Here is a 112,426-nt window from a genome sequence, read left to right as displayed (position 1 = left end):
CATCCGCGACACCTTGAACAAGGACGCCGCACCGTCGTTTCAAAATGCGAAGGACCTCGTGCGCTGATCTCGAGCAGGCGGGTGGGTGCGGGACCCTCAAGGCGCGGACAATGGCCGGCTAAAACCCGACCCTTCCGACCATCGGCAGCTTGATCGAGAGATCCTTCACATCGACGCCATAGGTCAGTCCGAGCAGGTTGATCTCCAGGCCTTCCTCCCAGGCCACCAGAATGCCCAGAAGGCCGGAGAGTGAAAGCTGATAACCGGTGCCGCTCGGGGCTCTGGCCCAGAGGCCCGTGTCGAGAAAATCCTTGCCGACGGCAGTTGGCGGCAGGTCCAGCTTCAGTTCAGGGGCAACCCTGCCGAGATGGGCGATGAAGGTGTTCGAATTGGGACCCGGCCAGACCGTGTATTCATCGTTGTGGCGGTAGTCCTGGATCGCCGCCAGCAGTCTTGGAATGGCGACTTCTGCCTCTTCCCCGCGAAACTCGGCAAGCAATCGCGGCTCCGAGCCGAACCAGCGGCTGTCCGGTGCACGGCGAGAAGCGGACACCGCCTGCCCGCCATGGCGAACGCGCCAGCCGACAACTTCATAGGTGGTGAAATGCTCCGCCTCCGGCGGCTTGATGGATATCCAGCTGTGAACGCCGAAATAGCCGCGCCAGCTGAAGGCCCGCGCGGCATAGACCTGGATGATGGCCTGGCGTTCAATCTGCGGATCAGGTGCAATTCCGAGCGGCGTCCGACTGGCACTGCTCCAATGCCCGGAGGCTGTGTGAATGCCTCCGAACACCACAAACAGGCCAAGCCCGAAATTGAAAAGCAAAAAACCTGTGGTCCAGATCAAGATCCGCCGCATTGCCGCTCCCGTGGTCCGGTCTCTCTACTTCAGCAGTAAATAGGAGCCGATCCGGCGTTTCCAAAGCCAATCACTTTCCCGCGATGGGGTGTGGCTTAAGCACCTGCGCGTGGCACAGCCTGGTGCTGTCTAACGGGTGTGGCACAATTCACACGTGCAGCAGCCGTTGTTCCGGTCCGCCGCACTTTCGGCTTGATCCTAACGGCTCAAACGCTAGGGTGACAGGGCTGGATGACAGCCACCTTTGGCGCGTCCGGCAGCCTTCGCACCTACGTACCACCATAACTCCAGAGATCCTTATGCGCCCACTCGGTCCAAACTAGGCCGACACGCAGACCATTTTCGGTTCCCGTGTCGGTATCAGTCTTTTCATCCGTACCGCCCGCGACCCGAACTCTTTTTGAGCCTCTCCGTGCCGGTACGATTCCCTTTTTCGAATCCCACAGCCAAACGGAGCCCGGACCGATGAACACGGTCTTTTCTTACCTTGAAAACATTGTCTCGCCCTTCAAGCCCCATGACGGCACGCCGCCGCCCTCGGAGCTGAATGCATTTTACTGGCATTTCATCCGCCAGATCTGGAAACCTCTGGCCTGGCTGATGGCGTTCGGGTTTGTCGTCTCGATCATCGAAGTCGCCCTCTTTGAGTATCTCGGGCGGATCATCGACTATCTGAACACGACCGGTCCCGACCAACTTCTGGCCGATCACGGCGGCGAACTGATCTGGATGCTGGTGGTGGTCGTGCTGCTGCGTCCGCTGTTCGGCGCCGGGCACACGATGATCAAGTTCCAGATCATCGAACCGGCCATGACCAACCTCATCCGCTGGCAGACGCATAAACACGTTCTCGGTCAGTCGCTGACCTACTTCAACAATGATTTTGCCGGGCGGATTGCCAACAAGATCATTCAGACGGGCCCCTCCCTGCGCGGGTCGGTCGTCTCCCTGATCGATGCCATCTGGTTCGTGCTGATCTATGTGGCAGCGGCCATTTACCTGTTCCTTGGCGTCGATGCCTGGCTGATCCTGCCGCTTGCCGGCTGGCTGGTCGTCTATGTGGCGCTGCTGGTTCACTTCGTCCCGAAAATCAAGGACCGCTCGGCCGTCATGTCCGAAGCACGGTCGAGCCTGACCGGGCGGATCGTCGACAGCTACACCAACATCCTGACCGTGAAGCTGTTTGCGGCCGGCCGGAAAGAGGAAGCCTATACCCGCGCGTCTCTGGAGGACCATACCCGGAAGTTTCATGACATCCTGCGGCCGATCTCGCAAATGGTCATCCTGCTCTGGATCGTCAACGGCATCTTCATCGCGTCCCTGAGCGCGCTCGGGATCAGCCTGTGGCAGAGCGGGCTGGTCACGGTCGGGTCACTGACGCTGGCGATCACGCTGTCGGTGCGCATCGTCAACATGTCGGCCTGGATCATGTGGATCACGACCGACATCTTCGAAAATGTCGGAACGGTCCAGGAGGGCATGCAGACGATCTCGAAGCCCCACACGCTGGTGGATCGCAAGGACGCCAAACCGCTTGCCGTCTCCAGGGGCGAGATCATCTTTGACAAGATCCGGTTCCATTACGGCAAGGACAAGGGCGTCATCGAGGACCTGTCGCTGCAGATTGCGCCCGGCGAGAAGGTGGGCCTGGTCGGCCGCTCCGGTGCGGGCAAGTCGACCCTGGTCAACCTGCTGATGCGCTTCTACGATCTTGAGGGCGGGCGCATCCTGATCGACGGCCAGGACATCGCCGGTGTCACCCAGGACAGCCTCAGGGCGCAGATCGGCATGGTCACCCAGGACACCTCCCTGCTGCACCGCTCCGTCCTGGACAACATCGTCTACGGCCGGTCCGGGGCGAGTCGGGAGGAGGCCTTGCGCGCGGCCGAAAAGGCCCATGCCTTGTCCTTCATTCCGGACCTGGAGGATTTCAGGGGCCGCCGCGGTCTGGACGCCCATGTCGGCGAACGGGGCGTCAAGCTGTCCGGCGGCCAGCGGCAGCGGATTGCCATTGCCCGCGTGCTCCTGAAGGACGCACCGATCCTGGTTCTGGACGAGGCGACCTCGGCGCTCGATTCGGAAGTCGAGGCCGCCATTCAGGAGAGCCTGTTCGATCTGATGAAGGACAAGACGGTGATTGCCATTGCCCACCGCCTGTCGACCATCGCCGCGATGGACCGGCTGATCATCATGGATCAGGGCCGGATCATAGAAACCGGCTCCCACCAGGCCCTGCTGCAGAAGGGCGGGGTCTATGCCCAGCTCTGGAACCGCCAGTCCGGCGGGTTCCTGGACCCGGCCGCGGTGGCCTGACGGAGAAAGCGTCCCGTGAAGGTGCCTGGACCTTCACGGGGTTCGCCCTGTCTTGCCTCCCTGACGGCTTGGCGCAGCTGTGGACGCGCGCGCCCGCCCGGACCCGCCGCTCTATTGCCAACTGCCCTCGGCATGGGCGCGCCTGGCAAAGTCGGCAAAGCTTCGAGGCTCGCGGCCGAGCGCGCGCTGAAGTCCGTCCGATGTGCTGGCGTTCTTGCCGTCGAGGATCTCGGCCACGAGTGTTGCGACAAATTCGGCATCGCCTTGCGGAAATCCCTCGGCAATCAGGGTGCTCTCGAACTCCTTCGGGGTAACGGTCCGGTAGGTGATGTCTCGCCCCGTGACGTCGGTGATGTGAGAGACCGCCTCCTGCCATTTCAGCAACTCCGGCCCCGTGATTTCATAGACTTCTCCCGTGTGCCCTTCCTCCAGCAACGCCGCGACGGCGATGTCTGCCACGTCTTCAAGATCAACCCAAGGTTCCGGAAAGCCGGAGTCGGGGGCGGACACTTCCCCACTCATCACGCCGTCGAGAAAACCTCCCTCGCTGAAGTTCTGCATGAACCAGCTCGGCCGAAGGATTGTCCATTCCAGCGAAGAGTTCATCAGCAGTTTTTCGCAAGCTTGCGCACGCGCTTCGTTGCGCTCCGACAACAGCACGATCCGGCGCAGGCCGCTCTCTTCCGCGGCACGAACGAACTCCGCAATGACGGCCTGTGCCGAGGGCACAGCCAGATCGGGTGAATAGGCGACATAGGCGGTCTTGATCCCGCTCAGCGACGCCGTCCAGCTCTCGGGCCTTTCCCAATCGAAGGGAATTTCGCTTCGGCGTGTTCCGTGGCGCACCGGCAAGCCGCGCTCTTCGAGGCGAAGGGTGACGCGCCGGCCCGTTTTGCCGGTCGCCCCGATGACGAGAATGTCAGAACTCATGTTCAATTCCTTGCAATACTTTGGTCACTTGACCAAGATTTAGGTCACTTGACCAAAATCGTCAATCCCTTATTTTGTTTGTTCCATGAAACAGAAAGAGCCATAGTCGCTGAAAATCAGAAAAGTCGAAGAGGAACAGCCTATTACCGCCCAAGCCCGATCACCCAAGGAACTGCTGATCCTTGATTGCGCGCTGAAACTGTTGATCGAAACGGGGGATGCCGGTCTGACGCTTCGCAAGCTCGCGGAAACTGCCGGCATGCGGCTCAGCAATGTGCAGTATTACTTTTCATCGCGGGATGAGGTTCTAGCGGCAATGGTTTCGCGCTACTTCGACGAATGCACCGCGAGCCTGGTGACGCTGACACAGCAGAGCGAGGCTGCGACTGCCGAAGAACGGGTCCGTTTTCTTGTTCGCACCGGTCTCAGCCACGGCCAGGAAATTTCCGACATGTGCCGTGCGTTTCGCGAGATCTGGGCGATTTCCAGCAGAAACACCGTGATCGACCAATGCCTGATGGACTACTACAGGAACTTCTCCGATGTAATGACGGATTTCGCCTTTCCAGGCGGCCTTGACGCGCAGGTTCGCAAGCAGCTGCAAGCCTTGCTCATTCCGTTTTTTGAAGGCTATTCGATCACAGCGCGTTCGCTGCCGCTGACCACGGAAGAAGCGGCAGAGATGCTCACGGCGCTGACGCTGTCCATCGTCGAAGGACAAAATCGGCAATAGCGATCATGCCGCGCTAGATCGCCCCATCATACGCCCGGCGCTCGATGCGGCAGGCAAGCAGGGTGAAGCCGTCGCGGGCCAGAGCGGCTTCGGCCTCGGACTTGAGCGTTGCCGCGTCCTCCACCCAAACGCCGTGCCCCCCATAGGCAGCGGCAACGGCTGGAAAGTCGGTTTCGCCGAAATCGACGCCAACATTCGGGCGCTGGCTGTTGCGCTGTTTCAGCTCGATCAGCGCAAGGCTGGTATCGACCAGCACGCAAATGATCACGGGGATTTTCAGATCGCGCAGGGTGGAGAGTTCGCCGAGGCACATTTCAAGGCCGGCATCGCCGACAAAGGCAATTACCGGTGCCCCGCCGTCGACCAGTCGATGTCCCATGGCGAGCGGCACGGCGCAGCCCATCGTGCAGAGCGCGGAAGATTGCAGCATCTGGCGCGGCCCAGGACAGCGCCAGATCTGGCTGACGAGAATGCGGTGCGCACCGCTGTCGGCGGTCGCCACCGTTTCGTCGGGCAATGCGTTGCGCAGGGTATGGAACACGGTTGCCGGGCCCCAGCCGCCACCTTCCGGTGCAAAGGCACCTTCCAGCGCTTTTCGGGTTTTTGCAGGCTCCCCGCCAGGCCAGGAGACCTTGCCCGGATCGCGCACTTCGCTCATCAGTTTCAACACGGGCGCAACGTCGCCACGCAGCGTGGCAGAAACCGCATGCATGCCGTGCGTCCTGAGCACCGGGGTGACATCGACCACCGGTGCATCGTCGCTCCATGGATTGCGCCAGTTGATGCGCATTTCGATCGGATCGTAGCCAAGCAGCAGGATGCAGTCGCTCTGGTTGATCAGCGGCAGCAGGTGGCTGTCCGCCTTGGGAGACAGGCCGGCCCCGCCAAGGGCCAGAGGGTGGGTCTCGTCCAGAAGACCCTTGCCCTTGTAGCTTGTGACCAGCGGGACCCGGTAGGTTTCGCAGAACTGGGTGATCGCCGCGGACGCGCCTTCATTGACCGCATCGACACCGGCAATCGCTATCGGACGCTCGGCCTTTGCGATCAGCTCCAGCGCGGTTTCCAGGTCCTTGCCCGGCAAGGGCTGTGTGGCAACGGGAGCTGCCTGAAAGACTTTGGTCCAGGCTTCGCCGGTTTCGCTTTCGGCAACCTTGATCGGAACATCGATATGGACCGGACCCGGCTGGCCGTCGAGCGCGATGGCCATCGCCTTTTCCATCATCACGTCGAGCGCGCCAAGCCGGGCGGAGAAGCTCGCCTTGACGATCGGACGCAGGAGCTGCTGATGGTCGAAGACCTGGTGGGTGTAGCTTTCGGCTTCGGCCTGGTCGACGCAGCCTGTCAGGAAGATCAGCGGCACCCGGTCCTGCCAGGCATTGGCCACCACGTTGATGGCGTTGGTAACGCCCGGCCCGAGGGTCGCGAGGAGAACGCCCGGTCCGCCATCTGCATGCCAGCCACCTTCGGCCATGAAGCCGCCGGCGTTTTCATGCTTCACCAGGACAAAATTCAGCCCGGCCTCATCGAGCGCCTGCATCAGGGCGAGCACCTCGCCGCCCGGTATGCCGAAGGCATGACGGCATCCTGCTGCATAAAGTTTGCCTGCAATGATATCGGCACCGGTCGTCATGCGTTTGTCTCTTCCTTGAGGGGCGTTTGAAAGCCGAGAATGCCGCGCTCGGCAAGCTCTGCGAGGGTTTCGGGGTGCAAACCGAGATGACGCGTCAACACGTCCTGCGTATCCGCCCCGAGGAGCGGCGGCGCGTTGCGATAGGCCACCGGCGTCTTTTCCAGATTTATGGGCGAGCCGATCAGATCAACGCTGCCACTTAATGGGTGGGGCAGCGTGATGCGCATGTCGCGGGCTTGCACCTGCGGATCGTCAAAGACCTGGCCAAGATCATTGACCGGGCCGCAGGGCACCCCGGCCGCTTCCAGTTCCGCGATCCAGTCGGCAGCGGACTTTTCGATTGTGAGCCGGCGGATCTTCGGCACCAGATCCTTTCGGTTGCGTACCCGGTCGGCGTTCTTGGCAAACAGAGGGTCCTGCGCCAGCTCCGGTGCGCCGGCAACGGCGCAGAATTTCTGGAACTGACTGTCATTGCCCACGGCCAGAATGAAGGACTGGTCGCTTGCCGGGAATGTCTCGTAAGGCACGATGGTCGGATGACCATTGCCGAGACGGCCCGGCACCTTGCCGGACACCAGATAGCCGGTACCCTGGTTGATCAGCCAGGAGACCTGCGCATCCAGCAGCGAGATGTCGATATGCTGCCCTTCGCCGGATTTGTGACGGTGATTGAGGGCTGCAAGGATCGAGACCGTCGCGTACATACCGCACATGACATCGGCAATGCCGACACCGCATTTGGTTTCCGTGCCACCATCCTCATCGGCAAATCCGGTGAGCGACATGATCCCGCCCATGCCCTGGATCAGGAAATCATAGCCGGCCCGATGCGCATAAGGTCCGGTCTGGCCGAAACCCGAAATCGAGCAGTAGATCAGCTGCGGATTGCGGACCTTCAGTGTCTCGTAGTCGAGGCCGCGCCGCTTCAGGTCGCCGACCTTGAAATTCTCCACCAGGATGTCGGCTCCGGCGGCAAGATCCGCGATCAGCTTTTGCCCTTCCACGCTCGCCAGATCAATGGCGACGGACGCCTTGTTGCGGTTGGACGACAGATAATAGGCGCTCTCGGCGGTCTCATTGCCTTGCCTGTCCTTCAGAAACGGAGGGCCCCAGCCGCGCGTGTCGTCTCCCCTGCCCGGCCGCTCGATCTTGATCACTTCGGCGCCGAGATCTCCGAGGATCTGGGTGCAGGTCGGCCCGGCGAGAATGCGGGACAAATCAAGGACTACGAGGCCGGACAAGGCGCCGGTAGCAAGGTCGGACTGGGACACGGGGGACCTGACTGACTAGACAATGGGGTTCCTAGCCGGAAATGGGCACAGGGGACGAGGGAGGTCAACACCGCTGTTCAGCGCCGCCGAACAAGCCGGCTCACATTCTTGTCATTTGGGAATGGGCCGCTTCGCCCTCTCCACCCGCAGTCACCCCTTCTGAGTCCAGCCCTTCATTTCACCAAGTTTCGTCCAGGCGCGGCGAATGAAACCGGCTTCGACACTGTGGCCGCCATCGTGAAGACAGAGTTCCAGGAGGCCCGTGGCAGGTTGCCAGCGTTCGCAGGACAGCTTGCCGTCGGTGAAGGTCTGCGGCTCGGTGTCGGCCAGATCGTTCTGGCGGCGCCAGATGTCGAAGCTTTCGAAGACGTCGCCCTGTTTCCACTGGCCACCGCCCAGCCAGCGGCCTTCCAGCGGAACGACTGTGTCTGCCGTGCCGTGGACATGGAACAGATAGGGCGGTTCACTCGGGCATTCCTGCGGCAGCGGTTCCCAGAAGGCACCGGCAATCGGCGCGTAGCCGCCGAAGCGGTCCGCCTTTTCGCAGGCCAGATACCAGGTCATGAAGCCGCCGGAGGAAAAGCCGGACAGAAGCGTGCGGGCACGGTCGACCCCGAACCTGCCTGAAAGATCCTCAAGCACGTCTTCGAAAAAGACCGTCTCGTCGCGCAGGTTGCGTGGCGCGGTCGGAAACGACCAGGTGCCGTTGACTCCCTGGACGGCCACAAAAGCCACACCGAGCTCATCGGCCATCTTCTGGAAACTCTTGTTGCGGATCGCGTTGACCGCCTTGCCGCGATGGCCGTGCAGATAGAAGATCGCGCCGAGCGGTTCGCCGGCTTTGTGGGTCTCAGGCAAGTGAATGTAATACTCGCCGTTTTCGAGCTCGCAGGGCATTTCCTCGCCGCATCCTTCGGACGCGAAGGCCGTCCCTGTACCAAGCCCGCCTGACGAAACAAGCGACAGGGCGAGGGCACCGAAAAGGAATGTTTTCATAATCAAAACCGCTCCAGCGACTGCTTCATAAGGCACTTGTGCGACGGCCGACGGGCCCTGCACCGGAGCTAGAGAATGGCGTCGGTTGCACAAGAGTCCAGCCGGCGGCGATCACAAGTCGGCGAGAGAGGAGACCGCTACGTGCCGAAAGCGGCTATTCCCAGGTGCCTTCTGTGGGGATGTTGATGGTGCGGCCACAGTGTTTGCAGTGAACCGCATCCGGATCATGGCGGTTGAGCCCGCAATCGGGGCAGGCATAATTCACCTTGGCCGGGCGGAAAATCGTCTGCACCAGACGCAGAAACAGGGCGACCCCGAAGATCATGATGAGCACGGTCATCAGCCGGCCGACACTGTCGGTCATGGTGATGTCGCCAAAGCCGGTCGTTGTCAGGGTGGTGACTGTGAAATAGAGCGCATCGAGATAATTGTTGATGTTCTCGTTGCGATCATCCTCGACCACGAAGACGATGGCGGTGACCACGAAGATGAACACCATCAGATTGACGGCCGATTGCAGGATGTCCTCGTTGCGCCGGAACCAGGCAGACGCATCGCGCAGTTCCTTCAGCAAATGATAGGAGCGCATCAGCCGCAGCATGCGCACCACCCGCAGGAAGGCGAAGTTTTCCAGGAAGGCCGGCGCGATCAGTGAGGCGATGACCACCACATCGGCAAAGGAGGTAAAGCTGATCAGGTAACGGGACGGGCGCGCCGCCGCGATCAGCCGGGCGACGTAGTCCAACAGCAGCACCGCGGCGATGACATAGTCCAGCTCATGATGGTGGCGCGCCGGGTCGAGCACGGACGAAACGATGAAATAGCCGATCGTGATCAGGTCAAAGGCGATGAGGAAATAGCGAAAGATCCGCGCTTGAACGCTATGGCCGAAATACATCTGGCGCAGGAAGGTTTTCACCGCCGATTTTTCCGCCGCCATCCGGTCAGCCCCTCAATTCGCATTTTCAGTCTTTGCGTTCAAACCACTAGAGGCAGCGGCAAAAGTCAATTAGCTAAGACCCTTACGCATTCGTGCAGAAGCTGCAGGACGCTCCTGCATGCAGGCTGTTTATTCCTTGATGTCACCGCATTAAGGTCCGCAGAAGAAGAAGACGGCCACGAGGGCCGGACACAGCAGGGGACGTTACATGTTTGATCTGTCAGGACAAGTTGCTCTGGTCACCGGGGCAAGCCGCGGTATCGGTGAAGCCGCCGCCAGGAGCCTTGTCAAATACGGCGCCAAGGTGGTGCTGGCCGCCCGCTCGGGCAAGGACATCGAGCGTATCGCCGCGGAGATCAACGCGGCCGGTGGCAGTGCTAAGGCGGTGACCTGCGATGTCTCCGACTATGATGACGTGGTGAAGGCCGTTGAGACCTGCATCGAGACCTATGGCGGCATCGACATTCTGGTCAACAACGCCGGTGTCATCGAACCGATTGCCCGCATCGAGGAGTCCGACCCGGAGGCCTGGGGCAAGGTCATCGATATCAACGTGAAGGGCGTCTATTACGGCCTGCGCGCGGTTGCACCGCATATGCTCTCCAAGGGATCCGGCACGGTTGTCAATATCAGTTCCGGCGCTGCTACGGGCGCGCTCGAAGGCTGGAGCCAGTATTGCGCCTCCAAGGCCGCGGCCCTGTCATTGACCCGCTGCGGCGACAAGGAATTCGGCGACAAGGGACTGCGCATCGTCGGCCTCAGCCCGGGCACCGTGGCCACCCAGATGCAGGTCGACATCAAGGCGTCTGGCATCAACCCGGTCAGCCAGCTCGACCCGGCCGTTCACATCCCGGCCGAATGGGTCGGCGAAGCGATCTGCTGGTTGTGCACCGATGCGGGCGATGCCTATCGCGGCGTCGACTGCTCGCTGCGGGATGAAGATGTTCGCAAGTCGGTCGGGCTGGTGTAACAGCCTCCTGGCTTGGCGCAGAGAACGCAGAGCGAGACAAGAACGGCGGCCAGGGGCCGCCGTTTTCGTGTCTGAAGCTCCGGTCCTTACGCGAGCAAGGCGTCGTTCTGGCTGCCCAGATCGAGACCGATGATCACCGGGTCGTGGTCGGACGAGGCAAAGGGGTCAACGCTAAAGAAACCCGGATCGTTGAAGTCCTGGTCGTAGTTCAGCAGATCCGGCTCATCGGCATTGATGTGCCATTCGGTGAGACCGGTCACCTGGGTCGCCAGGCTGCTCGTGGCAAGCGCCTGATCGAGCGTGCCCTGCTGGCCGTCAAAGACGAAGCTGTAGGCATCCTCCTGGCCGATGAACTGGTCAATCAGGTCGATGTAGCCCGCGTCATCGCGCACCGTCTGAACCGGGTCTTCCTCTGCATAGGCATTGAAGTCGCCCATCAGCAGATAATCGGCATCGATGATGCCCTGTCCCGCCAGGTCTGCCGCGTAGGTGCTGTCCAGATAGGCGGCCAGTTCTCCGGCCGCATCGGCCCGAACCTGGTTCCAGAACCCCTGGCCGTTGCCCTGGTCAAAGTTCGGATCGGCGATCAGCGCCGCCAGGGCCGCGGTGACGGCAGCCACTTCACCGGCAGGCACCGAACCGCTGTCCAGAGCGGACTGGACGCCCTCGGCCAGATCCTGCAGGTTGCTGTCGCCCTTCGACTTGAAGTGACTGGAGGCGACCGTGAAGACTTCACCATTGGCATCTTCGAACGTTGCAATGGTGGTCGGGCGGTTGCGCTGGAAATCCCCCACCTGATCCCCCGAGGAGACGTAGCTGTTGAGGAAGTCCGCAATTGCAAACGTGTCGGCCGCCGAAGCTTCGTTGAAGACAAGGCCGTCCGCATGGACCAGAGTCAGTTTGGTGGTGTCATAGACCATGCCGGTCATGATGGCGTCGGTGCCCAGGAACCCGTCGCCGCCCAGAGGATTGACATAGGCGTAGACCGCACCGGTTCCCTCTGCAAGGGCCTTGGCATTGAGGGCATCGACCAGGGCGGCAATGGCAGAGGCATCACCGAAACCGTTATTCTCGATTTCCTGAAGCGCAAAGACTTCAGCACCCGTCTTGATCATTGCCTCGACGATCTTGGTGGTCTGGCGGTCGAATTCTTCCTGGCTGTCGGCCCCGCGCGGATTGAGATCGCCATTCGGACCCGTGCCGCCGGAGAAGGTGGTGAAGTAGTTCAGCACGTTGAAGCTGGCGACCTGGATCTCGCCGCCGACATCGTCCGGCGTGTCCTGCCGTGCCCCGGAGTTTGTCGCCTCGTCGATGTCGAGCGTGCCGTCGACCAGCACCTTGAACTCGCCGAATTCATAGGTGAGCACCCCTTCGATCGCCGAGTTCATTTCCGCGCCGAGACGCAGCGTCGGGCCTTCCGCCGTGAAATCGTCTCCGGCGCTGAGGATGCCGTCGCCATCGTCACCGGCCGAGGTGTTCGCCACATAGCCATAGCTGTCTGGATTCTGGCTGGAGGTGCCGTCGGTGATCACCAGGCGGTTGTTCATGTTGCCTTCGATATGGTCGGCGATCTCATCCGCCTGGGTCTGGGCATCATAAAGCTGGGTTGCCTGGGTCTGTGTCCCGGCGCTGACGGTGATGTCGCCAAAGCGGTCGAAGTTGAAGTTTTCGATAATGGTCACCCGCTCGTTTTCGATGCCGGAGGTGACCGAAATGCGCATGCCTTCATATTGTTCGTAATTGGTCGCGGTCCGGGACAACTGGATCTCCGCTGCTGTCGGCAAGGTCGTGGTGCCGGTCTTGGTCACCTCGACGCTCCCTCCGAGCTGGGTCATGCCGAAGAATTCCTCGACCGTGCCGGCCACATCGACCGTGTCGCCGGACACCACCGACGGTTCTCCGCCTGTGAAAACGAAGATGCCTTCGGACGTCAGCGCATCGCCATCCGCATCCGCGTCTTCTTCCTGCAGGAAGAAGCCGTTGCTGGTGGTGTAGGTGACAACGGCTGAGACCAGTACATAATTGCCGATGAGCAGGCTGGCCGACCCGGAGCCCTGGATTTCGGAAATGAAGCGGGCGGTCGGTTCGCCGCCACCGCCACCGTCATTGGCTTCGCCGCGCGTCTCGTCGGCCGGCGCATTCCAGCTGCCATCGTCATTGCGCTGCAGGGACTGGCCGACCGGGGTCGAATTGCTTTCGGAAACACCGATATCGGTGGAGGTGACTTCCGTACCCGCGATCGTTGCCGTGATCGTGCCTTCGTAGCTCAGGAATTCAACGACTTCGGTTCCGTTGACAAGCGCAACACCGTCCGGAGCCCCGTTCTGGATACCATTGGAAGGCAGTTCCCAGACGTAATAGTCATAGGTGCCGTCCGTGGTTCGCACCAGCGACGACAGGTCCGCGCTGTTGTAGCTGGCCCCGCCATTGCCATTGATCAGCTGCACCTGCACGCCGGTTACGTCGGCATCTGCGTTGACGCGGATTTCCACGAATTCGCCAGTGTCCGTGCCGTCGTTGTCATAGTGAATTTCGTTGATCCGGGCTTCGACCAGCGGACCGGTCCCACCGCTGTTTTCCGCGCCCTTGGTCTCGGCCGCAGCCTCGTTCCAGGAGCCGTCCGCGTTGCGCTGGAGGGACTCGCCGGCGGCCGTTGCACTGCTCTCGGCAACACCGACATCCGTGGAGGTCACTTCAACACCGGCAATCGTGGTGGTGATGCTGCCCTCATAGGAGAGGAACTCGACCACTTCGCCATCATTCACAAGCGCGATGCCGTCCGGTGCACCATTCTGCAGGCCATTCGCCGGCAGATCCCAGACGTAATAGTCGTAGGTGCCGTCCGTGGTCATGGTCAGGCCGGCGACCGCTGCAAGATTGTATTCGGCACCGCCGTTGCCGTTGATCAACCGCACATCCAGCGCAGAGACATCGGCACCGGCATTGACACGGATTTCGATGAACTCACCCGTATCCGTGCCGGCATTGTCGTAGTGGAATTCATTGATCCGGGCATTGAGTTCCACACCAGGTGCTTCGTTGGCTGCGCCCCTGGTCTCGTCGGCCGCCTCGTTCCAGCTGCCGTCGTCGTTGCGTTGCAGCGACTGACCGGCCTCCGTGCTGCCGCTTTCGGCAACGCCAACATCAGTCGAGGTCACGGTCTGACCGTCGATCGTCGTCTCGATCTCGCCTTCATAGCTGACAAATTCCAGCACCGCGCCACCGTTGACCAGCGCGATGCCATCGGGAGATCCGTTCTGGAGACCGTTTGTCGGCAGATCCCAGACGTAATAGTCGTAGGTGCCGTCGGTGGTCATGGTCAGGCCGGAAACATCGACGCGGTTGTATTCGGAGCCGTTGGAGCCGTTGATCAGGACGATCTGCAGGAAGGAGACGTCGTCTCCCGCTGCCGTGCGGATCTCGACAAACTCGCCCGTGTCGGTTCCGGCATTGTCGTAATGGAACTCATTGATCCGGGCATCGACCTCCGGAATTTCCAGAACATCCGTCACGTTGACGGTCAGGGCCTGGCTGTCGGTTGCACCTTCGGTGTCTGTCGCAGTGACGATCAGATCGTAGGCGTTGTCACCGTTGGCGTCCGCAGGCGCTTCGTAGTCGGGAGCGGACCGGAACCGGATTTCGCCGGTGTCTTCGTTGATCGTGAACAGCGCCGCATCCGTACCGGAGAGTGAGAAGGTCACGCCATCGCTGTCAACGTCGCTGGCCTCGGCATCGGCGACAGCGTCCGTGCCGTTTTCGGCATATTCAAGGCTGGACGCGAGCTGGAGCTCCGGAGCATCGTTGGTGCCGGTGATCGTCACACTGACCGTCGCCGTGGTGCTGCCACCGCGGCCGTCGTCCACGGTGTAAGTGAAGGTGTCGGTGACGGTTTCACCTTCTTTCAGGGCATCGAAGGAACCCGCCGGGTTATAGATGACCTGCCCGTCAACAACCGAAATGACCGCCCCCAAACTGCTCAGGGCGTCGACCTGGGTGATCGACAGCGTGTCGCCGTCGAAATCCGTGTCATTGGCCAGAAGCGCGTCGAAGGACAGCGTCAGTGCCGTGTCTTCATCGGTCGCTGCAAGGTCGTCGAGCGCCAGAACCTGATTGTTCCGCCCGTCGATATAGAGCGTGTAGTCTTCTTCGGCGAAATGCAGTGCCTCGACATTCTTCAGATAGTCGACTTCCACGGGCCGACCGTCATCGCCGAAGCGGGTGACAATGGCTGTGGTGGAAAACCAGCTCCGGCAGAGAGACACGTCATAATCGAAGATCGAGCCGTCAAAAGCGGCGGTGTCGAAGCCCCGGCCGCCATTGATATAGTCGTTCCCGGACCCGCCATGGATCCAGTCATTGCCACGTCCGGCAAAGATGGTGTCATTGCCGCCCCTGCCGTAGATCTCGTCATTGCCGCCGAAGCCGAAAATGAAATCGGACCAGTTGCTGCCCTCAAGGAGATTGGACCGATGATCGCCAAAAACGAACCCGAAGCGGAAATGCCAAGTCATGATGTGTCTTCCCCAAACAACAGTACAAATCTGGGGCGCTAGGTAGTCCACGCCCCATGTCAGAACCGTGTCAGTTTTCTGACTTTTGACCATTTGGCAAAGGGAAATTTAGTCGCCTAAATAATGACTTGGTTGTATTTTTGACTTGAAAATTCAAGTGACTGGCTGATGCGATTTTGCAAAAGACCGGCTTAAATTATTCAGGAAACAGCGCTTTTCGCGGCTCCGCATTTATGCGTAGATTAGAACGACTTTAGGTTTAATAAACAAAATCAATACAACCCACTTGAAAAACTTTTTGTGGGACGTGGTTTTCAAGGGCGCGGAATCAAAAGAGGGCCGCAATGCGGCCCTCCCATGAGATCGACGTGACACAGGGTCCGGATCAAATCCCAGCGAAACCGGTCAATACCAGAGGCTGCTCCAGCACCGTTCGATTCCGCCCAGAAACCTGGGCCACGTTCAGATACTCATTAGACATGGGCACACCTCCTTTCAGTTGTTGACGACACTTTTAATGTGAGGCCGCGCATGGCGTTTCACAAGCCTAAAATCCGGTCTTGGCTGCCCGCAAATTGCGCAAACCACCAACCTGTTACCGAGCGGCAACAGCCCCCTCGGCGATGGACAGGAATACAAGGTCAAGTTCTGCGGCCAGTGTTTCCAGGGCCTCGCCGCCATCGTCGAAATAAGGCGCGAAAACAAAACTCGGCGTCTTCCAGGAAAGTGTTGCCGTTCCGTCGCTGTTTTCCGTGACGTAGAACCGGATCGGCGCCTCGATGCCGGCGGCGACCGAGGCCTCCAGCATGCGCACCGCATAGTCATTGCGATAAACGCCGATAACCCGGTTGCCCGGGATCGTCAGGCCACGTCCCTTTGCACCGGCAGAGGCACTTGCCTGGGTGACCAGCAACATCTCATGCGCCTTGATCGAGGTTTTCAGGTCATCGACCAGGGCCTGATAGGTCTTGTCCGTCGGGGCGACTTGCCAGCCTTTCCGGTCCGGAACGCTGTCGGCGAGGCTCGAGCTCAAAGACAGAAACAGGGAAACAACACAGACAAGGGCCAGGCGCATGATCGGAACTCCAGGGGCAAGACGGTTGTCGGAGCCATCCTAGCCGTTTGCGTTTCACATGCCGCTCACATTCCGGTGTGGCCGATGGCCTCCTGACAAAACGTGGTCACCCCATGCCGAGCCGCAATCGCAGGCGCGTTCCGGCAAGGCTGCCCAGAAAGCCGAACGCCAGCCATAGCCAGCCGTGCAGGGAGCCGGATACGAGCCCACCGAGATAGGCGCCGATGTTGCAGCCATAGGCAAGGCGCGCGCCATAGCCCATCAACAGTCCGCCGGCGATTGCCGTCAGAACGTCGCGGCGGCTGAGCTTCCAGACCGGCGCAAACCGGCCAGCCAGGGCCGCCGCTGCCATGGCACCGAGGATCACGCCAAAATCCATCACGGAGGTGGTATCCCGCAGGACCGAATTCTCCAGAGCGCTGCGCTGCCACGTCCAGTAGGGCCAGGTGTCGACCGGAATGCCGATGGCGTGAAAGATCTTGCCGCCCCAGAGCGCAAAAGCCGAGGTGATCCCCCAGGGCCGGCCGACAACGATAAAGGTTGCGATGCCGACGACGGCCAGCATGATCGCCCCCAGCATCGGTGACCACGGCCCTTTCAGGAGCGATTGCGTCGGGCGCGCGGCTGCGATGTCTCCATGGGCCTTGCGTTCGATCCCCACTGTCAGCAGCGCCAGGCCGCCCAGCACCAGCGCTGTCAGCAGAAAGGCACCATGCGGCCCGAACTCCCTGATGAGAGACACCGCCGGAAGTTTTGGCAAACGGCCCCAAAGATGCAGATGGGCGGTGGCCAGAACCGATCCCAGCACGAAGGCGGCGAGCGTGATCATCATCCGGGTGGAACCGCCACCGGCCGTGAACAGCGTGCCGGAGCCGCAGCCGCCACCGAGCTGCATGCCCGCGCCAAACATGAAGGCTCCGAGCGCGGCGGCGATGCCGAAAGGGAACACAAATCCGCCCGTTGGCCAGCCAAGTGTGCTGCCCCAGGCAATCAGCGGAAAGGACACCGCACTGGTAAGCAGGATAAGCACAAACTGCGCCCGCAGGCCGCCACCACGCTTTTCCGTCACGATCCGCCGCCAGGCCGCGGTGAAACCGAAGCTGGCATGATAGAGCGACAGGCCTGCAAGCCCCCCGATCAGCACGGCAATGGCCTGCCGTCCACCAGCTTCGCCATAGGCTCCCAGCGCAACAAACGCCAAAAGCAAGGACGCGACACCGGCAACAATTACCTGAGATCTTTGCACTGTCGTTGACATTAATGCGCGCTCCTTTACCCGCGCCGGCAAGATTACCTGAATGAAGGCTTTAAACTCGCATCTACGGCCATAATTTCGCAACGAAGGTCGCTTTTGATCAGCTACACATTGCCAACACCTTTTTGTGTTTTGCAGTTCAAGTGAAGCCTGCTGATTTTTAGCGGTAGCGATTCATCAGCTGGATGTGCGCCAAGTCCTGCTTTTGTGCAAGACCCCGCGCCCCGGCGAGAGAGACAAAAAGGCCAGCTATGCGTCTGAGCGACCAATTCGGATATGACCTCACCTTGTCGGACAGGGATGCTCTGGCGGCCTGGAACGACACCGTGCGGGCCTTTCTTGCCCATGGCAAGACCACCCCGCAGCATCTTGAAACCTGTCTCGGCCTTGCCCCGGATTTTGCCCTTGGCCATGCGGCACGCGGCCTGTTCTGTCTGCTGCTCGGGCGACGGGAGCTTTTCGCCACGGCAGGTGAGTGCCTGTCGATCGCCCGCAACTCGGCGCGCCAGACACCTTTGACGACACGTGAGACGGCCGTTGTCGATGCGCTTGACGCCTGGTTGCAGGGTTTTCCGAGCCGCTCCGCCGACCTTCTGGATGCCGAACTGGTCAAGGTTCCCGAAGATGCCCTGATGATGAAACTGGTGCATGCCATCCGCTTTGTGCTTGGCGATGCCGCCGGCATGCGGCAGTCCATCGAGCGTATCCAGTCAGCTTATAATGAAAACCACCCGGCCTATGGCTATCTGCTGGGCTGCCGGGCCTTCTCCCTGGAAGAAACCGGGGACTACCGTCAGGCTGAGGCGTCAGGCCGCAGGGGCCTGGAATTTGCCCGCGATGACGCCTGGGGCCTTCATGCCGTTGCCCATGTCCATGACATGACCGGCCGCTCCGAGGAAGGCGCAGGCTGGCTGGAAAACCATCCGGACGGCTGGGCTCATTGCAACAATTTCGGCTATCACGTGTGGTGGCACCTGGCGCTGATGTATCTGGACCAGGGCAATGCCGACCGGGCGCTGGCGCTTTACGATACGGATATCCGCAAGGACAAGACCGACGACTACCGCGACATTTCCAACGCCGCTTCGCTGCTGGTGCGGCTGGAGCTGGAAGGGGTCGATACGGGATCCCGCTGGGACGAACTGGCCCTTCTGTCAGATAAACGCGCGGAAGACGGCTGCAATGTCTTCGCCGATCTGCACTACCTGCTGGCGCTGTTGAATGGCGGTCGCCGCATGGGTGCCGACCGGCTCCTGGCCGGCCTCAAACAGCGCGCCCAGAGTGAAACGGATATCGGCAGGATCACCGCCGAAACGGGTCTTCCGACGGGACTGGGGCTGGAACAGTACCGGAAAGGCAACTACGCCTCCGCCTTCACGCTTCTGACCTCCGCGCGGGACAATCTCTATCTGGTCGGCGGTTCGCATGCGCAGCGCGACGTCTTTGAGCGCATAACCATTGATGCCGCGCTCCGGGCCGGATTGCCGGATGATGCCGAACGGCTTATCAAGGACCGCACCCACAAGCGCGGCGCCCTGGACCGGTTTGCCGAGCAGCGTCTTGAAACCTGCGAGAAGATGCACCGCGCCCAACAGGTGATGGAAGACGAGAAACTCCGGGCCCGGTTCTCGGTCTGACCACTTTCCCGCCCGGACAGCGACTATTTTTGGAAACGACGTGAACGCGCACCCTCAGACGAAACGCCCCCGGGACCCGCGGCTCGACTTTTTCCGCGGCATCGGCATGTTCATCATCTACATTGCCCATCTGCCCTGGAACTGGTGGACGCTCTGGATTCCCGCCCGCTTCGGTTTTTCCGACGCCACGGAGATCTTTGTTTTCTGCTCCGGCATGGCTTCTGCCCTTGCCTTCGGCAAGATCTTCGACCTTCACGGCTGGGGCATGGGAGCCGCCCGTATCCTGCATCGCATGTGGCAGGTCTACTGGGCCCATATCGGCCAGTTCCTGGTGATTGCAGTCGGTCTCGTGATGATCCACGAGAGCAATTTCCTGAATGATTGCTGTGGCCTGACCCAGGATTATGTTGCCTCGCTCAATCTCTGGCATCTCTACAACAAGACGGAAGTGTCGCTTCCCGGCCTGATGACGCTGACCTGGGTGCCCAATTATTTCGACATCCTGCCGATGTATATCGTGATCCTGGCCCTGATCCCGGTGATCATGCTGGCGGCACGCTATTCGGTTCCGGCTGCATTCGCCGTCTCCATCGGCCTCTGGCTCGCCTCGCAATTCGACCTGCTCAGCCTGCCGGCCGAACCCTGGTCCGACCGGGAATGGTTCTTCAATCCCTTTGCCTGGCAAATGCTTTTCTTTACCGGCTTTGCCTTCATGCGCGGCTGGATTCCGGCGCCGCCGGTCAACCGCAAACTTATCCTCCTTTGTGCGACCGTCGTCATCGTCACAATCCCCTTCGCCTATTTCCGGGTCTATAGCGAACACCAGTGGGATGTGGCCTGGGCGCGGGACATTCGTGAAGCCATCCGGCCGCTCTGGATCAAGACCGAGTTCGGCCTGTTCCGGTATCTGCATTTCCTGGCGCTGGCTTATCTCGCCTGGATCGCCGCCGGTGAACACGGCAAGCACCTTCTGGGCCACGGCGCTCTCTGGGGCCGCTTCGTCAAGGTGGTTCAGAAGGTCGGCCAGCAGTCGCTGCCGGTCTTCATGGCCAGCCTCGTGATCGCCCAGGCCGCCGGCCTGCTGCGCGACATGGTCTGGGGCCGTGGCGACTGGATCCCGCAGATCCTGTCCAATCTTCTGGGGTTTGCTGCCCTGATCGCGGTGGCCTATGTTGCCGGCTGGTACAAGAGCCAGCCTTGGCGCAAACCTCCGGCGACGTCGACGCCCGGTCCATCCGGCCGGCCAAAATCACCTCCTGCCGAGGACACCGACCAGCATGCAAGGTCGGCTTCAGACGAACGCAAACCCGTGCTGACCTGACCAACATCCCTGCGAACAGGGAGCGGAGTAACTATCGCCGCTCCTGATACTGCAAGCCCTGGCCAGGTGGCTGGCTCAGTTGCCCACCTGCCGCAGTTCGGCTTCGGGTTCGCAGACCGTGCGATCCCTGCCTGCGTCCTTGGCCTTGAGCAGCGCCACATCCGCTCGTGTGCGCAGAGAGGACAGAGGCCCGCCATCCGGCGTGCTGGCCACGCCAATGGAGACGGTGACGGGTGCCAGCACCGCGCCGCGATGCGTGAGTGTCATCCGCGCCGCCTGCCTGCGGATCTCTTCGGCAAGGGCAAAAGCCTCGTCGCGGGGCAGGTTCGGCAGGAGAATGACAAATTCCTCGCCGCCGAAGCGATAGCAGGTGCCCCGCTTGCCCACGGACTCCATCAGGATCCCGGCAAAGGACTGCATCACCAGATCCCCGGCGTCATGGCCGAACTCGTCGTTGAAACGCTTGAAGTAATCAATGTCGAGCATCATGCAGGTCAGCCGGCCGGTCGCGTTTTCGCGGGCCCTGTCGCTCATGGTCTGGTCGAGCGACCTGCGGTTCTGCAAACCGGTCAGGGCATCGCGCACGGCAAGTTGTGTCAACCGGTCGCGCAGCTGCAGATTGGCAACGGCGAGCGCAACGTTTTCAGCAATCATCTCCAGATAGAGCTGCGCCTCCTGGATCGTGTCTTCACCGTCCGACAAGTCCTTGAAACTGAGCAGACCGATGATGTCTCCTTGCGCGGTCAGCGGCACGCATAGCGCTGAAGAGGAGGTGTCCGCCAGATGCTGGCAGTTCACATCCTCCTTGCCATTGTGGCTGACATGCGCGCGTCCCCGGCGAAGCCCCCAGCAATCGTCCGGACTGAAACTGGCCAGTGAAGGCTGTGGTGTTTTCCAGGCTCCGGCACGCCTCAGCGCGGTGCGCTGATCGTTGAGCACATAGAGCCCACCCGCCAGTTCCGGAAAGATCTGCGGTGCAAACCGGCTGACCACGTCGCTGAGCTCGTCCAGTTTCTGGCAAGCCTGCAGACGGTGCATCATCTGCAGGATCAGGTCCTTCATTTTCAGGTCACGCCGCCGTTCCGCATCGAGCCGCTCTCGCTCCAGGCCGTTTTGCCGGAAAATATGGATCGCGGCATTCAGCTCGCCAATTTCGTCCTGACGGCCGTCAAGCGGCACCTCGACTTCGTAGTCCTGGGTCGCCAGGCGCTTGACGATCCCGGTCATGCGCGTCAACGGCAGGGCCACACGCCGCCGCAGCACAAAATAGAGCACTGCAAGGAAAAGCGCCGCCGTCAGCCCGAGCATGATGCGCGCCGTCAATCCGAACCAGTCGCTGCGCAGCTTGGCAAGCTCCAGCTCCACGCTGGTGCGCGCATCGACCATTTCGCGAAACTTCTCGACATCCTTCACCAGCTGGATGTGGTGCTGGTAATGCTCTTCTCCGAAAAGCAGATCCCTGGCGGTTTGCGCGTCGCCGGCCTGATAGGCCTTGATCGCCTTCAGTTCGATAGCTTCCAGCGTGTCGGCCTGCTTGTTGATCTCCAGAAGCAACGCAAGTTCGTCGCTGGTCGCCCCGAATTCCTCGGCATGGCGCGCCTTTTCCTCCAGTCGATGTTCCTCGGCGTTGTAGACTTCGAACGCCGCGAGGTGAGCTGCAATCCCCCGCATCACATAGAGCCTGGCCTCGTCCGTCCTGAGTTCGGCGTCAATTTCAAGCTGCTCACCAAGTTCGTTCAACACCAGGTGAACTTCGACGGCCTTGCGTTCCTCATGGGCACTGTCAACGGAAAGGATAAACGCGATACCGGACAGGACGGTCAGGAAAACGGTGACGCCATAGGCCCAGTTTGTGATTGTGCTGATTTTCATGCGCTGTCCCGAATGCCCGCTTATTTGCACCGGAGGAAGCCGGTGCACTTGTTTATCTTCCGTCGATCCGCCCCGCGACTGAAGGAACCGCACCGTCGGGATACCCGCATATCCCCTGGAGCGATAATCCTGCCGGTTGAAGCTTTTGGCATTGCACCACGTTCATCCGACTCGCGCTGCGTAAGATCTACGACGAAAGAATAATCTCAACAACGTGGTTAACCAAAATCGAGCAATAATGCATGCATTATTTTCAAGTGCAGACGGAGAAGAAATGCAGGGCCTGACCAAACCACAAAAAAACACCGGTCATGGGACATGACCGGTGTTCCGTATCGAATTCCAGATCTGGCTTTGCGTCAGTGCAGCGAAGCCATTTCCAGATCGGCCTCAAAGGCATTGGCAACGGCAGCTTCCCGGCTGTCGGCCAGAAGGATCGGCGTACCGTCGGCATTGAGCAACGCATAGAGCGTCATGTTGTCATGCAATGGCGGCACGTCCGGAAACATCTCGTGGAGGTCGCGTGCCTTGATCGGTTTGATATAGGCAACATCGCCGGTGCCCAGCTCGGTCAGTTCATCAACCGACATGTATTCGGACAGGTCGACGGGCGGTGCCCCGAAGGGGCTATTGGGATTGTGCATCAGTCTTCTCCATCTGTTGGTCGACGAGGGTCTATTCGCCGCTGGAGATTTCTATTTTTCTTATGACACGTTCCGGTTCCGGGCGTGCCAGATCGATGGACAGAAGCCCATCTTTCAGGTCGGCTCCAAGGATCTCGATCCCCTCGGCCAGGACAAAGGCCCGCTGAAACTGGCGGGCGGCAATGCCGCGATGCAGGTACTGGCGGGTCTTGTCGTCGACCTGCCGGCCGCGGATCACCAACTGGCTCTCCTCAACAGAGACGTCAAGCTGGTCCCTTGTGAACCCGGCCACGGCAAGCGTGATCCGGATGATATCGCCCTGACCTTCGCTTTTCGGAAGTCTTTCGATGTTGTAGGGCGGATAACCGTCATTGGCGGCCTTGGAGACGCGATCGAGCACACGCTCGATATCGTCGAACCCGAGCATAAACGGGCTAGAAAACGCTGACATGCGCGACATCCTCAAAGTCCTTGTCGAAGCGACCTTGCACCCGGACCCTTTTCTTAGGCATCCAGGCCGGAACCAGCCGGTTCCGTTCACCATTAAATATGGAGCTTCGTTAATTTTGATTCAAGGAGCTGCGCCTTCAGCCTCTTTGCCTGTCAACCTTCTGTGAATTGTTCAATCAACTGATGTCAAAACAGGGTTTTCTTTCAAGACCTTCGCGAGCGTAGAGATCGCCCGGCGCAATTCCGGCTGATGGCGTTCATCCTGGTGCATCACCAGCCAGCGTTCCGTCTGCAGTTCCTCGATCGGGTTCGAGAAACGCCTGAGATCTGAAAACGCATCGCCGACAAAAGTAGGCAACAACATGCGGACCTGGCCCTTGCGCACCAGGGACAGCGCCAGGGAGGCCTTGTTCACGGTGATGGTCACGTCGTCCGCATGGTGTTCCTTGATCCAGAGGCCGGTTGGAAACAGCGCCTCGTTCTCGACCGGCCCGACCCAGCCGAGCTGCATATTCGCTGGAACGTCCTGCGACTGGTAGACGGCAAACTCCACACTGCCGACCTTGCGGCCGGCGAGCCATTCCTGCTTGGGGCGTTTGTTACGCACACCGATGTCGATCTGCCGCCGGGCCACATCCCGGTTGCGCGGGTCGGCCAGAAACTCCGGAAGCCAGTCGGCGTCGGGCGACCAGAACCGGTCGACATGATCGATCAACAGGCGCATGGTCCACTCGCCAGCCGAGATCCGGACCCGGCGCCGCGCCTGACCGCTGTCCCGCCAGGCGCCGATCGCCTGGGCGATCTGGTCCATTTCTTCAAGCTGCAACAACAGGTTCCGTCCTGCTGCCGTCAACTGGTAGCCGCGTGGTTCACGCTCCACCAGGCGCGCATTGAGGCTCTTTTCAAGGGCGGCAACCCGGCGCCCAAGTGTTGCCGCGCTGACACCGGTTCGGGTGGCAGCACCGGCCAGCCCTTCCGCGTTCGCCACTGCCAGAAACAGCCTCAGATCTTCCCAATCCAGATTTCGTTTCATTTTTGAAATCTCAATTTCACATAGAAAACATGGAAATACGCCAACTCCATGAGATTATCTGCTTGTTACCTCAAAATATCAAACATTCCTGAAGGGAGCTGCAGATGCTCATTCCCTATTCCCTCCCCTTGGAGAAAAAGGATTGTTCCAAGACCGGACGCGCCTGGGACGACCCGGTCAGGGCACTTTATCCTCATCACGCGGAACTCTGGCCGGCAGAGATGCCGGAACACCACCAGCTGATGGCGCTACACCTGCGCCTGGCGCGCAAGCGGCGGCGGCTGAAAGTCCTGAAATTCATCAGGTGGTGTCTGGGCGGCCCTTCCAGGCGCCGCCTTGAACCGGCTCGGCCCGCAGCGGCCGCCAATGATGGATGTACAACCGCCCGGCCTCCGGCTCATCCGCCGGAAGCCGAGACGATCGTGTCTTTCCACAATCCGCTGAAGCGGCCCCCGGCCGCGCCCGAAACATGCACGCGGCCGGACGATGTCACTCCGCCGAAGTCAGCAGTCGGTTGCCATAGGGATTGTCGATGACCATCTTCCAGCTGCCATCCGCCTGGCGGCGCAGAACGGCGACCGAAAGCCCTCCTCCTTCAACCTGATTGCCCTCGGGATCGGTACCGGTCATCTGCCAGGGAGCAATGTGAACGGCAATGTCTCCCTCAACGATGACCTCGTGCCCCGAATAGCTGAAATCCGGATTCAATGCCCGGAACTGCTCGAACATCTGTCGGGACTGCGCGCTGTCCGAGACAGGAGACCCGGGTTCGAAGGCGATGCTCTGATCGGCTTCGTAGGTTGCCATAACCGCATCAATGTCGCCCTTTTCGAACGAACTGGTCATGGTCTGAATGAGGGCGAGAACGTCTTTCTGGTCATTGGTCATGCTGTTGGTTCCTTGTGCAAAGACCGGGTTTGTAGTTGTCGTGACGAGGACTGCCGCCACGAGGAAGGATGTTGTGAAAACGCGCATGGCTGTGCTTTCGGTCGGGCAAAGCGGTGCCAGTCCCGCTTGGTGCCAAGTGGGTCAAAAGAGAAATGTCTGGCGGATCTGCCGGCCGGCTTGTCGGCTTTAGGCCGGCGACAGAATTTCGATAAGCTTTGTGCGGATTTCGGCCGGGCAGCGCTGCTCCGGCACCGCCCGTTGCAACTCGAAGGCCTTCAGGCTGTCTATGACAGAGCCGATGCGTTCACGAACTTGCGCGAAATTTTCACGCGCGCCTGCCGAATTGGGCACCTGCCCTGGAATTATCCGACCGGCCTTGATTGCTGCCGGCAAGCGGCGCGGACAGAGGCATTTGGCCGAGCTGCCAACCAGGCCGCAGTGGCTTGAGGTAAATCCCATGACATCGCTGCGGGCCCTGGAAAGCCGTTTGCGGTAGGTCGCCGGTGTCAGTTCCAGGATTTCCGAGGCTTCTCCGTGCTCCAGTTCCAGGATGTCACCGAGCACATAGGCCAGGCGCAGTTCCAGGCTCAGGCAAAGCAGCATGGCCATGGTGCAGGAGACACGCAGTTCGTTCACGAGCAAGGCGTCGTCAGGGGCGGCCGGGGGTCTGCGACAAGACCGGTTTCCAGATCCGCCGCAAAGGCGTCAAAGGTGAGCCCGAGGTCCCGGTCCCGGATTTTCCTGGCGCTGAGAAGAAAGCGGACCGCGACCCGGTAGACCCAGGTGGAAAAGGCGCTGTCCCCCGGAACGTCGACAGTTTGGTCAGCACCAGGATCAGGATCTCCTGGGTGGCCTCACTGGCGTCGTCCGGGTTCACCAGAATGCGCCGGGCCAGCTGATGGATCTGGTCCTGAACGCCGGAGAGCACGTTTTCCAGCGCCTCCCGGTCACCTTCCTGCGCTGCCGCGACTTGCTCTGATGATACCGTAATGGCCGTCATTCGTGTCATCCCCTTGCGATGGTTTCATAAGGTTAGAGGCGGCAGCCCCGCAATGTGTGACATGTTTTTTTGATCAGAGGTGTTCTTGCACGATCTGAAGCAAACGGTCATCTTGGCGCCCTTGCCCATTCGGTCCCCGTTTCAAATGAGCCTTTCCATGACCCGTGACGAGTTTGATGCCTTTTGCGGCCAGCTGCCTGCAACCACCCATGTCATCCAGTGGGGCAACGCATCCGTCTGGAAGGTCGGCGGCAAGATCTTTGCCGTCTGTTCGAACTGGGGGGAAGGCAGTCATCCCAAATTCAGCTTCAAATGCTCCGATATGTCCTATTCGCTCCTGCCCCAGCAGGACGGCCTGATCCCGGCGCCCTATCTGGCGCGGGCCAAGTGGGTGCAGATGGAAAAGGAAGGCGCGCTGTCTGACGAGGACCTGAAGGCTTACATCGTCGCCGCCCACAAGATCATCGCGGCCAAACTCACGAAGAAACAACAGAAAGACCTCGGCCTTGCCGACTGACTTTCACGGAAAGTGGCGCTCGCTCAGCCTGTTGATGCTGGCCGAAATCGCCGGGATGAGCCTCTGGTTCATGTCGGCGGCCATCTTGCCCGATTTGACCCGCGAATTCGCCATATCCGACTTCGCCCAGGCGGCCCTCTCCAGCGCTGTCCAGATCGGCTTTGTGGTCGGTGCCATTGTCTCGGCCCTGTTCGGCCTTGCCGACCGGTTCGACCCGAGACGCGTGTTTGCCATCTGCGCGATTCTCGCAGCCCTGTTCAATTCAAGCCTGCTCGTGTTTGAACCGGGCGGCCCGGTCACGATCTTCGCCCGGTTTGCCACCGGCGTCCTGCTGGCGGGGGTCTATCCGGTCGGCATGAAAATCGCCGTCGGCTGGGGACAGAAGGACCGGGGCCTGCTGGTCGGCACGCTGGTCGGCGCACTCACTTTCGGTTCGGCCGCGCCACACCTGCTCGCCCTCCTCGGCGGGGCCGACTGGCGCTGGAGCCTGATTGTTGCCTCCCTTGCCTCGGCAGCTGGCGGTGTCCTGTGCCTCCTTGTCGGCCTTGGCCCGTTCCACGCAAAGGCACCCCGGATGAAGGTCAAGGCCATTTTCACAGCCTGGACCAACCGGAAGATCCGATACGCCTATGCAGGCTATCTCGGCCACATGTGGGAACTCTATGCCATGTGGGCCTGGATCGGCGTCGCGCTCGCCGTCTCCTTCTCGGCCCACATGCCGCAGGAAAGCGCACTGTCGCTTGCCCGTCTGATCGCCTTCCTGACCATCGCAGCGGGAGGGGTTGCCAGTATCCTCGCCGGGCTTGCCGCCGACCGGGTCGGCAAGGCCAATATCGCGATCCTTGCCATGGCCGTCAGCGGCTCCGCGGCGCTTGCCTCGGCCGTCTCCTTCGGTGGTCCGGTCTGGCTGACGGTTTTCTGCGTGCTGGTCTGGGGCGCCGCCATCCTGCCCGATTCCGCGCAGTTTTCAGCGCTCGTTGCCGATTATGCCGAACAGGATCAGGCCGGCAGCCTGATGAGTTTTCAGACCGCCCTCGGGTTTGCCCTGACCTTCTTCACCGTGCAGCTGACACCGCTCGGTGCCGAATTGATCGGCTGGCCGGGCGTCTTTGCCCTGATGGCCATAGGCCCGGCGCTCGGCATTCTGGGCATGATGCGGCTGCGCCGGCTGTGAAGCCCTGACCGGTCGCGGCGTCCGGTCGCCTTGGCCCGGTTCTCGCTGTTTCAGAACGGCTGCTCACGCACCAGAAAAGCGCAGGACCTTGCATGGTCGATGAAATTGGCTTCGTCCTTCAACAGGGCCTCGGCAAGCGCCTGACCTTCCGCCGCGCTCATCGCCTCCATCAGATCTTCTTCCGATTCAAACCAGACCTCGGCAACACCATCGAATTCCTCGGCCATACCGCGCGACTGACGAAAAGCATCGTTCATCGGAGAGGAAAGCGTCTGGTCCTGAACATATTTGCGTGCCCGCATGACCGGCGCGTTCTCCATGAAAAACGGGCCGTGTTTGTTCTGCCAATAGTCCAGAAATTCCTCGCGGGTCAGATCGGAGCGGCGATGCAGGCACATGATCAGCTTGATCATCTTCGGTCCTCCTCGGGAATGCGGCGGAGATTTAACCCTAACACGTTTTTTGAGGGTCAGGCACCGATCCAGCCCCGCCACCTGAACGTATACCCAGCGCACACAAACTCGGTCAGGTTGTGCACATGCCGCAGTCGCCTGACTGGTCTTTAAGGGAACGGAGACATGGCTCAAACAGGCATAGCAGACGGTACGGGCGGTCCGACAGAGGGCTCTGCGGTCCCCATTGCGGCGCGATGGCTGGGGGGGACCGGGGCTCTGCCTTTTGTCGCGCTGCTTGCAGTGACGGTCTTCGGGGCACCAGGCTGGAGCGAGTGGGCGGGCCAGGCGCTTGCCCTTTACGGTGCTGTGATCCTGTCGTTTCTGGGCGGAATTCAGTGGGGTCTTGCGATTGCGAGCTCCTCCGAGTCGGAGGAAAAACGCGGCCCGCGCCTTGCAATCAGCGTGGTTCCGTCGCTGATCGGATGGGCGGCGCTTCTTCTTCCGCTTGAGATCGGGCTTTATGTCCTGGCAGCCGCATTTGCGCTCGTGCTCTTTCTGGATGCCCAGGCGACGATGAAAGGCGAAGCGCCCGCCTGGTACCCGAAGCTGCGCCTGCCGCTGACAGCGGTCGTCATGACCAGCCTCGTGGTCGGAGCGCTTTTCACCGCAATCTGACCGGCACAGAGAATTCAAGCAACCGCGAATTGCCGGATCATGTGGCCTCCATCGACATCGAGCACCATGCCGGGTGTGGTCGGCTTCAGTCCGCGCTTGTCTCAGGTGACCACACGTACCGGGTATCGAGTTCATCCTGTCCGACGACATCGAAGCCGCAGGATTGGTAGAACCGGTTCGCGTCACTGACATTCAGCGCCATGAGCCGTACCGGAACACCCAGCCTGCGGGCTTGCTGTTGGACAAGTCCGACGATTTTCCGGCCGGCGCCCCGGCCTTGGTGTTCCGGTGCCAGATAAAGGTGATCGAGATAAAGATGGTCCTCGCGAGCGCGCAGCACATAAAATCCCGCGAGCTGACCTTCGGCACTCAGAACGTAGGTCTCGTCCGGTTCAAACGTACCCAGAAATCGAGCCCGCGCACGCGCCGGATCGAAGCGCCCGGCCGCTTCCAGGCTCGGCCGCATCGCCTCGATCCTCAAGGCGGCAAGCCGTTCCGCGTCTGCCGCTTTTGCAGGTTCGATCTCAAATACCAGTTCGCCCATGAAAACTCCTGACGGGAGGACGGCCGCCGGTGCGCGGCCCAAGAACCGAAAAGGCATAGCAAACAGTGCGCGCGGCGCCAAACCGGTTGCCAACTCCCAGCACGCCCCCTGTGTGACAGCCGGCCTCGGCACCGATATACTGCCCGGCAGAGGAGGCTGCCTTGGAACTGATGATCCTCTGCGCCGGATCCGGTGCGAAGACCTGGGATGGCGAGGAAGCTGAACGACCGCTGCGCACAAAAGGCAAGCGGCAGGCCCAGAAGATCGGCGCCTGGCTTGGCCAGAATCGCATGCGGCCGGATTGTATCCTCACCGACCATTCCGCCCGTGCCAAAGCAACAGCGGCAAAGGCCCTCAAGGCCGCCGGCTGGACGGCGCGTGGCCTGACAGCGTCTGCGGCGCTTTCGTCAGGAGGATTGCCGGGTCTTGAAGGCGCCGAACGCCCGCTTCTGGTCGCCCGGCCGGAAACTCTAACCCTTCTGCTGCAGCAACTGGCGCTTGAAGTCGACACGGGGCCAGGGACGCTGTGCTGCCTGGAACTCCGCGGGACACATGCCGGTCTGCGAGACGTGACAAGGCCGAAGGACCTGCCGGATCTCTTTCCCTTTCCGGCGCCTGACGGACCGGAGCTTCGCCCGCGCCCGGCCTATTACTATCGCCAGTCCGCCGTGATCCCTTTCCGCCGGACCCCAGCCGGTACACAGATCCTGATTGTCGGGTCGTCGAGCGGACGTCACTGGACCGTGTCCAAGGGCATTGTTGAACCGGGCCTGAGCGCAGCTGCCTCCGCCCGGATCGAAGCACGCGAGGAAGCCGGGGTCGAAGGCACCATAGGGCGCAGCCCGCTCGGCAGCTTCACCTACGAAAAGTGGGGAGCCACCTGCGATGTCACCGTCTACCCTATGGCGGTGCGCAAGGTGCTGACCGGGTCTGGCTGGGAGGAAAACCACCGGACCCGGCAATGGGTCTCCGGGCCCGAGTCGATCAACCTCCTGAAACAGCCTGCCTTCGCCCTGCTGGCGGCGAAGATCTGAAGCTCACGCGTTGACGTCTTTCAGGTCTCCGTCGTCTGCGCGCTCATTCAGCTCCAGGTGGCCTTTCTTGTTGGAAAAGACCCGGCGCAGCATGGGCACGAAGAATTCAAGAGGCTTGCTTTCGTAGTCCGGATCAAAGGCTGCCTGGTCATAGGTGTGGCAGAAATACTTGCAGTCTTCGTAATAGGGACTGTCCTTGTATTTCTCACGCGCGTTGCGGTCGCCGCCCAGATGGTGGTTGTAATAATAGCCTTGAAAAACGCAGTGATGTTCGATGATCCAGCGGGTCTTTTCACTCACGTAGGGCCGGACCATGGCCGCTGCCAGTTCGCCGTGGTTATAGGGTGAGAGAATATCACCGATGTCATGGATCAGCGCGGCAACGACGATCTCCTCCTCAGCACCGTCCTCATAGGCACGGGTGGCGGACTGCAACGAATGCTCATAGCGATTGATCGGATAAGGCGTCCAGTCCTCGTCGAGCGACTTGAGCATGACAATGATGCGGTCCACGAGGCCGGCGTTGAACGCTTCTTCGTAGTCCATCACCGCCAGAAAATCTTCCTTGCTGGCCTCTTCCATCCGGGTCCAGGTGGGCTTGCGGGTTCTGTCGAGCATGAAAACCTCCGTCATCGATCTGCCGAAACGCTAGCAAGAACACGCTGATTAGAAAAACTGATTGTTTTTATCATTTCGATAGAAAATACTTTTCGCTATGGACTTGAAGCTTCTGACCACCTTCCTGGCCGTCGCCGACACTGGCAGTTTTCACCGGGCTGCCGAGCGGCTGTACATCACGCAGGCAGCCGTCTCGAGCCGCATTCGTGCACTTGAGGACGAACTTGACGCAGAGCTGTTCCTGCGCGGTGTTGGCGGCACGCGGCTCAGCGAGGCGGGCGCGCATTTGCGACCGCTCGCCGAACAGATGCTCGCCAACTGGCAGCAGATCTCGGGCAGCATCGGCCGCCGGTTTTCCAATCGGCTGGCGCTGCGGATCGGATGTCAGCTGTCGATCTGGGACGACCTCCTGGTCGAACTGGCCATCTGGACCGAACAGACCCTCGGCAAATTGCCGCTGACACTGAATTTCGATCACGAACACAATGCCATAGACCTGGTTCGCCGGCAGACACTCGACCTCACCATCACCCATGAAAGGGCCCACGGTACAAAGCTTGAGACCTTGCCGCTGCCACCAGACCATATGGTGCTGGTGGCCGACCGGCCCTGCGCAATCCAGGACCCGGTCCTGCCACTGTTTCTCAATTTCCAGCTCGGGCCTCACTATGACGCGGCGACGTCCGATCTCCTTAAGAACCGGTCCGGGCATTTTTTCCTCAGCAATGCAACGATGGGTCTCGCCTATCTGAAGCGCCGCGGCGGCATGGCCTATTGCCCGCGGCGCCTTGTTGCCGATGACCTGAAGGAGAAACAGCTGCACGAAGTCGCGGGCGCCGAAGCCTTCGACCTTGACCGGTTCGCCGTTTACGATCCGGCCGGACCGTCAGCAGCGCTGGTCGAGCAGGTCCTGCCCGGGCTTGCTGAACGTGCCCAGGCCAAGGCCTTCACCTGATCAGGACGACTATCCGGCGAGGCGGGAAAAGGTCATCGTCCAGTTGGTTTCCCAACTTTCCCCGCCATCCGCGGAAAACGCCTGTTCCCAACGCGGTTCCGCCCCCCGGATCCAGAGGAAGCGGACCTTGATCGGACGCCCTTCCAGGAAATCGTCGGCAAAAAAGTTGCCGGTCTCGTCCTCAAACCTGCCCGTGACAGGCGTGTCCAGCTGATGGGGCGCCCGACCGTCCAGCCACCAGATGGACCACAGGCCACTTGTTTCATCAAAGCTGCGCAGGGCGACGGCTCTGTAGGCGCCGCCCGGCAAGTGAATGTGATTGTCCTCGAGATTTCCGGCACCGCCAAGGATCGGACGGGTTTCCGACACACCTTCGAACCGCTCCCATTCCTGACAGTCGACGAGGCGGCTCTTGAGCCGCCGGTGAAGCACGGACCAGCGCCCGAACATGAAGTCGAAGTCCGCCTGCGGCGCGATGAGCCCGGCTGAAGCAGTTGAGTGCTGCATGGCAATTCCCTCAATTGAATGCGTGACGCCGGCAAGCTAATCGCGATAACATGACATCAATTGTCATGTATTCTGAGTTCCCATGAAATCGTCCCGACTTCTTTCCATCCTGATGCTTCTGCAGGTACGCGGCCGGATGACCGCCGAGGCGCTGGCGGCGGAATTCGAGGCATCGGTACGCACCATTCACCGGGATATCGACCAGCTGAGTTATGCCGGCGTCCCCGTCTACGCGGAGCGCGGCCGCCTGGGCGGGTTTCGGCTGCTTGACGGGTATCAGACCAGGCTGACAGGCCTCAACGAGGACGAAGCCGGTGCCCTGCTTCTGTCCGGCCTGGGGACTGCGCTTGATGATCTCGGACTGCTTCCTGCCGCAACCCGCTCGGAACAGAAGATCCTGGCAGCGCTCCCCGAGGAAACCCGCGAAAAGGCAGCCCTCGTCTCGGACCGGTTTCTGCTCGATCCGCAAAGCTGGTACCGGAGCAGAGAAGCGACGCCATTTCTGGGTCAGGTTGCAACAGCAGTCTGGACCGGGCGAAAACTGGCCCTCCGTTATTCTGCCTGGAAGGGAGAGGTTGAGCGGTTGGTCTCGCCGTTGGCGATCGTGTTGAAAGCCGGCACCTGGTACCTGGTTGCCGAGGCTGAAACGATACGTGTCTACCGTATCGCCAATATCCAGCATCTCGACTTGCTGGAAGACGGGTTCAACCGTCCGGAAGATTTTAATCTCAGATCCTTCTGGGACAATTGGCGAGAGGACTTCGAAACCCGTTTGAATTCGCAACAGGTCACCTTGAAGGTCACTCCGGAGGGCCTGCGGCGCCTCGGCGAAGCCGGATTGCACCCGGCAGTCTCTCCGGCCTTTGAAGGGCCGACGGCCACCGTCTCCCTGGCGATGGAGGACAGCCCCTTTGCCGTCAGGATGCTGCTGTCGCTTGGCAGCGAGGCAGAAATCGTTGCACCGGACGGTCTCAGGGAGGCGGTCCTGGCAGAGCTGCAGAAGATGCTCGGCCAGTATGCCTGATCAATCGGTGGCCTGAGACATGCCCCTGCGGCCGGCGAGAACGCCGTTTCGCAAAGCATTTGATCAATGGAGCAATCTCGAATAGAGAAAGTTGCAAATGTAACTGATTGCGGGCCGGAGGCGGCGGCACACGCGACCAAGGGCGGGGAGACAAGCCAGAATGTCCGACAAGAGCTATACCTATCAGTCCATCGCCCAGGCGGTCCAGGATCAGGGCATCGACACCATGTTCGGGCTGATGGGCGACGCCAACCTGTTCATGGTCGATCATTATGTGCGCGCGTGCGGCGCGACCTTCGTGCCAGTCTCCTATGAAGGCAGCGCGGTGTTGATGGCGCTGGCCTACTCGCATGTCTCGGGCAAGATGGGCGTCGCCACGGTGACCCATGGCCCAGCCCTGACCAACTGCGTCACGGCGCTGACCGAGGGCGCCCGAGGGCACATTCCCATGGTCCTGCTGGCCGGTGATACGCCGGTAATGAACCCGCAGAACCTCCAGAACATCGACCAGCGCGAGTTGGTCAAGGTGACCGGTGCGGGCTTTGAACAAGTGCGGTCTCCGGCAACCGCCGCCCATGACGTGGCGCATGCCTTCTATCGGGCCCGGGTCGAAAAGCGGCCGATCGTGCTCAACATGCCGGCCGATTTCATGTGGGAGGAAGTCGGCCACGAAAAGACGGTGTTCAAGGCCTTCGGTGCCCCGGCCTATGTGCCGGAGGGCGACGATCTTGACGCTGCCATCGGCATGGTCGCGTCCGCAAAGCGCCCGGTGATCCTGGCCGGTGGCGGGGCGATCGATGCCCGGGACAAGCTGATCAAGCTGGCCGACCGGCTGGAAGCCCCCCTGGCAACGACCCTGAAGGCCAAGGGCCTCTTCAACGGCCACGCCTACAACATGGACATTTTCGGCACGTTGAGCACCCCGGCCGCCTATGAGGTGATCGACAAGGCGGACTGCATCGTCTGCTTTGGCGCCAGCCTGCATCATTTCACCACCGACAAGGGAGCCCTGATGAAGGGCAAGCGCGTCGTGCAGGTGAATGACACCGTGGCCGAGGTCAGCAAGAATTATCATGCCGATGCGGCCCTGGTCGCCGATGCCGGGCTGACGGCGGACAACTTCCTCTATTGGCTGGACGAGGCGGAAATTCCGCCGAGCGGTTTCACCGGGGAACTCGACATGGCGGCCCTCACCGCGCACCCGCCGGCGAAGGCCAAGGATACCAGTGACGGTTATGTCAATTTCGTGCATGCGCTTGAACGGCTGGAAGAGGTGTTGCCGAAGGACCGGATCCTGACGACCGATGGCGGTCGCTTCATGACAGAGGTCTGGTGCCGCATTTCCGCTCCCGATCCGCGCAGCTTTATCGTCACCGCCAATTTCGGCTCGATCGGCCTGGGTCTTCAGGAAGCCATTGGCGCCGGCTTTGCTGCACCGGACCGACCGGTGGTGCTGTTCACCGGTGACGGCGGTTTCATGATGGGCGGCATCAACGAATTCAACACTGCTGTCCGCATGAAACAGGATCTGATCGTCATCGTCGCCAATGACAGCGCCTATGGCGCGGAACATATCCAGTTCCTCGACCGCTCGATGGATCCGGGCCTGTCCATGTTCGACTGGCCCTCCTTCGCCGATGTCGCGACCGCACTCGGTGGCAAGGGCGTCGCCGTCACGTCCGCCGAGGAACTGGAACAGGCGATCACGGCCATCGAGACCCGCGACGCACCGCTCTTGATCGAGCTGCGCCTCGATCCGAACGACGTGCCGCGCATGCGGATCTGACTCGCTTGCAAGAGCGGTCGGAAGCGCAACGCTATTGCAACAGCTCCCGGCCGGCGAAGACGATCAGCAGCAATCCGGCCAGGGCATTCAATCCACGTATCACGCGCGCGATGGCGGCTCCGCGCCGCATTGCGAGCGCCAGAAAGCCCTGCCGGCCGGCAACTGCGGCCAGCGCGACAAGTCCGAGCGTGAGCGCAATTCCGGCAAGCATGGCCAGGGCAAAAACGAGCCCGGCCTCCGGCACGCCGCGTGCCAAAGCCGAAACCACAACGAACAAGGTCAAGGGACACGGCACCAGTCCGGTCGCCAATGCAACCCCCAGACCCTCCCTTTTCTCTGAACCCTGTCGATGGGAGCGGGGCCAGAGTGCGCGCAGCAGCAACCAGAGGCCGAAACCAAGCAGGATTGTCCGGCTGAGAATTTCAAGGGTGGGTGCACGGCCGCCGCCGACAAAGGTGCGCTCCATCAGATGGGCCGCGAAGAAGGCGATCAGAACGGCCGTGAGGACGTGGGTCGCGGCAAGCAGCGTCGACAGGGAAAGAGCCCGACCAAAACCGCTTTTCGAGCCGGCCAGCCAGGACGCAAGTATGGTCTTGCCATGACCGGGTGTCAGGGCGTGCAGAGCACCGAACATCACGCCGGTTCCCGCCATGCCGACGAGCAGCCAGACGTTGCCGGACTGTTCAAATGTCAGGATCTCGCTTCGTACGCCGTCATAGATCCAGCGCTGAAGAGCGGCGAGCCAGTCCATCAAGGTTGCCGGTCCGGCCAGGAGGAATGCAGGCTGTCGATGACAAAGGCATGTGCGTGCCGCTTGCCATGACCTCCGGCAAGATGCGGGTGATCCGGCGGCAGATCCGGATGTTCATGGGCAAGGACGGATCTGTCTCCTTCCGGCCATAGATGTCGTGCGGCCAGCACACCGGTCACGGCAAGAACCGCCAGGACGGTCATGGTCCATCCCGGCGCGGCGACACTGCCAAGCCAGCCGGCAAGGGGATACGCGATCAGCCAGCACCCGTGCGACAGTGCAAATTGCGCCGCAAAGATTAGCGGCCGGTCTTCGGCATGCGCGGAATTCTTCAAGAGCCGCCCTGAGGGAACCAGAACGGCGGACATGCCTGCCCCCATCAGCGCCCAAACGATCAGAAGAGACGGCCAGACAAGGGCAGCCGGCAAAACGGTCAACAGGAGTGCGAAGCCGAACAGCAGGACCGGAAGCGCGGCAGCGCCTGCGAGCATCACGGTCCGGTCCGGTACTGTGCTGAGAACACGGGGCAGCAACAAGGCCATCACCATGGAGCCGCCACCATAGGCCGCCATGGAAAGAGCAAGGTCTGTATCCGTCAGACCAAGCCATGCCTTCACCAGGACAACGCCGTTGACGATCACCATCGAACCGGAGGCCGCGACCGCCAGGTTCAAGGCCAGCAGCCCTTTCAGCCGCGGTGTTTTCAGATAGATCTGCAACCCCTTCAGGGTCCGCTGTAATGGCGGCTCGCTCTGCGACATCCGGGCCACGGGAAGGGTTACGCTGACGACCAGCAGGGCAGAAAACAGGAAACCTGCGACAGTCCCGCCGAAGAGCCAGTGAAAGCCCAGAAGTCCAACAAGAACCGCGGCAATCATCGGGCTCAGAAGGTTTTCCAGATCATAGGCCATGCGTGAGAGCGACAGAGCATTCGTATATTCATCCTCGTCCGGGAGGATGTCCGGAATGGTTGCCTGGAAGGTCGGGGTGAAGGTCGCCGAGGCTGATTGAAGGACTGCGATCAACAGGTAGATCTGCCAGATCGCATCGACAAAGGGCAACGCCAGCGCGGTGGCCGCACGTACCAGGTCCAGGGCAACCAGCAAAGCCCTGCGCGGCAGATGCGCGGCAAACCCAATGGCAAGCGGGCTGACGAAAACATAGATCACCATCTTGATCGCCAGCGCCGTGCCAAGAACGACACCGGCATTGTCACCGGCAAGCTCGAAGGCGAGCAAAGCCAGCCCGACCGTCATCAGGCCAGTGCCGAAGAGCGCGATCACCTGGGCGAAGAAAAGGTGTCGATAGTCTCTGTGTTTGAGGACGGAAAGCAAGGAAGACCCGTTTTTTGCCGGAATTGGAGAAATTCCCTTACCAGCAGAAACAGATCAGAAAAGGACCTCTCCGGCAAGCGCTGTCCGGCGCGCTTGCCGCTATTGGTTTTGTTACCGGAACAGAGGGTATAAGCGGTTCGAAACAGCCTAGGGGCAGGATCCATTCATTTGAATGAAAGGGTCCAGACCCTAGAGGAATTCGACCTTCCCAGTTCCGATATCATAGACCGCAGCCACGGAACGAAGGCTGTTCTGGTCGTGCATTTCGGCCAGGATCGGGCCTGATGCTGTTGCCTTGCCCGCATTCAGGCGTGCATTTTGTGCAATCGCCGCTTCAAGAATGTCGGCCGGTTTCTCCGGCAAGACATCATAAACGGCCGGGCGTATGGCTTCCAAGAGGCTGGGCAGATGACCGGGCGGGAGTTCCCTGTTTTCAACGGACTTGATGGTTGCATCAACGGCCCCACAGCCGGAATGTCCCAGCACCACAATGACCTTGACCCCCAGAACGGCTGCGCCGAATTCCAGGCTTGCCAGACCGTCTTCATTGATGAAGTTCCCGGCGACGCGCACCACGAAGAGATCTCCCAGCCCCTGATCGAACAGGATTTCCGGCGCGACCCGGGAATCGGAGCAGGCGACAACAGCTGCAAAAGGTTGCTGGCCTTCGGCGCGTGCGGCTCTGCCAACCGAATGGTCCGTGTTGATCGGGGTATTCGCAACATAACGCGCGTTGCCTTCGATCAGACGCTGCAGCGCTTCTTCAGGCGATGCCGGTGCCGGTGCCGATTGAGACGCGGCTGTCTCTGCCAAGGCGGGTGCAGCGGCAACGCCCACGGCACTCACCAGACCACCGACCATCAATCCTCGCCGGCTGAGTGTCGGCATTTTGTCAGACTGGCACATCGTTCCTCCTTTGCGCCAAGGGCACATAACGGACCGTTCCCGGATCGGAACCCGGCCCTGAGTTTCCTGCAAAGTGAGACCTGTCGCATCACCCCTGATCTGCGCCCTGCATATGGGAATGAAGGAAAGACCGACCCAATTAAACTTTGTCCATCTCGCCTTGCAGTGTTCGAGCTGTGCGAAGCAACTCGCATCCGGGTCGCCCCGATGCGCGCGCCGGAAAACCTGCGTTCGTCTTTTGCAGCAGCGCATGATTGCCAAGACCCGGGACCCAAACGTGAACTGTCATCGGCTGGCAGATACAATTGACACGTAATAGCGGGCTTTTGATACCCGAACCTCCCTGCCGTGCAAGGCGCCGTGATGCTAGTCTTTCTGATGTAGGGGCACCTGATCTCGGGCAGCGTTTTGGCGCTGTCCGTAACCTGTTGCAAAGGAAGGACAGAGCATGGCTGAATCCTTTTTCCTGCCGTTCAACTACGTTGACCACCTGACCAATCCCGGCCTTCAGACAAGTACCGGGCGGATCAAGCTGAACCAGCATGTCGGCGGCCGAGCGATCGATCTGGCGCTCAAGGGCCAGGGCAATGACAAGACCTTCGTCAAGATCTGGAACTTCATGCTGAAGAACAAGGAACTCCTCGACAAATACAAGGTCGAGGTCTGCGGACGGGCCAAGAAGGACGGCTCCAAGGATGTCGAGGAAAAGGGCAAGATCAAGAAGATCTATTTCGACAAGATGTCCGACCGGGCCGCCCTGCAGGAGATGGTCCAGGACCGGTTCTTCGGCATGGACTGTATCGGTTTTCTCGCCAATTTCCTGATCTATTGTGGTGAATGGGACAAGTATTACGGCGTCTCGCCGAAAAACTATCCAAAGCATGTCGCCAAGATCAACATCGACGACATCAAGGACGTCAAGCCGCTCGACCTCATGGTCTGGAACGGCCATGTCGCCATGGTCGACTGGGTCTGGGACCAGATCGACGAAAACAGTGCACGGATCGACATGTGCCAGAGCTCCAGCGGCGGTCCGCAATGCAATGAATATGTCACGCTGAAACAGACCAACGGCAAGGGCCTGCACGGCGGCCGGGAATTCACCATCTGGGGCGGCACGCCGACCCCGCCGGTGAAAGGCCATCTGACCATCTGGCGGCGGGAGGGCTTCTGGTATTGAGGTGCGGCCGGCACCTGGCCCCATCAGTCGAGCGGCACATCCAGCCCTGTCTTGACGCGGCTGACGACCACGTTGGAATGAAAGCGCCGGATGTTGGCGTTTTCAGTGAAAACGCGTCGGCTGAACTCCTCATAGGCTGTCATGTCGACCGCGGTCACCACCAGAATGAAATCCGTATGGCCGGTGACGTAATAGCATTGCTGGACATCTTCCAGAGCCAGCATGGAGCGGCGGAAGTCGTCGAGGAGATCCGTTCGCTCGCGCTCAAGCTCGACCTCCACAATGAAGGTCATGGAACGCCCGACCGCCTTGGGCGACAGTACCGAGATATCGGCCTCGATGATGCCTTCCTCCCGGAAACGCTTCACACGGCGCTGCACGGAGGATCGCGACGTGCCGACCTTGTCGCCGAGTTCATCGGCCGTCAGCCGGTTGTTCTTCTGCAACAGGGTCAAGAGCCGCTTGTCGACATCATCAAGACTGATTGGCATTTCGCGCGCTCCTGCGACCGATTTTGACTGCTCCTACCCGCTTTCCAGGCAAAGAACGGGCACAACACCCAGATATCGGGCCTAACCTTTCATCAGACGCACATTCCGGTCAAGAGGAAGCCAATCATGCGCAAATTGCCCGAATTATCGACCCGTTATCAGGATCCGCACCGCTATCCGCAGGGAATTGCCTACCAGGACGGTCAATATTTGCCGGTCGCGGAGGCGAAGGTGTCGGTGCTCGACTATGGCTTTCTCCATTCCGACGCGACCTATGACGTTGCCCATGTCTGGGAGGGGGCCTTTTTCCGGCTGGACGATCATCTGGATCGGTTCTTTCGCGGCATGGCCGAGTTGCATATGTCGATCTCCCTGAGCAAGACCGAGATCGCGGACATTCTGCACACCTGCGTCGCGCTGTCGGGTCTGAAAAATGCCTATGTGGAATTCATCTGCACACGGGGGACCTCTCCCTCGTTCAGCCGGGACCCGCGCGATGCGGAAAACAGGTTTCTCGCCTTCGTGATCCCCTTCGGCTCCGTCGCCAATCCGGACCAGCTGGAACGCGGGCTGCACCTCGCCGTCACCGATATCCTGCGCATCCCTCCCGGTTCGGTGGACCCGACGGTGAAAAACTATCACTGGCTGGACATGGTCAAGGGCCTTTACCAGGCCTATGAACGCAGTGCCGAGACGGCCGTTCTCCAGGATGGTGCCGGGCACATTGCGGAGGGCCCGGGCTTCAACGTTTTCGCCATCAAGGACGGCGCCGTCACCACGCCGCCCACCGGCGTCCTGCTCGGCATTACCCGGCAGACGGTTTTCGACATTTGCGCCCGCCTGTCACTGCCCTGCGAGGCCGCCCCGGTGCCAGCCGACGCCCTGAGAGCCGCGGACGAAGTCTTCATCACCTCCACAGCCGGCGGCGTGATGCCGGTCGGCCGGATCGACGGCAAGCCGGTCGGCACCGGCGGTGTCGGACCACTGACTGCACGGATCAAGGAAACTTACTGGCAGATGCACGGGGAAGAGGGATACCGGCATGAAGTCGACTATGGAGAATAAAAGGACAAAAACCGCCTCGCCGCCGGGCGGAAAAATCTTCAACGCCGGGAGGATTCATGCAGTCACCTTCCGGCATGAGCAAAACGAACAGGTTTCCGGAAGATTTTTGCAACATGCACGCCAGTTTTACGAACGTTTCCCGCACCTAAAACTTGCAATTTGCCAATAATGGAGGACTATTTACGACTTACCTGCCATCAACCTGTTGGTTGCGCAACAATTTTGGCGATAGGCTAAGGTCTTGACGCTCCACTGGGCGCGTGACGACGAGAGACCTTTACATGATTCCGCCGCAGATTATCGACCAGATCAGCGACAAAAGCTCCGAAGGCCTGGCTCTTGCGCTCGCAAGTGACGAAGACGGCGCAATCATGGAACTGCAGTGGTGCAACAAGGCCTTCACCCGGATAACCGGGTATGACAACAGAGATATCTTGGGTCAGCGCGGCACCATCCTGATCGGTACCAGCATGGCGCAGGGCGACCACCTGCTCATCATCGAAAAGCTGATGAACTGGGAGCACTTCTCGGTAAAGGTCCGCACCAACAGGAAGTCGGGTGAGGAATACTGGCAGAAGATGAGCTGGACGCCCTTGTCGGACCCCTCAATGGGTGACCGGTGGTGGCTCTGTTCGTTGATTGAGCTGGACGAGACCCCGCACAATCCGGTCGTGCATTCGACGCTTGCCACAACAATTTCCAATCAGGAGCTGCTGGCTGATTACGCGGAAAAAATCGAGCGCCTCGAAAAGGAGAACACCCGGCTTTTCGAGATGGCCAGGACGGTCGCGAAGGAGTCCAAGGAAGACCCGCTGACCGGCCTGTCCAATCGCAGGCATTTTGAAGTCGAGCTGAAATCCTGGATCCAGAAGCTTCAGAACGGCGGGACGGAATTCGCGGTTTTTTATGTCGATCTCGACCGCTTCAAGTCGGTCAATGACACATTGGGACATGATGCCGGTGACCGGTTGCTGCTGTCCGTTGCAAAGATGCTGCGCCGCCTGACCAGCGAGACGGATCTGATTGCGCGTATCGGCGGTGACGAATTTGTCATTCTGAGGCCGCTGGGAAACAGTGCGCTGGACATCAGCAGCCTTGCGGACGCGATCGTGCAGGAGATGCATGCCCCTTTTGCCTTTGAGGGCAAGTCCACCTTCTGCAGCGCAAGTGTTGGCGTTGCCATTGCAACGGCCAGCATGGACATTCCGGAACAGGTGGTGACCGATGCAGACATGGCGCTTTACCACGCCAAGACGAACGGCCGGGGGCGCTGGTCGTTTTTCACCGAAGAAATGCATGCCGATGCGCTTGCAACAAAGCGGCTTGTGTCAGACCTGCTGATCGCCTGCGAAAAGCGTGAATTTGTTCCGTATTTTCAGCCGCTGATCGACGCCAGTACCGGCAAGATCGTCAGTGCGGAGGTTCTTGTGCGGTGGGCACATCCGAAATTGGGATTGCTGCCGCCCGGTGCTTTTCTGGAGACGGCCGCGAGCATGGGGATCCTCAAGAGGATCGACGAAATCACCTTCAGCACACTTCCCGAAACGCTGGCGGAGTTCGACAGGGCCGGCATTGACCTTCCGCGGATTTCAATCAACGTTTCCGCCGGACGCCTGGCGGACCCGACCCTTATTCACGACATCAAGCGTTCGGGCATCGCCCCGGAAAGACTGACCATTGAGATCCTGGAATCGGTCTACCTGGAACGTATCGGCGACGTGGTGCACTGGACCCTTGGCGAACTGAAGGAGCTTGGGGTCACCATTGCCCTGGACGACTTCGGAACCGGGCATGCGTCTGTCCAGGGCCTTTTGAAGATCAACCCGACCATCCTCAAGATCGACCGTCAGTTCATTCAGCCAATCGTGGAAGACGAGACGTCACGGGCTCTCGTTCATTCCATTATCGGGATCGGCAAGAGCCTCGGCATGCGCATCGTGGCCGAAGGGGTGGAGACGGAACAACACGCACTCTTCGCCGGCCGCATGGGCTGCGACTTCCTGCAAGGGTTCCATTTCGGCAAACCTGTTTCCGCCTCCGACCTGCAGCAAAGGCTGCTGGAAACCAATGGCCAGTTCTGGTTTCCGGCAGAAACCGACATTGCGACGCTTCGGCCCGAGCTGCCTTGCTAGAGCACTTCCCGGTTAGATTGGCACAGTCTGTTTGAAGTCTGGCGAGACGATCTGCGTGTCAGATCCGGCCCTGCAGCTGTTCGGCAATTCCCTTGACCGCGCCAAGATCCTCACCGCCGATCACCAGGAACCCATAACCGTCCTCAATCCAGTGTGCGGAGGCAAGGCCGGCCAGCATTTCGGCCTTCGGACCATAGGCCGACGCGTCGACCCGGGTGATGCAGATGGCAACAGGATCGTTTTCGCCGGAGAGATAGGCGATCTGAACCAGAGGATTGCCATCCAGCCCCAGCATCTGGGCCCGGCGGTAATTCAATCCGTCCACGCTGGCTGCGGCCGAAAGATTGCGCCCCAGATCAGCCGAAAGGGCTGTCAGCTGCTCAACTGCCTTTTCCTGCTCAGGCGTTTTGCCTGGCAGCGTGGCCGGAACGTAAAGGACCTGGTAGTTGGCCACCGCCATTTTCCAGTCGGTGTCGGGCAAGGGACGCTGCCACGGCGACCAGAGAGCACCAAGAAGGAGACCGGCGGCAACCAGTCCGGCAGCGGCTGTGCGCGGGGCCCAGCCCGAGATGCGCTTTTCATCCTTCGGTGCCTCGTAGGCCGGTGCCTGATCCAGCAGCGTGTCGAAAGCCTCCCTGACGGCGTCCACAGGCACGGACAGCATTTCCAGCCGCTCGACGAGTGCAGGATCGCTCTCCAGCGCAGCCTCGATCCGGCGCTGCTCGTCCTCGGCAAGCTCGCCGTCGAGATAGGCGGTCAGGGTCTCGTCGCTGACGCGAAAACTCATTTCGTTCCGGCCTTTCGCTGGTCAGGAGCAGTCTGCAATTTCTGGCGCGCGGCGGCCAGGCGGCTCATCACGGTGCCGATCGGGATCTCCAGGATCGCCGCGGCTTCCTTGTAAGTGTGACCTTCCACATAGACCAGCAGCACCGTTGCTCGCTGGGCCTCCGGCAATGCCATTACCCTGGTCAACACTTCACGCGCCATTCTATTCGTTTCCGCGTCCGGATTTTGTGCCGGAAGGTCAATCTGCTCGATGGGGACCAGGGTTCCGGTCCCCCGAATGCGCTCGGCGCGTTTTTCGTTGAGCCAGATGCGCCGGGCCATGGTGAAGAGCCACGCAGACAGGGAGGTCCCGGCCTGAAATTTCGCAGCCTGTTCAAGGGCCCGCGCAGCCGTTGCCTGGGCAAGGTCATCCGCGCCTGCGCGCTCGCCGGTCAAGGACAGGGCAAAACGCCAAAGTCTCGGGTAGAGCTCCGGCAATCCGGCCCTCACTTCCGCCTCTCCGGACGAGCTGGCAAAAAACTTTCGAATAATTTGCTCCGATCCCGTGTTTCTCCCCCGTGGGCATCAGGCTGCACGAACATCGGAGGAAGTCAAACATGAAGAAACTCGCCCTTGCCACCGCACTCACCGCAACGCTTGCAATCGCGGCACTCGCCGGACCTGCCATCGCCGACGATCACCTCGCCTGGCCGGCGACAGAAGGCGCCTATGTCTATTTCATAAACCTGGAGGACGGGGCCAGGGTCAAATCACCTGTTCTTGTCCAGATGGGGGTGAGCGGAATGGGTGTTGCACCTGCCGGCACTGAAAAAGAGGGCACCGGCCATCATCATGTCCTGATCGATCGCGCCCCACTCGGAGAGGGCGAGGACGGCGCCGACGAGTGGCTCTACAACCTGCCGGCAGATGAAAGTCACAAACACTTCGGAGGCGGCCAGACCGAAGTCAGCCTTGACCTGCCAGCCGGCACTCATACGCTGCAGATGGTTTTCGGGGACATGAACCACGTGCCCTTCGGGCCACAGATGGCCTCCGACGTGATCACCATCACCGTTGAATAACGCGCCTGAATCTGGCCGCGCGGTTCCAGTTGGCCGGCCTCCTGCCGGCCAGCGTCTTCTGGCTTTGAAATCAGGATGTCCACCGCGCCCTGCCAGGGCTTCCGCAGTGACGGGCAATTTGCGTCCCTAGCCGGACAGTTCCTGCTCGATCGCGTTTCCTGCAAGACGCGCCGTGGCGAGGAGGCGCTCGAGGCTATGGCCGTTGCGCGCCATGGACGACAGACCGGCCAGGGTGGTCCCGACGAAATCTGCAAGGTGCCTTGCTTCGTCAGGGCGCCGCTCCGCGATATAGCTGTTCAGCAAGCTGTCCGCACTGGCCTGCATCCCGCGAGCGGCGTCCCGTGCGTCCGCGTCGAGACAGTGAAGTCCCTCCAGCACCATACATCCGCTCCTCTCGGGATCGGCCGCAAAGCGCCGGGCTCCGTCTTCCAGCACGGCCGTCAGCGCCTCGGCGAGTGGGCGGTCGGATCGCAGCAGATCTGCAAGCGGAATGGCACCGGTCTGCGCATAGCGTTCCAGCACACGGATATAGAGCTCCGCCTTGCTGCCGAAGGCGGAATAAAAACTCGGCGGTTTGATGCCAAACGCGTCGGTCAGATCGGAAACGCTGACCGCGTCATAGCCGCGTGCATGGAAGAGCTGCTGAGCGGTTTCAATCGCCCGATCGGGATCGAAGCTGCGTGGCCGTCCGCGCGGACGCAATTTATTTATATCAGTCACTACAAAAATCCTTGAATGTCGCCTCACTGCTATTATGTAGCGCTTATTACATTATTCAGCAAGGAGAGCCTGATGTCTGACTTCAAAGATAAATCCGTTCTGGTGCTCGGTGGCAGCCGGGGGATCGGCGCGGCGATCGTGCGGCGCTTCAAGAACGAAGGCGCTAACGTCACCTTCACTTTTGCCGGATCTCCTGAAGCCGCCGAAGAGCTGGCCACCGAAACAGGCAGCACGGCTGTCTTCACCGACAGTGGTGACCGCGATGCACTTATCGCCACAGTCCGGAACCAGGGACCTCTGGACGTTTTGGTGGTCAATGCCGGGATTGCCGTGGTCGGAGACCCGCTGGAACAGGATCCCGACGAGATCGACCGGTTGTTCCGGGTCAACATGCATGCACCCTACCATGCCGCGGTCGAGGCGGCGCGCCAGATGCCCGAGGGCGGCCGGATCATCGTGATCGGATCTGTGAATGGCGACCGGATGCCCATCGCCGGTCTGGCGTCTTATGCCTTGAGCAAGTCCGCGCTGCAGGGTCTTGCGCGCGGCCTTGCCCGGGATCTCGGCCCGCGTGGCATTACCGTCAACATCGTTCAGCCGGGACCGATCAACACCGACCTCAACCCGGAAGACGGCCCGATGAAGGAGATGATGCACAGCTTCCTGGCCATCAAACGTCACGGACGCCCTGAGGAAGTCGCCGGAATGGTCGCCTGGCTCTCCGGTCCCGAGGCCGGTTTTGTCACCGGGGCCATGCACACCATCGACGGTGCCTTTGGCGCTTGATCAAAGCAGCGCGGGAGCAAGCTCGGTGCGCTTGCTCCCGAACCGGTTTGCCCACCAGATTGACCGACAACAGAATGTCTTTGACTGGTACCTACGACCAAGCCCCTTGGAAGGCCGTCAATAGACGACCGGGTACAACGTGATATCAGCCGGATCGCCCGGCCTGACCTTGGCAGTGCCACGGGCCAGCAGCCAGCCATCGGACCGTTCCAGGCTGGCGACCAGTAGAAGGACAGGGACTGTTTCAGCAGCCCCCGGCAGCGGCAGGGCAAACGAGAGCCGGTCGGTTTTGCCGTCACTTTCGACAATGGCGACCGCCGGGACCTGTTTCGCACCCTCCGGACCGGACAGGCCTTCAAAATGAAAACGCAGGTCTCCCTTCGGCAGAACGGCGCCTTTTGCGAAGCGCACGGTGCCGCGGAGCAGCTGGTCGTCTGCCATCGCTTTTCCTATTGTTGCGACGCCTGAAGCCGCACCCGCAGCAACAAGGCTGGCGATCAGCAGGCTACGGCGCGAGGTCATGTGTTTCATGTCAGTCCCAAAAAATCGAAAGCCCTCCGGTCCACGCCGAGGGGGCGGGCGTGGCCGGAGGAAACTGGCCGGGCACCTGAGCGCCCTGACCGATCTCATCAGATGATGAAGAAATCATCTGCTGACAGGTTCAGGTTCGACGACAGCTGCGCGAACTGAATGGCGGCGATGTCTCCGGATCCGTCGGCATCATAGGACAGCGTGCCGTCATTGCTGTCGTAGATGATCCGGTCGAATGCATCCTGTGCCGTGCCCGAGGCGCTTTTGTGGAACGCGGTAAAGTCCAGCAGCCCCTCGTCCAGCTCGGTGAAGATCGCACTGTCGAGCAGGATCGTATCGTCCTGGACATTGAAGTCCTTGATCCTGTCGACATTGCCATTGCCGAGCTCCGTGGTGAAGCGGAAGGAATCCTCGCCCTGGCCACCGGACAGGATGTCTGCCCCAAGTCCGCCGTCGAGCAGATCATTGCCCTTGCCACCATAGAGCTTGTCATTGCCTGCTTCGCCCGGCTGAACCGGCTCCGGCGGGAATTCCACCGAGACATTGAGTGTGTAGGTCGACCCTTCCGGCACGGCTTCGGTCCAGCCACCTGGAGCGTCGGGTGTCCAGCTGCCTTCCAGAATGTAGTAGGTACCGGTTTCCTGGACGACAAAGACCGTGCTGGAGTCCCGGTTCGACGTGGAACCCGGGTCGCCACCGCCATCATCGTTTTCGGTGACCACATTGCCATTGCCGTCAAGCAGGCGCACCCAGCTGTCATGGACATTCGGATCGGCAATGCCGTCTATGTCGATGGTCAGGATCGTGCCTGCTGCCAGGGTGATGCTGTAATAGCCGCCAAGGCCATTGCCGGTGGCGTTGACCGTCGTGTGCAGCACCGTGGTGCTGTCGAAGATGTTCGGATCTTCCGTCAGCGAGAAGTTGTTGGAGATGTCGAAGGCGGTCGCGATCGAGTTGTTGGTCGCGTCCGGGCCGAGCGTGGCGTAGCCCGTGCCCATGCCGGGCCGCGGAATGGCATCGGCTTGGTCTCCGAAGTCGCCGAACAGGACATCATCGCCGCGCCCGCCCTTCAGGACGTCATTGCCGCCCTGACCGGTCAACACGTTGTCCTTGCGGTCCCCCTTGATACGGTCGTTGAAACCGGACCCGGACAGGTTCTCGATGGAGATGTATCTGTCGCCTTCGGACTTGCCGCGCGCCAGGTTGAGATTGACGCCATTTTCTGAGGTTGAATAGTCCGCCGTGTCCGATCCGGAGCCGCCGTTCAGGACATCGCGGCCCAATCCGCCGGTCAGGATGTCGTTGCCGGCACCACCGGACAGTTCGTTCCGGCCATCCGTGCCAATCAGGTGGTCGTCATGATAGGAGCCGACAGCGTTTTCGACGTCGACGATGATGTCGTGGCGGATCGCCGTCCCGCGACCGACAATCTGTACCGGACCGGTGGCATCGCCGCCGCTGGCCGTGCCATTGCCAAGATCGACGGTGACACCGGCGTCGCTGCCGGAATAGACCACCGTGTCGATGCCCTCGCCCCCATCGAGATAATCCTGGCCGGCGCCGCCGATCAGCGTGTCATCGCCTTCGTCACCATAAAGGATGTCGCCGTCCCGGCCGCCATCGAGAATGTCGTTGCCGCCGCCGCCATTGAAGACGTCGCCGCCGCCGCGGCCCCAGAAATGATTGTCATCATCGGTGCCGATGAAACGATCGATGCGGTCATCCGATCCGATCAGGTTCTCGATACTGTCGAACGTGTCGCCGGAAGCCGTGCCGCCGCTGGCGATGTTGGTCTCAAGATTGACCAGCAGCTGGAATGGGCTTTCGTTGGAGTAATCAACCGTATCGACACCCGCGCCACCGCGGAACGTGTCGGCCCCGGCCTGACCCATCAGCACATCGTCGCCGTCGCCACCATCGAGAATGTCGTCGCCCGCGCCGCCCAGAATGGTGTCGTTGCCGGCGCCGCCATAAAGCGCGTCAGCGCCATCGTCGGTCTCGGTCTGATCGTCCAGGTCTGCGATGGGGATCGTGTTGTTGATGTCGCGGCTGGCAAGCGTGTCCCGGCCGCCGACAATGTAATCGTCGCCGTCGAGGCCGAAGATCGTATCGCCGCCGGCACCACCGATCAGCTCGTTGTCCCCCTCGTCGCCGACGATGATGTTGGTCAGCGATCCGGCCGCATTTCCCGCGTCGTCGTCGTTGCTGTCATCCGCCGGCGGTTCGGCTGTGCCGCCGACATAAATGATGTTTTCGACATGGGCGACGTCGCCGAGATCGATACCGCTGCCGATCACGTAGATCGTGTCGTTGCCGCCGTCTTCTTCCTCGCGGACGATGTCATCGGCGGAATCGACGAAATAGATATCATCACCGCCATTGCCGGCCATGCGGTCGGCACCGCCGCGACCGTCGAGGATGTTGTTGCCGTCATTGCCGATCAGAACATCGTCATGGGCGCTGCCGATGCCGTTCTCGATGTAGTACTCGGACTGGTCTTCGTTGTGACCGGCAAAGATCGAGACATTGTTGGAATGACCGTTGACGCTGGAAAACTGACCGGCGCGCAGATCCAGGATGGTGCCGGCGGTGGACCCGGAAAAGTCGATCGTGTCCTCGCCGCCAGTGTCGTGGATCACGAAGCCGATGTCGTGCTGCATGCCCTCCGACGTCAGTTCATAGCCGTATTCGGTGCTGTTGAAACCGTAGACATTGTCGCCGGTGTTCAGATCAATCGTCTGGTAGGTGCGCTCGCCGGTCTCTTCATCGACGGTTGAGAAAAACCTGCGGATGGTCGCCTCGACATCAGCCATCATCGGAGTGACCGACGACCAGCGCGTTGTCTCGCCGACATCGATGCCGTCGAAATAGGACATCATGCTGTATTGCTGGCGATCATAGGTCCAGGTCGCGTTGTTGAGATAGTTGATCTGGACGCCGCCGGGGCCGGAATAGTTGTAGAGCCCGGGATGGTTCAGGCCGAATTCATGACCAAGCTCATGGATGAAGGTGCTGAAAACGTAGCCGCCGACATCGGTCTTGTTGGGTTCTGTGTCATGGAAGCGCTGGCCAACGCTGATGAAGCGGTTGCTGGAGAAGGCACTGCCGTCGTTCTGCTCGCCGATCTCGGGGCTGGCGATCTGCATCCAGTGAGCGTCCGGATCATAGGGGGCATCGTCGACGACTTCGAACTGGAGCGGCGTCGTTGCCGACCACATTTGCAGCGCGCCGATCACCGCTTCCTTGTACTCGGGGTGATCGTTGAGTTCGGTGACATTGATCACCAGCGGCTGCGCCGCCATTTCAGGTGTCAGACTGCGCGGCAGGGCGCCGAGATAATCCAGATAGGCTTCATAGTCCTCGCTCTTGCCGAAAGGATTGTCCGGCGTCTGATCGTTGATCCACCATTCGTCACTTGGCTGTGGTGTCGTAGGCATTGTGAGGTCTCCCTTATGTTCTGGCCTCTGTTGGTGAGCTTTGTGATTCTGGTGTCGAGACGACCTGCCCGGTGCTGCCCGGGTCCGGCGAACTCGAGCCGACAAGGGGTCGCGACTGCAGCGGAAGCGGGAAAGGTCGGAAGGCCCAAACGGGCAGGCCGGCAGGCGCGCCGAAGCAGGTTGGAGCCCGGCCATGACCGGCAACCTCTTTTGGCCTCAATTCCCTTTCAAGTATGAAGATCGGTCTCGCCGGGGCCCTTGACGCCAGAGCGTCTTTTTTAATCTCCGTTTTCGACCGAAGACAAAAAAGCCTCATCGTTACAAGACCTTATCTTGTACAACTTTTAATAAGTGATTCTATTTCTTGCTGCTTCTAATTGCATCTCGTTGTTATGCTGGCAAGAACATTTTCTGCAACCAGTTCCGCAACCCGACCAGGCACAAGACGCTCAACCCGGCTGACATTTGCCGTCTCGAACGAGCGGATCCATCAGGCTCATGAAGTCAAAAAAACGGCTGAGATCTGCGATGTTTTCGGAGTCGCAGGACGGGCGTCCAAGAGGGCGCAAGTAGGAAGTTTCAGGCGGGCGCCCCACCGGTTTGAGACGCTTAAAAAAAATTTAGTGGCCCGGTGAGGGATGCGCTCTTCCGATTTCTGCCACAGCGTCAGGATCGTCTGTTGGTGAAGATCTTCAGGTCCAGCACCACCTTGAGGGTGACGGCCACAACCGCAGCGCTGAGCAACACCTTGGTGACACTTTCCATGGTGCCTTCAATCAGCAGGGCGTGCACCACACAGCCGACCACGACCGTCAGAGCAAGCGCGGCATGAGCACGGCGCCAGTTGCGTGGCAGAATAGGAAGGCGCCGCCGGAAGACGGCCAGAAGAGCGGCCAGAAAGACCGCCCACATGGCGACCACGCCCCAGATGGAAAAAGGGGTTGGCGAGCGAAACAGGAGGACGTCGATGACATCCGGCGGGCTGGTGATCCAGAGGCCGGCCACATGGAGCATGACTGCAAGCACCAGCAGGGCACCCGTCCAGCGATGCAGACGTCTGGCGCGTGGTCCTTGCAGACCGGGCAAAAGACCTCCGGCGAGAAGCGGTTGCAGGAGGAGCAGCGACATGGCGAAAATGCCGGCAAATCCGGCCGCAATATAGACCGGCTGACGCCATTGCAGCAGCGGACTGAACGCTGCCAACAGCAGGGGCAACAGGATCGCAGCAAGAACAACCGACCAGATCAACAGCGTGCGGAGCGGGATCTGAGACAATCGGCGCCTCTTGTCAGGCATCGTCCGGTTCAGGCCGGCTGCAACACAAAATGTGCCTCCAGGCTGGTATCTCCGGAACTCTTCATCACCGGACGCAGAAAGACGGTCTCGAAGTCTCCGCTGTCATAGGCCAGATGCCCGTGCGGTTGGCCGAAGGCCGGCACGATCTGGGGCATTTCCAGCCGGAAGACACCGTTTGCGTCCGTCAGGGTTGCGCCGTGACTGCGCTGGTCGCGTTCATGGCCTTCCGTGGTATGAGCCCAGATCTGGATGCGCTGGCCTGCCAGCGGAGCGCCGTCGCCCGCGCGGCGAACAGTGCCCGACATCCAGAAGCCGCCGCCCCCGATCCGGTCTACGATCGGTGCGCCGGGCCTGTAGTTGTTGGATCCACCGCGCATCGACCGCGTGGGTGCCAGACCTTTTGCTTGCGCCGGAACCAGCAGACGGGCGCTCCCGGTCACGAGAGCTGCGCCGCCCAGGACGCTGCCGGCAGCAAGAAGCGTGCGGCGGGAGATGAGGTCAATCGTCATCAAGATCACTCCAGTCGAACGGATGGCCCGGATTGGTTCCGGGCGTGCTTGTTGTCAAACTATAGGGCGTTTGTGGCCATTTCCGAGTTCTCCGCTTTTTCGGGGCTGGAATTCCTGCTCACGCTTGCGTGATCCCTTCGACGTCCCGGCGCGAGAACACGTCAGTCACCGGAATGTTGATTGAATGTCAGCGGGCGCCGGAACACATTTCAGGCGGGGCTTCAGCCGAACGAGGGTGACATGATCAATCGCAGAAATTTGCTCGGGCTATCGCTGGCAACCGCCGGATTTGCAGTCCTGGCCACCACTGCCGGGCCAGCCTTTGCCAAGAGCCCCCTGGCGCTCACCGGATATGATCCCGTCAGCTATTTTTCCGGAAACAGGCCTTCCAGGGGCAAATCGCAATTCACCGCCCAGTATCGCGGCCTGACCTATCAGTTTTCGTCGGCTCGGAACCGCGACGCCTTTGTTGCCAACCCGGCGCGTTATGCGCCGCAATTTGACGGCTATTGCGCCTACGGCGTCTCGCGCGGTTACAAGGTCGGCGTCGACCCACTCGCCTACAAGGTCGTGTCCGGCAAGCTTTACGTGAACTATTCCAAGTCCGTGCAGCGCACCTGGAGCCGGGATATACCGGGCTATATCGCCAAGGCGAACAGGAACTGGCCGGGGCTGAAGTGATTTCGCCGGACCAGTCCCTGCGCAGGGCGCCTAAAGGCCTTCGACCGGTGCGGACAGCGCGTAGTACTCCACGAGATTGCCGTCCGGATCCCTGAACTTGAACAGGCTCAGCGGGCCTTCGCGGATGATCCCGGGCGCCTGAAGAGCCTCCGGAGCGATTTCGGTGACATGAGCAAGGGCAGCGTCGATATCCGCCACCTTGAGATAGGGAACGGTGCTGCCCCCGAGCCTGGCCTTCGGTGCAAACGCCTCTTTCGACACGACGGCAAACAGGCCGCCTGCAATGTTGAAGCCAACAAAAACCTCGGTCTGAAAGACAGGGTCAGCCCCAAAGAGCGTACGGTAAAACGTGCCGGACCGTTCCATGTCGCTTGAAAGGACATAGACCCCCAGGCGTTCCAGGTTGTCTTGGCGGCTTGCCTGCATGGCGGTTTCCTGTGCGTTCGCGGTGATGAAAGATGTGAGGAAAAAGAGAGTGATCCCGGCTGCAAGGCGCCTGAACATCGTCGTTGTCATTCTGTCCCGTCCCTTCCAAGGTGTTCCGGCAGTTTTATAAATCCCCCCTGTTGCCACCGTGGTGGCAACATCGAACCAGCCAAGGGACGACATGCGCAAAGCGGACAGGTTGTTTGAGATCATCCAGATCCTGCGGCGGACACGCAGGCCGATCTCCGCCCGCGACATCGCGGAGGAGCTGGAGGTTTCCCGGCGGTCGGTCTATCGCGACATCACGACCTTGATCGCGCAGCGCGTTCCGATCCGGGGCGAGCCGGGCCTCGGTTATGTGCTGGAAGACGGCTTTGACATGCCGCCCCTGATGCTGACCGCAGACGAAATTGATGCAGCGGTTCTCGGCGCCCTTTGGGTCGCAACCCGAGGCGAACCGGACCTTGCCCGGGCAGCAGAGAACCTGATGGCGAAGATCGAGGCGATCACACCCGACCCGTTGTGCCGGCACATTCTGGCCTCGCCCATGAGTGTTCGCCCCGTCGACCCGGCAGCTGCAGAGTGCGTCGATGCCGGCATGCTGCGTCAGGCGATCCTGGACGGCAAAAAGGTGCAGATCGGTTATCGCGACGATAAAGGCCGCACCAGCGAACGCTGCGTCTGGCCGGTCCTTCTGGGTTACCGGGATGAAGGCAGGATCCTGGCGGCCTGGTGCGAATTGCGGGAAGATTTCCGCTATTTCCGGACGGATCGCATGACCTTTGCCGTCCTCCTGGATGACCGGTTTCCGGAGCGCCCTGCCGCCTTGAAAAAACGCTGGCAGTCGGCAATGGACGCGGAGCGCGAGCGATATGCACTACAAGACAAGGACGCTTCGGACCTGTGATACCCATCGCGTCCGGCCCGCATTGCCTGTGGCAAACCCCTTCTGCAGATTGTCCGCCCCTTTCCTGCCGCCTAAACTTGCGCAATGACGCGCATTCTGGAAACCGAGCTCTATGCACCGGTCAAGACCTTCCTGGAAGGACAGGGTTATGAGGTCAAGGCCGAAGTCGGCGCAGCGGATCTGGTCGCTTGCCGGGGCGACGAGGAGCCGGTGATCGTTGAACTGAAAACCGGGTTCACCCTGAGCCTGTTTCATCAGGCCATCGACCGGCAGGCGATCACGGATCTGGTCTATGTCGCGGTCGCCCGCGGCAAGGGCAAACGGTTTCTGGGCGCCTTGAAGAGCAACCTGAAACTTGCCCGGCGGCTTGGTCTCGGGCTGATCACCGTGCGTCTGCCGGACGGACATGTGGAAGTGCATCACGACCCGGCCCCGTTCACGCCGCGCAAGTCGAAACCCCGCAAGACCAGAATGCTTCGGGAATTCGCCCGCCGCGTCGGCGATCCGAACACGGGTGGCTCGACCCGGGTGACGCTGGTCACGGCCTACCGGCAGGACGCGATCCGCTGCGCGGAGCATCTGGCAGAAAGCGGCCCCAGCCGCGGCGCCGATGTCGCCAAGGCCACAGGCGTTGTGCGTGCGACCCGTATGATGGCAGACGATCATTACGGTTGGTTCGAACGGCTCGAGCGGGGTGTCTACGGCCTGACCCCGAAGGGGCGGGAAGCCCTTCCCGAGATCTCCGCGAAATCCGGCTAGACGAGATCTATGCTGTTGAGGTCAGCGGGAGCCGTAGCTTTCCTGACCAAAGTGGACTGTAGTCGGTCCATGCCGCCCTTTTTCCGGAATGACCCTCTTCACATTGTAGAACAGGCGTTGTCCATCTTCATCGGTCAAATTATTGATGCACAAGGTTCTCTCGCCTTCCCGCCCCCACGGGAACAGGAAGAGTTCAGAGACGGCCTCGTCGCTTGTTGCTTTATGCATCACCAGGCCAAAGACATTCGCGTCGATCCCGGCACTGTAACTTCCGAACTTAACTGAAAATTGGCAAACCCGCTCCATCAGTTGACTAGAAGCGCTTACGTATCTCATCCAGTGAATTGTAACCGTCCTGTCGATGCTGTCGGCAATGGAAGGCACATCTTCCGCTCGACCAGCCGTGGGTCCAGTGATGATGACGGTGACCGAGAGAAATGCGCAAAGGCACAGCCGTCTTAGTCCTCCTGTTTGGAATGGCATACGTTCCCCTTGCAATGAGCCATTGAAGGTCAAATCGTCGTGTGAACGATTGAATTCAAGTTAGAGTTGCCATCTCCAGCTTGCTAGCCCTCCGGCCGAGATAAACAGCCTGGGTGACCTCGCGCCCTTCCTGTAGCGGTTTTTTGAACACCACCGTCAGCCCTAGCCTCGTCAAAGGCCGACGCCAGCAGAGCGTGAAGCCTTCCTTGGTGGCAGAACCCTTTAGAGCCGCCATGCAGCAATCAGTCGGGCGTGTGATCGATGTCTATCAGGAGGGCGTCATATTGACGGCCGGGGCGTTCGGCTTCGAAGCCCGTTGCCGACGCCGCATGGGCAAGGGCGGCGGCCTGCCCCAGCCGGCCCGATGCCGCCAATCAAACCAATATGCATGTGGCCGTTCCTCCTCTCAGCAATACCGCTCCGGTCCGATCGATTGCGCGTCCGAATAGCGGTCGCCATGGGCCCAGCCGACGGGCAGCACAGCCTCGATACGCTCCAGATCTGATGCGGTGAGGGTCAGGGCCGCGCCCGAAATGCATTCGCGCAGGTGCTCCACCGACCGCGTTCCCGGGATCGGGATGACATGCGGACCGCGGGCGAGCAGCCAGGCATTTGCCAAACCTGCCGCCGTGGTGCCCATCTCCGCCGCAAGCTTGCGGAAGCCTTCCAGGATGCGCAGGTTTTCCGTCAGGTTCGGCTCCATGAACCGCGGATTCGAGCTGAGGAACGGCAGGTCGGTGATCCGCTTGCGCGGGATCGGATTGTCGGTCAGCAGCGAACGGCCGACGGGCGAAAAGGCCACCATGGCAACGCCGAGCTCTGCGCAGGCCTGCACCAGTCCGAGATCGGGCGCGCGCGTGGAGAGCGAATATTCCGATTGAACGGCGGCGACAGGGAAGACCTTCATGGCGCGGCGCAGGGTCGACGGCGCGATTTCCGACAGGCCGATGGCGCGGGTCTTGCCCTTTTCGACCAGCCGGCCGAGATTGGCCGCCGTTTCTTCCGGGGTGAAGCGCGGATCGCGGCGATGGGCATAAAAGAGGTCGACGCAGTCGAGGCCAAGCCGCTGAAGAGACTTGTCGAGCTCCGCTTCCAGGTGCCCCGCCGAATTGTCAAAGCAGCGGTTGCCGTCCTGATCGCTGGTGATCGAGGCCTTGGTTGCGATGATGAAGTCGTCCCGCGCGCCCGGATCGGCTTTCAGATAGGTGCCGATCGCGGTTTCCGATTTGCCCATGCCGTAGACATTGGCCGTATCCAGATGCGTGACGCCCAGATCCCGGCAGGCATTGAGGACGGCGTGGCTTTCCGCTTCGTTCGTCGGCCCGTACATATCGGAAAAGGACATCGCGCCATAGCCGATCGCGCCGACTTCCGGCCCATCCGCGCCCAATCTGCGTTTTTCCATCTTGTCCCCTCTGCGCGCTCAAAAAAGCTGAAGAGGTCATTCTTAAGCGATTGGTGTGAGCCCTGAAAGGGCGAATGAAGGTCTCATACCACCCTCGTCCGAAGCGTTTTTTTGAAAGGCTGGGAGTACCTGACGCTGCCCGGATGACATATATTCATTTGGAAGACCGAGTGACCGAACAGAAACCGGAGACTGATGTGTCATCAGGCAAGGGGCGCGTTGAAAGACTGATCGATGCGATCGGCGCAGAGTACCAGGCGCATCTTATCGACTTGTGGAACACCTCCACGGTCTTTGATATTCAGGACGGCGCCGTTCAAAAGATGATCTCCCGCGAAGCGCCATTCGGCGTCATCGGTATCAAGATCCTGATGCGCCATCCGGGAGAGACGGATCGTCTTTTTGAACACCAATGGAATTTCAGCATCGGGGTCACCGGATGTGAATTCAAGCTCTTGGATGTCGATTACCAGAATGACGTCTGGATCGGTGATGTGAATTCCGCCGAATTCGCAGGGCATGAACACATAGCCTATAAATCCGTTGAACAGATGATTGCCTTTCACGGCGATGATTTCGGCGTCGGAAAAATCTTCATCGAAAAGATCGGGGCGCTCTGCCCCAGCCTGCTTGAAAAACCGCCTTTGTTCTTTCGACTGCCGCGCAGGGCGCCGCCCGCCTACAGGTTCACGGCCGCCTCCCCGGCCATTCGCAAGGAGGTCGGCCTGTCCCCTGACGACCGCATGGTTCTGATCGAGGCGATGATCAAGGAACACGGCATTGCCCCCTATACGATCCTTCTGTCCTGCCAGTCCGATGACAACTTCTGGCTGGCCGATCTCCCCGAAGCGCTTGTCGATCATTACCAGCATGGCCTGATTGACCCGAGCCTTGGTGAGCATCACTCCAATCTTGAGGTCGGGGTCTCCATTACCGCAGAGGCTCTGAGGAACAGGGTCCGGCAGAAATCAACCAGCACCGAGCGCGACAACGGCGTCTTTTTCTCCATGTCCGGAAGCGGGTCTGCGTCAGGCTATTTGAACGGATTGAACTGATGGGCGTTGGCCGGGGTCCTATTCTGACCCCTTAGAAGGTCCGCTCGCGGCCCATTCGCCGCCACGCTGAAAATCCCGGCTCTGGAAGCGCTGCTTGTTCTGCGCTCTCAGATGCATCACGCGGGTGAACGAGGCCCTGGTCGCGATGACGACGTCGGCCCGTACCTGTCAGAAAAGGACATCGCGCCATCGCCGATCACGCCGACCTCCGGCCTCCCGTTAGAGACCGAGTTCAAGCGTCCTGAGCAGGCGGAACCGGGTCTTTCCCGTGTTGCCCTTCAGCGAGATCACGAAGGGCACCAGGCCGTGGTTTGAGGTGTTCACGTATCCCGCCAGGGCCTTCACACCCGGGATCGTGCCCGTCTTGTAGCGGGATCCGGCCCGGGTCTTGGGCAGCAGGTCCGCATGCGGCGCAAATTGCTGCAGTACTTTGGCGAGGCTTTGGGGGAGAAAAGGTTGTCGGGGCTGATGCCCGAACCTTCCTTGAGGACCAGGCCCTCGGTGATGCCGTGTTCGGCCAGGATGTCTTTCGTGACCTGCTGCGACTTTTCAAGACTGACCGGCCCGCCGAAACGGTGCGCGCCAATCTCCAGAAAGATCTGGTTGGCGATATAGTTGTTCGACCCGATCATCAGCAGGGTCAGGATCTCCGACAGGGGGCGGGACTGGTGGTGCACATGGACAGGCTCAAGGTCTGCGGGCACGGGCCCGGTTGAGATGTCGCCGTCAACACGCCCTCCGGCCCGCTCGATAAAGGCGGCAAGCAGCTCGCCGGCATAGCGCACGCCTATGGCAGGGTCTTCCTGGGCCAGGCTGATGCGGCCGCGCCCCTTTGGGCCACGCTCCCGGAACTGGCTCACCGCCAGGGGGGTGATCGGGGTCTGCTTTTCCGCAGAACGGACCGTGTTTCCCTTTCTGACGGCATGGATCGTGTTGAAATTGACCGCAAGGGCCGCGTTGAGGGCGTCATAGGCCGCGCCGGTGTCTTCGATACCCGGGATCCGAAGACTGGCCGGGTAATAGCTTGCGTCCAGAACAAGGCCTGCGAACGGTTCCTTGCCGGTCGCGGCAAGAAGCTCGGGCACGAGCAGCGCAAGCTCCTCGGAGACCAGGAACGGATCGCCGCCGCCGCGCACATAGAGCACCCTGTTCTTGTCCAGGTAAAAGCTTGTCGTGAACCGGTAATCCTCCCCCAGAACCTCCAGCGCCAACCAGGCGGTGACGAGCTTGGCGACCGACGCCGGGACAAAGGACCGCTCGGCGTTTTGCGCCACCAGCTCGTTGCCCGTCTCATCCAGCACAAGCACGACCCCCGACGGCGCCGCGGCCGCGACCTTGTCTTCCACACCGGCCAGAGCCGGGCTGCAAAGACACATGAGGGCAAGGAAGAGAGCAAGCAGGCGCATGATGGCTCCAGTCAGCCGCTGGTCCTGCGGCTGGTGACCTTGGGTGTTGCCGGGGACACCATGTGATCCGGTCCGAGGGTACAAATCAACTGGAACTTCGGTTGGGGGTGAAGGCGGGCTGGGGCTGTCATTCATCGGCCAAGCCGCATGGTGCGCTGCTATCCTTCATTTCGGCATTCACCGAGGTTGTGCATTCACACACCCAACTTCTGTTGGTTTACTCAGATAGTAGTTCGCCCTCGAGATTTTCCGACGGTACTGAACTTTGGTTCTCCTCGAGCCATTCTAGTGTCATTACAGGTGCCGAGCGCATGCGCTCTTTAGCTTGCGACGAAGAGACATCGATTTCATTAAAACGTCCTTCAAGCTTTCTCAGGTGAGCATAACATCCAATATCTATTGCAAAGGCCTGAAAGGTTCCAGGTTGAGACTTGTGCGTGAGTGCCGTCCCGCAATTGTGAATAATTCTATAGTCTAAAAGACGATACACAAGCCCTCGAACTTGTTCATTTCTCTTGAGTAACTCCTCACTGACATTAAAAATATTGTTTTGCTTAGCGAGACAAAACTCTCGAATTAAATATATTCCTTTAAGTAGTCCTTCTTGCTCTTGATCCTGAGAGTCTTGCTTCAGCTCTTCTATGCGACGCTCAAAATTGGATCGACTACTAATGCGAACATCGTCTTTTCCAATTCTTCCGTCGCCGGAAGACACGGACGGCAATATCTCCAAAAAAAGCGACATAACATCACGAGGTACACCGCCTCCCGCCATTACAAGTCTCTGAAATCCCTCCCCCTTGAACAGAGCCCCTATTTCACTTTTACTCATGCCAGCTTGTTTTCCAAATCCCTCAAGAATTGCCAAGTTTCGGCGACGTGTTTTCTCGAAGTTGCCGAAATCATAGTCAATACTTACAGGTTGAAAATCATGGCGCTCTTGCGCGCCGAACGGCTGACCATTTCTGTCGACATACAAAGTACTCGCATGTCTCAATGTTGCAATTTTGAAGAATAGAGGCAAATCCTTGCAAAGCCTGTGAACATAGTCCACAACAAATGCTTGATGAACCCGGTCGAGATGGTAGAGATCATCAAGCTGTATGAAAACAAATTTCACCTTGCTTGACAACTGGAAGAATTCACGAATATTGCGTTTGTATTCAGGAAGTCTTATGTCGAGTTGCTTCAGTTTCGACTGATGTTCTTGAAATGCTCTTTCTACGCGAATGGAAGCTGTCGCCGATCTGTCTGATTTTAGCCCTAGATCCAGCCCTGATGATTTGGCTCCCAATGAGATCGAGTTCTTGTTGGTGCTATTTTCTTCGCTTTCAGTGCGAACTTCGCTTGTTCTTTCGTCAGGTTGTTCTTTGATCTTATTGATATCATTGATAACTTCCTGAACAATCTGCTTAAGGCGACGTTTTCGACCGAACCAGCCGTGGCAATTGGCCTGTAATTCCGAAAAAACAGACTCAAGAATCACTAACAGGACGTCTGGGAAACTATGACGTTTGAAGTCCTCGCAGTTTAAATAAATCGTTCTAACATCTTCTGAAGCCTGCTCTGCTGATTTAAACATCAAAAGCGTTTTGCCACAACCACGCCTCGCAAATACTGCGTGGTTTTGCTTTGCTCGCAAATCAAGAATTAGAGAATCTGTATCCACATAAGTAACGGATTCACTGTGCTTCTGAATACGAAGATTTTCAGTGATAATTTCTCGAAGTTTAAGAATTTCGTCGGCCATGTTCTCTCCGGTCGCTGAATTATCAATGTTTACTGATAAATTCGGCAGGTGCAAGCTTAGGTTGTTGGAGGTGACATTCCTTTAGTGAGGCTGAAAGAAACTTTTGTGAGGCAAGTTCGTTACGGCATCGCCGAGATTAGGCTCATCAGTGGTTTATCGCCCTGAGAAGGGATGATCGCAGTTGACGTTGCTTTGGTAGTGTTTTTCGTATTGGAAGACACATAGCGGGCCTGACACATCCTTATAGGGAAACTCTCCGCGAGAATTTCACGCCCAGCGTTGAATTCGCTACGATGCGTGTGAATTTCTGGTTCTTACGATCTACTGAGATCACCTCTCCGCAGCTCCGGTTGTCCACTCCCCTTCGTCCCTCCCCTCCTCAATGAAAATCCCTACTCGGAAACAATCGCTTGGCCTGTTCCCTCGGATGCATCGCCCGTGTCTTCTGGGCGTCCGATTTCAGGTGCACCGGCACGTCGTCGGTCTTGGGGCCCATCTCACCCAGCACGTTGTCGCTCGGGTGGCCGAGGAGGGAGAGGTCGCGGGAGCGGTCTTCGATGTGGTCGGCGATGAGGTGGACCACCATGCCTTCCCGCTCCAGACGGCCGGTGACTTTCAGGAGCCGGCCGCCGAGAACGGCGGGGCGGAATTTTTCGTACATTTTCGGCCAGACGACCACGTTGGAGACGCCGGTCTCGTCTTCGAGCGTCAGGAAAATGACGCCGGAGGCCGTGCCGGGGCGCTGGCGGGTGATGACGAGGCCGCAGACGGAGACGCGGCGCGCCTCGCGCGGGGTCAGCGCGGCGAGCCGGTCATGGGGCGTCAGATGCGGGATATGCGGGCGTAACAGCTCCATCGGATGGGCCCGCAGCGTCAGCCGGGTCGAGAGGTAATCCTCCACCACCTCCTGGCCGAGATGCATGGCCGGCAGATGCACCTCCGGCTCGAAGATCGCCTCGCCGTCGATCGGGTCGTTGAAGAGCGGCAGGGGTTTCGGGCTGCGGATGGTCTTCACCTGCCAGAGCGCGGCACGGCGATTGAGGCCCATGCCGGCAAAGGCATCGGCCTCGGCCAGCCGCTCCAGGGTGGCCGGCGGCACGCCGGTGCGGAGCCAGAGGGTTTCGGTGTCCGGATAGCCGTTGCCGCGGGCGGCGACGATCCAGGCAGCGTCTTCTTCGCGGAGGCCCTTGATCTGGCGGAAGCCGAGGCGCAGCGCCAGCGCGCCGTCGCTGCGCCGCTCCAGGATGTTGTCCCATTCGCTGGTGTTGACGCAGACCGGGCGGACCTCGACCTGGTGCTCGCGGGCATCGCGCACGATCTGCGCCGGAGCGTAAAAGCCCATCGGCTGGGCGTTTAAAAGCGCGCAGGCGAATTCGGCCGGGTAATGGCATTTGAGGTAAGCCGAGACATAGGCCAGCATGGCAAAGGCGGCAGCGTGGCTTTCGGGAAAACCGTATTCGCCGAAGCCCTCGATCTGGCCGAAACAGTTCTGGGCAAACTCCAGCTCGTAGCCACGGCTGAGCATGCCGGAGATGAACTTCTCCTTCAGCTGACCGATCGTGCCCATGCGCCGGAAGGTCGCCATGGAGCGGCGGAGTTTATCGGCCTCCGACGGGGTGAAACCGGCGGCGACGACCGCGATCTGCATGGCCTGTTCCTGGAACAGCGGCACGCCGAGCGTCTTGCCGAGCACCTCCTCCAGTTCTTTTGAGGGAAATGCCACCTTCTCCTTGCCCTGTCGGCGGTTGATATAGGGGTGCACCATGCCGCCCTGGATCGGGCCGGGGCGCACAATCGCGACCTCGATGACAAGGTCGTAGAATTCGCGCGGGCGCATGCGCGGCAGGAAGTTCATCTGCGCCCGGCTTTCCACCTGGAAGACGCCGATGGCATCGGCGACGCAGAGCATGTCATAGGTCTTCTTGTCCGCCTGGGGCACGGTGCCGAGCGTCAGCTGATCGCCATGATGCGTGTCGATCAGCTGAAAACACTTGCGGATGCAGGTGAGCATGCCGAGGCTGAGCATGTCGACCTTCAAAATGCCAAGCGCGTCGATATCGTCCTTGTCCCATTCAATGACGGTGCGGTTTTCCATGGCGGCGTTCTCGATCGGGCAGAGCGCGTCGAGCCGGCCTTGCGTGATCACGAAACCACCGACATGCTGGCTCAGATGCCTTGGAAAGCCGATGATCTCCCGGATCAGCTCGATGGTCTGCCGGACACGGGGGTTGTCGAGATCAAGACCGATCTCCTTCACACGCGTTTCCTCCGGCCCCTTGTTGGAGCTGCCCCAGATCTGGCCGGCGAGCGCCGCGGTGACATCCGCATTCAGCCCCATCACCTTGCCGACCTCGCGGATCGCGGCGCGGGTGCGGAAATGGATCACCGTGGCGCAGAGCCCGGCGCGGTGACGGCCGTATTTTTCGTAGACATACTGGATCACCTCCTCGCGCCGCTCATGCTCGAAATCGACATCGATATCGGGCGGTTCGCCGCGATGTTCTGAAATGAAGCGCTCGGAGACCATGGTGATGGTTTCCGGGCCAACGTCCGTGATGCCGAGCGCATAACAGATGATCGAATTGGCCGCCGAGCCGCGCCCCTGACACAGGATGTGGCGGCTTCTGGCAAAGCCGATAATGTCATGCACGGTCAGGAAATAGGCCGCGAATTTCAGCTTGGCGATCAGCGTCAGCTCCTTCGCCGCCAGCTTGAGCGCATGGTCCGGAACGCCCGCCGGATAGCGGTGTTCCAGCCCCTCATAGGTCAGCCGTTCCAGCCGCGCCTGCGGGTCCTCGCCGCCCATGATCTCGTCCGGATATTCATAAGACAGTTCGGAGAGGTCGAAGCTGCAGCGGGTGGCGATTTCCAGCGTGCGGCGGAACGCGGCCGGGTGATGGCGGAAAAGGCGCGCCATGTCGTCCGGGGCCTTCAGCCGCCGCTCGCCATTGGGCAGCGCCCGGGTGCCGATCTCGTCGATGGTGCAGCCCTCGCGCAGGCAGGTCAGCACATCGGCCAGCCGGCGGCGGCCGGCGTGATGCATCATGACGTCGCCGACAGCCACCATCGGCGCGGCGAGCGAATGCGCGGCCTGGGCACAGGTCCGGAACCAGGCCTGGTCGGTGCCGTCATAACGGGGCGCCGCGCCCAGAAAGACATGGCCCGGCAGTTCCTGGCGCAGCCGGCGGATGTGATCGCATGTTGTGGCGCAGAGGCCCGTCTGCGCGGACGCCCCCTGGGGCAGGGCGATCAGGATCTGGCCCTTTGCGGCGCAAAGCAGATCTTCCAGGTTCAAATGGCAATCGCCTTTTTCCGCACGGCGCTTGCCCAGCGTCAGCAGCTGGCTGAGCCGTTCGTACGCGGCGCGGTCGGTGGGCAGTGCCACCCAGTCGACCGGGCTGTCCTGCAGCACCAGCCGCGCGCCGACAATCAGCCGCGGCAGTTTCAACGTCTCCGGCAGGGCGAGCGGCGGGCTGGTGTTGGTCTCCTGGCGCGAGGATGAATCGATCTGCGAATGGGAGCGGATCTGCACGCCTTCTTCGGCCGCGGCGCGCTTGATCTCCTTCAACGCCGAAAAAGCCCGCACCACTCCGGCCAGCGAATTGCGATCGGTGATCGCAATCGCCTCAAGGCCAAGCGCGGCTGCCCGCGTCACCAGCTCTTCCGGGTGGGACGCGCCGGTGAGGAACGAGAAATTGGACGTCACCGCAAGCTCCGCATAGCGGGCCGGTTCCAGGCGGAAACTGTCAGCGGAAGGCTCACGGCTCATGAACGGAGCTCCCGAGATCCTGCTCCGGCGTCATTCCAAAAACCGGCACGGCCCTTCCCCTTGCGCCCCTCTCCCCCCTTGCGGGGGAGATGTCCGGGAACCGGACAGAGGGGGGTGAAGCCGCGCCACAAAATCCGGAGAGGCCAGCGTTCGCCGAAAGGCCGATACCCCCCTCTGTCCCCTGACGGGGACATCTCGCCCTCAAGGGGGAGAGGGGGTGTATGCGGTGAAGCTCAAATCTATCAGGGACACAAGAGCCAGACGCATCTTTCGGTGTCATCCCGGCCAAGCGCCAGCGCAGAGCCGGGACCCACTCGCCTCGCCGCTTGCCGAAGCGAAGGTGATGCATCCTTGTCCCAAGGCTCTGCAAACGAGTAGGCCCCGGATCTCGCTTTGCTCCTCCGGGGTGACACGGAAAGAAACCGTGTTTGGAAAGGCAGCGGCCAAAAACCATCAGCCGAACTCCCCTTGCACGAACCAGGCCGGCTCCTGGGGGGTGTGGAACAGCCACAGGCGCTGGCCCTCGCCGGTGCCGACGCGCCAGTAGTCGCGCAGGCCCTTGGACCAACTGTCATCCTGTTCCCACCAGGCCGGGGTGATCCGCTCCGGCCCCTCGGCCTCCAGGACGGTGCGCATGCGGCCGCGCCAGCGGAAGCGTCTGGGCGGTTCAAAGCCGGAGCCCAGAATGGGTTCGGGTGCGAACAGGCGGATCGGCCGCGGACGGTGGGAGGGCCAGTCGGGTGCAGGGCGGCTATAGGCGGCGGGCACCAGCTTGAAACTGCGCTCGGGGATATGGCTGTCGACCGGCTGAAAACGCTGGATGTTTTCAAGGCCGACCCGGTTGCCGAGCTGGGTGATCAGATCATCAAGACTGTCTTTTGCCAGGCCCTCGGAGCGGTCCAGCTGACGCAGGCCGAGCGGTTCCACCTCCAGCGCTTCCAGGCGGATCATGTCGATGCCGAACCCCGCATCGACCGCGCTGACGCCGCGCTCGAACAGGGCCAGGAGGCGTTTGCCGTCGCGCATCGGCCGGGCGAGCTTCAGTTCCACCGACTGGTTTTCCTGATCGACCCGCCGGAAGGTCAGTTTCAGCCGCCGGGCGCCCTGCTGGGCCTCGTCGAGGCGCCGGCAAAGATGGGCGGTAAGACGCCGGGCGGCAGCCATGACATCGTCCAGAAGCCCGATCGGGTCGGGCAGGGTCATGCGCACGGCAAAGACCTTTTCCTCGCCCAGCGGCGAGATCTGTTCCGGCAGGTTGCCGAGCGCCTGATCGAGCCGGGCCAGCACCTCCCGGTCATAGCGCCGGGCCACGGTTGCCCGCGGCAGATTGTAGAGCTCGGACACCGTGGCAATGCCGAGCCGCTCCAGGCTGGTGCAGGTCTGGTCGGCAAGGCGCAGGGCCGGCAGCGGCAGGGAGCCGATCCGGTTGAGTGTCTCGCCCGGCGTGGCAATGCCTTCGGAAAAATGCGCCAGCGCCCAGGCCGTGCCGGGCGTGTCGGCCAGTCCCAACCGGGCGGTCAGGCCGGCCCGGGCAAGACGCGCGCGCATGTCGTCAAGCAGAGGTTCTTCGCCGCCCAGCAGATGCGCCGAGCCGGTGATGTCGAGAAAAAGCCCGTCATTGCCATCCAGCCCGACCCAGGGGCAATAGCGAGTCGCCCAGCGGGCCAGGAGGCGCAAAAAGCGCTGATCGGCAGCCGGATCGGCCGGACGGGTCAGCAATTCGGGACAGAAACTGCGGGCATGAACCAGCGTCATGCCACGATTGAGGCCGAAGCTTTCGGCGCGTGCGCACAGGTCGTAAAGGCGTTCGGAATTGCGGTCGAACAGGCTTAAGGCAAACGGCGCGTCGACGGGCCGGGCGCGTAAAACGCGCTCAGCCGCCAGCCTCGGAAACCACAATGACACGACGCGACGCTGCATCCCAACGCACAATCCATTCTGACAATGTTCCTATTTTGTTCTTTATAAGTGCCCAGCGCCAATGAGTCGAGTCATGGCTGTTTTGACGAGGGGCCGAAGCGCGTCCGGAGAGGGCCGGAACACCGGCGCAGCGCCAGCGGGTTTCGGCCGCATTGCTGCCCGCGCCCTCCGGAATCAGGAGAATGGCGGTGGTGCCGCCGGCCTCGGCTGCCAGCTGCAGCCGCCGGCCTTCCGTCAGGCCGATCGCTCCGGAAACCTCGGCCACCACCAGCCCGGCAGCGCCGGAGCGCAGCGCCGTTTCCGCGCTGGCCAGAACGTTGAGCTGGCTGTCGGCCCGGGTGAGCAACAACCGGCCCGGATCGCAATAAGGTGCCAGGCCTTCCGGGTTGACGGTCGGCCTCCAGCTTTCGGAAATCCAGACAACCGCTCCCTTTGCTGAGCCAGCCGCAATCGCGGCAAAAGCCAGCGCACCGTCACCGCAGATCTCGTGGGCGCGGGCCTGTTTCAACGGGTAGACAGAGGAAAAGGTCAGGGACATGGAAAGATCGTATGCTGCAATCGAATCCGGCAAAGACTAGCGGATCGGGGTCGCTTGCGGAACCGGGTCAGCTCTCGTTCCCCGCTCCTTCGTCATGCCATGGCGTTGCGACGCCTCCCGCAACGCCCTGCTGGCATGCAACGGCACGGCATGGATTGCCGGATCACGTCCGGCAATGACGACAAATGAGGTTGCTGCCTCTCCCGTCTCCAAACAGCCGTTGCCGCCGGACCTCCCGATTGCTATACGCCCCGGCACAACAGTCGGGAAAACACAATGACGCGCAGCCTTCTGGACGGGCGGAAACTCAAGACCATCGCCATTGTCGGCAACGGCCCGGTATCGGCAGTCGATGCACCGGAAATCGACAAGGCCGACATGGTGCTGCGCTTCAACAGTGCGCCCTCCCTCGGGGCTGCCGGACAGCGGGTCGACGTTCTGATGCTCAACCGGGCAAGGGTCTATATGTCCAAGCGGATCAATCCGCTGGCGCTGCACCGGTCACCGGAAGTCTGGGTCAACGACATCCAGGACAACGGCCAGGTCGACTGGCTGTTCACACGCGAATGCAGGCCGACCTATCTTGGCTTCGGTCCCAAGGACAAGGCCCGGCAGCATCTGAAAAAATTCGACCCCTTCGACACCAGCCAGCCGACGTCCGGCGCCTCGATCATCGCCGAGTTTCTGGAGATCGCGCCGGACGTGAAAATCCACCTCTTCGGCTTTACCCACCAGGGCAAGCAGCACACCCATGACTGGAGTGCGGAAAAGGAGTGGGTTCAGCAGCTTGTCGAAGAGGGCCGCATCGTCCGGCACCTCACTCCCGGCCCTAAACCGACCAGAAGCTTTGCCGGCAAACTGGAATACGGCTTTCGCTGGCTGGAAAAGCGGACGAAACACTACCTCTACAACAAGATATTGCACTCCAGCGCGAGCACCAAGCAGCGGATTTTCGGCCAGGACGCCTGACACCGTCTCTTGCCGACCGGACAGACGGCCTGTTTTCTACCGCAGCGTCAAGCGTTTGCAGCGATCTTCGGAATCACCTGGAAGATCGCTGTCATCGCACGTTCATATGAACGACGTCCTCATTTCACATGAGCCGACTAAACTAATTTGCAAGAAACGACAAACCGGAACTATCGTAAGGGAAAGGACGCGTAAAATCCCGGCAAGCCTTGGTTTTTTGAGCCACGGCCCCTTGCGAAAATGCGGGTACGTTCATGACGCCCGGTCGCAGAATGCTGATTTTACTCCGTAGCCTCTTGCGGACGCGGCTTTGGCGTCTTTTAATGTTCATATGAGCGTCATATAACGTTCATATGAAAACAATACGAAACGCAGGCGTTATCGTTTCTGGTGCCGTTGAAGCCATTTCGGCACCTTGAAAAACCAACTGCTGATCGGGGCAACAGCCCTTCTAGATGGGAGCACATGAATATGGCTTATCGTAAGACAGTCGCCAGCTTTGTTGCTGCGGCCGCCCTCCTGGGCACCTCGTCCGCTTCTTATGCGGCAACCGACATTTCCTGGTGGCACGCCATGGGCGGCCGCCTGGGCGAAGTCGTCGTCGACATCGCCAACGGCTACAACGAATCCCAGGACGCTTGTCAGATCACTCCGGTCTTCAAGGGCACCTACGAAGAGACCCTGACCGCCGGTATCGCCGCCTTCCGTGCCGGTGAACAGCCGAACATCCTGCAGGTCTTCGACGCCGGCGCCGCCACCATTATCGGTGCCAAGGGCGCTGTCATCCCGGCCCAGGACATCCTGGAAAACGCCGGCGTTGCCTTCGACATCGAAGACTATATCGACGGTGTCCGTTACTTCTACGCCGACAGCGAAGGCAAGATGATCGGCATGCCGTTCAACTCTTCCACGCCGATCCTCTACACCAACGAAGACGCCCTGAAAAAGGCTGGTGTCGAAGCTCCGAAGACCTGGGAAGAGTTCCAGGAAATCGCTCCGAAGCTGAAAGAAGCCGGCTATGTGCCGCTCGCTCAGTCCCACCTGCCGTGGATCTTCACCGAGAACTTCAAGTCCCGTCATAACCTGCAGTTCGCAACCAACAACAACGGTTACGACGGTGCGAAAGACACCAAGCTGGTCTTCGGCGAGCCGATCAAGAACCACTTCACCGCCGTCAAGGGCTGGCTGGATGATGGCCTGTTCGGTTACTACGGCACCGGCTGGGGCGACAACCAGACCCCGTTCAACGAAGGCAAGGTTGCCATGTGGCTCGGTTCTTCGGGTTCCTTCGGCGGCATCTCCAAGACCGTCGAGTTCCCGTTCTCCGCAACCTACCTGCCTTACTGGGACGCTGTTGAAGGCGCCGGCACCGGCACCTTCATCGGTGGCGCGGCTCTCTTCGCAATGGCCGGCAAGCCGGACGACGAAAACAAGTGCGTTGCTTCCTTCTACGAGTACCTGACTTCCCCGGAAGTCCAGTACATGTGGCACAAGGAAACCGGTTATGTGCCGATCACCAACGCTGCTTACGAGCTGGCCAAGAAAGACGGCTACTACAAGGAAGCACCGGCTGCTGAAATCGGCATCAAGCAGCTGACCCTGCCGGGCGGCGACTGGACCAAAGGTTACCGCATGGGTTTCTACGTCCAGATCCGTGACGTCATGAACCGCGAATACGGTAAGCTGATGTCCGGTGAAACCTCCGTTGAAGACGCCTTTGCTGCCATCGAAGAAGAAGGCAACAAGCTTCTGGAGCGCTTTGCAAAGACCACCGGCAACTAAGCTGGCTTTGACCTGACATGGGACGGGGGCGCCTGGCGCCCCTGTCCTCGCATAAGCAAAGCGGGTTGGCCGGATCTCTGGTGACCCGCTTTGCCCGTTCCCGGTGGTCGAGACACATCCCTATGAAAAAAGTCCAGTTCAAGTCCCCGTGGCTGCCCTATATGCTGCTTCTGCCGCAGCTCGCCATCGTGACGATCTTCTTCCTCTGGCCCGCGGCCGAGGCAGTTCAATCCTCCTTCTATCTTGAAGACCCGTTCGGTTTCGGTTCCACCTTCGTGGGGCTCGACAACTTCACCGACACGCTGACCTCGTCCGACTATGGACGTGTGGCGCGGTTCACGGCGGTCTTCACCTTCTTCGTGACCTTCCTGTCGCTCGGCATCGCCCTGCTTCTGGCGGTGAAGGCCGACAAGGTCCTGCGCGGCGCGTCGAGCTACAAGACCCTGCTGATGTGGGTCTATGCGGTCGCGCCTCCGGTCGCCGGCCTGATCGGCGTCCTGCTGTTCGACCAGCATGTCGGCCCGATGGTCGATTTCTTTGCGCTGTTCGGCTGGAAGATGCAGATCGGCGTCGACTATTTCGACACCAGCTTCGCCATGCTGACAACGGCGGTCTGGAAACAGGTGCCGGTCAACTTCATCTTCTTCCTGTCCGGTCTTCAGGGCATCTCCAAGTCGGTCCAGGAAGCGGCCAGCATCGATTGCCGCTCCGGCATGCGCCGCTTCTGGACGGTCACCTTCCCGCTGCTGGCGCCGACAGGCTTCTTCCTGCTGATCATCAACATCACCTACGCCTTCTTCGACACGTTCGGTATCGTCGACGTCATCGTGAAGAACGAGCCGGGCAACAACCCGGTAACCCTGGTCTACAAGGTCTATCTCGATGGTTTCCGCGGCAACGACCTCGGTGGTTCGTCCGCCCAGTCGGTGATCCTGATGGCGATGGTGTTCATCCTGACAATCATTCAGTTCCGCCTCATCGAGCGGCGCGTGCATTACACGTAAGGGGGCGGTGATGAGAAAATCACAGATCTGGGATCACGTGATCCTGCTCGCCGGTGTCTTCTTCATGGTCACGCCCGTGGTCCTGGCCTTCCTGACCAGTACCCACGACGCGATCACGATCTACAAGGAAGGCATCCAGTTCACGCCGGGCGGCAAGTTCTTCGAGAACTACGAAACGGTGCTGTTCCAGGCCGGCGGCTTCACCAAGGAAGTCGATGGCTTCGTGATGCTGAAAAACTCGCTGATCCTCGGTCTCGGCTTTGCGATCGGCAAGATCATCATCTCGATGCTCGCGGCCTATGCCATCGTCTATTTCCGCTTTCCGATGGCCTCGCTGTGTTTCTGGGTGATCTTCGCGACCCTGCTGCTTCCCCTGGAAGTGCGCATCCTGCCGTCCTACGAGATCGTTCAGTCGCTTGGCATGGTGAACACCTATACCGGCCTGATCGTGCCGCTGATTGCTTCGGCAACGGGCACGTTCTTCTTCCGCCAGTTCTTCATGTCCGTGCCGGATGAACTCCTGGAGGCCGCCCGCATCGACGGTGCCGGTCCGTGGAAGTTCTTCAAGGATATCCTTGTGCCGCTGTCCCAGACAATGATCGCGGCCATCTTCATCATCATGTTCGTTTACGGCTGGAACCAGTATCTCTGGCCAACGCTGATCACCACCGATGAAAGCCTGTTCACCCTGGTGCGCGGCATCAAGCAGATCCTGCAGGTCTGGGTGGGCGCGCAGATCCCGGCCTTCAACGAGGCCATGGCACTGGCGATCCTCGCCATCGTGCCGCCGGTCCTGATCGTGGTGATCTTCCAGAGCTGGTTCGTCAAAGGGCTCGTCGAGAGCGATAAGTGAGGTTTTGAATGTCAACGATTACTCTCGACACGGTCCGCAAGGTCTATGCGGGCAATGTGGAAGCGGTCAAAGGTGTCTCCATCGACATCGCCGACGGCGAATTCATCGTGCTGGTCGGCCCGTCAGGCTGTGGCAAGTCGACCCTGCTGCGCATGATTGCCGGCCTGGAAGCGATCACCACGGGTGAGGTCAAGATCGGCGACCGGCTGGTCAACAACGTCGATCCGGCCGACCGGGACATCGCCATGGTGTTCCAGAACTATGCGCTTTATCCGCATATGTCGGTCTACAACAACCTGGCCTATGGCCTCAAAAACCGGGGCATGGACAAGGGCGAGATCGACCGCCGGGTGAAGGAAGCCGCGCGCATCCTGGAAATCGGCGACTATCTCGACCGCAAGCCGCGCCAGCTCTCCGGTGGCCAGCGCCAGCGCGTCGCCATGGGCCGCGCCATCGTGCGTGAACCGGCCGCCTTCCTGTTCGACGAACCGCTGTCGAACCTCGACGCCAAGCTGCGGGTGCAGATGCGCGTGGAGATCAAGCGCCTGCAGCGGTCGCTCGGCACGACCAGCGTCTACGTCACCCACGACCAGCTGGAAGCCATGACGCTGGCAGACCGGCTGGTGGTTCTGAACGGCGGCAATATCGAGCAGATCGGCGCCCCGATCGAGGTCTATGACAAGCCGGCCTCCACCTTTGTCGCCAGCTTCATCGGCTCGCCGGCCATGAACCTTCTCGATGTGAAGGCTGACGATGCCGGACTGTCGCTGGCAAGCGGCGGCGGCCTCAGCGGTTCCAACACCAAGGGCAAGGACCGTTACACCATCGGCATCCGGCCGGAGCACATGGAAGAAGTTGACGGACCGAATGGCGGTGACGGCATTCTTCTGGAAACCACCGTCAACGTGCTCGAGCCGGTCGGCGCGGAAAGCTACATCTATGCCAGCCTTGGCGATGGCGGCCCGGAAATCGTCGTGCGTGTTTCCAGCCACGCCCGTCACGAAGCCGGCGAAAAGCTCTACCTCCGCGTTGCCCCGGAAAACATCCATCACTTCGATGCGGATACCGGCAAACGGATCGACTGATCCGCACCCCTTTCAGGCGAGGCGGTTTAACGAGGGCCGCCGAACCCGAACCAGCCACCCCGGGCAACCGGGGTGGCTTTTTCATGGGCCGATGACGTGCAGGTTTTTCAGCGTCTCGTCGAACCGCTCGATCCCGATGACCTTGAACCTTTGGTCCTGCAGGCGCGCTGCCTCGATCCGGTCGCACCGAAACGTCCGGATGGAACCTCTTAAGTGATCGAATGCCAGCACATACCAGACAGGGCTGTGCAGGAGCAGGTAGTGCGGTTCGATGAGACGCTGCGTGGTCCGGCCTTCGATGGACCTGTAGGAGATCTCAAGCAGGTGCCGGGTCACGAAGGCCTGGTGGAGTTCCTCGACCACCACCCGGGCCGGTGCGGAAAATGCGGACAGTACCATGGGCGACGCTGCTTCGCCGACCCGGATCCTCGACTTGATATCGGAGATATCGTTCTTCAGCCTGGGCGAGAAGGACGCCAGCAGCTTGCGCCGGATGGGAGCCAGCTCGGCCATGAAGAAGGGCGATTTCATCTGCTCCGCGATTGCCAGGCTCACAAGGAGGTCGATCGCCTCCGAATAGCTGAAATTCACACGCCCGATGCCCCAGCTGCTGTGGAGCCGGATGCCGCCGCCCCGGCCGCGGTCGGCCTCAACCGGCAGCCCCTGATCTCGAAGGATCTGGATATCCCGGGACAGCGTGCGGCTGCTGACGCCGAATTCTTCCGACAGGCCGGCAACCGTCAGCGCTTCATCCGACTTCAGCCTGGCCGTGATGAGCTCCAGGCGTTTCATGCGTTCCGTGGTGGTGCTTCTGGGCATGGAACAAATAAGACATAAAATGTCGTATTTATCCATATGGTTCCGCCATCGACAACTTCAGGAGACACACATGTCGGACCCAATCACCGTTCTCGCCCCGATCAAACTCGCGCCCGGCAAGACCGAAGCAGACCTGCTTGCGGCTTCCAGCCGGTTTCAGGAAAATTTCGTCAGTCATCAGCAGGGCGTGCTGCGGCGCGAACTCGTCCGCACCGCGGAGGGCGAATATCTCGATATCGTTCAGTTCCGTAGCGCCGATGACGCGGAAAAGGTCATGGAAGCGGAAAGAACATCGCCGGACTGCATGGAGTTCTTTTCCATGATGGACCTGAGCGACGTGGACATGGACGCCGAGATGCCGATGTACCGGTCCTTGGCGACCTATAACTGACCGGCGCAAGGTCTGTGATGACCGGTAATGCCGGCTCCGCCCCGCCACCCCGGACACCCGGGGTGGCTTTATTGTTCTGGGGACCGACAGTTTCGGCGAAGGATCTCCCTCCTCCTGTTCGACATAGCAGGGCTAGACCCACTGCTGTCCGGTTTAGACGGTGAGGCATTCCGCAAGATGCTGGATCGGTTCGTCTATCTGCGGTGAACGGCTTGTTTGACATGAAATAGAATTGCCGCTTGCTGCCGTCTCCCCCCTTGCGGGGGAGATGTCCGGGAACCGGACAGAGGGGGGTGAAACGGTCGCCGCCAATTCAGAAATGCCGAATGATTTCGATAGGTTGATACCCCCCTCTGTCTCCTGGCGGAGACATCTCCCCCGCAAGGGGGGAGACTGGAACAAGCTGTGAGGCCTGAGTATGGACCGCGAGCACTGCTTAACCGGACAGCAGTGGGCTAGACCCTGCAATCCATGCTGTTGCGTTGCCACAAGCACGGCCTCAACATGCCGAGAAGAAACGGCATGGATGCCATGGTCTAGCCATGGCATGACGAAGATGGAGAGTGTTTGCCTTTCCTCTCGGAACCTCTCCTGACGGTGCTTGTCAGGAACTTGCCGGCAAGGCTCTGGCACGAAAGACATTGCTCTGGCACATGAGTAATCCACACAACAAGGGAGCATCAGTTGGAACCGTTCAAGAACAATATCTCACCCGATCTGGTGCGTTGCCTCGCCGGACACCTCGACAAGCAGCTGAACGGTTTTGACAAGGCAGGTTTTGAGGCCGACATCCTGGCTCGGCTCGAAGAACTTGAGCTGAAGGAACGGGCCAGGCACATCGCCGATGTTCTGGACCGGCACCTGCCGGATGATCTTTACGAGCGATACACCGTTCTGGAAGCCATTCTGCACCCGATGACGGAAGTCGCCTTTGACCGGGGCAGCGACGAGCATGGCATGCGCGGCTGGGGCATGATGCCCCTCGGCATGGTGGTGTCCGACAGCGGTCTGGAGAATTTTGAAGCGTCCTTTGCGCTCCTGAAGGAAATGACCAAACGGGCAACGGCCGAATTCGATGTGCGTCCCTTTCTGGACAAGGATCAGGACAAGGCTCTGACGATCATGGCGCCCTGGGTCAGGGACGACAGCGTGCATGTGCGCCGGCTGGTTTCGGAAGGCACACGCCCGCGCCTGCCCTGGGGTCTTCGCCTGAAGCAACTCGTTGCGGATCCCTCGCCGACCCTGCCCTTGCTCGAAGCGCTGAAGGACGACCCGGAAGAGTATGTCCGCCGCTCGGTTGCCAATCACCTCAATGATATTGCCAAGGACCATCCGGACCTGGTGGCCGAGATCGCCGCGCGCTGGCTGAAAGGCGCCGACAAGAACCGCGAAAAGCTCGTCCGCCATGCCTGCCGCTCGCTGATCAAGCAGGGGCATGCTGCAACGCTGTCCGCCTTTGGCCTGAACCCGCCGGAGATCCAGGTGGATGGTCCGGCGATCACGACTGACAAAGTCGACTACGGCTCCGCGCTCGGCTTCGCCATCAAGCTGTCCTCAACGGCTCGGAAACCCCAGGATCTGGTCCTCGACTATCTGGTGCATTTCAAGAAGGCCAACGGCACGCTCGCGCCGAAGGTTTTCAAATGGACGAAGCTGACCCTTGAGCCGGGCGAGACGGTATCGCTCGCCCGCGAGCATGCGATCCGGCCGATCACGACCCGGGTCTATTACGGCGGCACGCAGGCGGTCAGCCTCCGGATCAATGGACAGGATTTCGGATTTTCGGAGTTTGAGCTGGTGATGGACCCTTGAGGTCTTGAACAGACCTCACCAAGTCAGTCTTCCAATATCACGTGCGGCACGAACCGCGACAGGTCCTGGGTGACCGGGGCCTTGTCCTCGCGCAGGCAGATGCCCGACGCCTGGCCGCCGATGATCCAGGAGCCGATCATGACATAGTCGTCGCCGAATTTCGGCGGTTTAGCATAGCCCTGCAGGATATGCCCTTCGGCGCCATAATCGCCCGGCGTGGTAGTCTCCTCGTCACGGAGCCCGCGCACGGTGATATTGGCACCTTCCCGGCTGAAGAGCGGCTTCTTCACATGAGGCAATGACAGGAAACTCTCCGGCGCTTCGCCGTCAAAATACGCCGGCAAAAGATTTGGATGGTCCGGGAACATTTCCCAAAGCAGCGGCAGGATCGCCTTGTTGGAAAGGATCGCCTTCCACGGCGGTTCGAGCAGCTGGATCGGCGCACCCGGCAGGTAGGGCCCGTAGTCCTCGCGGAACATGTCCTCGTAGGGATAAAGCTTGAACAGTGCGTCGATAACAAAGCTGTCCGTGTCCGCAAACCGGCCGTCCTCGTCGACGCCGATCTCTTCCACGGCAACAAAATGCGGGATAAGCCCGGCCTGTTTGGCGCAGTCTTCCAGATAGCGCACCGTCGCCCGGTCCTCATCGTGATCTTTCGAGGACGCAAAATGAATGTGGTAGCCGGGGCCGAACATGGCTGCGAACCGTTCGATCAGCCGGTCCTGCACGGAGTTGAACTGGTCGGCATTTTCCGGCAGCACACCGGCAGCCATCTGCTGCTCCAGCCAGACCCATTGGAAAAAGCCGGTTTCATAGAGCGCCGTCGGCGTGTCGGCATTGAATTCCAGAAGCTTCGCCGGGCCGCTGCCGTCATAGAAAAAATCGAACCGTCCGTAGAGTGAAGGATCCTGGCTGGTCCAGGATTTCCGGATCCAGTCGCGATAGTCCTTCGGGATCGCGAATTTCTGAAGCAGTGCGTCGTCATGCACCACCCGGTCGACAAGATCGAGGCACATGCCGTAGAGCGCCTGGCTTGGGTCCTCGATGTCGTCCTCGATTTCCCGTAAGGAGAACTGATAGGCCCGGCTCTCGTCCCAGTAGGGCGCGCCATACATGGTGTGAAAACCGAACCCAAGCTCCTCCGCCTGTTCCTTCCAGCCCGGCCGTTCGGGAATGTCGATCCGCTTCATCTATTTGGCCTTGGTCAAAACAAAAATTCAGAACGCCGGGTCACGATCACGGGCGCGCCGCCTCTCCAAGAGTTCAATGAGCCTTCAGGCCTTGCCCCAGGAAAAAGGGCCAATTGTCGTTGCGTCTCTCACCGCGCCTCTTTGCCTGCAACAGGACAAAGGTGTCATCCCGGCCAAGCGCAGCGCGAGCCGGGACCTACTCGCATTGCTGCTGGTTGATGTGTGTCTTTCCTGGCCGCGCAGTGCTTCATCTTTCGGCTCTGCGAACGAGTGGGCCCCGGGTCTCACTTCGTTCGCCCGGGGTGACACAGGAAGGTGTGGCGCGGCACCTGAAGTTTACGCGCTCAAAACACCAGGCGGACGGCACATTGCCAGGCTCTGTCAACGCAGCACAGAAAACTTGCCGCAACACACCACAGCCCGCAATTTGTTACAGCTTCGCCAGCAGGGCCTGGACGTCGTTGCGGCCCGGGTTTTCCAGGGCCTTGATCTTGGCTTCCAGATCCGCACCGCTTTCCAGGCGGGCGTCTTCTTCGGCGGCTTCCAGCATCGCCTGCTGTTCGGCCTGACGCTGTTCCAGGCGGGCCAGGCTGTCAACGGCGCTGGCAAGCCGGCCGTCGGAGGCGGTCGTGTTGGTGGAGGCGGCCTTTTGCGCCTTGATCAGCGCCTCGTTGGCCTTTGCGCTTTCCATCTTGCGCTGCAGGGTCTCGATCTTGTTCTGAGACTGGCGGATGGTGGCATCCATGCGCTCTTCGGTGGTCTTGTACTGATCGAACAGGGCCTGGTCGGCTTCGGCCTTATCCCGCAATTTCAGGATGCTCTCGATGATCTCGACGGCCAGCGGTTCGTCTCCATTGGCCTTGGCCGTGCGGGCCGCTTCGGTGCGCCGCTCGATCTCGGTCATCAGCTCCTCGACGGAGCGCTCCTTCAGGCGCCGGTTCGCCGACATGCGCGCCTTTTCGTCCTTGGCGTTGGCGATGGCCTGCTTGGCCTCGCGCACTTCCTGCTCCAGGATCGTCATCAGGTTGGCGTCCTGGATGGATTCGGCGGCATCGTGGGCATGGCCCTTGAACGCCGTGATCAATTTGCCCCAAACACTCATGGTCAGATGTCCTTGCTTAATCTACGGCGGGTTCAGGCGGCGGCTTTCGGGCCGACATCGGCAGCCAGTTCCAGCGCGCTGTTGGCGATGGTGCGCAGCTCGGTCTCGACGGAATCGAGCGTCGAGCGCACGGACATGGCGCCAAACAGCTCGTAATACTCCCGCCCATCAACATCATCGATGGACAGCGCGCAGAGCGGCAGCAGCTTCTTGTGGTTGCGCAGCATCATCGCTTCAAAGGCCGCCGGATCGTCCTGGGCGTCGCGCGGCCACAGAACCGTGGAGGTGAGGATCTGGGTCTCACCGACATTCATGTAGAGGGTGATCTCGCCGGCAGAGTGCAACTGCACTTCCAGAACGTCGGGCTGGTCCGGGCTGACGGTGCAGGTGATCTCGCCGTCGGAAAAGCTTGCGGACTGTTCCAGGGCGGACTTCAGATCCTGAAGAGTCCAGGCGGTTTGCGGTGCGTTCATTCCGGGCCTCCCGTTGCGGCCGGGGTCCTTCCCGGCACCGAACAAGTAGAAGTCAAACCAGAGTGTTTCAAGCGATTTTTCAGGACGCCAGCCGATTTGACAAGGCGGCTGGGGCTGGTCACAGTACGTCGCGATTCAAACCGTGGCAGATTCAGCTGTGCCCATTTTACAACTCGTCATTTCCAGGCTTTACCAGCATGTGATCGAGCTCAAGCTCTGGCTGCTGCTGTCACTGATCTGTGCCTATCTGTTCATCTCGTGGCTGCTGTTCTGGCTGGCCGGAGAAGGCGGGCTGACCGACAACCCGCTGACCTTCATCTATTTTGCGGCAACAACCGCTTCGACGGTCGGGTATGGTGACCTGTCGCCGGAAACGGAAGCCGGGCGCATGGTTGCCGCCTTCTGGTTCTTTCCCGGAGCCCTGCTGATTTTCTCCGCGGTTCTGGGCCGGCTGACAGGTGTGCTTGTGGAAGGAGTAAGACGTATGGCGGACGGCAACGGCAATTACGAACGCGTCCAGAACGCCACAGTCATCGTTGGCTATCACCGCGACAAGACACCCTTGATGGTCGAAAACCTGATTGCCGGCCAGGATGGCGACGACAAGATCATTCTCCTGGCCTCTTCCAAGAATGTCGAAGTGCCAGAAGGGGTGCGGCTGATCCGTGCCGAACGGCTCGACGCGCTGCAATCGCTGCGCCGCGCGGCCATACCCGGCGCCCAGAAGGTCCTGGTCTATGCCGCGACGGACGCAGAGACCTTCAACACCTGCCTTGCCATTCGCGAGCTCAACGAAGACGTTCACATCGCTGCCTATTTCGAAGACCGTGACACCGCCCGGCGCGCCGGCAAGCTGGCCGGCATCGAACCGGTTGTGTCCAATGCCTGCGAGTCTCTGGTCCGCGCTGCACAGGACCCCGGCGCCGGCCAGATCCTGATGGCCCTGTCGACGGCTGGTCTCGGCGCCACCGTCTATTCGGCCATTGTCGAGGCCGACAGCACCACCGACACGTCTGCTCTGGAAAAATCCCTTTCCGGTGCGGACGGCACGCTGATTGCCGTTTCCCAGCCGGACAATGACGACTTCCTGTTCCGCCCCTTCCCCAAGGCGCTGAAATCCGGTGGTTCGATCTACTATCTTGCCAGCAAGCGCCTGAGCGCGAACCAGATCACAAACGGACTGGAGGGCGGCGATGTTCGGGTCACTGTTTAACAAGAAACCGAAGGGCTGGTTGCCGCCCGAGGTTCTCGGTCTGACCATCGGACGGGGCATCACCTTCGACAAGATCGCCTTGAAGCTTCTGCCGGCAGACAGCCTGATCGAACATCCAGACAGCACCTTGATGATCACGGCCCAGGGCCACTGCGATCTCGGTGAACAGTCGCACATGCACCGCTTCTATCCGGATGACGACCGCTTCCTGGTCCAGTTCCAGGGCGGGGACGGCGTTGAGGACGAGCGGGTCGACGAGATCATGCTCTGGTATTTCTACGACGTGCAATATCCGTCCGGCACAGGCGAATGGAACCAGATGAAAGAGGCCATTCGTCAAACAAGCTACAATCTGCCCACCGAAGACGGCCTGCAACGTTTCGACCGCGCCTGGTTCGACACCTCCTCATCACCGGAAGACCCGATGACCTACTGGGAGGAAGTCTGCGACACGCGCGAAGGCGGCGGCCGGCGCAAGATATTCCAGACAGCCATGCTGTTTGCCCGTACGCTGAAGGACGGGCGGGACGAAATGCTGCTGGTCAACATGGAAGAAGCGGACAGCGGAGAGAAAAGCATTGCCTTCATGGTCGGCTTTCCGCTCGAACGGCACAATTTTTCAGTCTAATTCACATCCGGGGAGACAATCATGGACGTTCTGCTGGCATCCCTTTCAGGCATCATTCCCTTCGCGCTCTATTTTGCAGCGGCCATCGCCATGCTGCTGATCTTCATTAAGATCTACATGATCATGACGCCTCATGACGAAATGGCCCTGATCAAGGAAAACAATGTCGCCGCCTCTCTTGTGCTCAGCGGCGCCTTTCTCGGCTTCTCCCTGCCGCTGGCCAGCGCGGCGGCCAACTCGCTCAGCATCGTCGACTTCATCGTCTGGGGCATCATTGCCTGCATCGCGCAGCTGATCGTCTACCAGATCTTCCGCCGCTTCTATCCCAAGATCACCAGCCGGATCGAAAGCGGCGAGATGGCGATCAGCACCAAGCTTGCGACCATCTCCGTGACGGTCGGTCTGCTCAACGCCGCCTGCATCACCTATTGACGGACCACTCGCTCGAAGAACCGCGATTTAGATCAGACCTTTGAGAGGTCGGGAGAAATTTCATGAAACGCTCCAAATCGATCAAGCTGGTGGTCATGGCAACGACATCGGTGTCCCTGGCCGGCTGTTCCCAGGAACCGGACCTGGAGGGCCAGGTCTACCGCACGGAAGCCGAGTGCGTTGCCGGCAACTTCGTGCCCGACGTGGTCTGCGCCGAGGCGCTCGCCGTCGGCAAGGACATCCATGAGAAAACCGGACCGCGCTACAACACCGTCAATCTGTGTGTCGACCAGCACGGCAACAATGTCTGCCTTTACGACACGTCGAATGAGGGCTCGTATTACACGCCGACACCTGTCGGCTATTTCCTGACCGGTGCCCTTGCCGGCGGCGTGACCAGCCAGCTTCTGCGCGACAACGTCCGCCCGGTCTATTCGGAGCGCGGCAGCCGTCGCTACTACACGTCCCACGGCTACTTTGTCGGAAATTACGGCGGCACCAGCTGGCGCACCTACAATGATGCGGTCAAGACCACGCCCAAACCCGCCAAGGTGCAGACCCGGACCTCCGTTGCCTCACGCGGCGGTTTCGGCGCAAGGTCGAGCTCCGGTTTCCGGGGCGGCTGACACCCGGCACATCCATGCGGCAAGCCGAAACTCACCATTTGAGGTGAACCGCTGACGGGTTCCCTTGCGTATCAGGCGCAGCAACGGGAGCCCGTCACATGAAACGCATTGCAGCCGCATTATTCGGATTGGCCGTTCCCCTGGGAACGGTGCAGGCAGAAGCCGCACCGGGCACAAGGACCAGTGCGCATGACTTCAGCTTCCAGATGCCGCATGGCAATCCACTGACGCTCAAGGAGTTCGAGGGCAAGGCGGTGCTGGTTGTCAACACGGCGACCGAATGCGGTTTCAGCGGTCAATTGTCCGGGCTGCAGCAACTTCAGGAAACCTATGGCGACAAGGGCCTCGTGGTGCTCGGCGTGCCGTCCAATGATTTTGGCGGCCAGGAACCACGCGATGACGGTGAAATTGCAAAATTCTGCGAAGCCCGTTACGGCGCGACGTTCCCCATGACCGCCAAGACATCGGTCAAGGGCCGGAACGCGCATCCCTTTTACCAATGGGCCGCCGAAATGCTCGGCCCGGCTGCTCGGCCCTACTGGAACTTCCACAAGTACCTGATCGGCCCGGACGGCAGCATCGTTGCCTGGTTTGCGACGCCGACCTCGCCAACCTCGAACAGGATCACAAGCGAGATCGAGACCGTACTGGGAAGCCTCACCGACAGTTGAGCCGGCCAACGGTCCGGGGAAGATTAGCTGTCGAGGACGGCTTCAAATCCCTCGAACTGCGGATGACCGAAATACATGCCCTTGTTGTCACCGGCGTTCTTGTGGGCCTGGCGAAAATGCTCGGATTTTGTCCAGTTGACGAAATCGTCGCGGCTCGCCCAGATCGTGTGCGACGCGTAGAGCGTGGTGCCGTTGTCTTCGTCCTGCGGTCCCTTCATCAGGTGAAAGCTCTTGAAGCCCGGCACATCTTCCAGCCTGGTGTCGCGATCGCGCCAGACGGTTTCAAAAGCCTCTTCCTGGCCGTTCTTGATGGTGAACCGGTTCATCGCAAGGAACATGTTTTCTGGACTCCGTTTCTGTGGCGATCGATTTGAGGGTCATCGGTCATATAAGTTGATTATTAGATTCAGGTATTTTGCGTTTCAAGCCGAAAACCGTCTTTCATGCGATCGAACGCCGGGTGCCAAGAGACCTTCCGCCAGCTCTCCTTGAGCCACGTCAACGCCTGTCCACGCAAGCGCGCCTACGCTCCTACGATATCATCCTTGAACGACAGGAGCCGGATATGGCCGTCACCGACTGGGAAGCCTTCGTCACACAGACCGATCAACGCATGGGGGAAGTCCGAAAGGGCATTCCGGAGGTTGCCAAGGGTTTTGGAGCACTGGCCAAGGCAGCAACGGCACCCGGAGCGCTTGTCGCCAAGACCAAGGAACTGATCGCGCTGGCCATCGGCATCACGGCACGGTGTGACGGCTGCCTTGCCTATCATGCAAGGGCTGCCGCCCGGCTTGGCGCCAGCCGCGACGAGATCCTCGAGGTGATCGGCGTCTCGGTCTATATGGGTGGCGGGCCGTCCATGATCTACGGGGCCGAGGCTCTTGCGGCCTATGACGGGCTGGGCGACGACGGCTGATGCCACTCAACCGGTTCGATCCAGCTTCTCCTGCGACATCAGCCGGCTGATCTCGGCATCGGGAATGGCCTCATCCGCATAGGCAAACGTGCCGCTTGTCCTGACTTCGGTTGCTGCGCGGAGCAGCGCCCCGACAGCGGCCCGTGCGAAGGAGCCCCCGACACTGATCCTGCACACGCCGGCGGCGGCCAGGTCGGCCACCGTGTAGCGCGGCCCAGTCAGCCCCATGACCACGTTGACCGGTTTGTCCACGGCATCGCAAACCGTGCGGATCGCGTTCAGGCCCGGAAGGCCCGGCGCATAAAGCACATCGGCGCCCGCTTCCGAGAAAGCCTGCAACCGCCGGATTGTGTCGTCGAGGTCGGGACGCTGCCAGAGGAAGTTCTCCGCACGAGCCGTCAGGAGAAACGGCAGTTCCCGCGCAGCTTCAGCCGCAGCCTGGACCCGTTCAACCGCAAGGTTGAACGGGTGGATCGGTGCCTCCGGGTCGCCGGTCGCGTCCTCGATGGAGCCGCCAACGAGGCCGGCCGCCGACGCCCGGCGTATGGTTTCGGCACAAGTCTCCGGTTCGGGTCCGAAGCCGTCCTCCAGATCGGCAATCACCGGAAGAGACGTCGCTGCGACAATCTCGGCTGCATTGTCGAGGATTTCCTGCCGGGACAAGCTGGCAAAGGAGTCCCGCTTGCCTTTGGAGATTGCATAGCCGGCGCTGGTGGTGGCAAGCGCTTCAAATCCCAGACTGGTGAGCAGCCTTGCAGACCCGGCATCCCAGGGATTGGGGATCACAAAGGCTTCGTCCCGCTGATGCAACGCTTTCAGGCGCTCAAACTTCTCGATCTGCTGCGACACGACACCCTCCCATTACTGTCTCTGCTGGACATAGGGATAAATGCGGGCGCTTGTAACCCTTGTGCGTGGCAGGTGCGAGGCAGCAGTCGTTTAAGCCGTGTTTTCTGTAAGAGCTTCTGCAAGTGCCTCGCAAGGAGCGCTGGTTGCCGTCTGACCGCGCACCAGGATGATGTCGAGCGCCTCGACCTCGGGTAATCCCTGTTCCCTTCCAAGCCGCATCACAGACGTCGGCACGGCCATCTGAACAACGGAGGCCACTGCAAGATCCGCTTCGACCAGGGTGACAAGCGCCGAATGGCTGAAGTTGGAATAGGCGGACCGATAACTTCGACCGCTGCGATTGAGCGCGGCCAAAGTCTCCGTGCGCACCTGACTGCCGGGTTCATAGAGCGCGACAGGCAAGGGTGTGCGCTCCAGGGCCTGACCTTCCCTTGATCCGATCCAGACCATTGGTTCGCGCCGGATCAGGCGCCCTTCCGTGCCTCCCGTGCGCGTGACGATCGCCATGTCGATCTCTCCCGCCTGGACCTCCGGCAGGAGCGCCGTCGACTGGGCACAGACCACGTTGAGTTCGACACGCGGAAACAGCGCCGCGAACCGCTTCAGGACGACCGGCAACATGGCCGAGATATAGTCATCCGGCGCGCCAATGGTGACCTTGCCTTCCATCTCCGGCCGGCTGAAGGCGGCGGCTGCCTCGTCATGCAATCGCAGGATCCGCCTTGCATAGCCTTCCAGTTCCTCGCCGGCCCGGGTCAGCGCCAGGTTGCGCGTGTCCCTGACAAACAGACGCTTGCCGATCCGCTCTTCCAGCCGCTGGATCTGCATGGAAACGGTCGCCGGAGACTTGTGCACACGCGTCGCCGCCCGTGAGAAGCTCATGGCATCAACACAGGCCAGAAAGGTGCGAAGAAGCGTGTGATCAAGCTGCATTTCTTCAAAATTCCTGAATAGTTTGTTCAAACTATATTGCTTGCTCGAACAATAAAAGTCCTTCCAATCTGGCTGCAGCAAAGAGGTTTCCGCCATCACCGGCAGAGCATGCCGCATTCCCGCCAGCGCAGGACAGGATCCATGACAAGACAGACAGAAGGCATACTCGGGGTGGTCTTTGCCCAGACCCTGCTCGGCACGCTTGGCCTGTGCGTTCTGGAAAGCGGTGCAGGTCCCGTCAGCGTCGCCTTCTATCGCTGCCTGATCGGAGGGCTGGCCCTTGCCCTTTTCTGCCTCTGGCGCGGCGACCTTGAGCGCCTCTCTGCAGTATCGGGGAAGGCGCTGGTCCTGGCGGTGGCAAGCGGTGTGCTGATGGCCGGGAACTGGGTGTTGTTTTTCGAAGGCATCCGGCGGACCGGCATCGCGGTCGCCACCATCACCTTTCACATCCAGCCGTTTCTGGTGGTCGGCCTCGGAGCGCTCCTGTTCAAGGAACGCCTCCATGCGGTCACACTGTTCTGGATCGGACTGGCGCTCGTCGGCCTGACCCTTGCCAGCGGACTGACCGGGGCGAGTGTCAACATTGAAACGTCCTACCTTCTCGGCCTCGGCGCGACATTCGCCGCTGCCCTTCTTTATGCCGGCGTGACGGTCATCGCCAAGGGTCTCACCGGTCTGTCGGCGCCCCAGCTGGCCGCAATCCAGTTTCTGACCGGCGCGGCGATGCTGATTTTCTTTTCACCTGCCGCCCCTACGTCCCTTGCTACTAACCAGTGGATCTGGCTGGCCATCATCGGCCTGGTCCATACGGGGGGCGTTTACGTCGTGCTCTACAAGGCGCTGCCGAAGCTGACCACCCCGGTGATCGCGGTGCTTCTGTTTCTCTACCCGGCCAGCGCAATCGCCGTCGACGCTGCCGCTTACGGACGGCTGGTCAGCATCGTTCAGATGGCCGGACTTGCCCTCATCATACTGGCCAGTCTCGCAGTGACGTTGAACTGGGGCAGACCGTCACGCCCGAACCTGAGATCCCAGGTCGCTAAAATTTTAGGGGCGCAACAGGAAAATCCGGAAAAAATCAACACACACGCATAAATTCATCGGTTCTTTTCACCATGCCCTTGCAATTCAAGGTTAGTATCTGTACAATAAATACACTCCATAATGCGAGTTAATTTATATAAAAACTATAGCTATCACTTTTTATTATTATAAAGTTTTCCCCCTTAGCCTCAAAGCACTTCAGTAACCTTGAGGCACAAACCAATGACGTTCCGCATCAGTCAGGCGTTCGCGAGGTGCCAGCGCGGCACGATTGCGGTCTACACCGCGTTGCTTATGCCGGTCGCCATTGGTGGGTTTGGATTGGGCGCAGAAGCGTCTTTCTGGTACTTCCAACAAAGAAAAATTCAGAATGCGGCGGATGTCGCAGCTTATGCAGCTGCCACGCAGCTCAGACTGAACAGAAGTGAAGAAAGCCTCTCCGACGCCGCCCTCGCAGCAGCTGTCAAAACCGGATACAGCACGTCCCTCGGAAACCTGACCTTCAGCTGGCCTCCCGGCTCAGGGTCTTTCGCGGGGGACGGCAATGCCGTCGAAATTGCCCTGACCGAAAATCATCCGAGGCTTTTCACCTCGCTTTTCACGTCTGGAACAATCTCTTTGTCCGGCCGCGCCGTTGCACAGCTCAGACAGGGGTTTCCAACCTGCATTCTGTCCCTCGACCAGACCAGCTCGGGCGCAATCACGTTTACCGGCTCCTCAGACGCCACCCTGGAAGGTTGCAATGTTCACGCAAATTCGACCTCCGACCAGTCGGTGCTTGTGACCGGCAACGGGAAGGTCGACACCCCTTGCGTCTCGGCCGTGGGCGAAGTCAGTGCAACGAGCGGACTGAGCATGAGTGAATGCGTGGCCCCGATCGAATATGCCGAAGCGATCGAAGACCCGTTTTCCGATATTCCCGCTCCCGACACGAACATCCCCTGTGAACCTGAAAACGTGTTCGGAGGCCCTCCAAGCGCCAGTTACACGATCTCCGAGGGCCGATATTGCGGTGGTCTCGAGATCAGGCGGCAGGTCACGATGACACCGGGCGTCTACATTGTCGACGGAGGAACGCTCAAGTTGACGTCGTTCAGCAACCTTACCGGTTCCGGCGTCACTCTCTACCTGACCAATGGTGCATCCGTAAGCATGGCAGGTACCGCGAATGTCGTCCTGAGCGCTCCAGACTCCGGCACCTATCAGGGCATATTGATATTCGTCGACAGGGAAACATCCGACACGACGCATATCTTCAACGGCTCTTCTTCATCGTCTCTTGACGGCGCAATCTATGCGGCTTCCGGGCATATCAAGTTTGCCGGCAACAGCAGCGCCGGCGGCGGCTGCACCCAAATCGTCGCAAACACCGTCGAGATCACCGGGGATGCCGGCATCGGCAGCGACTGCAGCCCGATGGGTTTCAACGAAATTCTCAACTCGCAGCTCGTCCAGCTGGTCGAATAGGGCGCTTGCGATGAAGGACCTCCTACCCCCAAGTCTGTCCCTGCTGATCTCCGATCTGCGCGCGGTTGCCGCGGTGGAAATGGCCCTGGTCGCTCCGTTTCTGATCTTCGGCCTGCTGATGATGCTCGATATTGGCATGGCGGTTCGAGAAGGTCTCAATCTCGATCACAGCACCCGGGTCGGCGCACAGGCGGTGATGTCGAACATCAACGAGGCCAACGATATCTCGAACCTGATTCTGGCCTCGGCAAACGAGCCGGACAAAGTCACGATCGCGGTGGAGAAAACCTGTAGCTGCGACGGGTTGGCTGTTGATTGCGCGAACTGGTGTTCGGCCAAGGAACCGCCTTCGGTCTTTCTCAACATCAGTGCGGTCAAGCTGCACAAGGGCTTTCTTCTTCCACCCTTCAATCTGGAGTCGGAGACACATGTCCAGATCCGTTAGGCGCCTGTCAGGCCTGCGCGTCCGGCGACGACTGCTCCAGGACCGGAGCGGTGCGACAGCCGTGGAACTGTCGCTCGTTTTGCCGTTCTTTCTGATGATCTTTCTCGCGATTGTCGAGATTGGCCAGGCGCTTCAGACCTGGAACGAAGTTCACCACGCACTTGGCCGCGCCATCCGGCTGGTCAACATTGATGCGTCAACCACGCCGAGCGAAATCAACGAGGCAATGCGCGCCTACCTGACCGGTGTGGACGCCGACACCCTCACCGTAACGGCGGAACAGGTGACCACGTCAGGAATTGATCACATCAAGATTTCCGTCGGCATCCCGTTTGATATCGTTCTGCCCTTTGCCGACATCTCGACGATCAACATCCATGTCGACAGGACAACGCCGATCCTGAGTGCAACCAGATAGATCCTTGCAAGTTTAGGGACGCAGGAGACCCATATGCTGAAACAGCCCGATATCGAGGAAACCACCGGTTTCTGGAACGACGTTGATCCGGAAGTTGTCGTCGATCTGAACAACTATCAGAAAGACGCCATACTGGATGCGGTCCGGCGTCGCGGGAACCACCAGCACGCGGCAGATATTCGGCTCAGTCTTTTTGGCTATTTTCTGGTGGTCCTGTTCGGGCGCGAACGCCGAAGCTCCGACAGGCTCAAGCGCGAACGTGCGCGTCGACCGGTCATGACCTTCAACAACCTGCTGTTGATTGCAGTCCTTTGGGGCTCTTTGATCTACACGCTCTATTCGCTGCTGCCGCGGGCCATCGAAGCCATTTTGAAGCTGCTTTTCTGACTCGCGAAAAGACGGTAACGCGATCACACCGGGACGGCTTAGATCAGGAGAGTATGAACGGTTTGAGCGTTCGTTCCCCTATCTGCCTCGGGTCGTGCCACGCTGCACGAGGCTGATATCACATTCACGGATCTGTTGCGGCAGGTCGGGGTTTTCCAGTCGCTGCATCAAGAGATCCAGGGTGATCTCGCAAAGTGCCTTGCGGCTTTGCAGGATAGTGGTGAGATCGTAGGCCTTCCAGGACGCCTGAGCGATGTCATCATACCCGATGACCTGAATGTCCTCCGGCACACGCAGGCCATGTTCATGGCGCAGGCCATCCAGAACGCCGAGTGCCAGATAATCCGCGGTGCAAAAGATGCCGTCTATCTCCGATTTCACCCTGTTGACGAACTCAGCCGCGGCAAGCCCACCGTCATAAGACTGGGTGCCGCAGGCGATCCGGGTCACCGCTACACCGCCAGCATTGGCGGCCTGTTCAAAGGACAGTGCCCGGCCATTGATGGAATAGGAGGAGTTTTCGGGCGTCACGACCGCGAGCTTCTTGCAGCCGCAGAACACGAGGTGGTCATAGGCCATACGGCCGCCAGCTTCGAAGGCCGTGACCACCCGGTCGACCGGCGCACCGGGGTCCCGTTTGTTGACGACCACAAGCGGCACACCGTTGTCGAGACATTCCCGGCAGATCGATTCCGGTGGCGTATCGGAGGTGACGATCACGCCTGCGACGCTGTATTGCAATAGCGAGCCGATCAGATCGGCGACATCGGCAGACGGTTCTCCCCGGATCAGGATTGGCCGGAAACCGCGCTCCAGAAGACCCTGTGTCAGGAGATCGATCTGCTCGGCCCGGAAGGGATTGTCGAGATCGGCGGCCACCACGCCGACCAGATCCGATTTCTGCTTGTGGAGCGAGCGTGCCAGTACGTTGACGCGGTAGCCAAGTTCACGCGCAGCAGCAATCACCTTGTCCCGCGTTTCCTTGGAGACGCTGGCCCCGTCAGTGAAGGTCCGGGACACGGCAGACCTTGAAACTCCCGCCAGCCTGGCAACGTCAAATGAATTGACTGTTTTTTTGGGCCCAGTGGCGTCAGACATCCTGTTTCCTTCTTGGGGTCGTCAAGCCCCTGGTTTCCTTGCTGCCAACTGACGCGCAACCCGGAACGGTTCGTTGACGTTAAAGAGGTCCGGTTCAAGCAGCAACAACCGGTCGATCTCTTCCGGATCATGTCCCATGTAGGCAATCATAACCTTGCGGCCGGCGCGGCGAACCTTCACGATTTCGTCTGCGTTTGCGTTTTTCGCATTGAATTCGATGATGTCCGCATCAAAGGTGGTGAGGCAGTCCTGCAGGCTGTCAAAATCTTCCGGCCGCGCCATCAACCGCGCTTCCGGAAAGGCATACCGGATCTCGCGAAGACAATCCTGTTTCCAGGACCAGAAAAAGACGTTTTCCGGTGCAAGCTGCTTCAGAACAGTCTCGGCCGTGCGGATCGGATCCGCCTGCTTGAGTTCGACATAGAGCCTGCCGCCCCTTTTTGCGGCAAGACCTGTCACCTCGTCGAGCGACGGGAGGCTGGTCCCCTTAAAAAACGCATCGAACCAGGATCCCGCATCAAGGGTGCGGAGCTCTTTCAAGGTCTTTTTGGAGACCGGACCGGCTCGGTTTGTCGTCCGGGTCAAATCGCCGTCGTGCAGAACCACCAGATGTCCATCGGACGTCTCGCGCACATCGATCTCGACATAGTCGAAGCCGGCCGACCAGGCCGCCGTCGCTGCCGGTAGCGTATTTTCCGGCGCAATCTTGCAGGCGCCTCGATGGCAGACGATTTCCGGATGGTTTGGCCGCGGGGACCGGTACCGGCTGACCATTTCCGGTTGGTCGGAACAGATACCAAGGACCGGCAACCCAACCAAGGCGTCGACAACCTCGGGGCGCTCTTCATGCCAGGTGACCACCGGCAGTCCGCGTTTGCCTGCCTCGTCAAAAAACAGTTTGTCCAGAAGCTTGTCCGGCCGGTCGCCAGCCCGCTCCCAACAGGGATGGATGATCTCCGCCCCGCACGCGTCCGCGATTGCGAAAGGGTCCCTGTTCAGGCCGACCAGGATCGACACCGGATAGGGAGAACCGCGCTCCAGCAGCTCAGCACAATAGTCGGGTGTGTTCGCCCCGACGATGCATTTCGCAATCCCGTGCCCTTGAAGGATGTCGATCGCCTTTGTGGCCGCATCCGCTTCCTTGGCATCCAGATAAATTCCGGCGCCAAGAGACGCAGCCAAGGAGGCGACTTCGACAAAGAGCGGGACAGACCGCCCTGCGGCCGACGTGAGATCCTGCAGCTCGCGAGCGGTGAGCTCCGAGACCGGTCGGTTGACATTGCAGGCCTTCTTGAGGTCGGCGTCGTGGAACGCAACCGGGATCCCGTCTGCCGTCAGGCGAACGTCCACTTCCCACATGTCAGCGCCAAGCTCATGGGCAACTTGAAAAGCCCGCAAGGTGTTGTCAAACGCATAGGCGCTCGCCCCACGGTGGGCGATGGAAAGGGGCGGTCCCTCATGTGCCTTGACCCAGTCTCGGTCCGATGGTGCCCTGGTCATGCAAACACCATCAAAGCCGGGCGCCATCCGGACCGAAGGCAAGGATGCGATCCTGTGCAATGCCCCAGGTGACCTCCTCCCCCATCTGAAAACCGCCGCCCTGGGATTGGATCGACCGCAGCACGGCACCGTTTTCCAGCGTCACGTCGTAAAGCTCTTCCCTGCCTTGCGTTTCAACAAAGCTGATCTTGCCCGTCACTTTCAGATCATTGCCGGGCTGGAAGAATTCGGGCCGGATGCCGAAGCGCATTGGCGCCCCATTGTCCGGCAGCCGGATGCTGGACGGCACCGGAAGCGTGATTTCTGAATTGGCCAGACGGAACGTCTCGCCCTGGACCGAGCCCTCCAGAAAGGCGATCGGCGGGTTGCCGAGAAAACCGGCGACAAAATCGGATGCCGGGTTTTCATACATGTCACGCGGGGCGGAGAGCTGAACGATCCTGCCCTTGTCCATGATCGCGATCCGGTCGCACATGGACATCGCCTCGACCTGGTCATGGGTCACCAGCACGGCGGTGATGCCGGTCGCCAGCTGAATGCGGCGGATCTCGGAGCGCATCTCGAGACGCAGCTTGGCATCGAGATTGGCAAGCGGCTCGTCGAGCAGGAGAATGTCCGGCTTGCGCACCAGCGCCCGGGCAAGCGCGACGCGCTGCTGCTGACCGCCGGAAAGCTGGGCCGGCTTGCGCTTCAAGAGTTCGCCGATATGCACCAGCCCGGCGATCTCCTCGACCTGCCGCTCGATCTCGGCGCGGCTGTCCTTGCGCACCTTCAGCGGGAAGGCAATGTTGTCGAAGACATTCATATGCGGGTAGAGCGCATAATTCTGGAAGACGACGCCGACATTGCGCTTCTGGGAAGAGAGCGTGGTGACGTCCTTGTCGCCAAACAGCAGGCGTCCACCATTCATGCGGTGAATGCCGCAAATCGCGAACAGTGTTGTCGACTTGCCGCAGCCGGACGGGCCGAGAAGGGCCATCATCTCGCCGCTCTTGATCTCCAGCGACATGTCCTTGATGACGGTGGTGTCGCCGAAGGTCTTGGTGAAGTTTTCGATGGAAATACGCATCAGCCCTTCGTGCCTCCGCCATAGATGTTCATGAGCTTCTTGTTGAAGATCAGGTAGATGAGAATGACCGGCAGCGCATAGAAAACGCCGACCGTCTTGAAGAGATTGAAGTCCGGCTTGACGTCGTCGATGATCAGGTTCTGCAGGTAAACGCCAAGCACCTGGGCATTGGCGCCGGGCGCCAGGATCTGGGGCAGGAGGAACTCGCTCCAACCGGACAGAAACGCAAAGATGCCGAGGGCGGTCAGACCGGGCTGGACCTGCGGCAGCACCAGCTTCCACCAGACGGTGAAGCGGCTGGCACCGTCCTGAAGCCCGGCCATCTCGATCTCCCAGGGCACGTTGTCGTAGAACCCTTTCATGATCCAGATGCCGAACGGCAGCTCGAGCGCCGCCTTGACCAGGATCACCCCGACAAGCGTGTCGTAAAGGCCGATCATCTGCAGGATCAGGAAGATGGCGATGATCAGGGTGATCGTCGGGAAGGCGTGCAGGATGATAAGGCCGGCCAGGAACATGCCGCGAAAGGGCATGTTGAGGCGTGAAAGCGCATAACCGGACGTCAGCGACACCGACAGGACCAGAAGCGTTGACGCGCAGGCGAAGATGAACGTGTTGAGTGTGACGGGCCAGACAGACGCCCGGCCCGTGCCCGGCGCATCCCACAGGAAACGCCAGTGCTCCAGGGAGAAGTCGGTCGGGATCAGCGAGCCGGCCGGACTGACCGTGACCGTGTCCAGAACCAGGTAGACATACATGATCACCAGCGGCGTCGATGTCAGGCCAAGCGCCAGGAGGATCGGCCAGGTCTTGAAATTGTTGCTCATGGCGGTTCCTAGTTCTCGATCCGCGGTTTGCTGATCATCGTCTTGAAATCGAACAGGCGGAGATAGAGCAGCGAAGCGATAATCCCGATCGCCACCAGCACCATGGCCAATGCTGCGCCATAGCCGTATTCCAGATTGCCGCCATAATTGTTGAGCGCGATCGAGAAAGCGTAGAACGCCCAGACGCTTGTCGCGCTGCCAGGCCCACCGTCGGTCGACAGATAGATGTATTCAAACGAAGTCAGCAGCGAGAGCGTCTGGTAGGCGGTCGTGAAGAGGATCGGCCAGCGCAGCTGAGGCAGAATGATGTACCAGACCTGCTGCATCCGGCTGGCGCCATCGACCTCGCTGGCATAGAGCATGGAAGACGGGATCGCCCGGATCGCACTGGAGAACAGGATCATGCCCATGGATGCCCCGACAAAGCCGTTGATCAGGATCACCACGATCCAGGCGTGATAGGCGGTGTCGAGCATCAGGTTGCGTGCCGGCACACCAAAGAAACTCAGAAGGGTCGACAGGAAGCCCGTGTCCCAGGTGAGCCACTTCCACATCAGCACATAAAGCACCGGTGGCAGAATGCGCGGCAGGAACCAGATGGTGCGGAAGGCGGCCGCCTGTCCCGATGGCAGATAGAAAGTCGCAATCGCCAGGAAAAGCCCAAAGCCGATGTTGAAGGCCAGGGTGAAGCCGACATAGATCGCCGTGTTGGTGGCGGCGCGGTATGTCGACGGCAGCGACGCCATCCTGTCGTAATTCTCGTTGGTCCAAACCCAGCCCGTATAGGCTTCGCGTGTGATTTCCGCGCGTTGTTCCGGGCTCAAGGACAGGCCCAACTCATCCAGGTTCTCAAGAAACACCGTTTCACTGTCAAAGCGGGTGTTGAGCAGCGAGCGTTTGAAGAGATCGGCGGCCTTTTTCAGGTCGCGGGTCGAGCGCGGGCGGGATTTCAGCTTTTTCAGGTCCCGCTCCAGGCTGCGGCGGCCATCATAAGTCCTGCCGGAATAGGCCTTGGCGATTTCGCTCGCAAAAGCCTTGCCATAGTCCCTTTCAACGGCCGCCAGTCCGGCGTCGTCAATCTTGAAGAGGTCGGCCTCGAGCCGATTGACTGCTTTTTCGTCAAATCCGGACTGCTTCAGATCCCGCACCATCTCGGGCGTGACCTCGTAAGCGCCACCGGTGATGCCGGTGGCGGTGCTCATGGAGGTGAAGGAAAACACCCCGGTCAGGATCACCGGCATCAGGAAAAACAGGATGGAAAGGATCAGCGCCGGTGCCATGAAACACAGGCCGAACAAGTCTGCGCGCCGCATCATTTGCCTCTTGGAAAGAAAATGGCCGGACAGCTAGGGAGTGAGCGCTGTCCGGCCAAGGTGGTCCGCTTAGCGAACGATCAGGTCGTCGCCGAGAGTCGCTTTCATCTCAGCTTCCACTTCAGCCACGGCTTCCGCAGGGGTCTTGGTACCGGTCCAGGCGGTTTCCAGGCCCTTGAACATCAGTTCGGAGAACTGGCCGTACTTGATATGGTTCGGCTGGGCGTTGGCATGCGGCAGCAGGCGCTCGGTGGCTTCGGCCGCCCAACGGTCGTTTGCATAGAACTCGATGTTCGACTGTTCCCTGGAAATGCCAAGGTGGGCCGACTTGATCGCATGCAGGGAGTTGATGCGCGGCTCGGAAGCGATCTTGATCAGCTGGGCAGCGATCTCGACGGCTTCTTCATCCTGCTGCTGGGTCAGGAGATAGGCCAGCGGGTGCGTGATGGTGTTGGCACGGCCGTTTTCATTGCCGGCCGGGATCAGCGTGAACTGGATGTTGCCGAAGAAATCGTCCAGGCCTTCCTTGCCGGTGTAACGGGCATAGTGCCAGGTGCCACCATGCCACAGAGCCGCCTTGCCGGAAGCCACTTCGGAATACCACTGGGCCCAGTCCGTGCCGATGTGGTTCTTGCGGGTGACGCCGGCTTCAACGGCATCGACGAAGAACTGGTAGAAATCGGTCATGGCCTTTTTGTCGAGAACCAGCTTGCCGGTCTCGCTGTCGATCAGTTCACCACCGAAAGACTGGTAGAACTGGGCATAGTCCGGGCCGTTGGAAACGCGCGGATAGAAGCCGTAGCCCTGTTCCACCAGTTCCATGTCGACGGCCTTCTTGGCGTCTTCCAGAACGTTGGCGAGCGTGTATTCACCCGCTGCAACCTTGGCCGGCAGCGCGTCGATCTCTTCGTCGGAATAACCGATCTTCTTCATGGTGTCTTTCCAGAAGAAGAACGGACGGCTTTCCGCGTCCTGCGGCAGGCCGACGACCTGACCGTTGTAGGACGTGATCTCAACGAGGTTTTCGTAGAGGTTGTTGAGAGGCCAGGCGTCGAGATCGACATAGTCCTCGACCGGCACGATCAGACCGGCAGAGCTCCACGGTGCAATATCGAGGTGGCTGGTGACAACAATGTTCGGTGCCGTGCCGGCTTCGGCGGCCAGGGTAACGGCCTGCTTGAACTCGGCCCAGCCGGCAAAATCGCGTTTGCCTTCCACGGTGATGTTCAGCTCTTCACCGGCCAGCTCGTATTCGCGCTCGAGCATGTCGGCCGCCATGGCGATGGCGTCGATGCGGTAGTGATCGCTGTCGTTGGAGCCGCCGGCCCAAACGGTGATGGTCAGGTCTTTTGCGACGGCTTCGCCGGCAACGGTCGCAGCTGTCAGAGCCAGAACGGCAGCTGCCGTGGACTGGCGCAGTTTGGAAAGAAGAGTGGTCATCTGGTCTCGCCTGCTGTCTGTTCAGCGCCCTCTCCTTCAACGGGATCCAGGCGCGGGTAGGACGTTTGCACACGTGTGCAATGCGCGTTTTACAGAGACGGTGTTACGGCCATGTGACAGCCGAAAATTTTCAATGGAGACCGGACTGACCTGTCTGATCTTCAGGATATCGGCAAATGATGACAGTTTGAGATGGTGCCGGAGCCACAGCGATATCAGTCCAGCCGCGCCTCCAGTTCCCGGCGTTCGAAGGGAACCGTCTTGCCCTCTGCCGTCAGCTGGCAGATGCGTGTCGGGGCACCGGTTTCATCCAGTTCCACAAGCCCGATCCCGGACGCATTCAAGATGCGCTGTCCGTGGGGCGTACCGACAGGTTTGCGTGGAATGACCTTCATGCCGCGGCGCTTGGTGAACCAGTTGAGCGGCGAGCGTGGCGCAAAGGCCCAGCGGTTGCCGAAATCGAGTGTCCGGATCAGTTTTTCCGGCCAGGTGTTCTTGATGCCGGAACTGCAGACCTGCCAGATCTCGGGGCCGTTCGCGAGTTCACCGCTCAGATCCGGCTGCCCGTGGCGCAGTTCAACGTCATAGACGAAGGAATAGTGCACATCGCCAGAAAGGATCACGAAGTGACGTGGCGTGTTGCGGTGACGGAAGACATTCAGGATTGCCCCGGCCGTCCCCGGATGCGCCATCCAGTATTCCGCGTCGACCATCAGCGGCTTGCCGATGACGGTAAAGAACTTCTGGATTGCCTCGATCAGCTTGACGCCGAAGATCGGTGCAGCCGACACCAGCAGAACAGCGTCCTTGCCGCGCAGCTGCGCCTGCAGATCCGTTGCCGCCTCCCAGTCGAGCAGCCCTGAAGGGTAATGAGAATTGCGCTCCGAGCGCCAGCGGCGGGTGCGCGTATCGAGCACGATCAAGGGCGGGTCCGTCGGCCACTGGAAATCCCAGGCCTCGAAGGCCAGAATCGCGTCGATGGCTGCATCGTGGCGGTCGGTACCCGGTGCCTCCAGCGCGTCGCGGACAGGTGCTTCCAGATCAGCCCGGAAACTCTCCGGCCGATTGCCCCAGCCCTGGTTGACCGCATAGGCCAGGATGGCGTTGCCGATCACCCTCTTGGCAAGCGGATGACCATAGGCGGCCTGCTCCCAGGCCAGCGACAGGTTCCAGTCGTCGGTAACGTCGTGATCGTCAAAGATCATCGCCGTCGGCAGATGCGCCATCAGGCGCCTGGCGGCGGGCAGGTCCTCGACAAACGTCTTCAGCGCCTCCGTCTCCTGCGCATACATGGCCTGCTCGTCTTCGCTCAAGCCGTCCGGCATCTGGAATTCGGGCATGTCCGACCAGAGGGCCGGCGACCAGACCAGCAGATACATGGCCAGCATTTCGGCCAGTGTGATCAGGTGGTTGCGGGCATGCTGGGAGGTGAAGATCGGTTTGGCGGTGCCGCCGAAGAGCACGTCGAACACTTTTGCATTCTGGTCGATTTTCGGCAGAAGCCGGTCACGGCGGTACAGCATGTCACCCACTGCGTGCAGGGCATGCCCGGAGGCCGGCAGATCGGTTTCGAGCCCGGCCAGCGTTTCATCGCGCAAGCCGAGCCTCTCGCAGGTTTCGCCGAGGGCCTGCACCATGGGTCCGGCGACATCATCCACATAGACCTGGTCACCGCTCATCACCAGCAGCGAGGGCCAGCCCTCCTCGTTGATCCCCGGCGTGTCCCGGCCCGGCAGCCGGTCCGCCAGATGCCGGTCGGCCGCCACCAACCCGTCACGCGCCTTGGCATGCGGCTTGCGGCAGGATCCGTGCAGCAACGACTTGATGCGCAGCGGCACCATGAAGCCGGGCCTCTCTGCACCGGAATAGGTGAGGTCGGGGGCCCAGACCGTATGGTCCTGCCATCCAGCTTCCGAGTCATCCTCGAACATCAGGTTCAGCCTGTAGCTGATCCAGGTTTCCGGTGGCAGCGGTGTCTCAACGGCGACATCGATCAGGAGATAGTGGAGAGACGCGCCAGCGCTGAGACACGCCAGTTCCTCTGTCCCCGGTTCCAGCACATATTCTTTGGCAGGCCCAGCTTCCGGCTGCAATTCCAACCTGACCCTTGCAGGCGCCCTCACCGCCATCCAGATCGTGACGCGGTCCGAGGTGACCTTGCGCAAAATCGGACCGGCCAGGACCGCGGGCAGACCCGCCTCATGCTGCATGTTCGTCTCCGTCTTTCCTGATCATCTCGCACAGGCGGGAATGGTCGGACACCACCTGATCGGCATATTCGCGGGCGGCATCGACCAGATCTTCGGCCTTGTCCGCAAGTGCGTCGGCCATGACGCGTTCAAAACGCACCGACCGGCGGTCGCCGCGGGAATGCGTGCGGGCCAGCGCCACGCCGCAGGCCTTGGCGTAATCCTTCAAGGCCATTGCAGGCCTGTCGGCTTCCAGCAAATCTTCCGGGTCGACTGTCAACCTGGCGTGATGGCGTGAGCGCACCAGCCAGTGCACACCGTTCCAGACCGCTTCATCCAGCACCAGGTCGGGGCGGCGCATCATGCGGCGCTGGCAATCGACCGTCAGGTGCGCCGGGTTCATCCGGTTGACAGGCGACAGGTTTGCAAAATGGTGGACCAGCGCAGCTTCGCGCTGCTGCTTGATTTCCACCACATGGGTCTCCCGAAACGCTTCGCCATCCGTCTCCCCGGCCGGGCCGACCAGAAAATAGTAGCGCTCGACGCTCAGCGAACCTGTCCCGGCACCAAGGCGGCGAGACACGTCGAGGACCGCATCGTCCAGATATGGACGGAACACGTCTTCCAGTTCATCAGCCAGGGCAGGTTCAACCGGGGCAAGCTTGCTGTTTTCGGGATCGAACCTGAAGCCGCCTCTTGTCCGCACAGCCAGCTTGGCGACCGAGGATTTCTTTTCGAAATGCTTGCCGCCCGGAGCCCGTGCCTTCGCCTTGTCCAGCGGCTTTCTCAGAAAGTGATCCTTGTCGAACCTTTTGACCGCCTTGTCCCGCTTCTCCGGATCCAATGCGGTCTTTTTCAAGGCCTTGCGATAGCACTTCAGAAAGCCTTCGGCCGCCCTGGTGGCGTCCTTCTTCCGTGGCGGTTTCTGAACCTTGAAAACCTCCGCACTGCGATAGCGGCCAGCCCCGAGGCCTTCCAGGTAATCCGCAACCAGGAACAGGGACACACAAAAGCGCGCCAGATCAAATGCTGCATGGCCCTCGGCGGCGTCGTCATAATCGTTGGGAGCCCAGATCACCGTGTCGCCATAGCTGCCTTCCTCTGTCAGGAAGCCGAAATTGGCCAGGTGACAGTCGCCGACAATCCGCGTCAACGGTGCCTGAAGAAGCTGTTCGGGCAGTTTCAGGCTGCCGGCCGCAAGGTCCGCATAGAAGATCTGCGCCGAGCCACGCAGGAACTGAAACGGCGAACCTGCCATCTTCTGGTGCTTGTCGAGGACGGGTTGGGTTTCAGGCGCTGCGCCGTCGACACGCTTCAGTTCCGCGGAAATCAGCTTCTGTCTTTTCTTGTCCGCGCTCATGCCCTGCCTCTATCGCCGCCTTGATGGGAGATCCGGTCCATGCATTGCCGCTTCCTCGTCTTCGGGCACTTTCACATATGACGCTGACCGGGAGCCTGCAACCGGTCGGTTACATTCCGCGACAAACAGCCGGGATTTCGCCACGAAGTACAGTTCACAGAGAATGCGGTGCGACTGTAGCAGCGCATGCTCCGATGGCCCCCTCCCGCGCACGGCTCCGCGCTTTACAATTCTTTACATAGAAGAAGAACGCCAGAAAACGAGACAGCTTATCTCTTCCTTGCAGAAAGGGGCACTTTCCCCAACCCGTCGCCGGCCCTGGCGGATGCCCGGCGACCCAACACAAGGAAGAAATCCATGTCACGCAATACCCAGCCGACCAGAACGCGCCGGCTGATCGCCGGAAGCCTTCTGGCGCTCGGTCTGGCATTCGCACCGACAGCCGTCCTCGCGCAGCCGCGCATGACACCGCCGCCCGTGAAGGAAATGGCCGCCGCGCTCGAATTGTCCGCAGACCAGGAAGTCGCCTTCACGCGAGTTTTCGAGGCCCATATCGCAAAGACCAAAGCCCTGATGGCCAAACACGGCATCGACCCGGATGGCGGGCGTCCGTCCTATCGAACCCGGCGGGCCATGAAAGGCGAGCTGGACCAGAACCGCGATGTGCTCGAGGCCGAGCTCGCCGAATTTCTCACGGCGGACCAGCTTGTCACGCTCAGAGAGATTGGCCCCCGCAACCTCCGGCCGTGAGGTTTCGTTCCGAGACCGGAATTCGGCCCCCTGCGACGATCCGGTCTCCCTTCCGCGACTTCTGCCTTCCTTGGTGCAGGTTGTCGCAAACAACCGAGGAGACAGGACATGTTGCACAAACTGGAGAACAAGCGCTTGAAATCCAACAACAGCAAATTCAGCCGTCTCGCCACCGCCTGCATTGTCAGCACGGGGATCCTGGCCGGCAGCGTTCTGACCGTAAACGGCGCCCCGCAGGTGACCGGCCCAGCCTCTGGGATCCTGAAGGCACAAAGCGCCGTCACTGCCTCGGACGGCTCCGGTCTTGAATTTGTCGGCTGGCGTCGTGGCGGCAAGTTTCAGGACATGAGCGATGAAGACATCGAAAAGCGGGTGTCGCGCTTCGTACAGCATGTCGCGATCGAAATTGATGCAACGCCGGAGCAGATCGACCAGATCGTCGCCATCCTGACGCCTGCGGCCATCGAGATGAAGGCCGTGCAAAAGGATCTCGCGTCGACCGGCAAGGATCTGCACGAACTGATCCTTGCGGAAAATGTCGACCGGTCTGCCGTCGAGGCCTTGCGCGCGGAAAAACTCGCGCTGGCGGACGAAGTCAGCCGGAGACTGACCAGCGTGATGATCGATGTCGCCGAAGTCCTGACGCCGGAGCAGCGCGCCACACTGGATGAAAGGATCGAGGCGTTTCGCGGCAAGCGCTTCGGTTGGCGCCGTCACTAGGCACATCGCGGCTGGCCGATGCGATCACGGGGCAGCCTCTGGACAGCAAAACATTTGAAGCCACCGCCATTTGGCTGTTCAATCGGTCCCGATTGAACAGCCTTTCTTCAGGCCTTGACACAAACAGGACCCATGCCCCAGCAGATTCTCCTGATCGAAGACGACGCCCGGCTCGCCGCGATGGTCCAGGACTATCTCGGCGGGTCCGGCTTTCAGGTGACCGTTGCCGGAACCGGTCAGAAAGGCCTCGACCTGCATCGTCAACGGCAGTTCGACGCCATCCTGCTTGACCTTATGTTGCCGGATTTCGACGGTCTTGATCTCTGCCGAACGATACGGGCGGACAACGCCACGCCCATCGTGATGCTGACGGCCAAGGGCGAACCGATGGATCGCATCATCGGCCTGGAACTGGGGGCGGACGACTACCTGCCCAAACCCTTTGAACCGAGGGAATTGCTCGCCCGGCTCAAGGCCGTCCTCCGGCGCGGCATCACCGAACCGGCACACCGGATCCTGCGCTTCGGCCGCCTGGAAATCGACCCGGATGCCATGGAGGCACGCGTCGGCGACCGGGTCTGCGATCTGACGGCGCACCAGTTCAATCTGCTGGAAATCCTGGCCAACAGGGCTGGCCGCGTATTGAGCCGCGACACCATCATGAATGCGCTGAAGGGCGAGAACCTGGCCTCCTTCGACCGGTCCATCGACGTGCATGTCTCGCGGATCCGGGCGGAAATCGAGGACGACCCGAACAAGCCGCGCCGGCTGATCACCGTACGCGGTGCCGGCTACGTCTTCGCCCGGTCACAGGACTGAGCCAGATGATCCATCCGTTTCGCAAGCTGTTTGCCCCGTTCCTGATGCGACGGCTCTACCTGCAGATCTACGGCGTCATGCTGGCCAGCCTGCTCCTGGTGGTAATCCTGTCTGCCCTCTTGTGGGAGGTGTACGGCCGCGACCGGGTCAACCGCGATGTGCTTGATTCCATCAGCCGCTTTGTGGCACTGACCCTGCCCCCGCCCGGTGCCAGCATTGCCACTCAACAGGCGACAATCGAGCGATTGGGCCAGGATCTCGAGCTGGAACTGAAGATGTTCGACGCGTCCGGCCGCCTGATCGCCAAGTGGGGCGACCCGGACATGCCCGATGACCGGTTCCACGGCCAGACCGGCTGGTTTCGCGCACACGGAGGCCCGGTTGTCGCCCTGTCCCTCCCGGACGGGCGCTGGCTCGTGGCAGATGCGGAACGGCGTCCGGGTGCGGCGCCGGTCGTGAACCTGTTGGCCGCCCTCGCCCTGATCGGTCTTTGTGTCGGTGTCGGCGTCTATCCGGTCGCGCGCCGGCTGACCAAACGCCTGGAACAATTGCAGGAAGGGGTGGAGCGGATCGGTGCCGGCGACCTGAAGGCGCGTGTCGACGTCAAGGGCCTGGATGAGGTGTCGCAGCTGGCACGCAGTTTCAACGCCTCCGCCGACAAGATCGACAAGCTGGTCTCGGCGCATCGCCTGCTCCTGGCAAATGCCAGCCACGAACTGCGCACACCACTGGCCCGCATCAAGCTGGGCCTGGAGATGGAGCAGGACCGGCCGTCTGAAGAGCGTCAGCAGGCCCTGAAACAGGACATTGCCGACCTCAACGCGCTGATCGAGGAGATCCTGATGATGAGCCGGCTGGACGCGGCGATGCCGCTTGACAGCCGTGAGCCGGTCGATCTCCTTGCCTTGATTGCGGAGGAATGCGCCAGGTTCGAGGGCTGCTCCTTTTCCGGAACCGCACCGGAGATCGAGGGCGATCCCCGTCTCCTGCATCGCATGCTCGCCAATCTGCTTGAAAACGGTCTTAAACACGGGATCCAGCCGGTCACAGTGACGCTGAGCTCCTCTGCGAACGTCGTCACGCTGGATGTTTGCGACCAGGGCCCGGGCATATCAATGGCCGAACGCGAGACAGTTTTCCAGCCTTTCTACCGCGGCCCGGATCGACAGAACATTGACGGCTACGGCCTCGGTCTGCCTCTGGTGCGCAAGATCGCACAGGCCCATGGAGGCTGGGCGGATGTCGTTGCTGTTACAGGCGGGAAGACCAGTGTTCGCGTGACCTTGCCATCCAGCCCCTAAGCTCGAAACGCCAGTCAGGGCCTTTGTAATCCTCCAGATCGTGGCGACGGTTTCAGGCTTTTTGCGACAAAAGCAACACGAAGGGATCAATTGTTCCGGCGAGCCCCGCCTCTTCGCCTTCATGGGTGTGCGTGACCTGAAAGCCAGCCGTTTCCAGATGCTCCGTCAACTCGCTGGTTTCATAAAAGACATAGAACCGTCCGAAACGGTCACGCTGTTCTCCGCTGCCCCGCTTCATGCCCAAGTGAAGAACGGCGCCAGGCAGAAGCGCTTCGTGAAGCTGCCTTAAATGCCCCGGCAGCGCAGCACGTGACGCATGCAGCAGGCTGAAATTGACCCACGCGCCATCATAGTGCGCAGATGGCAAGGGATCGCTGAAGGTTGCGCAGCGCGCATTCAGTCCGAATTGCTTGAGCGCAAGAGCCACCATTTCGGGGGAAGCATCCACGGGGTCCGGGTCGAACCCCGCGTCCTGCATATGCGCGGACGCTGTCGCCGGTCCACAGCCCCAGTCGAGAACCCGTGCGCGCTCGGGCAGCAGCGCCATGAATGCCTGCAGGGAGCCGCTTGGACGGCTGCTGGCAAACCGCGCAGCATAGTCACCGGCCTTTTCGTCATAGATGCGGATCGTTTTGCTGTCGGCCATGTGAAAGCGCCCTGTCGTTGATCCGCGCAAACTTCGTCCAAGCTGAAGCGTCTTGTCCAGAAAAGCCCCATTCACTTCTTACCCGTTCGGCGTGCGAGGCTTTCTGATTCTCATCTCACAAGCCAGTGCGGTCCGATGGAAAGGGATCCGTCACGATGCCAACGCCCATTAGTCCTGGCGAAAGGTGGAAAACCGCGTAGACCGGCAACCGCATGAGGACACGCATTCCCAGAGGAGATCAAATCAGAATTGTCGGAAGAGAAGAAATGGTGGAGCCAAGGTCCGCCATAATACATGTCTCATTTAGTGTCATTCAACATTAATGGATTTTGCAAATACCTATTTTCATTTACATATTTCGTATTTCGGATAACGTTCTCATATTAATTGGCCTCCTGAAGCCTCATCAAGTCGCACTCTTCATGATGGTCCAGATGATGGTTTTGATGGAAACGTCCAATCTGCATAGGAAACGGAAATGCTCTCTGACGCCAAAGCGAGAAAGACCAAGCCAAGCGACAAGCCGGTGTCGGACGGAACCATTCGAGGACTCTATCTCTTTCCCGGTAAGTCGGTTGGCAACGCAAAGTGGGTATTCCGGTTCGTGTCACCGGAAACCGGCAAGCGCAGAGATATGGGGCTGGGCAGCTATCCGGCTGTTTCTGTAAAAGACGCGCGGGAAAAGGGATTTCAGGCGCGTCGATTGCTTGAGAACGGCAAGGACCCGCTTAACGAGCGAAAGCGACTTTTGGAAACCGAGCAACGGAAAATGTCTATGCCGACATTTGCCGAAGCTGCGCGCCAAGTGTACCGCGATTTGAGCCCAGGGTTTCGCAATGAAAAACACTCCGGTCAGTGGATCAACACACTCGAGCAGTATGTCTTCCCTTCGATTGGGGCGGTTAAAGTCTCAAACCTAACAGCAGCGGATTTCGCTGCTGCTTTGAAACCGATCTGGTTGGAGAAGGCTGAAACCGCTTCTCGGGTCAAACAACGCTGTGACGTTGTCATGAATTGGTGTGCTGCGCGTGGTTTCATAATTGCGAGCCCGGTCGGCGTTGTCGGTCAACTGTTGCCGAAACAGCCCGGCAAGCGGGAGCGGGTGATCAATCAGCCAGCGGTTCCCTGGCGCGCTGTTCCGGATTTTGTACGAGACGTTTTGCACGCTGGCTTGCAAACTCGATCAAAACTCATGCTTGAAGTTTTGATCCTGACAGCGGCCCGCTCAGGTGAAATCAGACAGATGTCCTGGTCAGAACTGGACCTGCAGAAGGGTATTTGGACCCTGCCAGCTGAGCGCATGAAAGCGAAAATTATTCACCGAGTACCTCTCTCACCCCATTTGATCAGGCTTTTCGGAAGGCTGCGGGAAGAAGCTGACTTGGAGGCGACCAATTTGGTCTTTCCCTCACGCAAAAACACACCAGTTAGCGATATGACCCTGACCAAGTGTCTACGGGATCACAAGGTAGAAAGCGACACTCCGGGGCGCTTGGCCACAGCACATGGGTTCAGGTCGAGTTTCCGAGACTGGGCTTCGGAGAACGGATACCCACGGGATCTGGCTGAAAGAGCCCTTGCCCATACGATTCAAAATGCGACCGAGGCCGCATATCACAGAACCGATCTACTCGAGCAGCGGCGGGACATAATGCTTGCTTGGGAGGAATGGGTGTTAAGCTCAACAGGCAATTCGTCGTGCCTGAGAGCATGATACACCAGCTAACCAAGAAACAGTTTTTGCTCGCGGCGCGCGCTGGAAACGCAATCTAAGGGTGTGCAGATATCGCTATCCGATGTCGATCAAATCAACTGCGGTTCATCCGAGATGAATGCCTGCACCCGAGAGGTTGTTCGCTCTGTTCGAAAGTCGGTGTAGTGACAATAGCTTGAGAACGGTTACCTTGGCAGCATCTCCGTTTTTCAGCCTTGCCACGTTTCCCGGCTAGCCAACTGGATTGCATCTATGAAGGTATCTGCCGCTCTGGGCACTTCACTCTTTTTGTTCTTTAGCGCGCTCACTTTGGCGAAAGGACAAACCCCGATGCCCCCTGATTACGTCGGCAGCCCTTCCTGCACCAGCTGTCATCAGGCAGAGGCGGATGCCTGGGCGACGTCTCACCATGCACAAGCCTGGATGCTTCCCTCAAAAACAACAGTGGACGGCGATTTTGAAAACGCTGAGTTCACGCATCGGGGCCGAACGACCCGTTTCTTTCAAAAGAACGGGGACTATTTCATCGAAACAACCGACATTCGCGATGGACCAAAGGTACTGAAGGTCGTCGGGGTCGGTGGCGTCTATCCCCTGCAGCAATACCTGATCGAAACCGAACCTGGACGCCTGCAATCTCTTGATGTCGCCTGGGATCAGGATCTGAAGACCTGGTACCACATTTACGAGAATCAGGAGCTGAAACCGGAAGACGGCTTTCATTGGAGCGGACCTTACAAGAACTGGAATGCGCGCTGCGCCGAGTGCCATGCGACCGGCTTTCAAAAAAACTACAGTGCCCGGGAGCGCACCTATGCAAGCACACAGGCAGAAGTCGGCGTTGGCTGTGAGGCCTGCCATGGCCCCGGCGCGGCCCATGTTGCCTGGGCGGAAAACCAAGGTGGAGCGGTCAAGAGTCCCTTCCCTGGCCTTGGATCAACCGGCTTGCTGGTGGCGTTTAACGAAGACAATGCCGAAACGGAAATCCAGCAATGTGCCGGATGCCATGCGCGCCGGGAGCCCTTCGAGGACGGCAACCCGCTTCCCGGAACGCCCTTTCATGATGCGTATCGGCTCGCGCTTTTGAGGGACGGTCTATATCACGCTGACGGCCAAATCCTCGATGAGGTCTACGTTTATGGCTCGTTTCTCCAGTCAAAGATGTACGAAAAGGGAGTGCGCTGCTCCGACTGCCATGAGCCGCACAGCGGCGCGCTGCGCGCCCTGGGCAATGCCATTTGCACCCAATGTCATTCCGAGGCCGGCAACACGCGTTTTCCGAGTTTGACGCTGAAGGACTACGACGATCCCTCTCATCACTTTCATGAAACAGGTACTGCTGGCGCACAATGCGTGTCGTGCCACATGATCGAGCGCACCTACATGGGCATCGATGAACGTCGGGATCATTCCTTCCGTGTTCCACGACCCGACCTTTCCGTCAAAATCGGAGCACCGAACGCCTGTACCGATTGCCATAGCGAAAAGACCCCGCAATGGGCGGCATCAGAGCTGCAAACGCGCTTTCCGGGCAGCCCGCACCGCGGTCCTCATTTCGGCGAAACCTTTCAAGCGGCAAGAACAGGCGCCTCCGGCATCGGCCCCAATCTTCTCCAGATTGCAAAACATGAGGGTTTCCCGGCTATCATACGGGCTTCGGCGCTCGACCTCTTGAGCGCGAGTATGGAACCAGGTGTGCCGGACAAAGCTGCATCTCTCCTGGATGACAACAGCCCGATTGTTCGGGCTGCTACCCTGAAACTTCAAGGGGGATTGTCTCCTCAGAGGAAACTCGAACGTGTCCTAAAGGCTCTCAATGACCCTGCAAAGGTCGTCAGGATCGAGGCCGCCCGCCAGCTGCTCGGATTGAGACAGTTCCCACTGCCAAACGATGCCTTGGACAGCGCCCAGTCCGCATCGCAGGAATGGCAGACGTCGCTCGCCAACAAAGCGGATTTTCCCGAAACACATATGGCTATTGGCGGTGCAGGGCTGGCAATGCGCAACTGGCCGGCAGCGATTGCAGCCTTCACTGAAGTCACGGCCCTCGATCCACAATTGATCCAGGCTTGGGTGTTTTTGGTCCGCCTCAATCTTGCGCTTCAAGATCCAGCCGCAGCGCAACTGGCCCTGCAAAAGGCCCTCGTCGCGAACCCGGACGCTCCCGAGCTTCTGGAGCTCAAAGATCGGTTTCCAAAATAGCTGCCGCCTCATTGCGCTGCAGCAGCATGTTCAACGAGGCAAGAGACCCCGGCTGCGTACGTTGCGACGGATGAAGTCGGTCAGCAAACGAATGCGGAGCGGCACAGCCGTGCTTGCGGCATAAACAATGTGCAGGGGAATACTGGGAGGTGTCCAGTCAGGCAGCAACTTGACGAGGCGTCCAGACTTGAGATGCGAAGACATTACCCAGTCCGGCATCATCACCACACCGGCTCCCGCAGCAGCGTATTCGACCAGCGTGTCGCCCTGATCCGCCATCAAAGCGCTTGTGATCGGAACCTCTTTCTCCTCACCCTCGCGCGTGAACCGCCAGGTTTGAGCCGATTTCATCCGGCTGAACGTCACACAGGCATGATTGGACAGATCATCGGGCGTCTCAACCTGTCCGGCCCGGTCCAGATAAGATGGTGCGGCCGCAAGCGACAACGGATTGGAGGACAGCCGTGAAGCAACAAGGGAAGAATCTTCCAGATGCCGGGCCCGGATCGCCAGATCCACACCTTCTCCAACAATGTCGACATGCTGCTCGGTGAGAAAAGAAAGAACTTCAATCCTCGGGTATTCCTGGACGAACTCCGCGACCAGCGGGGCGATGATCAGCCGTGACAGCACGGGAGACAGGGAGAGCCGTACAAGACCTGCCGGGGTCTGGGCATCCGTCCGGATCTGTGTTTCCGCTGCATTCAACGCGTCCAGGATCCGTATGCTGTTTTCATAATAAGTTGCGCCAAGTGCTGTGAGCGTTACCTCCCGCTGATTGCGGCGTAGCAGTTGAACGCCGAGATGGGTCTCCAGGGCCGCAACACGTTTGCTGATCGTTCCCTGGGCCAGGCCCTCAAGTCTTGCAGCCTCAATGAAACTTCTGGTTTGGGCGACGCGCACGAAGGCGCGCATTGCAACAAATTGATCCATATCATGTATTCTATTTTAGAATTCTTGATATTCCAATCACGATATTGGCGCACAACCGCTTTTGTGAGAGGGTCTTCCCAGGCCAACGAGGCAACCAACAACCCGAACCAGAAACGCGCACCTCTCAAGATCACGCATTTGAGGGAACGGGAAAACTGTGGCCGTGTGCAGGCCAAATACAAGGAGATGAGGCAGTGACGGCACTTGCGGAAAAACTCTCTGACTTGTCTGTCCACGTCGGCGATATTGAGGCTCGCATTGCAGCCTTTAGGGGCACTCAGGAGAGGTTTCGGGACCAAAAGGTCAGCGCGTTAAAGTCCGGCGTTCAGGCCCGCATTGAGGACCTCGACACCCGCATTCACAATGCTGGCGATGACATCTCTTCCGTTTGGACCGGCATCAACCAGTCCTTGAAAATCAAAGCCGAACAGATCCAAGCCCTAATCGAGAGCAAGAGACAGGCGACCGATGCGCAGCGGGCCGAACATCGAACTCAGCATTTGGAGCGCAATGCTCTGCTGGCGATCGAATTTGCCGCCCTCGCAATTGAGGAGGCTGAGGTAGCGGTTTCCGAGGCGGTTGATGCCCGCCTGCACGCAAACGCGATCGCGGCCAAACACCAGCCGGATGTTGCGTTCCAACTAAACGCACCGAGCCGAAAGCAACATCAGGTTTGAACCAAAAACTTAAGCCTCCGCGACCTGAGTTCCCGGCGATCAGCCTTCTTCAGGTTCGGAAAGACCTCCCGCTCGCTCAGATGATAGGCAACAAACAAATGAGTCCGCATATCCAGATCATGGCCGCTGAAACCGAGCTGGGAAAACAGGTGTCGTACGACTTTGAGGCGCTTTTTGTTCTCTGCGCGCCAGATGCGGCGAACTTTCGGGTCAATGCGGGCCCATTGCCGAATGGCGACATCGTAAAGCGCAAGGTCAACCTGGTCGACAACATCGGCAATAAGCGCCAGTTGCTCGGCAGGACCCAATCCGGATGCCTCCTGAAGGGCCCTTTGCGGCTCGTGATCCAACTCGATCCAGTGGTCCAGCAGACTGTCCCTGAGATCTCCCAGGTCACGGAAATGATAGTAAAACCCGCTCTTTGCAACGTCGAGGCGGGCGGCAAGCCGCTCAACTCGAACGGCATCAATACCACCCTTCTTAAGCAACTCAAGAGCGGTTTCCAACCACTCCTGCTTGCCAACTCGGCCGAGGTTTTTGATCTGCGTCATTGAAGAGTTGCTAGCCGAATTCGATCATTCAGACAACTAAACGGAACCGTACAGCTGGTGTGGACGGAACCGTACATCTTCTCTAGATTGCACACCAGAGGATCGGAGGAAATCCACCATGAAAAACAGAATTGCAGGCGCCCTTTGGCTGGGAGCCTTGATGGCCTCAGTCACACCTGTTCAGGCTATAGAGCCGGATGGGCCTCAGTTGGCAAACGCCCAGCGCAATGCTGATGCATGGAGCGCAGAGGACGCGGAGATCAGTCAAAAGCTGGCAGCTCTCGAAGAGCGCTTCGGCAAGAAACCGAATATCATTTACATTTTGACAGATGACATCGGCTGGGGGGAAATGGGATGGCAAGGCGGCGGCAAACACCGCGGAACGCCGACACCTGAACTTGATAAAATGGCCTTTGAAGGCATGCGATTCTGGTCAGCCTATGCGGAACCGTCTTGCACCCCGACCCGCATCGCCATCAACACCGGCCGCCATCCTGTCCGCACCGGTCTTCTGTCAGTACTCTGGCCAGGGATGGAAGATGGTCTGTCTCCGGAAGAGGTCACGACTGCCGAACTATTGTCCGAACAAGGTTACAACACAGCCATGTGGGGCAAATGGCATTTGGGCGACCTGGAAGAGCATGCGCCAGAAAACCAGGGTTTTGACTATGCCTATTACGGGCTTTTCAACGGCGCTCCCGACTACTGGCAAGCCTCCTTTGAGGACAAGAGCGGCACCTTCCCGTTTGCCGACTTCCCAGGGTATGAAGCCTACAAGGAGGGCACAGGAATCGACCTGTCAATTGGAGGATATGTAGGCACCAAGGGAGCGGGGCGTAAGCCGATAGAAGGCACTGCAGGCCCCTTGTCACCCGAGCGTCAGGAAGCCTTCGAAAACGAGTCGATTTCGCAGATCACGAAATATGTAAAAGACAATGCGGACGATGAGAATCCCTTCTTCATCTATTGGGCTTCATATGCCCAGCAGATCGCTAACTCTCAGGAATTCCTCGACGCTCCTGGCGTGGACAAGAACAACCGTCAAGCATCCTTCCTGGCAATGCATTCCAAGCATGTTGACGAACTTCTGGAGACACTGAAAGAAGAGGGTATTGCAGAGAACACGCTTGTTGTGTGGATCAGCGACAATGGCCCCATGTATGCTTTCTGGCCGACCTCGGGCTACACGCTCTTGCGCGGCGCCAAGGGCGATGTGCTGGAAGGTGGCGTCAGGGTGCCTGCCATGGCTTGGTGGCCGGGTATGATCGAACCGGGCCAAGACCCGACCGATGTGCTCCATGTCACTGATCTCTTCACGACCGCTGCCCGCTTGGGTGGAGCCTATGACAACATCCCGAATGATCGTATCACCGACGGGATCGACCAGACCGCGCTATTCTTGAACGGTGAAGGTCATGGCCGCCGTCAGTTCATGGCCCACTACAGTGGCCCTGTTCTCGGAGCCTTCCGCTATGATGATTTCAAGATCCACATCACGGAAGGCCATGGCGGCCTGCCAGGAATGGATTTCTATAACGTGAAACGTGATCCCGGCGAAAAATACGGCGAACTTTATCCAGGCCTTTGGGTAGTCCAACCCATGCAGCAACTGCTGGGCATGCACTACGGCCGGACCAAACAATTCCCGCACCGTTCGCCGATGACACCTCAGGAATCCACGCTGACGGCGCACGACTAAGCTCGAGCCAGATCAACACAAGAAAAATGAGGGGCGGTTGCGCCCCTCATGATTGTCCGTTTCGAGAGGAACAGTCTTATGGATATCCTCAGCGTCTTTGCGCTGGTCATACTATTGGTTTTGGCCACCGCCCTCGTCGGTATCTGGGTGTTCCTGGCCCTTTGGCCCGGAAAGATCGCGGCGCAGCGCAATCATCCAAAGGCAGCCGCTGTCGCCGTGTGCGGGTACTGGGGCGCGTTGACGCTCGGAATCCTGATGCCCTTGGCATTTATCTGGGCTCATGCCGATGGCACCGATCCATCGGAACGGAGCAGCGATGAGGTGCCATCATGATTGCGTTCCTCACGCTCCTGTATTGCGGCGTTCTTTTTGGCCTCGTAAAGGCCGGGCTTATTCGCCTCAACACGTTCTGGAAAGTCTCGCCTGTGCTATGGCTGGTACTTCTTCTGATCGTGCTGTTTATCCCGA

Annotated in this window: 108 protein-coding genes (2 of these 108 cut by a window edge); 50 read left to right on the top strand and 58 right to left on the bottom strand. The window is 60.1% G+C overall.

The features are described 5' to 3' along the window. Positions 1-67 carry the 3' portion of a hypothetical protein gene (locus tag CHH27_RS22900; RefSeq protein ID WP_157739057.1) on the top strand. The gene continues 908 nt to the left of window position 1, outside the view, so 67 of the gene's 975 nt are visible here — the last part of the coding sequence; the start codon falls outside the window, past its left edge; it ends in the stop codon at positions 65-67. 51 nt (positions 68-118) lie between these two features. Here CHH27_RS22900 and CHH27_RS22895 read toward each other — a convergent pair whose 3' ends face one another. Beyond that, a complete protein-coding gene (locus CHH27_RS22895) occupies positions 119-859 on the bottom strand; it encodes a DUF3750 domain-containing protein (RefSeq protein ID WP_094073645.1) in 741 nt (246 codons plus the stop codon). A 465-nt stretch (positions 860-1,324) separates the two neighbouring features. Here CHH27_RS22895 and CHH27_RS22890 point away from each other — a divergent pair, with 465 nt between their 5' ends. Continuing rightward, the gene (locus CHH27_RS22890) at positions 1,325-3,172 is read left to right on the top strand and encodes an ABC transporter ATP-binding protein (protein ID WP_094073644.1); all 1,848 of its coding nucleotides are present in this window, start codon (positions 1,325-1,327) and stop codon (positions 3,170-3,172) included. Between the two features lie 111 nt (positions 3,173-3,283). Here the strand turns inward: CHH27_RS22890 and CHH27_RS22885 are convergent, their stop codons facing one another. Further along, the gene (locus tag CHH27_RS22885) at positions 3,284-4,102 is read right to left on the bottom strand and encodes an NAD(P)H-binding protein (protein ID WP_094073643.1); all 819 of its coding nucleotides are present in this window, start codon (positions 4,100-4,102) and stop codon (positions 3,284-3,286) included. Between the two features lie 109 nt (positions 4,103-4,211). On the opposite strand from CHH27_RS22885, the gene CHH27_RS22880 reads away from it, so the two are divergent. After that, positions 4,212-4,835, top strand: coding sequence for a TetR/AcrR family transcriptional regulator (locus CHH27_RS22880; RefSeq protein ID WP_094073642.1), 624 nt, complete (start codon positions 4,212-4,214; stop codon positions 4,833-4,835). Positions 4,836-4,848: 13 nt separating this feature from the next. On the opposite strand, the gene CHH27_RS22875 is transcribed toward CHH27_RS22880, so the two are convergent. From CHH27_RS22875 to CHH27_RS22860, 4 genes are all read right to left on the bottom strand, one after another. Further along, positions 4,849-6,465, bottom strand: a complete 1,617-nt coding sequence (locus CHH27_RS22875; RefSeq protein ID WP_094073641.1) for a thiamine pyrophosphate-binding protein — start codon at positions 6,463-6,465, stop codon at positions 4,849-4,851. Further along, the gene (locus CHH27_RS22870) at positions 6,462-7,736 is read right to left on the bottom strand and encodes a CaiB/BaiF CoA-transferase family protein (RefSeq protein ID WP_094073640.1); all 1,275 of its coding nucleotides are present in this window, start codon (positions 7,734-7,736) and stop codon (positions 6,462-6,464) included. The genes CHH27_RS22875 and CHH27_RS22870 overlap by 4 nt, the downstream gene beginning before the upstream one ends. 150 nt (positions 7,737-7,886) lie before the next feature. Continuing rightward, the gene (locus CHH27_RS22865; RefSeq protein ID WP_157739055.1) at positions 7,887-8,732 is read right to left on the bottom strand and encodes a PHB depolymerase family esterase; all 846 of its coding nucleotides are present in this window, start codon (positions 8,730-8,732) and stop codon (positions 7,887-7,889) included. Between the two features lie 154 nt (positions 8,733-8,886). Continuing rightward, positions 8,887-9,672, bottom strand: coding sequence for an ion channel (locus tag CHH27_RS22860; RefSeq protein WP_094073639.1), 786 nt, complete (start codon positions 9,670-9,672; stop codon positions 8,887-8,889). A 208-nt stretch (positions 9,673-9,880) separates the two neighbouring features. Here CHH27_RS22860 and CHH27_RS22855 point away from each other — a divergent pair, with 208 nt between their 5' ends. After that, complete coding sequence (locus tag CHH27_RS22855) at positions 9,881-10,642, top strand: SDR family oxidoreductase (protein ID WP_094073638.1); 762 nt, start codon at positions 9,881-9,883, stop codon at positions 10,640-10,642. An 86-nt stretch (positions 10,643-10,728) separates the two neighbouring features. On the opposite strand, the gene CHH27_RS22850 is transcribed toward CHH27_RS22855, so the two are convergent. The 3 genes from CHH27_RS22850 to CHH27_RS22840 form a co-directional block, all read right to left on the bottom strand. Beyond that, complete coding sequence (locus CHH27_RS22850) at positions 10,729-15,153, bottom strand: ExeM/NucH family extracellular endonuclease (protein ID WP_198338275.1); 4,425 nt, start codon at positions 15,151-15,153, stop codon at positions 10,729-10,731. 595 nt (positions 15,154-15,748) lie between these two features. Next, a complete protein-coding gene (locus CHH27_RS22845; protein ID WP_094073636.1) occupies positions 15,749-16,228 on the bottom strand; it encodes a DUF302 domain-containing protein in 480 nt (159 codons plus the stop codon). 106 nt (positions 16,229-16,334) lie between these two features. Next, entirely contained in the window at positions 16,335-17,486 is a 1,152-nt protein-coding gene (locus tag CHH27_RS22840) for a YeeE/YedE family protein (RefSeq protein ID WP_094073635.1), read from the bottom strand. A 248-nt stretch (positions 17,487-17,734) separates the two neighbouring features. On the opposite strand from CHH27_RS22840, the gene CHH27_RS22835 reads away from it, so the two are divergent. Both CHH27_RS22835 and CHH27_RS22830 read left to right on the top strand, forming a co-directional pair. Beyond that, the gene (locus CHH27_RS22835) at positions 17,735-19,120 is read left to right on the top strand and encodes a tetratricopeptide repeat protein (protein WP_094073634.1); all 1,386 of its coding nucleotides are present in this window, start codon (positions 17,735-17,737) and stop codon (positions 19,118-19,120) included. A gap of 40 nt (positions 19,121-19,160) precedes the next feature. Further along, positions 19,161-20,441, top strand: coding sequence for an OpgC family protein (locus CHH27_RS22830; protein ID WP_208988335.1), 1,281 nt, complete (start codon positions 19,161-19,163; stop codon positions 20,439-20,441). A gap of 75 nt (positions 20,442-20,516) precedes the next feature. Here the strand turns inward: CHH27_RS22830 and CHH27_RS22825 are convergent, their stop codons facing one another. The 7 genes from CHH27_RS22825 to CHH27_RS22795 all read right to left on the bottom strand — a co-directional run bounded on the left by CHH27_RS22825 (position 20,517) and on the right by CHH27_RS22795 (position 26,328). After that, a complete protein-coding gene (locus tag CHH27_RS22825; RefSeq protein WP_094073633.1) occupies positions 20,517-22,313 on the bottom strand; it encodes a diguanylate cyclase in 1,797 nt (598 codons plus the stop codon). A gap of 359 nt (positions 22,314-22,672) precedes the next feature. Further along, positions 22,673-22,957, bottom strand: coding sequence for a DUF1150 domain-containing protein (locus tag CHH27_RS22820; protein WP_247646150.1), 285 nt, complete (start codon positions 22,955-22,957; stop codon positions 22,673-22,675). Between the two features lie 31 nt (positions 22,958-22,988). After that, positions 22,989-23,417: an Hsp20 family protein gene (locus tag CHH27_RS22815; protein WP_094073631.1), complete on the bottom strand. Its 429-nt coding sequence runs from the start codon at positions 23,415-23,417 to the stop codon at positions 22,989-22,991. A gap of 162 nt (positions 23,418-23,579) precedes the next feature. Then, positions 23,580-24,440 carry a LysR family transcriptional regulator gene (locus CHH27_RS22810; protein ID WP_094073630.1) on the bottom strand — a complete coding sequence of 287 codons (861 nt, stop codon included), beginning with the start codon at positions 24,438-24,440 and terminating at the stop codon, positions 23,580-23,582. 489 nt (positions 24,441-24,929) lie between these two features. After that, on the bottom strand, positions 24,930-25,328 hold the full coding sequence (locus CHH27_RS22805; RefSeq protein WP_157739054.1) for a nuclear transport factor 2 family protein: 399 nt from the start codon (positions 25,326-25,328) through the stop codon (positions 24,930-24,932). A gap of 186 nt (positions 25,329-25,514) precedes the next feature. Beyond that, positions 25,515-25,964 carry a sigma factor-like helix-turn-helix DNA-binding protein gene (locus CHH27_RS22800; protein ID WP_157739053.1) on the bottom strand — a complete coding sequence of 150 codons (450 nt, stop codon included), beginning with the start codon at positions 25,962-25,964 and terminating at the stop codon, positions 25,515-25,517. Between the two features lie 13 nt (positions 25,965-25,977). Beyond that, complete coding sequence (locus CHH27_RS22795; RefSeq protein ID WP_157739052.1) at positions 25,978-26,328, bottom strand: RNA polymerase sigma factor; 351 nt, start codon at positions 26,326-26,328, stop codon at positions 25,978-25,980. 157 nt (positions 26,329-26,485) lie between these two features. Between CHH27_RS22795 and CHH27_RS22790 the strand changes: the two genes are divergently transcribed. Together CHH27_RS22790 and CHH27_RS22785 are read left to right on the top strand one after the other, a co-directional pair. After that, positions 26,486-26,845 (top strand): MmcQ/YjbR family DNA-binding protein, encoded by a 360-nt coding sequence (locus CHH27_RS22790; RefSeq protein WP_094074952.1) that lies wholly within the window; start codon positions 26,486-26,488, stop codon positions 26,843-26,845. Continuing rightward, entirely contained in the window at positions 26,835-28,019 is a 1,185-nt protein-coding gene (locus tag CHH27_RS22785) for an MFS transporter (protein WP_208988334.1), read from the top strand. The genes CHH27_RS22790 and CHH27_RS22785 overlap by 11 nt, the downstream gene beginning before the upstream one ends. Before the next feature lie 50 nt (positions 28,020-28,069). Here the strand turns inward: CHH27_RS22785 and CHH27_RS22780 are convergent, their stop codons facing one another. Next, positions 28,070-28,432, bottom strand: a complete 363-nt coding sequence (locus tag CHH27_RS22780) for an EthD domain-containing protein (RefSeq protein WP_094073625.1) — start codon at positions 28,430-28,432, stop codon at positions 28,070-28,072. 165 nt (positions 28,433-28,597) lie between these two features. Between CHH27_RS22780 and CHH27_RS22775 the strand changes: the two genes are divergently transcribed. Beyond that, a complete protein-coding gene (locus CHH27_RS22775) occupies positions 28,598-29,089 on the top strand; it encodes a DUF3429 domain-containing protein (protein WP_094073624.1) in 492 nt (163 codons plus the stop codon). Positions 29,090-29,174: 85 nt separating this feature from the next. Here the strand turns inward: CHH27_RS22775 and CHH27_RS22770 are convergent, their stop codons facing one another. Continuing rightward, entirely contained in the window at positions 29,175-29,633 is a 459-nt protein-coding gene (locus CHH27_RS22770; protein WP_208988333.1) for a GNAT family N-acetyltransferase, read from the bottom strand. Between the two features lie 170 nt (positions 29,634-29,803). On the opposite strand from CHH27_RS22770, the gene CHH27_RS22765 reads away from it, so the two are divergent. After that, positions 29,804-30,667 (top strand): NUDIX domain-containing protein, encoded by an 864-nt coding sequence (locus CHH27_RS22765; RefSeq protein WP_371681861.1) that lies wholly within the window; start codon positions 29,804-29,806, stop codon positions 30,665-30,667. A gap of 3 nt (positions 30,668-30,670) precedes the next feature. Here CHH27_RS22765 and CHH27_RS22760 read toward each other — a convergent pair whose 3' ends face one another. Continuing rightward, positions 30,671-31,285 carry an HD domain-containing protein gene (locus tag CHH27_RS22760; RefSeq protein ID WP_094074950.1) on the bottom strand — a complete coding sequence of 205 codons (615 nt, stop codon included), beginning with the start codon at positions 31,283-31,285 and terminating at the stop codon, positions 30,671-30,673. A 97-nt stretch (positions 31,286-31,382) separates the two neighbouring features. Between CHH27_RS22760 and CHH27_RS22755 the strand changes: the two genes are divergently transcribed. Next, positions 31,383-32,240: a LysR family transcriptional regulator gene (locus CHH27_RS22755; RefSeq protein ID WP_094073622.1), complete on the top strand. Its 858-nt coding sequence runs from the start codon at positions 31,383-31,385 to the stop codon at positions 32,238-32,240. A gap of 9 nt (positions 32,241-32,249) precedes the next feature. Here the strand turns inward: CHH27_RS22755 and CHH27_RS22750 are convergent, their stop codons facing one another. Next, the gene (locus CHH27_RS22750) at positions 32,250-32,747 is read right to left on the bottom strand and encodes a DUF1579 domain-containing protein (protein WP_094073621.1); all 498 of its coding nucleotides are present in this window, start codon (positions 32,745-32,747) and stop codon (positions 32,250-32,252) included. 82 nt (positions 32,748-32,829) lie between these two features. Between CHH27_RS22750 and CHH27_RS22745 the strand changes: the two genes are divergently transcribed. Together CHH27_RS22745 and CHH27_RS22740 are read left to right on the top strand one after the other, a co-directional pair. Next, the gene (locus CHH27_RS22745) at positions 32,830-33,771 is read left to right on the top strand and encodes a YafY family protein (protein ID WP_094073620.1); all 942 of its coding nucleotides are present in this window, start codon (positions 32,830-32,832) and stop codon (positions 33,769-33,771) included. Positions 33,772-33,931: 160 nt separating this feature from the next. Beyond that, complete coding sequence (locus CHH27_RS22740) at positions 33,932-35,557, top strand: thiamine pyrophosphate-binding protein (RefSeq protein ID WP_094073619.1); 1,626 nt, start codon at positions 33,932-33,934, stop codon at positions 35,555-35,557. A gap of 31 nt (positions 35,558-35,588) precedes the next feature. On the opposite strand, the gene CHH27_RS22735 is transcribed toward CHH27_RS22740, so the two are convergent. The 3 genes from CHH27_RS22735 to CHH27_RS22725 form a co-directional block, all read right to left on the bottom strand. Continuing rightward, positions 35,589-36,308 (bottom strand): hypothetical protein, encoded by a 720-nt coding sequence (locus tag CHH27_RS22735; RefSeq protein ID WP_198338274.1) that lies wholly within the window; start codon positions 36,306-36,308, stop codon positions 35,589-35,591. Next, a complete protein-coding gene (locus tag CHH27_RS22730; protein WP_094073618.1) occupies positions 36,308-37,642 on the bottom strand; it encodes an MFS transporter in 1,335 nt (444 codons plus the stop codon). Before CHH27_RS22730 ends, CHH27_RS22735 begins: the two co-directional genes overlap by 1 nt. Before the next feature lie 189 nt (positions 37,643-37,831). Next, on the bottom strand, positions 37,832-38,548 hold the full coding sequence (locus CHH27_RS22725; RefSeq protein ID WP_094073617.1) for a carbonic anhydrase: 717 nt from the start codon (positions 38,546-38,548) through the stop codon (positions 37,832-37,834). A 448-nt stretch (positions 38,549-38,996) separates the two neighbouring features. On the opposite strand from CHH27_RS22725, the gene CHH27_RS22720 reads away from it, so the two are divergent. Further along, the gene (locus tag CHH27_RS22720; RefSeq protein ID WP_094073616.1) at positions 38,997-39,728 is read left to right on the top strand and encodes a hypothetical protein; all 732 of its coding nucleotides are present in this window, start codon (positions 38,997-38,999) and stop codon (positions 39,726-39,728) included. Positions 39,729-39,751: 23 nt separating this feature from the next. On the opposite strand, the gene CHH27_RS22715 is transcribed toward CHH27_RS22720, so the two are convergent. Beyond that, entirely contained in the window at positions 39,752-40,219 is a 468-nt protein-coding gene (locus CHH27_RS22715; protein WP_094073615.1) for an Lrp/AsnC family transcriptional regulator, read from the bottom strand. Positions 40,220-40,345: 126 nt separating this feature from the next. On the opposite strand from CHH27_RS22715, the gene CHH27_RS22710 reads away from it, so the two are divergent. Together CHH27_RS22710 and CHH27_RS22705 are read left to right on the top strand one after the other, a co-directional pair. Beyond that, positions 40,346-41,284: an aminotransferase class IV gene (locus CHH27_RS22710; RefSeq protein ID WP_094073614.1), complete on the top strand. Its 939-nt coding sequence runs from the start codon at positions 40,346-40,348 to the stop codon at positions 41,282-41,284. A gap of 281 nt (positions 41,285-41,565) precedes the next feature. Beyond that, entirely contained in the window at positions 41,566-43,416 is a 1,851-nt protein-coding gene (locus CHH27_RS22705) for an EAL domain-containing protein (RefSeq protein WP_094073613.1), read from the top strand. A 58-nt stretch (positions 43,417-43,474) separates the two neighbouring features. Here CHH27_RS22705 and CHH27_RS22700 read toward each other — a convergent pair whose 3' ends face one another. Both CHH27_RS22700 and CHH27_RS22695 read right to left on the bottom strand, forming a co-directional pair. Continuing rightward, positions 43,475-44,203, bottom strand: coding sequence for an anti-sigma factor (locus CHH27_RS22700; protein WP_094073612.1), 729 nt, complete (start codon positions 44,201-44,203; stop codon positions 43,475-43,477). Next, complete coding sequence (locus CHH27_RS22695) at positions 44,200-44,691, bottom strand: RNA polymerase sigma factor (protein ID WP_247646149.1); 492 nt, start codon at positions 44,689-44,691, stop codon at positions 44,200-44,202. The genes CHH27_RS22700 and CHH27_RS22695 overlap by 4 nt, the downstream gene beginning before the upstream one ends. A gap of 107 nt (positions 44,692-44,798) precedes the next feature. On the opposite strand from CHH27_RS22695, the gene CHH27_RS22690 reads away from it, so the two are divergent. Further along, positions 44,799-45,263 (top strand): DUF4399 domain-containing protein, encoded by a 465-nt coding sequence (locus tag CHH27_RS22690; protein ID WP_094073610.1) that lies wholly within the window; start codon positions 44,799-44,801, stop codon positions 45,261-45,263. A gap of 126 nt (positions 45,264-45,389) precedes the next feature. Here CHH27_RS22690 and CHH27_RS22685 read toward each other — a convergent pair whose 3' ends face one another. Continuing rightward, positions 45,390-45,983 carry a TetR/AcrR family transcriptional regulator gene (locus CHH27_RS22685; protein ID WP_198338273.1) on the bottom strand — a complete coding sequence of 198 codons (594 nt, stop codon included), beginning with the start codon at positions 45,981-45,983 and terminating at the stop codon, positions 45,390-45,392. Positions 45,984-46,055: 72 nt separating this feature from the next. Here CHH27_RS22685 and bdcA point away from each other — a divergent pair, with 72 nt between their 5' ends. Beyond that, positions 46,056-46,769: an SDR family oxidoreductase gene (bdcA, locus tag CHH27_RS22680; RefSeq protein WP_094073608.1), complete on the top strand. Its 714-nt coding sequence runs from the start codon at positions 46,056-46,058 to the stop codon at positions 46,767-46,769. Between the two features lie 117 nt (positions 46,770-46,886). Here bdcA and CHH27_RS22675 read toward each other — a convergent pair whose 3' ends face one another. From CHH27_RS22675 to CHH27_RS22660, 4 genes are all read right to left on the bottom strand, one after another. Beyond that, positions 46,887-47,300: a hypothetical protein gene (locus CHH27_RS22675; protein WP_094073607.1), complete on the bottom strand. Its 414-nt coding sequence runs from the start codon at positions 47,298-47,300 to the stop codon at positions 46,887-46,889. A 98-nt stretch (positions 47,301-47,398) separates the two neighbouring features. Further along, the gene (locus CHH27_RS22670) at positions 47,399-50,737 is read right to left on the bottom strand and encodes a M10 family metallopeptidase C-terminal domain-containing protein (protein ID WP_094073606.1); all 3,339 of its coding nucleotides are present in this window, start codon (positions 50,735-50,737) and stop codon (positions 47,399-47,401) included. A 666-nt stretch (positions 50,738-51,403) separates the two neighbouring features. Beyond that, positions 51,404-52,012, bottom strand: coding sequence for a ferric reductase-like transmembrane domain-containing protein (locus CHH27_RS22665; protein ID WP_247646148.1), 609 nt, complete (start codon positions 52,010-52,012; stop codon positions 51,404-51,406). Between the two features lie 29 nt (positions 52,013-52,041). After that, complete coding sequence (locus CHH27_RS22660; protein WP_094074948.1) at positions 52,042-52,542, bottom strand: twin-arginine translocation pathway signal; 501 nt, start codon at positions 52,540-52,542, stop codon at positions 52,042-52,044. Between the two features lie 240 nt (positions 52,543-52,782). Between CHH27_RS22660 and CHH27_RS22655 the strand changes: the two genes are divergently transcribed. Continuing rightward, positions 52,783-53,223, top strand: coding sequence for a YHS domain-containing (seleno)protein (locus tag CHH27_RS22655; RefSeq protein WP_094073604.1), 441 nt, complete (start codon positions 52,783-52,785; stop codon positions 53,221-53,223). 30 nt (positions 53,224-53,253) lie between these two features. On the opposite strand, the gene CHH27_RS22650 is transcribed toward CHH27_RS22655, so the two are convergent. After that, entirely contained in the window at positions 53,254-53,739 is a 486-nt protein-coding gene (locus CHH27_RS22650; protein ID WP_157739051.1) for a VOC family protein, read from the bottom strand. A 91-nt stretch (positions 53,740-53,830) separates the two neighbouring features. Here CHH27_RS22650 and CHH27_RS22645 point away from each other — a divergent pair, with 91 nt between their 5' ends. Further along, positions 53,831-54,556 (top strand): YafY family protein, encoded by a 726-nt coding sequence (locus tag CHH27_RS22645; RefSeq protein ID WP_094074946.1) that lies wholly within the window; start codon positions 53,831-53,833, stop codon positions 54,554-54,556. An 84-nt stretch (positions 54,557-54,640) separates the two neighbouring features. Continuing rightward, the gene (locus tag CHH27_RS22640) at positions 54,641-55,315 is read left to right on the top strand and encodes a DUF2161 domain-containing phosphodiesterase (RefSeq protein ID WP_094073603.1); all 675 of its coding nucleotides are present in this window, start codon (positions 54,641-54,643) and stop codon (positions 55,313-55,315) included. Positions 55,316-55,336: 21 nt separating this feature from the next. Here the strand turns inward: CHH27_RS22640 and CHH27_RS22635 are convergent, their stop codons facing one another. The 3 genes from CHH27_RS22635 to CHH27_RS22625 all read right to left on the bottom strand — a co-directional run bounded on the left by CHH27_RS22635 (position 55,337) and on the right by CHH27_RS22625 (position 57,203). Next, entirely contained in the window at positions 55,337-55,798 is a 462-nt protein-coding gene (locus CHH27_RS22635; protein WP_094073602.1) for a hypothetical protein, read from the bottom strand. A 242-nt stretch (positions 55,799-56,040) separates the two neighbouring features. Continuing rightward, positions 56,041-56,172, bottom strand: a complete 132-nt coding sequence (locus tag CHH27_RS28545) for a hypothetical protein (protein ID WP_256386396.1) — start codon at positions 56,170-56,172, stop codon at positions 56,041-56,043. 32 nt (positions 56,173-56,204) lie between these two features. Continuing rightward, positions 56,205-57,203 (bottom strand): aldo/keto reductase, encoded by a 999-nt coding sequence (locus CHH27_RS22625; RefSeq protein WP_094073600.1) that lies wholly within the window; start codon positions 57,201-57,203, stop codon positions 56,205-56,207. Between the two features lie 170 nt (positions 57,204-57,373). Between CHH27_RS22625 and CHH27_RS22620 the strand changes: the two genes are divergently transcribed. Then, entirely contained in the window at positions 57,374-58,258 is an 885-nt protein-coding gene (locus CHH27_RS22620) for a hypothetical protein (protein ID WP_157739050.1), read from the top strand. Positions 58,259-58,599: 341 nt separating this feature from the next. Here the strand turns inward: CHH27_RS22620 and CHH27_RS22615 are convergent, their stop codons facing one another. The 5 genes from CHH27_RS22615 to CHH27_RS22595 form a co-directional block, all read right to left on the bottom strand. Next, complete coding sequence (locus CHH27_RS22615) at positions 58,600-59,664, bottom strand: D-alanyl-D-alanine carboxypeptidase/D-alanyl-D-alanine-endopeptidase (RefSeq protein ID WP_198338272.1); 1,065 nt, start codon at positions 59,662-59,664, stop codon at positions 58,600-58,602. A 217-nt stretch (positions 59,665-59,881) separates the two neighbouring features. After that, positions 59,882-61,414, bottom strand: a complete 1,533-nt coding sequence (locus CHH27_RS22610) for a hypothetical protein (RefSeq protein WP_094073598.1) — start codon at positions 61,412-61,414, stop codon at positions 59,882-59,884. Between the two features lie 379 nt (positions 61,415-61,793). Then, positions 61,794-65,183 (bottom strand): error-prone DNA polymerase, encoded by a 3,390-nt coding sequence (locus tag CHH27_RS22605; protein WP_094073597.1) that lies wholly within the window; start codon positions 65,181-65,183, stop codon positions 61,794-61,796. A 453-nt stretch (positions 65,184-65,636) separates the two neighbouring features. Then, a complete protein-coding gene (locus CHH27_RS22600) occupies positions 65,637-67,088 on the bottom strand; it encodes a DNA polymerase Y family protein (protein ID WP_247646147.1) in 1,452 nt (483 codons plus the stop codon). Further along, positions 67,057-67,641 (bottom strand): ImuA family protein, encoded by a 585-nt coding sequence (locus CHH27_RS22595; protein ID WP_094073595.1) that lies wholly within the window; start codon positions 67,639-67,641, stop codon positions 67,057-67,059. The genes CHH27_RS22600 and CHH27_RS22595 overlap by 32 nt, the downstream gene beginning before the upstream one ends. 276 nt (positions 67,642-67,917) lie before the next feature. On the opposite strand from CHH27_RS22595, the gene CHH27_RS22590 reads away from it, so the two are divergent. The 5 genes from CHH27_RS22590 (at position 67,918) to CHH27_RS22570 (ending at position 73,334) form a co-directional block, all read left to right on the top strand. Then, positions 67,918-68,610, top strand: a complete 693-nt coding sequence (locus CHH27_RS22590) for a hypothetical protein (RefSeq protein WP_094073594.1) — start codon at positions 67,918-67,920, stop codon at positions 68,608-68,610. A gap of 471 nt (positions 68,611-69,081) precedes the next feature. Then, on the top strand, positions 69,082-70,392 hold the full coding sequence (locus tag CHH27_RS22585) for an extracellular solute-binding protein (RefSeq protein ID WP_094074945.1): 1,311 nt from the start codon (positions 69,082-69,084) through the stop codon (positions 70,390-70,392). A 122-nt stretch (positions 70,393-70,514) separates the two neighbouring features. After that, a complete protein-coding gene (locus CHH27_RS22580) occupies positions 70,515-71,396 on the top strand; it encodes an ABC transporter permease subunit (protein WP_094073593.1) in 882 nt (293 codons plus the stop codon). A 10-nt stretch (positions 71,397-71,406) separates the two neighbouring features. Then, entirely contained in the window at positions 71,407-72,249 is an 843-nt protein-coding gene (gene ugpE / locus CHH27_RS22575; protein ID WP_094073592.1) for a sn-glycerol-3-phosphate ABC transporter permease UgpE, read from the top strand. 8 nt (positions 72,250-72,257) lie between these two features. Further along, a complete protein-coding gene (locus CHH27_RS22570; RefSeq protein WP_094073591.1) occupies positions 72,258-73,334 on the top strand; it encodes a sn-glycerol-3-phosphate import ATP-binding protein UgpC in 1,077 nt (358 codons plus the stop codon). Positions 73,335-73,415: 81 nt separating this feature from the next. On the opposite strand, the gene CHH27_RS22565 is transcribed toward CHH27_RS22570, so the two are convergent. Further along, positions 73,416-74,153 carry a YafY family protein gene (locus CHH27_RS22565; protein WP_094073590.1) on the bottom strand — a complete coding sequence of 246 codons (738 nt, stop codon included), beginning with the start codon at positions 74,151-74,153 and terminating at the stop codon, positions 73,416-73,418. A gap of 70 nt (positions 74,154-74,223) precedes the next feature. On the opposite strand from CHH27_RS22565, the gene CHH27_RS22560 reads away from it, so the two are divergent. After that, on the top strand, positions 74,224-74,544 hold the full coding sequence (locus CHH27_RS22560) for a hypothetical protein (protein WP_094073589.1): 321 nt from the start codon (positions 74,224-74,226) through the stop codon (positions 74,542-74,544). A gap of 684 nt (positions 74,545-75,228) precedes the next feature. Further along, on the top strand, positions 75,229-76,356 hold the full coding sequence (locus tag CHH27_RS22555; RefSeq protein WP_094073588.1) for a DNA alkylation repair protein: 1,128 nt from the start codon (positions 75,229-75,231) through the stop codon (positions 76,354-76,356). A 23-nt stretch (positions 76,357-76,379) separates the two neighbouring features. On the opposite strand, the gene CHH27_RS22550 is transcribed toward CHH27_RS22555, so the two are convergent. The 3 genes from CHH27_RS22550 to CHH27_RS22540 form a co-directional block, all read right to left on the bottom strand. Further along, positions 76,380-77,546: a glutathionylspermidine synthase family protein gene (locus tag CHH27_RS22550; RefSeq protein ID WP_094073587.1), complete on the bottom strand. Its 1,167-nt coding sequence runs from the start codon at positions 77,544-77,546 to the stop codon at positions 76,380-76,382. Between the two features lie 430 nt (positions 77,547-77,976). Next, positions 77,977-78,648 carry a PspA/IM30 family protein gene (locus CHH27_RS22545; protein WP_094073586.1) on the bottom strand — a complete coding sequence of 224 codons (672 nt, stop codon included), beginning with the start codon at positions 78,646-78,648 and terminating at the stop codon, positions 77,977-77,979. Between the two features lie 32 nt (positions 78,649-78,680). Further along, positions 78,681-79,121: a YjfI family protein gene (locus tag CHH27_RS22540; protein WP_094074944.1), complete on the bottom strand. Its 441-nt coding sequence runs from the start codon at positions 79,119-79,121 to the stop codon at positions 78,681-78,683. Positions 79,122-79,278: 157 nt separating this feature from the next. Here CHH27_RS22540 and CHH27_RS22535 point away from each other — a divergent pair, with 157 nt between their 5' ends. The 5 genes from CHH27_RS22535 (at position 79,279) to CHH27_RS22515 (ending at position 82,691) form a co-directional block, all read left to right on the top strand. Beyond that, positions 79,279-80,334 carry a potassium channel family protein gene (locus CHH27_RS22535; protein ID WP_094073585.1) on the top strand — a complete coding sequence of 352 codons (1,056 nt, stop codon included), beginning with the start codon at positions 79,279-79,281 and terminating at the stop codon, positions 80,332-80,334. Then, positions 80,315-80,962: a DUF2491 family protein gene (locus tag CHH27_RS22530; protein WP_094073584.1), complete on the top strand. Its 648-nt coding sequence runs from the start codon at positions 80,315-80,317 to the stop codon at positions 80,960-80,962. Before CHH27_RS22535 ends, CHH27_RS22530 begins: the two co-directional genes overlap by 20 nt. A 21-nt stretch (positions 80,963-80,983) precedes the next feature. Continuing rightward, on the top strand, positions 80,984-81,394 hold the full coding sequence (locus CHH27_RS22525) for a DUF350 domain-containing protein (RefSeq protein ID WP_094073583.1): 411 nt from the start codon (positions 80,984-80,986) through the stop codon (positions 81,392-81,394). Positions 81,395-81,456: 62 nt separating this feature from the next. Continuing rightward, entirely contained in the window at positions 81,457-82,020 is a 564-nt protein-coding gene (locus CHH27_RS22520; RefSeq protein ID WP_094073582.1) for a DUF1190 domain-containing protein, read from the top strand. Between the two features lie 98 nt (positions 82,021-82,118). Continuing rightward, complete coding sequence (locus tag CHH27_RS22515; protein WP_094073581.1) at positions 82,119-82,691, top strand: glutathione peroxidase; 573 nt, start codon at positions 82,119-82,121, stop codon at positions 82,689-82,691. A 23-nt stretch (positions 82,692-82,714) separates the two neighbouring features. Here CHH27_RS22515 and CHH27_RS22510 read toward each other — a convergent pair whose 3' ends face one another. Continuing rightward, positions 82,715-83,029 carry an antibiotic biosynthesis monooxygenase gene (locus tag CHH27_RS22510; RefSeq protein ID WP_094073580.1) on the bottom strand — a complete coding sequence of 105 codons (315 nt, stop codon included), beginning with the start codon at positions 83,027-83,029 and terminating at the stop codon, positions 82,715-82,717. A 227-nt stretch (positions 83,030-83,256) separates the two neighbouring features. Between CHH27_RS22510 and CHH27_RS22505 the strand changes: the two genes are divergently transcribed. Continuing rightward, complete coding sequence (locus tag CHH27_RS22505) at positions 83,257-83,607, top strand: carboxymuconolactone decarboxylase family protein (RefSeq protein ID WP_094074943.1); 351 nt, start codon at positions 83,257-83,259, stop codon at positions 83,605-83,607. A gap of 6 nt (positions 83,608-83,613) precedes the next feature. Here the strand turns inward: CHH27_RS22505 and CHH27_RS22500 are convergent, their stop codons facing one another. Together CHH27_RS22500 and CHH27_RS22495 are read right to left on the bottom strand one after the other, a co-directional pair. Next, positions 83,614-84,456 carry an oxaloacetate decarboxylase gene (locus CHH27_RS22500; RefSeq protein WP_094073579.1) on the bottom strand — a complete coding sequence of 281 codons (843 nt, stop codon included), beginning with the start codon at positions 84,454-84,456 and terminating at the stop codon, positions 83,614-83,616. A 90-nt stretch (positions 84,457-84,546) separates the two neighbouring features. Next, on the bottom strand, positions 84,547-85,389 hold the full coding sequence (locus CHH27_RS22495) for a LysR substrate-binding domain-containing protein (protein WP_094074942.1): 843 nt from the start codon (positions 85,387-85,389) through the stop codon (positions 84,547-84,549). Positions 85,390-85,530: 141 nt separating this feature from the next. Between CHH27_RS22495 and CHH27_RS22490 the strand changes: the two genes are divergently transcribed. The 5 genes from CHH27_RS22490 to CHH27_RS22470 all read left to right on the top strand — a co-directional run bounded on the left by CHH27_RS22490 (position 85,531) and on the right by CHH27_RS22470 (position 89,150). Continuing rightward, positions 85,531-86,484 carry a DMT family transporter gene (locus CHH27_RS22490; protein WP_094073578.1) on the top strand — a complete coding sequence of 318 codons (954 nt, stop codon included), beginning with the start codon at positions 85,531-85,533 and terminating at the stop codon, positions 86,482-86,484. 171 nt (positions 86,485-86,655) lie between these two features. Further along, on the top strand, positions 86,656-87,900 hold the full coding sequence (locus tag CHH27_RS22485) for a pilus assembly protein TadG-related protein (RefSeq protein WP_094073577.1): 1,245 nt from the start codon (positions 86,656-86,658) through the stop codon (positions 87,898-87,900). Between the two features lie 10 nt (positions 87,901-87,910). Further along, entirely contained in the window at positions 87,911-88,345 is a 435-nt protein-coding gene (locus tag CHH27_RS22480; RefSeq protein WP_157739049.1) for a TadE/TadG family type IV pilus assembly protein, read from the top strand. Beyond that, positions 88,329-88,763, top strand: coding sequence for a TadE/TadG family type IV pilus assembly protein (locus CHH27_RS22475; protein WP_094073575.1), 435 nt, complete (start codon positions 88,329-88,331; stop codon positions 88,761-88,763). The genes CHH27_RS22480 and CHH27_RS22475 overlap by 17 nt, the downstream gene beginning before the upstream one ends. A gap of 33 nt (positions 88,764-88,796) precedes the next feature. Then, on the top strand, positions 88,797-89,150 hold the full coding sequence (locus CHH27_RS22470; RefSeq protein WP_094073574.1) for a hypothetical protein: 354 nt from the start codon (positions 88,797-88,799) through the stop codon (positions 89,148-89,150). Between the two features lie 78 nt (positions 89,151-89,228). Here CHH27_RS22470 and CHH27_RS22465 read toward each other — a convergent pair whose 3' ends face one another. The 8 genes from CHH27_RS22465 to CHH27_RS22430 all read right to left on the bottom strand — a co-directional run bounded on the left by CHH27_RS22465 (position 89,229) and on the right by CHH27_RS22430 (position 99,946). After that, a complete protein-coding gene (locus CHH27_RS22465) occupies positions 89,229-90,248 on the bottom strand; it encodes a LacI family DNA-binding transcriptional regulator (RefSeq protein ID WP_094073573.1) in 1,020 nt (339 codons plus the stop codon). 21 nt (positions 90,249-90,269) lie between these two features. Then, positions 90,270-91,748 carry a glycerophosphodiester phosphodiesterase family protein gene (locus CHH27_RS22460; RefSeq protein WP_198338269.1) on the bottom strand — a complete coding sequence of 493 codons (1,479 nt, stop codon included), beginning with the start codon at positions 91,746-91,748 and terminating at the stop codon, positions 90,270-90,272. A gap of 10 nt (positions 91,749-91,758) precedes the next feature. Beyond that, a complete protein-coding gene (locus CHH27_RS22455; RefSeq protein ID WP_094073571.1) occupies positions 91,759-92,817 on the bottom strand; it encodes an ABC transporter ATP-binding protein in 1,059 nt (352 codons plus the stop codon). Then, a complete protein-coding gene (locus tag CHH27_RS22450) occupies positions 92,817-93,644 on the bottom strand; it encodes a carbohydrate ABC transporter permease (protein WP_094073570.1) in 828 nt (275 codons plus the stop codon). The genes CHH27_RS22455 and CHH27_RS22450 overlap by 1 nt, the downstream gene beginning before the upstream one ends. 8 nt (positions 93,645-93,652) lie before the next feature. Next, the gene (locus CHH27_RS22445; RefSeq protein WP_094074941.1) at positions 93,653-94,957 is read right to left on the bottom strand and encodes a carbohydrate ABC transporter permease; all 1,305 of its coding nucleotides are present in this window, start codon (positions 94,955-94,957) and stop codon (positions 93,653-93,655) included. A gap of 69 nt (positions 94,958-95,026) precedes the next feature. Then, positions 95,027-96,397 (bottom strand): ABC transporter substrate-binding protein, encoded by a 1,371-nt coding sequence (locus CHH27_RS22440; protein WP_094073569.1) that lies wholly within the window; start codon positions 96,395-96,397, stop codon positions 95,027-95,029. Between the two features lie 215 nt (positions 96,398-96,612). Next, complete coding sequence (locus CHH27_RS22435) at positions 96,613-98,607, bottom strand: alkaline phosphatase D family protein (RefSeq protein ID WP_094073568.1); 1,995 nt, start codon at positions 98,605-98,607, stop codon at positions 96,613-96,615. Next, complete coding sequence (locus tag CHH27_RS22430; RefSeq protein WP_094073567.1) at positions 98,597-99,946, bottom strand: DUF2252 family protein; 1,350 nt, start codon at positions 99,944-99,946, stop codon at positions 98,597-98,599. The genes CHH27_RS22435 and CHH27_RS22430 overlap by 11 nt, the downstream gene beginning before the upstream one ends. Positions 99,947-100,303: 357 nt before the next feature. Between CHH27_RS22430 and CHH27_RS22425 the strand changes: the two genes are divergently transcribed. The 4 genes from CHH27_RS22425 to CHH27_RS22410 all read left to right on the top strand — a co-directional run bounded on the left by CHH27_RS22425 (position 100,304) and on the right by CHH27_RS22410 (position 103,536). Beyond that, complete coding sequence (locus tag CHH27_RS22425) at positions 100,304-100,696, top strand: hypothetical protein (protein ID WP_094073566.1); 393 nt, start codon at positions 100,304-100,306, stop codon at positions 100,694-100,696. A 108-nt stretch (positions 100,697-100,804) separates the two neighbouring features. Then, positions 100,805-101,416: a Spy/CpxP family protein refolding chaperone gene (locus CHH27_RS22420; RefSeq protein WP_094073565.1), complete on the top strand. Its 612-nt coding sequence runs from the start codon at positions 100,805-100,807 to the stop codon at positions 101,414-101,416. Positions 101,417-101,548: 132 nt separating this feature from the next. Further along, a complete protein-coding gene (locus CHH27_RS22415; RefSeq protein ID WP_094073564.1) occupies positions 101,549-102,235 on the top strand; it encodes a response regulator in 687 nt (228 codons plus the stop codon). 5 nt (positions 102,236-102,240) lie between these two features. Next, positions 102,241-103,536, top strand: a complete 1,296-nt coding sequence (locus tag CHH27_RS22410) for an ATP-binding protein (RefSeq protein ID WP_094073563.1) — start codon at positions 102,241-102,243, stop codon at positions 103,534-103,536. Between the two features lie 52 nt (positions 103,537-103,588). On the opposite strand, the gene CHH27_RS22405 is transcribed toward CHH27_RS22410, so the two are convergent. Continuing rightward, the gene (locus tag CHH27_RS22405) at positions 103,589-104,182 is read right to left on the bottom strand and encodes a bifunctional 2-polyprenyl-6-hydroxyphenol methylase/3-demethylubiquinol 3-O-methyltransferase UbiG (RefSeq protein WP_094073562.1); all 594 of its coding nucleotides are present in this window, start codon (positions 104,180-104,182) and stop codon (positions 103,589-103,591) included. A gap of 478 nt (positions 104,183-104,660) precedes the next feature. On the opposite strand from CHH27_RS22405, the gene CHH27_RS22400 reads away from it, so the two are divergent. Together CHH27_RS22400 and CHH27_RS22395 are read left to right on the top strand one after the other, a co-directional pair. Next, the gene (locus tag CHH27_RS22400; protein ID WP_094073561.1) at positions 104,661-105,896 is read left to right on the top strand and encodes a tyrosine-type recombinase/integrase; all 1,236 of its coding nucleotides are present in this window, start codon (positions 104,661-104,663) and stop codon (positions 105,894-105,896) included. A gap of 252 nt (positions 105,897-106,148) precedes the next feature. Then, complete coding sequence (locus CHH27_RS22395; protein ID WP_094073560.1) at positions 106,149-108,098, top strand: multiheme c-type cytochrome; 1,950 nt, start codon at positions 106,149-106,151, stop codon at positions 108,096-108,098. A 30-nt stretch (positions 108,099-108,128) separates the two neighbouring features. Here the strand turns inward: CHH27_RS22395 and CHH27_RS22390 are convergent, their stop codons facing one another. Further along, positions 108,129-109,031, bottom strand: a complete 903-nt coding sequence (locus CHH27_RS22390) for a LysR family transcriptional regulator (RefSeq protein WP_094073559.1) — start codon at positions 109,029-109,031, stop codon at positions 108,129-108,131. A 194-nt stretch (positions 109,032-109,225) separates the two neighbouring features. Here CHH27_RS22390 and CHH27_RS22380 point away from each other — a divergent pair, with 194 nt between their 5' ends. Then, positions 109,226-109,708 carry a hypothetical protein gene (locus CHH27_RS22380; protein ID WP_094073557.1) on the top strand — a complete coding sequence of 161 codons (483 nt, stop codon included), beginning with the start codon at positions 109,226-109,228 and terminating at the stop codon, positions 109,706-109,708. Here CHH27_RS22380 and CHH27_RS28675 read toward each other — a convergent pair. Continuing rightward, positions 109,699-110,259, bottom strand: a complete 561-nt coding sequence (locus tag CHH27_RS28675) for a TetR/AcrR family transcriptional regulator (RefSeq protein ID WP_094073556.1) — start codon at positions 110,257-110,259, stop codon at positions 109,699-109,701. The two genes, CHH27_RS22380 and CHH27_RS28675, sit on opposite strands and share 10 nt — an antisense overlap. Positions 110,260-110,377: 118 nt before the next feature. Between CHH27_RS28675 and CHH27_RS22370 the strand changes: the two genes are divergently transcribed. The 3 genes from CHH27_RS22370 to CHH27_RS22360 all read left to right on the top strand — a co-directional run. Next, positions 110,378-111,958, top strand: coding sequence for a sulfatase-like hydrolase/transferase (locus CHH27_RS22370; protein ID WP_094073555.1), 1,581 nt, complete (start codon positions 110,378-110,380; stop codon positions 111,956-111,958). A 78-nt stretch (positions 111,959-112,036) separates the two neighbouring features. Then, positions 112,037-112,291, top strand: a complete 255-nt coding sequence (locus CHH27_RS22365) for a DUF3302 domain-containing protein (protein WP_157739047.1) — start codon at positions 112,037-112,039, stop codon at positions 112,289-112,291. Continuing rightward, positions 112,288-112,426, top strand: partial view of an HlyD family secretion protein gene (locus tag CHH27_RS22360; RefSeq protein WP_094073553.1) — the beginning only. The gene runs 1,016 nt beyond the window's last position; the window shows 139 of its 1,155 coding nt (coding positions 1-139); the start codon lies at positions 112,288-112,290; its stop codon lies off the right edge, out of view. Before CHH27_RS22365 ends, CHH27_RS22360 begins: the two co-directional genes overlap by 4 nt.

It is taken from the genome of Labrenzia sp. VG12 (assembly GCF_002237595.1).
Classification (GTDB): domain Bacteria; phylum Pseudomonadota; class Alphaproteobacteria; order Rhizobiales; family Stappiaceae; genus Roseibium.
The sequence above is the reverse complement of the archived record's forward strand: the minus strand, read 5'-3'. Positions and strand labels throughout refer to the sequence as shown.

Bases quoted from the DNA above. Each gene is read 5' to 3' on its own strand.
- CHH27_RS22635 (WP_094073602.1), bottom strand. From the start codon at position 55,798: ATGCCATTCCAAACAGGAGGACTAAGACGGCTGTGCCTTTGCGCATTT.
- CHH27_RS22755 (WP_094073622.1), top strand. From the start codon at position 31,383: ATGGACTTGAAGCTTCTGACCACCTTCCTGGCCGTCGCCGACACTGGC.
- CHH27_RS22525 (WP_094073583.1), top strand. From the start codon at position 80,984: ATGGACGTTCTGCTGGCATCCCTTTCAGGCATCATTCCCTTCGCGCTC.
- CHH27_RS22480 (WP_157739049.1), top strand. From the start codon at position 87,911: ATGAAGGACCTCCTACCCCCAAGTCTGTCCCTGCTGATCTCCGATCTG.
- CHH27_RS22505 (WP_094074943.1), top strand. From the start codon at position 83,257: ATGGCCGTCACCGACTGGGAAGCCTTCGTCACACAGACCGATCAACGC.
- CHH27_RS22495 (WP_094074942.1), bottom strand. From the start codon at position 85,389: ATGCAGCTTGATCACACGCTTCTTCGCACCTTTCTGGCCTGTGTTGAT.
- CHH27_RS22885 (WP_094073643.1), bottom strand. From the start codon at position 4,102: ATGAGTTCTGACATTCTCGTCATCGGGGCGACCGGCAAAACGGGCCGG.
- CHH27_RS28675 (WP_094073556.1), bottom strand. From the start codon at position 110,259: ATGACGCAGATCAAAAACCTCGGCCGAGTTGGCAAGCAGGAGTGGTTG.
- CHH27_RS22700 (WP_094073612.1), bottom strand. From the start codon at position 44,203: ATGAGTTTTCGCGTCAGCGACGAGACCCTGACCGCCTATCTCGACGGC.
- CHH27_RS22625 (WP_094073600.1), bottom strand. From the start codon at position 57,203: ATGGAAAAACGCAGATTGGGCGCGGATGGGCCGGAAGTCGGCGCGATC.
- CHH27_RS22775 (WP_094073624.1), top strand. From the start codon at position 28,598: ATGGCTCAAACAGGCATAGCAGACGGTACGGGCGGTCCGACAGAGGGC.
- CHH27_RS22485 (WP_094073577.1), top strand. From the start codon at position 86,656: ATGACGTTCCGCATCAGTCAGGCGTTCGCGAGGTGCCAGCGCGGCACG.
- CHH27_RS22815 (WP_094073631.1), bottom strand. From the start codon at position 23,417: ATGTCGCGCATGTCAGCGTTTTCTAGCCCGTTTATGCTCGGGTTCGAC.
- CHH27_RS22590 (WP_094073594.1), top strand. From the start codon at position 67,918: ATGACGCGCAGCCTTCTGGACGGGCGGAAACTCAAGACCATCGCCATT.
- CHH27_RS22640 (WP_094073603.1), top strand. From the start codon at position 54,641: ATGACGCGCATTCTGGAAACCGAGCTCTATGCACCGGTCAAGACCTTC.
- CHH27_RS22565 (WP_094073590.1), bottom strand. From the start codon at position 74,153: ATGCCCAGAAGCACCACCACGGAACGCATGAAACGCCTGGAGCTCATC.
- CHH27_RS22530 (WP_094073584.1), top strand. From the start codon at position 80,315: ATGTTCGGGTCACTGTTTAACAAGAAACCGAAGGGCTGGTTGCCGCCC.
- CHH27_RS22690 (WP_094073610.1), top strand. From the start codon at position 44,799: ATGAAGAAACTCGCCCTTGCCACCGCACTCACCGCAACGCTTGCAATC.
- CHH27_RS22445 (WP_094074941.1), bottom strand. From the start codon at position 94,957: ATGCGGCGCGCAGACTTGTTCGGCCTGTGTTTCATGGCACCGGCGCTG.
- CHH27_RS22470 (WP_094073574.1), top strand. From the start codon at position 88,797: ATGCTGAAACAGCCCGATATCGAGGAAACCACCGGTTTCTGGAACGAC.
- CHH27_RS22595 (WP_094073595.1), bottom strand. From the start codon at position 67,641: ATGTCCCTGACCTTTTCCTCTGTCTACCCGTTGAAACAGGCCCGCGCC.
- CHH27_RS22725 (WP_094073617.1), bottom strand. From the start codon at position 38,548: ATGTGCCAGTCTGACAAAATGCCGACACTCAGCCGGCGAGGATTGATG.
- CHH27_RS22645 (WP_094074946.1), top strand. From the start codon at position 53,831: ATGCGCAAAGCGGACAGGTTGTTTGAGATCATCCAGATCCTGCGGCGG.
- CHH27_RS22825 (WP_094073633.1), bottom strand. From the start codon at position 22,313: ATGAAAATCAGCACAATCACAAACTGGGCCTATGGCGTCACCGTTTTC.
- CHH27_RS22760 (WP_094074950.1), bottom strand. From the start codon at position 31,285: ATGCTCGACAGAACCCGCAAGCCCACCTGGACCCGGATGGAAGAGGCC.
- CHH27_RS22515 (WP_094073581.1), top strand. From the start codon at position 82,119: ATGAAACGCATTGCAGCCGCATTATTCGGATTGGCCGTTCCCCTGGGA.
- CHH27_RS22390 (WP_094073559.1), bottom strand. From the start codon at position 109,031: ATGGATCAATTTGTTGCAATGCGCGCCTTCGTGCGCGTCGCCCAAACC.
- CHH27_RS22370 (WP_094073555.1), top strand. From the start codon at position 110,378: ATGAAAAACAGAATTGCAGGCGCCCTTTGGCTGGGAGCCTTGATGGCC.
- CHH27_RS22875 (WP_094073641.1), bottom strand. From the start codon at position 6,465: ATGACGACCGGTGCCGATATCATTGCAGGCAAACTTTATGCAGCAGGA.
- CHH27_RS22430 (WP_094073567.1), bottom strand. From the start codon at position 99,946: ATGAGCGCGGACAAGAAAAGACAGAAGCTGATTTCCGCGGAACTGAAG.
- CHH27_RS22840 (WP_094073635.1), bottom strand. From the start codon at position 17,486: ATGTCAACGACAGTGCAAAGATCTCAGGTAATTGTTGCCGGTGTCGCG.
- CHH27_RS22365 (WP_157739047.1), top strand. From the start codon at position 112,037: ATGGATATCCTCAGCGTCTTTGCGCTGGTCATACTATTGGTTTTGGCC.
- CHH27_RS22810 (WP_094073630.1), bottom strand. From the start codon at position 24,440: ATGAAACGAAATCTGGATTGGGAAGATCTGAGGCTGTTTCTGGCAGTG.
- CHH27_RS22420 (WP_094073565.1), top strand. From the start codon at position 100,805: ATGTTGCACAAACTGGAGAACAAGCGCTTGAAATCCAACAACAGCAAA.
- CHH27_RS22845 (WP_094073636.1), bottom strand. From the start codon at position 16,228: ATGCGCCTGGCCCTTGTCTGTGTTGTTTCCCTGTTTCTGTCTTTGAGC.
- CHH27_RS22540 (WP_094074944.1), bottom strand. From the start codon at position 79,121: ATGAACGCACCGCAAACCGCCTGGACTCTTCAGGATCTGAAGTCCGCC.
- CHH27_RS22850 (WP_198338275.1), bottom strand. From the start codon at position 15,153: ATGACTTGGCATTTCCGCTTCGGGTTCGTTTTTGGCGATCATCGGTCC.
- CHH27_RS22705 (WP_094073613.1), top strand. From the start codon at position 41,566: ATGATTCCGCCGCAGATTATCGACCAGATCAGCGACAAAAGCTCCGAA.
- CHH27_RS22610 (WP_094073598.1), bottom strand. From the start codon at position 61,414: ATGGCCGACGAAATTCTTAAACTTCGAGAAATTATCACTGAAAATCTT.
- CHH27_RS22805 (WP_157739054.1), bottom strand. From the start codon at position 25,328: ATGACCAATGACCAGAAAGACGTTCTCGCCCTCATTCAGACCATGACC.
- CHH27_RS22520 (WP_094073582.1), top strand. From the start codon at position 81,457: ATGAAACGCTCCAAATCGATCAAGCTGGTGGTCATGGCAACGACATCG.
- bdcA (WP_094073608.1), top strand. From the start codon at position 46,056: ATGTCTGACTTCAAAGATAAATCCGTTCTGGTGCTCGGTGGCAGCCGG.
- CHH27_RS22465 (WP_094073573.1), bottom strand. From the start codon at position 90,248: ATGTCTGACGCCACTGGGCCCAAAAAAACAGTCAATTCATTTGACGTT.
- CHH27_RS22820 (WP_247646150.1), bottom strand. From the start codon at position 22,957: ATGCACAATCCCAATAGCCCCTTCGGGGCACCGCCCGTCGACCTGTCC.
- CHH27_RS22455 (WP_094073571.1), bottom strand. From the start codon at position 92,817: ATGCGTATTTCCATCGAAAACTTCACCAAGACCTTCGGCGACACCACC.
- CHH27_RS22675 (WP_094073607.1), bottom strand. From the start codon at position 47,300: ATGAAACACATGACCTCGCGCCGTAGCCTGCTGATCGCCAGCCTTGTT.
- CHH27_RS22740 (WP_094073619.1), top strand. From the start codon at position 33,932: ATGTCCGACAAGAGCTATACCTATCAGTCCATCGCCCAGGCGGTCCAG.
- CHH27_RS22605 (WP_094073597.1), bottom strand. From the start codon at position 65,183: ATGAGCCGTGAGCCTTCCGCTGACAGTTTCCGCCTGGAACCGGCCCGC.
- CHH27_RS22570 (WP_094073591.1), top strand. From the start codon at position 72,258: ATGTCAACGATTACTCTCGACACGGTCCGCAAGGTCTATGCGGGCAAT.
- CHH27_RS22425 (WP_094073566.1), top strand. From the start codon at position 100,304: ATGTCACGCAATACCCAGCCGACCAGAACGCGCCGGCTGATCGCCGGA.
- CHH27_RS22765 (WP_371681861.1), top strand. From the start codon at position 29,804: ATGATCCTCTGCGCCGGATCCGGTGCGAAGACCTGGGATGGCGAGGAA.
- CHH27_RS22780 (WP_094073625.1), bottom strand. From the start codon at position 28,432: ATGATCAAGCTGATCATGTGCCTGCATCGCCGCTCCGATCTGACCCGC.
- CHH27_RS22865 (WP_157739055.1), bottom strand. From the start codon at position 8,732: ATGAAAACATTCCTTTTCGGTGCCCTCGCCCTGTCGCTTGTTTCGTCA.
- CHH27_RS22790 (WP_094074952.1), top strand. From the start codon at position 26,486: ATGACCCGTGACGAGTTTGATGCCTTTTGCGGCCAGCTGCCTGCAACC.
- CHH27_RS22460 (WP_198338269.1), bottom strand. From the start codon at position 91,748: ATGACCAGGGCACCATCGGACCGAGACTGGGTCAAGGCACATGAGGGA.
- CHH27_RS22400 (WP_094073561.1), top strand. From the start codon at position 104,661: ATGCTCTCTGACGCCAAAGCGAGAAAGACCAAGCCAAGCGACAAGCCG.
- CHH27_RS22410 (WP_094073563.1), top strand. From the start codon at position 102,241: ATGATCCATCCGTTTCGCAAGCTGTTTGCCCCGTTCCTGATGCGACGG.
- CHH27_RS22795 (WP_157739052.1), bottom strand. From the start codon at position 26,328: ATGACGGCCATTACGGTATCATCAGAGCAAGTCGCGGCAGCGCAGGAA.
- CHH27_RS22655 (WP_094073604.1), top strand. From the start codon at position 52,783: ATGATCAATCGCAGAAATTTGCTCGGGCTATCGCTGGCAACCGCCGGA.
- ugpE (WP_094073592.1), top strand. From the start codon at position 71,407: ATGAGAAAATCACAGATCTGGGATCACGTGATCCTGCTCGCCGGTGTC.
- CHH27_RS22715 (WP_094073615.1), bottom strand. From the start codon at position 40,219: ATGCCAATCAGTCTTGATGATGTCGACAAGCGGCTCTTGACCCTGTTG.
- CHH27_RS22770 (WP_208988333.1), bottom strand. From the start codon at position 29,633: ATGGGCGAACTGGTATTTGAGATCGAACCTGCAAAAGCGGCAGACGCG.
- CHH27_RS22405 (WP_094073562.1), bottom strand. From the start codon at position 104,182: ATGGCCGACAGCAAAACGATCCGCATCTATGACGAAAAGGCCGGTGAC.
- CHH27_RS22650 (WP_157739051.1), bottom strand. From the start codon at position 53,739: ATGACAACGACGATGTTCAGGCGCCTTGCAGCCGGGATCACTCTCTTT.
- CHH27_RS22395 (WP_094073560.1), top strand. From the start codon at position 106,149: ATGAAGGTATCTGCCGCTCTGGGCACTTCACTCTTTTTGTTCTTTAGC.
- CHH27_RS22735 (WP_198338274.1), bottom strand. From the start codon at position 36,308: ATGGACTGGCTCGCCGCTCTTCAGCGCTGGATCTATGACGGCGTACGA.
- CHH27_RS22860 (WP_094073639.1), bottom strand. From the start codon at position 9,672: ATGGCGGCGGAAAAATCGGCGGTGAAAACCTTCCTGCGCCAGATGTAT.
- CHH27_RS22435 (WP_094073568.1), bottom strand. From the start codon at position 98,607: ATGCAGCATGAGGCGGGTCTGCCCGCGGTCCTGGCCGGTCCGATTTTG.
- CHH27_RS22720 (WP_094073616.1), top strand. From the start codon at position 38,997: ATGGCTGAATCCTTTTTCCTGCCGTTCAACTACGTTGACCACCTGACC.
- CHH27_RS22615 (WP_198338272.1), bottom strand. From the start codon at position 59,664: ATGCGCCTGCTTGCTCTCTTCCTTGCCCTCATGTGTCTTTGCAGCCCG.
- CHH27_RS22660 (WP_094074948.1), bottom strand. From the start codon at position 52,542: ATGACGATTGACCTCATCTCCCGCCGCACGCTTCTTGCTGCCGGCAGC.
- CHH27_RS22585 (WP_094074945.1), top strand. From the start codon at position 69,082: ATGGCTTATCGTAAGACAGTCGCCAGCTTTGTTGCTGCGGCCGCCCTC.
- CHH27_RS22560 (WP_094073589.1), top strand. From the start codon at position 74,224: ATGTCGGACCCAATCACCGTTCTCGCCCCGATCAAACTCGCGCCCGGC.
- CHH27_RS22545 (WP_094073586.1), bottom strand. From the start codon at position 78,648: ATGAGTGTTTGGGGCAAATTGATCACGGCGTTCAAGGGCCATGCCCAC.
- CHH27_RS22440 (WP_094073569.1), bottom strand. From the start codon at position 96,397: ATGACCACTCTTCTTTCCAAACTGCGCCAGTCCACGGCAGCTGCCGTT.
- CHH27_RS22855 (WP_094073638.1), top strand. From the start codon at position 9,881: ATGTTTGATCTGTCAGGACAAGTTGCTCTGGTCACCGGGGCAAGCCGC.
- CHH27_RS22750 (WP_094073621.1), bottom strand. From the start codon at position 32,747: ATGCAGCACTCAACTGCTTCAGCCGGGCTCATCGCGCCGCAGGCGGAC.
- CHH27_RS22670 (WP_094073606.1), bottom strand. From the start codon at position 50,737: ATGCCTACGACACCACAGCCAAGTGACGAATGGTGGATCAACGATCAG.
- CHH27_RS22550 (WP_094073587.1), bottom strand. From the start codon at position 77,546: ATGAAGCGGATCGACATTCCCGAACGGCCGGGCTGGAAGGAACAGGCG.
- CHH27_RS22580 (WP_094073593.1), top strand. From the start codon at position 70,515: ATGAAAAAAGTCCAGTTCAAGTCCCCGTGGCTGCCCTATATGCTGCTT.
- CHH27_RS22475 (WP_094073575.1), top strand. From the start codon at position 88,329: ATGTCCAGATCCGTTAGGCGCCTGTCAGGCCTGCGCGTCCGGCGACGA.
- CHH27_RS22895 (WP_094073645.1), bottom strand. From the start codon at position 859: ATGCGGCGGATCTTGATCTGGACCACAGGTTTTTTGCTTTTCAATTTC.
- CHH27_RS22510 (WP_094073580.1), bottom strand. From the start codon at position 83,029: ATGTTCCTTGCGATGAACCGGTTCACCATCAAGAACGGCCAGGAAGAG.
- CHH27_RS22745 (WP_094073620.1), top strand. From the start codon at position 32,830: ATGAAATCGTCCCGACTTCTTTCCATCCTGATGCTTCTGCAGGTACGC.
- CHH27_RS22415 (WP_094073564.1), top strand. From the start codon at position 101,549: ATGCCCCAGCAGATTCTCCTGATCGAAGACGACGCCCGGCTCGCCGCG.
- CHH27_RS22710 (WP_094073614.1), top strand. From the start codon at position 40,346: ATGCGCAAATTGCCCGAATTATCGACCCGTTATCAGGATCCGCACCGC.
- CHH27_RS22490 (WP_094073578.1), top strand. From the start codon at position 85,531: ATGACAAGACAGACAGAAGGCATACTCGGGGTGGTCTTTGCCCAGACC.
- CHH27_RS22835 (WP_094073634.1), top strand. From the start codon at position 17,735: ATGCGTCTGAGCGACCAATTCGGATATGACCTCACCTTGTCGGACAGG.
- CHH27_RS22890 (WP_094073644.1), top strand. From the start codon at position 1,325: ATGAACACGGTCTTTTCTTACCTTGAAAACATTGTCTCGCCCTTCAAG.
- CHH27_RS22450 (WP_094073570.1), bottom strand. From the start codon at position 93,644: ATGAGCAACAATTTCAAGACCTGGCCGATCCTCCTGGCGCTTGGCCTG.